A 115,343-nucleotide genomic window follows, 5' to 3' on the forward strand; every position below is an offset into this window, starting at 1 on the left:
CTTCGGCAGGAGGTTGAACTCAGCCTTCGTGCGCTGAAGGTGGACACGATCGATCTGTGGCAGTTGCACCGCATCGACCCCAAGGTTCCGGTCGAGGAGTCGCTGAAGGAGATTGCCAAGCTGCAGAAGGAGGGCAAGATCCGCCACGTCGGTCTATCCGAAGTGAAACCTCACGAGATCGATCAGGCGCGTAAGGTGATCGAGATCGTCAGCGTGCAGAACCAGTACAACATCGGCGACCGCAAGCACGAGGACGTGGTCGACTACTGCACAAAGCATAACCTGGCGTTCATCCCGTGGTTCCCCGTAGCGGCCGGTAAGCTGGCGCAGCCGGGCGGCAAGCTCGATGAGGCCGCGAAGAAGCATAACGCGACTGTCGGACAGCTTTCGCTGGCGTGGCTGCTGCAGCGCTCGCCTGTGATGCTTCCAATCCCGGGAACATCGAGCATCGCGCACCTCGAGGAGAACGTCGCCGCCGCCGATGTGACGTTGTCGGCCGAGGAGTGGAAAGACATAGAGAGCGCTGCGTAAGCATTACGGCAGCAGAAAAAAGGCTGAGGCGCGGTTATTCCGCCCTCAGCCTTTTTCTTTTGCTGGGTTAGTTGTCGTCAGCCGCATCGCCTTCTTCAACGATGGCGGCGCTGCCGACGATATCGAACGTGGATGCTTCCCCTCCAGTCGGCTGAAGCGTCACGCGCATCGGCTGCCTCTGCCACGCGGCAGGCTGACAGACTGGGATGAAGTGGTCGGGCTGCGGCCATCGTCCGATCTGCTTTTGAATGACGGCATGCCGTGCGCCAAGCTGCGCCACGACAGCATAGAGGCCACCTTTTGCCGTTTGTCCGGTACCGCAATAAGCGGCGTAGTCGCGGAACCAGACGGCGTCCGAGGCGACGGGGTCGAAGTCCGGCAGGTGGATGGCGGCGATGTGTCCGGTGACGCGATCGACGAGGAGCCACGGACCGGGCTGCCAGGTCCAACGATCCTCCGCCTCGGTTGGCAGGCGGTCGTTGATGCGGAGGGCGCGCCGCACGGTGAAGCTTCGGTCGGTGACGTCGTGGGGTTCTCCCATGGTCCACTCGCGCTGGCGCGTGTCGACGAAGAGGGCACGAACCTTGAGAGTCGTCGATTCCTCGTTCCGGTTATTGCGATCGGTCTCGGCGGGAGTGTATGGGACCTTGCGGACGGGACCAAGGGTAACGGCGTGAGTTTTCGGCGGCTTGGCGGGCTTGGGTTCTTCGGCGCTGGTGTGCGTGAAGCCCGCGAACGAAAGGGCGATCAGCAGAGGCACTGGAGCGGAGCGGAGGGTCTGCATGGGGGCAGGGTAGGCGCAAGGTGTCGGGAACGCAAGACGAAACGTCCGCATGTGGGAGGGCGCGAAGAGTCGAAGGTGTTTAGGACAACGATTGCCTGGAAGGAATCCGGGAGGAATCAGACTAATTACGGGACGGGTTTTGCACTGTTGCCCGGGTCGCCCAAGGGGTTGGCAAAGTAGTATCGTGTTCTCAGAGTGCACTCCCGCAGCGGCGGCGCCGCGCGCGGTCCAGACGGACACATTTGCAGCAAGGAAGGAAACAACGACACCATGTGGAAACCGAACCAGCCCGGAAGCCCGAATCCCCAAACCCCAGAGCCGATCCGTCCTTCGACCCCGGCATCCACCTTCGAGGCTCCGTCGCGGCCTGCGGCGCCAAGTGTCTCCACCCCGTCGGCTGCCGCTCCGTCCGGCGAGCAGGCGACGATCGGCAAGTCGCTCATCGTAAAAGGCGAGCTGTCCGGTTCGGAGTCGCTGTACATCGACGGCAAGGTCGAGGGTGCGATCAATCTTCCCGGGAACCGCGTGACCGTTGGCCGCAACGGCCAGGTGGCGGCGAACATCCTGGCCCGCGAAGTCGTTGTGCTGGGTAAGGTTCGCGGCAACATTCAGGCAAGCGACCGCGTGGACATCCGCAGCGAAGGCTCGCTGACGGGCGACGTCACGGCGGCGCGTATCTCGATCGAAGACGGCGCATTCTTCAAGGGAGGCATCGACATCCGCAAGCCGGGCGCGGCGGAGACATCCAAGACTTCCGTTTCGCAGCCTGAGCCGGTCGCTGTCGACGCTTAGTTTTTTGCTTGATTCAGAGACGAAGAGCCTCGGCGACGCCGGGGCTTTTCTGCGTTTGGGGGTCCTAGAACACGAGGACGCTGCGGGCAAGGGTGAAGCAGAGGGTAAGAGCGAGGGCCGGATAGAGGATCGTCGTCGGCAGCTTCGGCCAGATGTCGGGCTCTCCCGCGAGCAGGCGGCGGTAGGTCTGCGCTGCGTACAAGAAGATTACCGGAAGCGCCAGGACGAACAAGGCATTCGCACGAAAAGCCTCGCGCAGTTGGCCATGGAGCAAGTCAGCGAGTGCCCGGGTCGCACCGCACCCCGGGCACTGAATGTGGAGAAGCTGGTAGATAGGGCAGGGCGGATAGAAGCGGCTCTGCGGGTGAACGGCAAGCACAGCCAGAGCCACCACGGACGTGGCGATAGCAAGGTTCGCCGCGTAAATCGCCTTCATCAGGCGGCGCTCAGTAGCCCGCCCGATAGCTCATGGCGCGCTTGATGTCGTTGATGCGGTTGATATGGTACTGGAAGTAGACCCCGCCGAAGAAGAAGGTCATCACGCCAGAGAGCCGGAGCCCGACGGGGTCTGTCGTGTTGAAGTGGCGCTCGAGAGTATTGCGCATGGCGAAGCGTGCGATGAGGCGGACGATCCAGCAGACGAAGGTGATGCTGGCGTAAGGGCCACCGAAGCCCTGGGTGAAGTCGGGATGCGTGTGGTAGCCGCCACCCAGCGCCATGTTGAACTTCGCTCCAGCAAAGACCTGGAGGATCATCAGGACGGTCCCGGCGATGTAGAGAATCAGCACCTTGCTTTCGGGCACGACGCGGTTGACCCACGCCGCCATGATGAGGTTCCAGATGTACATGAAGACGGTGCAGGTGAGGAAGCCGAACAGCAGGACGAGGCCCCAACTCAGGTTTGGCGGAGCATCCCAGGCTCCTGGGATGGGTGCCGTGTACTGCGGAGGTGGGTAGCTGCCGCCGATCGGCTCGTAGGGCGGAGCACCGGGCGAGGGCGTGCTCGCGACGCCGAGGATCTGCGAGACTGGCACCCAGTCCGCCATCTCCTCGCTCTTTGCCATGTCGGTAAGCTGCACGTTGCCGGACTCGACGTAGCGGGCGAGATCTTCGAGGGCATAGGGACCGTAGATCTGGCCGTTGCGGGAAACCTGGTAGAGCATGGGCGACTCCTTCGTCGAGCAAGTAGAGCAGGGATGCAGCTTGAAGGAGATCAGAACACGGTCCGGCGGTCGTGACAAGCGGTCTGACTTCGCTGGACTGCTTACTAGCTAGATGGTCTTGTTATCGGCGGTGTCGAGATGCGTGTCGGGCGCGGCACGGCTAAAGAGGATGCGCAGGTCGGTCACCTTGTTGAGCGCGAAGGCGGTTGGGCTTGTCGGCGCGGTGATGGCATAGAAGTCTGCGCGATGGACGTCGAGCAGAGAGAAGGACGGGCGCGCGTCGGGAACCATGGGCTGAATCTCGACGTGGCTCAACTCCAGCCGATTGACGTGGCGGAAGAGGAAGCCATGCGAAGCGGTCGTTCCGAACATGCCGGGATCGGGGTACTTGGCTTCGTTCTCGGGTGGGACGAGCGCGGCCATCGCCGCCGTGCCTCCTCCTTTGTGCTGGTGAAGCACGTTGGCGATCTTGACGTCTTCGATGGAGTAGCCGGGGATGCCGCTGAAGATCGACGAGACGCGCGAGCCGGCGTTGTACGAGGTGACGTTGCTGATGAGGATGCGGCGGGCGGTGCCGACCTGCGTCACCTGCTTTGGTCCGCGCAGACGTGAGCCGAGGCGAACGAAGAGGGGCGCGTAGACGATGTCGCGCATGGTGATGTTCGAGACGGTGATGTCCTCGCAGAGCGCGCCATCTTCGCTCTCGAGCGCAAGACCCATGCAGCCTTCGAAGACGCAGTTCGAGATGGTGATGTTCTTGAAGCCGCCGTTCGACTCGGTGCCGCACTTGATGCGTCCGGTGCGTGGGACGTCGTAGCCCTCGGGGAACTTCTTCCAGGTGCCGTCGAGGACCGTCCCCATCTGGTACGTTCCGGTGACGAAGCAGTTGGTGATGGTGAGGTTTTCGGTGGGGCGGTTGTAGCCGAGGGAGAAGCTCGACTTGGGGCAGATGCCGTCGTCCCACGGCGAGTTGACGGTGCAGTTCGAGACGCGGACGTTCTTGCAGCAGTCGATGTCCATACCGTCGCGGTCGGTATCGATGGTGAGGTTGTCGATGGTGAGGTTGTCGACGCCGGTAAGCAGCATGCCGAAGTGGCCAGCCTTGAGGATCTGGAAGTCGCGGAAGATCACGTTGTAGCAATTCTTCAGAGCGATGACCTTGTTGCCGACCCCTGCCTGTTCGGCGACGAAGGGGACGTCGAGCTTGTCGCGTCCGCGGCCGTGCGAGAGGCCGCGACCCCAGATGCGGCCGGGTCCGGTGATGGAGAGGTCGTGAAGGTTCTCGCCCCAGAGGAGGGAATTGTGCCAGTGATTGTGGCCGAAGTCCTGGTAGGTCTCGAGGCTTCCGTAGGTAATGGAGGTGTTGGGCTCGGCGGGATCGTAGGTGCCTCCCTGGTAGCCGGTGGTCTCGCCTGGCTTGGGCGAGTCGGCCGCGATGAGGACGGCTCCCTGCGCCAGATAGAGATGGACAAAGCTGCGGAGGTGGATCGAGAACGAGAGATAGTTGCCGGCAGGGAAGAAGACCGTGCCGCCTCCGGCTGCCGCAGCCGCTTCGATGGCCTTGTTGATGGCGGCGGTGTCGACAGACTTGCCGTTGCCGGTCGCGCCGTAGATGCGCACGTCGAAGAGCAGCGGCGAGGCCGCGCCGCTCTGCGCTCCCGCGAAGGCCGAAGAGGGGAGTGTGGCCGCGGCGGCGGCGAGACCGAGTCCGGAGAGCTTGAGGAGATCGCGGCGGGAAGAGTCTGAGGTTCTTGTAGCGGGGGTTTTCATGCCGGGGCCATCCTAACAGAAAGTGGTCGGACCGAAACTCCCGGGTGCCGGGCGTCATCCAACTCCCCATATGCGAACCATTACGCTTGAAGAACACTTCGTCACGAGATCCTTTCTGAAAGCCACCGAGGCTTTCTGGAGCAGCACAAATCCACGGGTGGCCGAGATGCGGCCGAAACTGCTCGATATCGGTGCGGGCAGGATTGCCGCGATGGACGAGGCAGGCATCGACCTGCAGGTGCTCTCGCTTGCGGCTTTGGGTTTCGATGACCTTGATGCGGACATGGCGACGCCGCTTACCCGGGAGATCAACGACGAGGTAGCCGAGGCGGTAAAGGCGAACCCGGGCCGCTTCGCCGCGTTTGCAAGCCTGGCATTGCAGGATCCCGATTCCGCTGCCCAGGAACTGGAACGCTGCGTGAGCAAGCTCGGCTTCGTGGGGACGATGCTAGACGGGACAACCGATGGCCTCTTTCTCGACGACAAGAGCTACACTCCCGTCTTCGAGGCTGCCGCGCATCTCGGCGTGCCGATCTATCTGCATCCCGCCCCTCCACCTGCAGCCGTTCAAAAGGCGTATTACTCTGGCCTGGCTGAGCTTGGACAGCTCCTTTCGATCGCGGGGTGGGGATGGCACGCGGAGACGGGCTTGCATACGTTGAGGTTGATCGTCTCCGGAGTCTTTGATCGATTCCCGGACCTGCAACTGATCATCGGACACATGGGCGAGGGCCTGCCCTACGCGCTGGCGCGGTCAAGTGCTGTCCTTTCTCGCGCCGCCACCCTGCGTCAATCGGTAGCGGAGTACTTCAAGACCAACATCCACATCACGACGAGTGGCTACTTCACCCAGCCGCCACTACGGTGCGCGTTGGACGTCGTCGGGATCGACCGCACGATGTTCTCGATCGACTACCCGTTCAGCCCGAACACCCACGGGAGGAAGTATCTCGACGAACTTGCTGGCATGCTCGCACCGGAGGATCTGGCGAGCCTGGCGCACGGAAATGCGGAGAGGCTTCTCAGGCTTCCGGTTCAGAACTGATTCGCTTAGTCGAGCTCCACTTCGCTTAGTCGAGCTCCACTTCGCTTAGTCGAGCTCCACTTCGCTTAGTCGAGCTTCACTTCGCTTAGTCGAGCTCCACGATCAATCCCTCGTTCGGCCATATCTCGAAGTCGCCCCAAAGGTGGCTGGTGATGTCGGTCGGACGCCACGGGTTGGTGGAGACAATGACACGGCCGCCCGGCGTCCATGCGGACTGGTTCGTTCCGGAGAGGTTAAGGATGATCTGCAGGCGCTCGGTGCCCAGGTTGCGGCGGTAGCTGAGGATGTAGCCTTGCGAGAAGACGTCCGAGACGTCGCCTTCGTGCAACGCAGGAGTGACGTTACGCAGGTGCAGAAGCTTCTTGCTCAGGCTCAGGATGGAACGTGCATCGCGCTGCTGGGCTTCGACGGTCAGCCCTTTATAGTTGGGGTGGATGGGGAGCCACGGCGAGCCCGTCGTGAAGCCCGCGTTCGGCGTCTGGTCCCAGAGCATGGGAGTGCGTTCGGGATCGCGTCCCTGGCCGATGCCGGGCTGGTTCTTCTCGGCCGGATCCTTCACCTGATCTGGCGCGATGTCTCCGTTCGGCATCCCGATCTCTTCGCCGTAGTACATCGTCGGCGTACCGCGAAGCGTCAGCAGAAGCATCTGCGCGACACGCGCCTGGTAGATGCCGATGCGGCTCGCGACCCGGGACTGATCGTGATTCCCTAGAACCCAGTTTGGCCATGCCCCTGCAGGCAGAAGGCCTTCGTACTGCTGAATCAATTGGGCGATACCGCTTGCGCTCCACGGCGTTTGGATGAGCTGGAAATTGAACGGCATCTGCGCGCCGGCGAGGCCCGCCTTTCCGGGTCCGGGCTCTCCGTAGTACTTCACCAGTTCAGGTAGCGGAAGGTAGATCTCCCCGATCAGCACGCGTGGGGTCGGCTTCTGCGGCGTCCCGGCATACGTATCCAGGATTGCGCGCATCTCGTTGACGATGACGTGCGTCTCGGGCTGGTCCGCGGTGTAGGTTGGCAGGACGCTCCAAAGGCTGGAGTCTCCGGGGTGCCACTCGGGATTGGGCGGGTTGTCGCGGAACTCGGCATCCTTGATGAGGAGCCAGAGGACATCCATGCGAAAACCGTCGACACCGCGCTTGCCCTTCCCACGTTCGAGCCAGAAGCGCATGGCGTCGTACATCGCGGCGCGGACCTCGGGGTTATGCCAGTTGAGGTCGGGTTGCTCCTTCAGAAAGGAGTGGCAATAGAACTGCTTCGTCTTCTCGTCCCAGGTCCATGCGGGACCGCCGAAGTGGCTCATCCAGTTGTTCGGCGGACGCGTTTCCGGCGGGCCGCTGTTCTCGCCGGTTGCCGGGGCAGGGTCGCGCCAGAGATACCAATCGCGCTTCTTGCTCTTCAGCGCCTTGCGGCTATCGAGGAACCATGCGTGCTGGTCCGAGGTGTGGTTTGGCACGAAATCCAGAATGAGCTTCATGCCGCGGTCGTGGATCCCGTCGATGAGCCGGTCGAAGTCTTCCAGCGTTCCGAAGAGGGGATCTACGTCGGTGTAGTTCGCGACGTCATAGCCGAAGTCAGCCATCGGCGATGGATAGAACGGGCTGATCCAGACAGCGTCGACGCCAAGCCCTTCGAGATAGTCCAACCGTTGCAGGATCCCGGCGAGATCGCCTACGCCGTCGCCGTTCGAGTCCTGAAAGGACCTTGGATAGACCTGATAGATAACACCGTCCTGCCACCAGAGACGCACCGTATCGCTCATGAAACCTTGGATGCACCGTGGGGAGATAACGGCTTGAAAGCTTTGCGACGAGCGGCGCCTCAGGCGGGAGGGAGATAGTAAAGCAGATCGAGCGCGGGAGGCTTGATGCCCAGGGGCCGCAGCAGAACCGCGATCTGCGCGGTGTGGCGCATCTCGTGAATCATCACGTGCCAGAGGAGTCCGTCGACCGTGTAACGCTCGGCCGGCTCGTTTTCTGCTCCACGACGCGGGCTAACTCGTTGCTGGTAAGTCTTGGCAAATAGGTGAGAGTTCTCTGCTCGACGTCCAGTAGCCAATGAGCGTCTCAAGATTGGCGTCAGCAAAGGCTGGACCCCACTTCGTATCTTTGAGGAACGGGTTGGCGCTGTGGACAGGCTCAATGCAGAGGATGTCTTTGTTGAGCCAGAAGTCCTCGACGCTGGCGATGTGGAAGACGAGATCCTTGATGCATTGAAATCTCGATCCGCCGATCAACGGTCGTGACAGCGCCTCATCCGGTGCCGCTTCGAGCGTGGCCACAGATCGCGGCGGGCGCGGCGGAGGTAGTCGTACATCTCGGGAAGGTTCATGGGCTCATCGTAACGCGATCCGGGAGCCAGGCTGAGCTTGACTCCCGGGACGGGTTTACGCGGCGTTGGGGTGCAGGAGAACCTTCGTCCAGCCGTGGTCGCGGTTGTCGAAGTGTTTGTAAGCATCTGGTGCCTGTTCGAGTGGGAGCTCATGCGAGACGATGAGCGACGGGTTTGCCTTGCCCTGGTGGATCAGGTCGCGCAGACGTCGGTTATACGCCTTCACATTGCACTGCCCGGTGCCCATCTTCTGTCCCTTGAACCAGAACTTGCCCATGTCGAAGGCGATCTGGCCCTTCTTGGCGAGCTTGTCGTCGGCTCCGGGATCCTTCGGCACAAAAACACCGACTACGCCGATGGTTCCGGTCGCCTTCACCGCGTCAACGAGCGAGTTCATGACGAGGTTTGGGACTTCTTTGCCGGAGGAGTTATGGCACTGATAGCCGATGCACTCAGCGCCGCAGTCGGCTCCGAGGCCGCCGGTAGCTTCGCGGATCTTGTCGCCGATCTCGCCGTCCTTGGTGTTGATGGGAGTGGCACCGATCTGTTGTGCCAGCGCGAGGCGATCTTCCTGGCCGTCAACGACGAAGATCTGTGCCGCTCCCTGGATGCGAGCGGACATCGCCGCCATTAGGCCCACAGGGCCGGCGCCATAGATGACGATCGACTGGCCGGGTTCAAGATTTGCGAGGCGGGTGGAGTGCCATCCTGTGGGGAAGATGTCGGAGAGCATGACGTAGTCCTTTTCCTTCTGGGTGGCGTCGGGAGGAAGCTGGAGACAGTTGAAGTCGGCGTAGGGCACGCGCAGGTACTGGGCCTGTCCGCCGGAGTAGGGTCCCATGCCGGCGAAGCCGTAGGCGGCTCCTGCCATGCCGGGCATCACCTTGGGGTCGGCGCAGGTGAGGCAGTATCCGGTGAGGCCGCGTTCGCAGTTCGCGCAAAAGCCGCAGCCGATGTTGAACGGGAGGACGACCTTGTCGCCGATTCTGACGGTATCGACTGCCTTGCCGACCTCGACGACTTCGCCGAGGTTCTCGTGTCCGAGGATCTTGCCCTTCTCGACGTCGGTGCGGCCTTCGTACATATGCAGGTCAGAGCCGCAGATGTTGGTCGTCGTGAGCTTGATGATGACGTCGGTTAGCTTTTCGAGCTTTGGGTCTGGAACGGTGTCGACGGAGACCTTCTTTGGGCCGTGATAAACAAGTGCTTTCATGGATTCCCTCTACGTTGAAGCGTGGTTCGCCGCGTGCGTGCTCGCGGATGGGTTTGAGACAAACGCTGGATCCCGGTTTCCGGTGCCGTTCACGGAAGGGCGGGACGTCGCTGGGGCGATATGTGCCGCCACCTTGGGTCGTGTGCAGGTGCAGACAGCGGTGTGATGCGAATTTTGGGCGGCCGGTGAGGAGCAGGCCCCAGGCTTTCGCGCGAGGTGAAACTTTTCGTTGACCTGGAGAAGGACGGAGCTGTGAATTCCGTTCGAAACCTGTCCTTGGTCGAGGCATGTCACCACGGCGAAACAAATGCTTCCCCACAGCATTTCTTTGTGCTATGCTTCATTTGCGGGCTGGAATAGCCGCAGGCATCGCGGGCAAAGACATTCGAAGTGGATTCGAGTCTGGCCAGAGACCGCGACACCGCCTTACCACCGCAAACCTTCCGCACTTGAAATGCGAAGCCGCGCTGGTTGCTCTGGCTGGAAGGCCGGTCATTGGACCGTGCCCTCGCCGTGCAGCAGCAGCGCTTCGGTTCCACGACAGCAATGCTGACTACCTGAATCCATAGCCCCACTGGTGCGCGTGATGCGTCCTGCGGAGCTTCTGCGCAACGACAGCTTTTTACCGCATCACTGTACCCCTAAGGAAAACCTTGACCTCCGCAACTCTTGAAGAACAGAAGTCCACAAGCAACACCCCCAACGACAACCACTCCGCTTCCACCGCCGTCGCCGCCGATGCCATCCAGATCGACCCTTCGACCGGCCTCCCCATGCTCAAAGATGTTCACTTCAACGATTTCAAGATCTCCGAATCGCTGAAGGCCCGCCTCCACGGCGCCGGCTTCAACACCCCCACGCCCGTCCAGGCCAAGGCGATCCCGCCGGCCCTTGAAGGCGCGGATATTCTCGCCACCGCCTCCACCGGCACCGGCAAGACCCTCTCCTTCCTGATCCCGATGATCGAGCGCATGGATGCAAACTCCGTCCCCTCGACCAAGGGCAAGCGTGGACCGATCCGCGCGCTCATTCTTCTTCCGACACGTGAACTCGCGATGCAGGTCCTCGAGGCCTACGGCAAGCTCGTCCCGGGCGTTCGCAACGACGCGGTTCTGGTCTGCGGCGGACTCTCCGAGAACGTCCAGCTCGATCAGCTCGATCGTGGCCCCCGCCTCGTCGTTGCCACCCCCGGCCGTCTCGAAGACTTCCTTCGCCGCCGCTCGGTGAACCTCGGCTCCGTCGAGATGCTCGTGCTCGACGAAGTGGATCGCATGCTCGACATGGGCTTCCTGCCCGCGATTCGCCGGATCGTCGGCGCGCTGCCGAAGACCCGCCAGACCATGTGCTACTCGGCGACGCTCGATGCGAACATCCGCGAGATCGTCAAGGAGTACGTCAACAAGCCTGTCCGCGTTGAGATCGGCACGACCTCGAAGCCGTCCGACCGCGTCGAACTTCGCGTCTATACCGTCATGCAGGATCAGAAGCTCGGTCTGCTCGACCAGATGCTTCGTGAAGAAGAGGGAACCTTCCTCGTGTTCTCGCGCACCAAGCATGGCGCGGACCGCATCTCGAAGAAGCTCGAAAAGCTCGGCCACGATGCCGACGTGATCCACGGCGACCGTTCGCAGTCGCAGCGGACCGCCGCGCTGAAGGGATTCGCCAACGGACGCCACCGCGTCCTCGTCGCCACCGACGTTGCCGCTCGCGGCATCGACGTCAACGACATCGCGCACGTCGTGAACTACGACCTGCCGAATGCTTCGGATGACTTCGTTCACCGCATCGGCCGCACCGGCCGCGCCGGCAAGAAGGGCGTCGCGACGACGTTCGTCATGCCGCAGGAGCGTTCGGATGCCCGCAAGCTTGAGCGCGAGCTGAAGATCAAGTTCGAGTGGCGCGAAGCCGACAAGAACCTCCAGAAGGAAGAGCGCAACAAGCCTCTCGATACGGCCTCGGCCACGGGCGACCTGATGCAGCTCGAGACGCGTTCATGGCGCGGGAACGATCCCGTTACCCCGATGACGCCAAACCCCTTCAGCAACCGCAGCCAGGGTCCCGGCGGCAACCAGTCGGGCCCACGTCCCGGCGGACGCGGCTTCGGTGGCTCCGCAAATGGACGCTCCGGACCCGGCGGTCCCGGCGGACCGCGTTCGGGAAGCCGCAACGCCTCCAGCCGCGTGAACCGCGGAACCCGCGGCCGCTAGTCTCCCATAACGGATAACAACGAAACGGCCCGTTCGCCTTCATTGGCGGACGGGCCGTTTTCTCTTATGGCGGTGGTTGGACCAATTAGCGTAGTATTCCGCCTGTTTGGTGTTCAGGTGAGGCGCGGGATGCGGATAGCGACAGCAGTATTGGTTTTGGCGGTGTTCGTGAGCGGGCATGAGGCGTTTGCTGCGGGAAAGACGTGTGACGTCAAAGCGTACGGTGCCAAGGGAGATGGCGTCGCGAAGGATACGCTCGCGGTTCGGAAGGCGATCGACGCGTGTGCCGGCGGAGGCACGGTCGAGGTCGGGGCAGGGAAGTACCTGATCGGGCCGATTGAATTGAAAAGCGGGGTGACGCTCGATCTGCAGGCTGGCGCGACGCTTCTCGGGTCGGCGGATGTCGCCGACTACCCTCGGCGGATGGAGATGCGGGAGATGTGGCTGCAGCCGCTGATCGGCGCGAAAGATGCGAAGGACATCACGATCCACGGTGGTGGCACCATCGACGGCAATGGAGAGTCCTGGTGGACGATGGCGCGCTCCGTCAAGGATTCCGGAATCTACAAGTCATCGAATCAGCATCCCAGGCCAATGCTCCTCATGTTCGATCACAGCTCGCACATCGTGGTCGAAGGCATTACCGTGCAGAATTCGGCCTTCTGGCAAATTGTCCCCTACTACTCGGACGACCTCGTCTTCCGCAACCTGAAGATCTTTGCGCCGCAGCACTCCCCGAACACGGACGCGATCGACCCATTCGCCTCGAGCCACATCCTCATCGACCACGTGTTTTCAAGCGTCGGCGACGACAACATTGCGATCAAGAGCGGCGTCATCGACTCGCCCGGTCCGGACTCGCCGAGCCACGATATCTCGATCACCGACTGCGTCTTCGAGCACGGGCACGGTCTTTCGATCGGAAGCGAGCTTGCAGGAGGTGCGAACAATATCCACGCCGAGCGAATCCACTTCAAGGGCACCGACCAGGGCATCCGGATCAAGTCGAACCGCGATCGCGGCGCGCAGATCTACGCCATGACCTTCAAAGACATCACCATGGAGGACGTGACGACGCCGATTCTCATCAGCGAGTACTACCCGAAGGTCGCTCCCGAGGGCGAGGTGCCGAGCGCGCCGATAGGGCGCCTCACGCCCTTCTTCCACGACTTCACCATCGAGAACGTCACGGCGACCGGGGCGAAAAACGCCGGTTATATCGTTGGTCTCCCGGAGTCGCCCGTGAAGAGCGTCGTGCTGAAGCACATTAGGATAGCCGCGCAGAAGGGCATGATTGTGATGTTCGCGCAGGTCTCCGCAGAGGATGTGTCGATCACATCGCAGGACGGGAAAGCGATCTCAGTAGCGCCCAACGCAGTCTTCGATATAACGAAATAAGTGAACGCGCCTAAGCGTTTCGCGGATGGAAGCGGAGCGCCGTCAGTGTCGGCGAGACCGAAGCAACCTTGGTATCGGTCAGGCCGAGCGCGCGCAGAGTCTCACGCACGAACGCCTCACTGATGGCCTTCGGTCGGCCTTTGGGATAGATCACCCACAACGGAACCTGATTCGGGTGGGTATGTTTGATCACCTGCATGAGATCTTCCCTGGAGTCGACGCGAGCCAGCGTGAGGTCCGGATGATTCTTCGTGATCTTCCCGGCGCTCGCTACCGCTTCCGCCAGTTCGGGATCCTCCATGTTGCCCAGCGCACGGACCTTCATAGCCGCCGTGATGCCAAGTTTCTGAGCAAGGGTTGGCGCGGGTTTCAGCAGCGCCGCCTCCCAACGCTTCGCCTGATCCGCTCCTAAGCTTAACGTGACGGTCTCGTCCCCGACTTGAAAGCTCAGCCGATCCGCCGCTGGCCCTTCCAGGTGAATTTCGCGCATGTTGGCGATCGGAATCTTGCGGCGCTTCTCACCTGTAATCGAACCTCCCCCAAGGATCAGTTCGCGTGCCTCGAGGAGCGCGGTCACCTGCCCCTTCATCTCTCCCCACTGACAGGTACAGACAGCTTCACGTCCCATAGATCACCTCCGCGAAAATTATCGATCCTGGTTCAAAGCAGAATACACGCGCCTTCCAAACAATGCGGTACCAATTCGGATGCAGGTACTGCCTTCGGCGATGGCTACGGCAAAGTCGCCGGACATTCCCATCGAGAGTCCGGTGAGCTCCGCGTACATCGAAACGTTCTCATCTCGAAGCTGACGAAGGCGTTGAAAGTAAGGCCGAGCCGTTTCGGGCTCTTCCGACCACGGCGGAACGGTCATCAAGCCGGCCAAAGCCAGGTGCTTCAGCTCGGACAGTGAAGCGAGAAGACCGGGAAGCTCTTCCGGAGCGATTCCGTGCTTCGACTCCTCGTGGCTGAGCTTGACCTCGATATGCACAGGAATCATCTTACCGAGCGCCTCGGCGGCCGCATTCAACCTCTGACCGATCTTCAACGAATCGACCGTATCGACAGCCTGAAAGAGCTCCGCGGCCTTCGCGGACTTATTACTCTGCAGCGGCCCGATGAGGTGGACTTCCAGCCCCTCCAGGTGTGCTGCAGCCGGAGCCTTCGATTGCCACTCCTGCACGCGGTTCTCGCCGAAGAGCCGAAGCCCGGCCTCATACGCCTCGAGCACGACCTCAACCGGATGGACCTTCGACACCGCCATCAGGGCTACGTCTGCCGGCGAGCGATGCGCCCGCGCGCAGGCATCGGCTATCTGGTTCTGGATACGCGAGAGATTCTCTGCAATGGACATTCCTGCCTAGTCTACGGTTTTGCCGGTATTCGCGTTTCCCGGCAGCGCCAGCCACTCCTCCCGGGTGATCTGCCAGATGTCGGCGGGAAGCTGTCCGCAGACGAACCCATGCGGCTCGGTCCGGATCAACCGCATCCCGGAGTGCTCGGAGATCTTCCGCGAGGCGATGTTTTGTGTAGCCTTTGGCACCGTGAGGGTAGGGAAGCCCAGCGTCTCGAACCAGAAGGCTGTCACTGCCCGCGATGCCTCTGTCGCGTACCCATTCCCCTGCCATGGCAACCCGATCCAGAAGCCCCGGTTGCTGGCATGCCGGGATTCCTCCGACTTCAGCGAAATCATGCCGATAAGCCCCTCCGGATGAGGCCGAGTACGGATCGTCCAGTGCCACTCCTCGCCGCGTGCCATCGCGGGGAGCGCCTTCTCCCTATAGAAGGTCTCGACCCCGTCGCGCGGGAAGGGCCAGGGAACCACGTCATTCAGCAGCCGAACGATCTCCCATCGAGCGAAGAGCGGCTGAGCCTGCGCCGCATCCGCAAGCTCAAGCGGCCGCAGCAAAAGCCGCTCAGTCTCGATCAGGGGCGTAGGGATGAACTCCCGGGCTCGTGGCGCGAAACCTTCCATGCAAATACGCTAACGCACCGGCTCCAGCGCGAGAAAGAGCCTTAGCGCCCGTGCTCTTCCAGAAACTTCTCCACCTCAAGCGCCGCCATGCATCCCGACCCTGCGGCCGTGATCGCCTGCCGGTACTTCCGGTCCTTGATGTCCCCGCAGGCGAAGACGCCCTTGAGCACCTCGCCGTTCAGCGTCGTGTACACGTCGTCGTGGGCGAGAATGTAGCCATCTTCATCCAGATCCATCTGCCCGGAGAACATCCCGGCGTTCGGGATATGCCCGATGCCGAGAAACATGAACGAGATTGGCAGGATCGACTCGACCCCGGTGACGGTGTTGCGAATCCGCAGCCCCTTCACGTCCTTCTCCTCGACGCCGAGCACCTCTTCGACGACCGTGTTCGAGAGGAACTCGATCTGCGGATGAGCCATCGCGCGCTCCAGCATGATCGGCGACGCGCGGAACTTGCCCGTGCGGTTGATCAGCGTCACCTTCGAGGCGAAGCGCGTCAGAAACAGCGCCTCTTCCATGGCGGAATCCCCGCCACCGATGACGGCGATCTCTTTGCCGCGCGAGAAAAACCCATCGCACGTAGCGCACGAGCTCACGCCATGGCCAATGAGCGCTTGCTCGGATGGCAGGTTCAGCCAGCGCGCCGACGCGCCCGAAGCGATAATCAGCGTCCGCGTCTTGACGATCTCCTTGCCCAGGTTCAGCTCGATCGGGTACTTCGTCAGGTCGGCCGAAACCAGGTGCGCCATCGAAAGCTCGGCGCCAAAACGCTCTGCCTGCTTCTTCATATTCTCGATCAGCTCGGGTCCCTGGATACCTTCGGGCCAGCCAGGAAAGTTCTCGACCAGCGTCGTGATCGAAAGCTGCCCACCGGGCTCGTGGCCCTCGAGAACGAGAGGCTTGAGGTTGGAGCGGCCGGCGTAAATGGCGGCTGTCAGGCCGGAGCAGCCGGAGCCGAGGATAACGGTATCGCGAACGGAAGAATCAGGCATAGTGGCACCATTAGTGTAAATGCGGCACCAGCAAAAAGGATTCAACCCGCCCAAACGCACCTGAAGGCTATTCCCAATGGGACAATAGGTTATGGCGAATCTGACTTTGGTTTACGGAATGCGATTGCTGCCGGCGGATGAGGTTTCCTCGGTGGGAGATGCCACGCTGGCATTGAAGAACGGCAACGAGGCGCATGTAACGATGCACATCCTCGAGGGCAGCCGTGAACAGATCGAGGCACAGCTTCGCCTCAGCATCGACGCGTTCTTCGATTTCTACCCGGAGATTTAGGCGAGGGTGAATGGCTGGGAGACCAGCGACGGAGGTTTAAACGATCAGTCCTTGAAAGTCAGGTATTGGACGATCGCTCGACCATCTACGCGTTGGCTCTTGAGTCCGGACGTGTCGACGATGCGAGCGTCGCCGAAGGGCTGAGATGACCGAGCCGGGCTCTCATACTCGGGTGCCGTCCGGAGTTCGCCGCAATCCCTCAGTTGAAGTAGCCACCTTAGCTTTTTGCTTGGAGGTGTTCTCACCGCCGAGCGCTCGAAATCGACGAATTCTGATGCAATCACAAAGAAAGGCCCACAGAAAAACCAGGGTAAGCAGCGCAACGGTCAATATGGCGATAGAAATGTCGTTTTCCATTGGCTTCTCCGACTGCTCCCGATTCCGTTCGGCCGAGGGCAGTTAAACGCGTCCGGATGCGGGTCGATCCTTCACCGGGCGCTCTGTGATCAAAAGATTGTGATCACCGGAGAGCATTCGTTTCAGTGCGTCGGCAAGTTTCTGCTCTAAACCGGGCCTCGGAGCCCCTAGCAGATAGCGCTTCTCCATCAGTTCCGTTTTGACGAGCCTGAAGAAATTGCTTGTAATCCGCTGAATTTCGGCCTGCGGTCCCGTACCATGCAGCTCCATACCCCTCACCGAGAGCCGAAGTCGCATCCAACCGACTACCGCCTGCAAGAGACGATCTGGCTACCTCTGCGAAAGAAATGCACGTCTGGGACCCTCATGTCTTCATCCGATAACACCATCTCCCGCCGCACCCTGGTAGGCACGCTGGGCGCGGGCCTTGCCGCCGCCGCCATCCCCTCCGCGGCGCAGGCACAAGCCTCTACCGCACAGCCCGTCGCCGACCCGACGAGCAAGTACCCCAAGCCTCCTTACACAAGCCCGTTCCAGCCCTGGCCTGGGCTCGCAAGCAAGATGACGCCTCCGCCCGATCACGGCGAGACCAGCTACAAGGGTTCCGGCCGACTGCTCAACCGCAAGGCCCTCATCACCGGCGGCGACTCCGGCATGGGCCGCGCCGCCGCCATCGCCTATGCCCGCGAGGGAGCCGATGTCGCCATCAACTACTTCCCAAGCGAGGAGCCCGACGCACAACAGGTGGCCGAGCTTATCCGCAAGGCGGGTCGTAAGGCCGTCCTGATTCCCGGCGACCTCCGCGAGGAGGTCTTCTGCCTCAAGCTCGTCTCCCAGGCCGTCTCGGAACTTGGCGGTCTCGACATCGTCGTCTCGAACGCGGCTCGTCAGCACCAGATGGAGTCCATCCTCGACATGACGACGGAGCTTTTCGACTGGACCATCAAGACCAACATGTACGCGCCGTTCTGGATCATTCGCGCGGCCCTGCCGCATCTCAAGCCGGGCTCCGCGATCATCGCCACGACCTCCGAGCAGGCCTACGATCCCGCCGCCAACCTCTACGACTACGCCCAGACCAAGGCCGCGACCATGAACTTCGTCAAATCGCTCGCCAAGCAGTTCGGCCCCAGGGGTGTCCGTGTCAACGGGGTCGCGCCGGGTCCGATCTATACCCCTCTCCAGATCTCAGGCGGCGCAACCGAAGAGCACTGGCGCAACTTCGGAGGCAAATACCCTCTCGGCCGCGCTGGCCAGCCCGCCGAACTCGCCTCCATCTACGTCCAGCTCGCATCCCAGGACGCCTCCTACACCACTGGCAATATCTATGGAGCCGGTGGAGGCGACGGTCAACCATAGCAATAAGGATCGGGTTCATCGGCCATTCCGCTGAGAACTTGAGCGCTGTTTCAAAACGAGTCACACGCCGTTACCGAAGTTTCTTCTGACGACAAAGAAGAGACGGAGGTGCGGCGTGGAACGTTTGCGGCTTGTCCTGATCGCTGTGGCTGGTCTTGGGCTTACGACAGCGCTCCAGTCTCAGCAGGAACTCCCACGCCTTCCATCGGATGCAACTCCGGTCTACCCGGCTCCGGCAACGACCGTCGCGGGGGTCCTGCAGGAGATGACCAGCCGTGCGGCCATTATCTTCGCTGGTACCGTCACCTCTGTGCGTCTGCCCAACCCCGGGGAGCAGGCCGGCAACGCGGCAGCAGGCGTAGTCGAGGTCGAGTTTCGCGTCGAACAGGCCGTCTCAGGGCCGGCGGCGGGGTCGACCTACATCGTGCGCGAGTGGGCCGGGCTCTGGCGCGATGGGCCGCGCTTCGAGGTCGGTCAGAGACGGCTCATGCTTCTGCGCTCTCCGGGGCCAGGTGGCCTGAGTTCTCCGGTCGACGGTCTCGATGGCGCGATCCCCGTCACCGGCGGGGACCTCGTCTCACCCTCGGCGCGCATCGCGCAGGGCGTGCAGGCGCACGCTGCGAAAGCCGCGAAGGCTGTCATGCCCGTGCAGAACACGGTCAGTCGCGTCGATCTGCGTTGGCTCCAGGCGAAAACCCTGCGCTCGACAAACTCCATATCGCCCGCGCTGTCGCGGGTAGCCACCGGGTTCGCGCTTGGCGGAGTGTCAACTCCGGAGCCCGCCACCAATCTTCAGCCGGAACTAGGTCAGGTCCTCGGCATGCTGCTCATCTGGCAGGAATCTCTCCATGCGGCTCACTAGGACAGCCGTCTGGGCCATCTGGCTGACCGTGACGGTCACGGCGACAGCGTTCGCGGGCGGTCCGCGCTGGTCTTCGGGCAGGCCGTACTTCGCCAACTCCGACGGCAAGCCCGTCGTCTGGTTCACCACCAGCCCCCTCTACTTCACCGATCCCGGCGACCTCAGCGCCTCGGTCAACCACGCCGCCGCGGATGCCCTGGTCGCCGACGCCGCCGGCGTATGGAACGTCAGCGTATCGAGCATCGTCCTCGCGCAGGGTGGCACGCTGGCCGAGCATGTCAGCAGCGCGAACGTCTCTTTCGGCTCGAGCGGCCTCGTCTTTCCCGCCGACGTGCAACCCTCGAACAGCGCAGCCATCCAGATCGCCGTGATCTACGACAGCGACGGCTCCGTGACCGACCTTCTCCTCGGCAGCGGTGCCAGCGACCCCGGCAACTGCCGTCAGGCCGCCGTCACCGAGAGCGTCGACAGCATCGCCCCGTCGAACCTCATCCAGCATGCCCTTCTCGTTCTGAACGGCCGATGCACCGGTCCCGACCCCGAATTGCAGCTCGAGATGAAGTACAGGCTTGTCCGCGCCTTTGGCCGCGTGCTTGGACTGGCCTGGTCGCAGACCAACGACAACGTCTTCACCGGATCGCCGCAGGCCTCGAACGCGGAAGAGCTCAACTGGCCCCTGATGCACCCCATCGACCTCCTCTGCGGACCCTACGCCTATCAATGCCTGCCGCAGCCGTTTACCCTGCGTCCGGACGACCTCGCCTCCATCGCCACCGTCTACCCGAGTGGCACCACCGGAAACGGCAAGATCCCCGCCTATTCCGTCGCCGGGTTCGTGACCGGCTCGATCAACTTCGCCAACGGACAAGGTATGCAGGGCGTGAACGTACTCGTGCGACGCTTCCACCCGCCAACGAATACCACGGACGCCTACGACCTCGAGAGTTCCGTCTCCGGCTATCGCTTCCAGAGGATTGGAGGAAACCCGGTCACGCCCAAGGGAACGTCCCTCGCGGAGAGCTTCGGCTGGCCTTACCAGATGGAAGGAACCTTCGACCTCGCCTGGATCCCGATTCCCACGGGCGAGGTGTGGAACAACATGATTGTGACGACCGAGCCGGTGAATCCCCTCTATACGGGCCAGTATGCCGTCGGCCCCTACACCGAATCGCAGGTAACGCCCTCCGGAGAGCCGCTGACGGTAACCTACGGCGTCGTCGGCAGGGCGTCGTATGCGTCGAAGACGCTCGTCGCCACTAGCGGAGCGGGAGCATGCACCCCGGGCTCCGACGGCGCCGAGACAGCCCCAACCGATGTCGTCCCGAACGGAGAATGGGCCGGAACGCTCTGCGGCTACGGCCACACCGCCTGGTCCGGATTCGCAGTGCAGGCCGGGCGAACGCTGACCGTCGAGGTGATGGCGCTCGATGACCAGGGCATCCCCACCGCCGGAAAGGTGCAGCCCGTCATCGGCCTCTGGGCCAGCGCGGACGCGCCCGGAACCCCGCCGTCGGTCGGTTCCGTAGCCGCCTCCATGAACACCGCGACTCCCGGCCTGACCGCCCTGACCGTGGCAAATCCAGCAACCCGCCTCCTCCGCCTGGGCCTCGGCGATATGCGCGGAGACGGCCGTCCCGACTACGCCTACACCGCGCGTGTCCTCTACGCGGACTCGATCACGCCGACCCAGGTCCCTCTCAACGGAGGCCAGGTCACTATCTCTGGCATAGGCTTCCGCTCCGGGAACGCCGTGACGATCAACGGCGCAGCTGCCCAGGTTCTGAGCTGGTCTCCGACCTCGATCGTAGCCATCGCCCCAGCCATGACCAGCGCACAAACCGCCGACGTCGCCGTCACGGACCTGTCGACCGGCGGCGAGACCACCATGACCGCCGCCCTCACCTACGGCTCGACCGCCCTGCCGGACGTCCTCACGGTAGTCTCTTCTCCAGCCAGCGGAGCCTATATAGGCGTTCCCGCAGCCGCGGCCTTCGCCGTGCGCGTCCTCCTCGCCGACAGTAGCACCCCGGCATCCGGCGTCGGCGTCACCGTCTCCGCAACCAACGCCACCCTCGGAGCCTGCGGAGCCATTCCCACCTGCGTGCTGACCACGGACAACACTGGCAGCATCCTCACCAGCGTTACCCCCACTACGATCGGAACCATAAACCTCCTCGCCTCGGTCGACACAGCCTCCGTAACCGCATCCTTCGTCTCCGCAACCATCATTCCGGACACCCTCCAACTCCTCTCCCTGCCATCGTCCCCAATCTATGCAGGAATTCCCGCCTCAGCCCCTTTCGCCGTCCGCGTCACTCTTCCCGACGGCGTTACCCCCGCCATCGGCCTCACCACAGCCGTCTCAGCCATGGGAGCCACCCTCGGCGCATGCGCGGGCTTGTCATCCTGCAGACTGATCACCAGCCCTGCCGGCATGATCTCCACCACCGTCATCCCCTCGGCTGCGGGCACTATCTCGCTCCAGGCCACAGCCGGGGGTGGAACTCTTTCCGCCTCCTTCGGTGCCCTCGCCCTGCCTCCGGACATCCTCCGCGTCACGTCCGTTCCCGCAAACGGCGCCTATGTCGGAACCCCCGCCGCATCGCCGTTCGGGGTTAAGGTTCTTCTCGGCGACGCCCTTACCCCCGCCTCCGGCGTCACCGTGAAGATATCGGCGACTCAGGCGACCCTCGGTGCCTGTGGCCTATCCACCTGCACCCTCACCGCCGACTCCACCGGCTCCGTGTCGACAACCGTCGCTCCAACCACTCCCGGGACAATCAGTCTCTCGGCAACCGCCGGCGGCAGCACCCTCCCGGCCTCCTTCACCGCGCAGGCCGTCCCCCCGGAGACGGTCCACCTCGTCTCGATCCCAGGCAACGGAACCACCGTCGGCACCCCGGCAGCCATCCCCTTCGCCTTCCAGGTTCTTCTCGGCGATGGGATCACACCCGCCCCCGGCGTCCCCGCAACCGTGACAGCTACCGGCGGTCAACTGGGAGCATGTGGAGCGGCCACTTGCTCCATCACCACGGACGCCCAGGGCATGATCTCGACCACCGTGACTCCCACCATTCTCGGAACGATCTCCCTGAAAGCCTCCGCGGGAGGCGGGTCGATCGCCGTCGCGTTCACCTCCTCGGCGAACTGGATACGCATCCTCTCCCAGCCCGCCACTCTCGTCTACGTTGGCGTCCCCGCGGCCATTCCGTTCCGGGCTCAGGTGCTGCGCGCCGACGGTGTGACGCCCATAGCCGGGGCTGCGGTCAGCATCTCGGCGACCCTGGCCGGTCTCTCCACATGCGCCGGGGCCTCTTCCTGCGTCCTCACCGCCGACGCCTCCGGCACCATCTCGGCGATCGTCACTCCGCACTCTCCCGGCATCGTCACCTTCCAGCTCGCATCGGGCAGTGCCTCCGCCTCGGCCTCCTTCCAGGCCCTTGCCATGCCGCCCGATTACCTCAAAATCCTCTCCGCCCCCACCGGAGCAGCCTATGTCGGCCTCCTCTCTCCAACGCCCTTCACGGTGCAGGTCTACCTCGGCGACCGCATCACCCTGGCCACCGGAATCTCCGTCAAGCTCCAGTCCCCCGCCGCGAGCCTCACCAACTGCGGCACCGCCTGCTACTTCACCACCGACGCCAACGGAACGATCTCCACCACCGTCACCCCGCTCTTCGCCGGCCCCATCGTTCTTACCGCCATCGCGGGCGGCGTCACCGTCACGAGCACCGTTACTGGCGTCACTCTCCCGAACGACATCCTCACCGTCACTTCGCTCCCCCCGGACGGCTCATCCATCGGCCAGGCCGCTTCCACCCCCTTCTCGGTCAAGATCCTGTATGGGGACGGCGCGACGATCGCGGCGGGCGTCCCCATGACTGTCACTGCCACGAATGCAACTCTCACCGCCTGTGGACGCGCCTCCTGTGTCCTCCACGCCGATCCCACTGGCATCGCCACCACCCAGGTCATCCCCATCGCCGCCGGTCCGGCCGTTCTCACCGCGACTGCGGGCGGAACGACCATCACGTCAACTTTCTTTGCCGCGTCCCCGCCAGACGTCCCAGCCGTACTCTCGCTCCGGTAGACGGGTTCGAGACACTCGTTTCGGACGCCGGCGGTCTCCATGCCTCATGCCGGTAAATCCGTCGAAGGTCGCCGAAGCCGTGCAGTTCGTCGCCGCCACGGGGACTGTACGGCTTTCTTTCGCTCGCGCTGTCAAAAATGCCCTGAAAGGAAGGCCTGAAAATGCATGGTGTGCGCGGCTCGTCGCTGCATCTGATTAGATGAAGCTACAGAAGGCATCACAGGAGCTGCGAACGATGGCGTCATCGATGGCGATGGAAGGTAGCGTACGGAAGCGTGTTGTGGTCATCGGAGGCGGTTTCGGCGGGATTCATACAGCGCTTGGGCTGGCCAAGATGGGAGTCGACGTAACGCTCGTGGACCGGAAGAACCACCACACCTTTCAGCCTCTGCTTTACCAGGTCGCCCTCGCCGTGCTTTCCCCGGCGGATATCGCGCAGCCCATCCGGTCTATTGTTCGCGAGCACAAAAACATTGACGTCCTGATGGACGAAGCAATCGAGATAGACGTCAAGGAACAGCGTGTGACCCTGCGTTCCGGGGCGCGGCTCGAATATGACTACCTTGTCCTCGCCACCGGTTCGACGCATTCTTACTTCGGCAAGGATGAATGGGCGGCGATCGCCCCGGGGCTGAAGACCGTCGAGGACGCCGTCGAGATTCGCCGTCGCGTTCTGCTCGCCTTCGAGCTGGCCGAGCGCCAGATGCTCGAGACCGGAAGCCACCCCGCCCTGAACTTCATCATCATCGGCGGCGGCCCAACCGGGGTCGAGCTCGCCGGAGCAATCTCTGACATTGCCCGGCTCTACATGCGCAAGGACTTTCGCCACATCAATCCGTCCTCGGCAAGTGTCATGATCCTTGAGGGATCTCCCAACATCCTGGCCGCTTACCCCGAAGATCTCCGCAAAGCCGCCATGCGGCAACTCAATGCACTCGGGGTCAAGGTCAAGACGGGCATGCATGTCAGCGATGTTCAGCCAGGCTACGTGATGGTGGGCACGGAGAGGATTGATTCTGTCTGCACCCTGTGGGCCGCAGGTGTCCAAGCCTCGCCCCTCGGCAAGCTGCTCGGTGTCGAGACCGACAAGAAGGGTTGCGTGCTTGTCGATAGCCACCTCAACCCCGCAGGACACCCCGAGATTTATGTCATCGGCGACCTCGCCCACGTCGAACAGGATGGCAAGCAGGTTCCCGGCGTCGCGCAACCTGCGATGCAGATGGGGGATTACGTCGCGAAGCGCATCGGCAAGCTTCTGGGCAAGGACCGTGGCTCCGACGGTCCCATCAAGGAGAAGGACTTCCGCTACTTCGATAAGGGCGATATGGCGACCATCGGCCGCAAAGCTGCCGTCGCCAAGATCGAATGGCCGTTCAAGGCGCACTGGAGCGGATTCCCGGCCTGGATGACCTGGCTGGTCGTGCACATCTTCTTTCTCATCGGCTTCCGCAACCGGTTTTCCGTCTTCCGTGAGTGGGCCTGGACCTACGTCTTCTTCAACGACGGGGCACGCTTGATTACCGGGTCTCAGGAACTCCCCGGCTGGGATATGCAGGATGGTGTGTACGGTATGCGCGGCGACATCACCACCAAGCCCCTCGACCTGGGCTCTCCCGAAGCAAACTGAGTGCTCAGGCTGCCGGAGGGTGCTGCGGTCCGCGTGGGGTCCATGGATTCTCGACCGGTCGCGCTCGCCTGCGATCCCCCCGATTCTTGCTGTAGTACTGGTGGTGACATGACCCGCACTCCCACGGAAAGAGGCCGAAGTAGCCCAGCACGTGTTTCTGTACGAAGTTCTTGCGGGTCTTGCGATAGGCCTTCACCGCCCCGCACTTCGGACACGGCATCCTGGAAGCGGAGATCTCACTCCCGACTTCATCGCTCACGGGGAAGTCCTTTTGTTGTTTATGAGATACGCGGAAAGCGTAACAGGATCATCTCCTCTTTTCGATAAAGAAGTAAAGCTCAGACTTCTTAGCTAAGGTGGTTTAGGCGACATTCACCAGCTCTTCATCGGACCGCTTCGCCGGCCTGCTGTATGAGGATTCACGGCTGAATCAGCGTTCCAGGGAGCATCCAACGGTCATGTATGACTTCGAAAACTTCGGCCTCGCAGAGATGGTGCAATCCGGCAAGTTTCTCCGCGAGCTCGGTCAGGATAGTGCATGCATGGAAGACGCCGCCTGCGAGGTTGTCGACTTCCTCTACGAGGCCTTCCGCGTTCGTGGTTCCGGAGAATCAGCGTGCGCCCTTGTGCGCTGTTTCAAGACTCATACCTTCGGCGAGCTTCCGCCAGACCTCCGGGAAGCCGCCACCCACGCTATGCACGGAGGGGTCCCCAGCGAGGCGATGCCTTGCCTGACACTTCTCGCCACACGCGGCTTGCGGCCTGAGTGGAACTCTCGCCATGCCTCCAACGGCCACAAGGCAATCCCCCTGGCAACTGCCGAGATGGTCAATCAGGCTCCCATGATCGCCCGCCTCGTCCAGCAGATGGGTCTCGAACCCGGGCATCTCATCGGAGCCGCCTCCGGAGAACTCGAAGAACTCGAAAGGCGCACGCTCGACGTCTTTCACGTCGAGCGTGCCCGCGACAGCGCCTTCGTCCCCTCGCAGAATGAATTCGTAAAGCCCTACGGCGTCTGCTCCGTGCTCGGCTTCGGAGGCCTCCTCCCCACCGGGGAGCTCTTCTTCGTCGTTCTCTTCTCCATCGTCCCCATCCGCCAGGAGACTGCCAGCCTCTTCCGCACTCTCGCCCTCGGCGTCAAGCTAGTGCTCCTGCGCCATCTAGCGCATCCCGTCTTTTCCATCGCATGACGTTCGTCGACGATCAGCCACTACGTTCAAGCGGTCAAATCCAGCGAAGCAGCATCGTACGTTGAAGTAGTGGAATGCGCAGTCCCCGAGAGGCCTACGTTGAGACCGGAGCGCGAACACGAAACGCCCGACCGTCCGCGCGAGGAGCCCATCGCCGCCGAACTCCTCCGTCTGCGCTCCGAGGTCCATACCCTCCGCCATCTCCTTGAAGTCCACGAGGCCACCGCGCTCACTCAGGCCGCCCGCGCCGAGTCCGCTCTTGAAGACCTTCGTCACGCCGCCAAGGCCCGCGAAAGCCAGGCGCTGCTCGTCCACGAGCTCATCGAAGCCTCTCGCGACGCAGTGCTCGTCATGGACGAGCACTGGATCATTCGCTATATGAACGCAGCCGCCATCCGAACCATCTCCGACGGCGAAGACCTCTCCGGCCGCATGTTCCTCGACGTCTACCCCGGCGTCGTCGAGACCACCTTCTACCCGCGCTACCAGCAGTCCATGCGCGACCGCACCGCCATCACCTTCGAAGACTTCAACTCCATGCGCCAGCGCTGGTACGTCGTCAACGTCGCCCCTGTCGGCCCCGGCATCGCCATCTTCTTTCAGGACATCACCGAGCGCAAAAAGCAGGAGGTCGCCCTCGCCCGCACCGAAAAGCTCGCCGCCGTCGGCCGCCTCGCCTCTTCCATCTCCCACGAGATCAACAATCCCCTCGAGAGCATCGTCAACCTCCTCTACCTCATCGAGCACTCTGAAGCCGCCGGCCCGGACATGAAGACCTACGCCTCCCTCGCCGCCAGCGAACTCCAGCGCGTCAGCCACATCGTCACCCAGACGCTCAAGTTCCACCGGCAGTCCACCCACGCCCAGTCCACCCGCATGACCGAGATCCTCGAGAGCGTCATCAGCCTCTTCCAGGGGCGTCTCGCCACCCTCCAGGTCAAAGTTCAACGGAAGTTCGCCTCGAACGACTCCATCGTCTGCTTCGCCGGCGACATGCGCCAGGTCTTTGCCAACCTCTTCGGCAACGCCCTCGACGCCCTCCGCGGCAAAGGCGACATCCATCTCCGCACCCGCTGTACGCGCGACTGGAAGACCGGCCGCCCCGGCCTCCGCGTGATCGTCGCCGACAACGGCTGCGGCATGAGCGAAGCCACCCAGCGCGGCCTTTTCGAAGCCTTCTTCACCACCAAGCCCACCACCGGCACCGGCCTCGGCCTTTGGGTCAGCCTCGAAATCATCAGGAACCACCAGGGCTGGGTCCGCGTCCGCAGCAGCGAAACCCCCGGCCGCAGCGGCACTGTCTTCGCGCTCTTTTTCCCCACCCGCGAGTAGGCAACCAATCCTCGTTTTCAGCGCGTGAAGCATACCCGCGCTGAAAGGACATCCTCCTCTGGCGCCCCATGCGTCCCACCCACCATGCGCGTAAAAGCGCAGACCAACCCCCGGAGGGAAACGCAATGGCAGTTCACGTAAAACCCGGTACGAAGGTTCGGTACGCCGTCGTCGGTCTCGGATGGATCTCCCAGGCAGCCTTCATGCCCGGAGTCGAACACACCGGCAACAGTGAGATGGTGGCCCTCGTCACCAGCCACGAAGAGAAAGCCGAGAAGCTCGGCGCCATGTACGGCATCAAGGATCACTACTCCTATGCCGAGCTCGACATCATGCTCGCCTCCGGCACCGTGGACGCCGTCTATCTCGCTCTCCCCAACTTCGATCACGTCGAGACCGCCGTCAAGGTCCTCGAAGCCGGCGTCCATCTGCTCCTCGAAAAACCCATGGCCGTCTCCGTCAAGGAGTGCGAGCGCATGATCGCTGCCAGCGAAAAATCCGGGGCCAAGCTCATGGTCGCCTACCGCCTCCACCACGAGCCCGGCACCCTCGACGCCATCCAGAAGGTCCGCGACGGGGCCATCGGCAAGGTCCGCTTCTTCAACTCCAGCTTCTCGCAGCAGGTCTCCGGCCAGAACCACCGCGCGAAGAACGGCTTCTGGGCCGGTCCCGTCCCCGACATGGGCCCCTATCCCCTCAACACTGTCCGCAACCTCTTCGGAGCCGAACCCCTCGAGGTCTTCGCCACCGGCGTCAACACCGACGAGCGCTTCGACTTCCAAGACACCGTCTCCGTCACGTTGAAGTTCCCGAACGACCGCATCGCCGCCTTCACCCTTAGCTACAACGGCGGCGATGTCGATGACTTCCGCGTGGTCGGTGAAAAGGGCGACCTCTTCTCCGAGCCTGCCTATCAGGTCGGCTCCGCCATGGAGCACGTCCTCACGGTCGAAAAAAAGAAGAGCTCCGAAAGCTTCAGCAAGACCGACCACTTCGGAGGCGAGCTCAAGTACTTCTCCGACTGCATCCTCAACAACAAGGCTCCCGAAGCCGACGGGGAAGAAGGCCTTTTAGACGTCCGCGTCCTCCAGGCCACCGAGCAGTCGCTCCTCTCCGGCCAGCCCCAATCCCTCGCCCCGTACTACCGTAAGCGTCGCCCCGTGCCCAGCCAGGTCGAGGAACTCTCCGCCGTCAAGGAACCCGAACTCGTCGTGTCCCACAAACCAAGTGACGGCCAGTAGCAGCGTCGAAGAGAATGGGGGCCATTGCCAATTGACTTACCTATTCAAGTGCTAGACCGGGAGAGGAACGCTTCAACTGCTCGCTCCTTGGAGACCTCAACGCTTGCTCTACTTCTTGGTGGAACGTGCGAAGCTGATCGAGATATCGTTCTAGCAGCTTAGGATCTATGGCAACTAGCGCTTTCTCAATGTCTTTGATAGTCGCGCGGGCACCAACGGCAATCTCAATAATTGATGCAGAAAGAGAGTCCGCCTCTTGAAGCCACTGTTGACCGGCGATCGAAGGTCCGAGCCACGGTATGCTTTCCAACGCTGCTCTGGCAGTTCCGAGAGCCTTAGCAATCGCCGTTGCATGTCCATAGGCAAGCGTTTGGAGGTCGAACGCAATGCCACTGAGTTCAATCGCGGTGTCTTGCACTGTTTTGATGAGACGGGCGTTTCTTCGGACCTCGGCATAAGCCTTTAGCAAAGGGACGATGTCCTTCATAAAGAACAGGAAAGAGGTCAATACGATAAGCAGAAACCCCGTTCCAAAAACCCAGTTCGACATGCCTCCTCTCATATCTGAGTTGTAAGCCGTCAGCATGAGAATGGCTCCGAGTGTTAGAAAAGTCAGTCCAAATCCTCCCGCCTTGAAGACTTTGATCATTGGCTCAGTAAGACTCTGTACTAGATCCTTCCTAATCTCTGCCATGCTGCCTCCGGTCGAGTTTTCGATGACTAAATCAGAATCAGCGCCCACTTTGAGATTGGCAATGCAAATATAACCACAGGACGTAATTCGCGTATCCGATCGTTTTGGAGACACTTCCAGGACGTCAGGGAAACACCGCATCCGGAGCACCCATCGCCTCCTCAAACCGCTCGACAAACTGCGCCACATGCAGCCCATCCACAAGTGCATGATGCACGTGAATGGACACCGGCATCGTGCATCGGCCGTTGGCATCCGTAATCTTGCCGAAGGTGATGCGCGGAGCGGAATCCTCCCGCGTGAACTCACGCGCGTGCGAGATCGAAGTGAAATCGAACCAGGGAAGCACCGAGAAGCGAATCAGGTTAGCGTCTGGATAACGCTCCATATCGTCTCGACCGCGCACTCGCTCGAGTTCGACCGTCCCCTCGCGTACGAAGTCCTCAAGCCCTTGTCGAAAGGGATAGTGCCCGAAGCCAATCGTCCCATTCTCACGCCCAACGGCACTGCCGCCATGGATCGTGTCGTAGCGCCAAACCGTGCCGTCAACGAGGCGCGTCCTGAAGTGTTCCACCTCGTGCGCTGCGACGAGCGACCGATGCAGGAGCGATAAAAACACAGAGAGCCGATGCTCCTTCGCATACCGGTAGGTCGCCGTGCAGTCCACCCTCAGACAGACGCCGTGATAAGGCTCTGTGAAGTTTCTGAAGAGTTCAAAGCTCGCCCGTCGCTCCCACGTCTCCAGGTCAATCCTCTGGCGGCTTCCAACCGCAATCCCGTGCATGCTTCATGCTATCTCCGTTCGCCCCCCATCCACTCCACAGCCAATCCTTATGCCTCCCTCATCACACGGGCGATAGCCTTGCAGATGGTGCAAAGACGCGTTTCGGCTCTGCACCGGATGGAGAACCATGAATCACACGATCTTTGGGACGCGCCTCGTCCGCACCACTGCTGTTCTGGGCGTCCTCGCAGTATGGGCCACGGCAGCATCGGCACAGAAGTCAGGCAATCAGGACCCCTCAGAAAGCACACCCACGCAGGCATCGCAGTCCGCCCCGCCGGATGGTAACTTCCTCCACCGCCTCGGCCTCTTCTACAAGACAGACTGGAATGGGACTGCGCCGGAATCACCCGCGCCCTTGCGCCGCGCTCTCGATGCTCCCCTCGACAGTCCCCCGTACCCAGGCTCCGACTGGGGCTATGGAGGATCTCCCGCCATCGGCGTTCCGGACGGAAATGTCTACCCGCTGATGACAGCCCTGAAGCTTCAGGACAAGCGAACGAAGGTCTACGGCTGGATCGCGCCAAGCTTCAACTTCAGCACATCGAGTAAGAACAACTTTCCCGTATCCTACGACGTCTTTCCGAACAGTGTGGTCCTCAACCAGGCCGTGATCTATATCGAACGGCTGCCGAACACAGTCCAGAAAGACCACTTCGATTGGGGCTATCACTTCACGGCCTTCTATGGAAATGACTACCGATTTACGACCGCCAAGGACTACTTCAGCCAGCAGCTCCTACAGAAGAACCGGCGCTACGGATTCGATCCGGTCCTGGAATACGCGGACCTCTACTTTCCAGTCAAGGAAGGCCTGAACATACGTGTGGGACGCTTCCTTTCCGTTCCCGGAATCGAAGCGCAGCTCGCGCCCAACAACTACAACATGACTCACTCGCTGCTTTACACGATCGACCCGTTCACCGACACCGGGATCCTTGGAACCCTGAAGCTGACGAAGCAGTGGATGGTGCAACTCGGCATCTCCGCTGGCCACGATGTCGCACCCTGGTCTGACGACCGCAAGCCCTCCGCGATCGCTTGCCTCGACTATTCCACCGCAAGCAATCATGACAACGTCTACGTGTGTGCCAACGGCATCAATGACGGTAAGTACGCGTACAACAACCTGCAGCACTACGACGCGACCTGGTATCACAAGTTCAACGCCAAATGGCACATGGCGACGGAGTCCTGGTACATGTACGAGACCAATGTCCCGAACGTCGCCGGTAATGTAGCCATCCCGGTCACACCGGAGTTGGGAGCCAACGGTGCGATCTGTGCAGCGGGCCAACAGCGCTGCACCGCTCCTGAGTACGCAATCGTCAACTACATCAACCGCGAGATATCCCCGAAGCTCACCGTTGGCTTCCGCTCCGATCTGTTGAATGACAAGAAGGGCCAGCGCACCGGCATCGCGACCAAGTACACGGAGAACACGATCTACGCGACCAAGTACTTCGGGAGCACGGTCCTGTTGCGGCCCGAAATCCGCTTCGATCATTCCTGGGACAAGCCGGGATACAACGGTGGCCTCGCCCGCAATCAGTTCTTCGCAGGCGCAGACCTGATCTATAAGTTCTAGCCGCCTTCGTCGTCATCGCTTCGGTTATCGATAACCCTCAAGTGCTCCCTCCTTACCGGCAGTTACATCGTCGGTTGGGGGGAGCGCACGAAGCTAAGATGTGCGCCTTTGGGCCATCTCCAACGCTGGCTGATCGTCCGCCTTCACGTTAGAGTGGGAAATCAATATGCGCCTCCCTCGTTGGTTTCTCTGTAACGCTGCCGCCCTGCTTCTGACTCTTGCCCCTATCGGCTGCATGGCCGCTCCCGTCTCCGGCTACAAGGTTGTCGCGAAGTATCCCCACTCGACCGAGAGCTACACCGAAGGCTTCTTCTTCCTGAACGGCCTCTTCTACGAGGGCACCGGACGCAACGGCCACTCTTCCCTCATGGCGATTCAGCCCGAGACCGGCAAGCCCATCCAGCAGGTAGACTTACCGGCGAAGTACTTCGGCGAGGGCATCGTCGATTGGGGTCCGAATATCTATGAGTGGACCTGGCAATCGCACATCTGCTTCGTCTACGACCGCTTCTCGCTCCGCCAGATCAAGACCTTTACCTACTCCGGCGAAGGCTGGGGCATGACCCACACTCCCACGGAACTCGTCACCAGCGACGGCACCGCAACCCTCCGCTTCCGCAATCCTGAAACCTTCGCTGAGACCCGCCACCTCGTCGTACGCGACGGCAAGGAGATGATCAACGAGTTGAACGAACTCGAATACGTGAAGGGTGAGATCTATGCCAATATCTGGCACTCCGATCGCATCGCCCGTATCTCTCCGAAAGATGGTCAGGTCCTCGGTTGGATCGACCTCGAAGGCATCCTGCCGGAGGGCCAGAAAGTCGATCAGGAATCGGTCCTCAACGGCATAGCCTACGACGCTATCCACGATCGCCTCTTCGTCACCGGCAAACAATGGCCCGCGATCTTCGAGATCAAGCTTGTTCCGAAGACGAAATGATCGACCGCGAAAATCTTGTCAAGCCCTAAATCGTACAAGTCATTCAATCCAAAAGGCTTACGAGTGTCCTTTTTTGTGGCTGGATTGATAAAATAGAAGTAGGGGAAGTTGCAACGAGCGAACCCATAGCCTGCGATTGTCGGCATGAATCGCTAACGTATCGTGGTCGCCTTTTGCTTGTCGTTTCGAAGGGAGTTTGCGGGCTGTTCGTGTGCTTTTTTGCATGAAAGCCAGGAATGCGGAGCTAACTCCTTTCCTGACTAATATTTAGCTGCAACTCCTTTGGTTAGAAGGACTTGCAGCCGGGTCTATGCCGTAAACTGAACAATCGAAAAGACTTAGACGCAGGCAATGGGGAGGGGGATACCCCTCCCCATTGCGCGATTAAACCGAAACTGGAACCCGCACATTCACTGGAGTAAGCCAGTTGAAGCGATCCGTCTTCGTTCCATTCACGAGCGCAAAAAACTCGTCGTGGATCGAACGCGTAATCGGACCCATCTTTCCATCGCCGATCGTGATGCGATCGACTGACCGAAGATGCGTCACTTCAGCGGCTGTTCCGGTGAAGAAAGCCTCATCGCAGATGTAGAGCATCTCGCGCGGCATCGCTTGTTCGACAACGGTGATGCCAAGCTCCTTCGCAATCGTCAGCACGGAAGAACGCGTAATACCATTCAGCACCGAATTCGCCAACGGAGTCGTGTAGAGAACTCCACCGCGAACGAGGAACAGGTTTTCGCCCGAACCTTCCGAGAGATATCCGTTCACATCGAGCGCGATTCCTTCGGAATAACCATTGATCTCGGCTTCCATGCGAATGAGTTGCGAGTTCATATAGTTCGCGCCCGCCTTCGCCAGCGAAGGCATCGTGTTCGGCGCGAGCCGCGACCAGCTCGACACGCAAACATCCGCGCCAGCATCGCCCGGAACGTATTTGCCCCACGGAAAGTTGGCGATGTAAACCTCAACCGGAGACTTCAGCGGATTCACGCCGATCTCTCCATATCCACGGAAAGCGATCGGACGAATGTAGCAAGGCGCAACGCCATTCGCCTCGATTACATCCACAACCGCATCCGAAAGCTGCTCCGCGGTGTACGGCAGAGGCATCCGGTAGATCTTGGCCGAATCCACCAGACGAGCCATATGCTCCTGCAGGCGAAACACGCCAGCTCCACCAGGCTGCTGATAGCACCGAATCCCCTCGAACACCGAGGAGCCGTAGTGAATGACATGCGACATGACGTGGATCTGGGCGTCTTCCCAGCGGATGAGCTTGCCGTTGTGCCAGATGTGTGCGGTGGTCTCTAAAGGCATGGTCGAACTCCTGAGGCTTCGATTATAGCGTTCGATCGCAAGCCCCGGCCGCCTGAAAGCCCCGAAATGTGGTTCGAAATGGCACACGCATGCGCTGATCGTCGAACTCGCAATCCGTTGCCGTGAAAGGATGGGAAGCAATGCTGTACCTCAACACTGTCGGTCTGTCGGAGCTGCAGAACTCGGCCTACGTGCGCTTCTCCCTGCTCGCTGTCAGCTCTATCTTCTTCCTCGTGGATCCCTTCGCGGCGATGCCCACGTTCCTCGCCGTCACCTCAGGCTCCGACGCCCGACGCAGGCGAAGCATCGCAGGCAAAGCCTCTCTCACCGCGTGGTTTGCACTCAGCGCCTTCGCCCTCGCGGGACGCTACATCTTCAAGATGTTCGGCATCACGCTCCCGGCATTCGAGATCGCTGGCGGAATCATCCTGCTGCTGATTGGCCTCGACATGCTCGAAGCCAAGCGCTCTCCCACCCAGGAAGCGACAGGCGACACCGAAGCCGCAGCCTCCAAGGAAGACGCGGGCATCGTTCCACTCGGCATCCCGATGCTAGCCGGACCAGGATCGATCACAAGCGTGATGGTTCTCGTAGGACAAGCGCAGACGCGATGGCAGATGGGAGCAATTCTCTTCGCCATCGCAATTACGGCCGCAATTTGCTATCTGGTACTCGGCAACTCGGATCGAGTAGGCAGAATGCTCGGAGATACAGGCATCCGCATCCTCGTCCGGATCATGGGTCTTCTCCTGGTCGCGCTCGCGGTCCAGTACTTCGTCAACGGTCTCGCAGATCTTGGTGTCCTGACCAAGCCAACCTAGTGAACGAACAGGGCGGATAGCGCGAAGATCAGTCCAATAGCGCCAACGCTAAGACCAAACAGGAAGTAGCCTTTCTTGCGGGTGATCAGCGTGACGGACGAAAGAACCACGGATATCTGCAGAAGCGCCTCGCCAAGATCGTAACGGCTCGCCTGACGCTCGGCATGAGCCACCTCGGCTTCGAACTCGCGAGCCTTCGTCTGTCCTTCCGCAAGATCACCGTTCCACTTAGCGATATGTGCCTTGTACTCAACGATCTTGGCTTGCGTCGCGGCTGAAGGAGAAGGCTGGAGCGAAAGCGTATCGAGCACCACCGACAAATTGTCCTGCCGGATTTTCTTCGCCTGGTACTCATTCCACTGGTCATCCGCGCGGGACTGCATCAACACCGCTTCTGTATGACTGCGATGGCCGAGCACGGTGACCAGCGCCACAAGCACTGCGAGGATGGAAATCGCGAGGGCAATCGTGGTCATGCTTTCCCCCTCTCCTGCCTCCTGCATCTGCTTCGAGAACTCCTGAATTTCGGTCGGCTCCATAGGACGGGATTCTACCGCGTGTCCCCCACGTCTGGTATATCTGCACGTCTGTCGAAGTAATCACAGGAATTCCACAGAAAAGCTCAGGTAGGACTTGCGTGGCACAGGATCCCCTGCTAATCTCAGGAAGTCGCAATGAGCGGGCAAGCGAAAGCAGCCAGCGAATGTGAGTAGTGAGCTTCGCGCCTATTGGCTTGAGTTTACGGCTGGTTATTGGGTACGACGGAGCGCAGTCCAAGTGTTTGATTCGGTCTGAGAGCCTTAGGAGTTTAGGGGCCAGCCGATAAGCAAACCCAAGCCACTGCAGTTGATTGAGGTACTCTTCGGGTCTTTCCTTTGTGGATTGATTTTGCTGGGTACGGGATTTGTCAGGAGCTGAGTGCTCCGCGGCCGATGATTCGGTCGTCTGGATGTTTTAGTTTTTACGCTATAGAAGATGTCAGCAGGGGCTTTTCGTTTGGCTTTCCTGTTGAGTAAGTCTTCCGCGAGACGGTGAGAGAAAGAAAACAGGTTGACATAATCCTCTGGTTTCGATACTCTTAGAAAGTTCGCGCAAACGTCACGCGCTGCTACGGCGGCTTCCGACGGCGACCACGAAAGGCTTGAGTCTTGGCTAAGTGGAACCGGTAAATAAGGAAGCAGGGCTTGGCAACATCGACGGAATTGATAGCGTAACTCAAGTTCGAGGACACGTATCGGGCAAGTCACTTTGTGACTCCGGTTGGTCCTTGATTCAAAGCTGCCCGCCGAGTGCGGATGCAGTTTGGATCTTTGACAACATAGTTGAACATGCCAGTCGTGAGATGACGGCGAATTTGGTTTAGTCATTCTCACTAGTTATAACCTTCACTGTTTTCGAGCGGTGGGGGCGCATGATAACCATCCCGACCCCTGTCGCTGGATGGCATGCACACCAAGATTAAACGAGAGTTTGATCCTGGCTCAGAATCAACGCTGGCGGCGTGCCTAACACATGCAAGTCGCACGAGAAAGGGGCTTCGGTCCTGAGTAAAGTGGCGCACGGGTGAGTAACACGTGAATCATCTACCCTCGAGTGGGGAATAACCTAGAGAAATCTGGGCTAATACCGCATAACACTTACGAGTCAAAGCAGCAATGCGCTTGGGGAGGAGTTCGCGGCCGATTAGCTAGTTGGCGGGGTAATGGCCCACCAAGGCGATGATCGGTATCCGGCCTGAGAGGGCGCACGGACACACTGGAACTGAAACACGGTCCAGACTCCTACGGGAGGCAGCAGTGGGGAATTTTGCGCAATGGGGGAAACCCTGACGCAGCAACGCCGCGTGGAGGATGAAGTATCTTGGTACGTAAACTCCTTTCGATGGGGAAGATAATGACGGTACCCATAGAAGAAGCCCCGGCTAACTTCGTGCCAGCAGCCGCGGTAATACGAGGGGGGCAAGCGTTGTTCGGAATTATTGGGCGTAAAGGGTGCGTAGGCGGTTTGACAAGTCTTATGTGAAATCTTCGGGCTCAACCCGAAGTCTGCATGAGAAACTGTTGAGCTTGAGTATGGGAGAGGTGAGTGGAATTTCCGGTGTAGCGGTGAAATGCGTAGATATCGGAAGGAACACCTGTGGCGAAAGCGGCTCACTGGACCATAACTGACGCTGAGGCACGAAAGCTAGGGGAGCAAACAGGATTAGATACCCTGGTAGTCCTAGCCCTAAACGATGATTGCTTGATGTGGCCGGTACCCAATCCGGCCGTGTCGAAGCTAACGCGATAAGCAATCCGCCTGGGGAGTACGGTCGCAAGGCTGAAACTCAAAGGAATTGACGGGGGCCCGCACAAGCGGTGGAGCATGTGGTTTAATTCGACGCAACGCGAAGAACCTTACCTGGGCTCGAAATGTACATGAATCCGGCAGAAACGTCGGCGTCTCGCAAGAGACATGTATATAGGTGCTGCATGGCTGTCGTCAGCTCGTGTCGTGAGATGTTGGGTTAAGTCCCGCAACGAGCGCAACCCTTATCTTCAGTTGCTACCATTTAGTTGAGCACTCTGACGAAACCGCCTCGGATAACGGGGAGGAAGGTGGGGATGACGTCAAGTCCTCATGGCCTTTATGTCCAGGGCTACACACGTGCTACAATGGCCGGTACAAACCGCTGCAACCCCGCGAGGGTGAGCTAATCGGAAAAAGCCGGCCTCAGTTCGGATTGGAGTCTGCAACTCGACTCCATGAAGCTGGAATCGCTAGTAATCGTGGATCAGCATGCCACGGTGAATACGTTCCCGGGCCTTGTACACACCGCCCGTCACATCACGAAAGTGGGTTGCACTAGAAGTCGGTGCGCTAACCGCAAGGGAGCAGCCGCCCAAGGTGTAATTCATGATTGGGGTGAAGTCGTAACAAGGTAGCCGTAGGAGAACCTGCGGCTGGATCACCTCCTTTCTAAAGAGAAAACATCTCGGCAGATGGTTATCGCCCTGCGAATGCAGGCGGCTCTGATCTCACGATCATCCGAGGTGCCGTGGTGCCGAGTACCGTACGAACGAGCTTCGGCGAGTTCGTGCGAGCCTGAACTAGACCATCTCTTATTCGCCTTCTGTCAACATCGACGGTCAAATATGGCGTAGCCGTATTGCATGTTCAACTGTGTCCTCGAAACCTTTCGAGAGAGCTCAAAAGCCCGCGACCGGAGAGATCCGGTTGCGGGCGACAGAGCAAGCGATTCAACTGAGAATCTCTGGATAACCGGTTGATTGCCGGGCCTGTAGCTCAGTTGGTTAGAGCGCACCCCTGATAAGGGTGAGGTCGGTAGTTCGAATCTACCCAGGCCCACCACCTTTACCGTGCTGTTTGCTATACTGAACAGCGATGGGGCTGTAGCTCAGTTGGGAGAGCGCCTGCTTTGCAAGCAGGATGTCATCGGTTCGATCCCGGTCAGCTCCACCATCCCTCTTCGAAAGTTATCGATAGTAATCAAGCGATGTCTGCTTGAGGTTGAGTTACTGCTAAATGCGGTGATTGAACCTTGAGCAGGAATGCTCGAGCCGCCTTAGGGTGCGATAGCGATACGCAGCAATGCGATACGCTCTACGATTTTTGACAACTGAATAGATTGGGTAAATATAACTACAAGGCTGAGCAGCCTATAAGGTCATCCGGGTAATTTCCTGGTGATGAGTAAGCTGTCAATCAGTGTTGAGTGTCTTTAGAATATAAGAATTGTGTTATCGACGAATAAGAGAAGCAGCTACGAGCAATCAAGGCTGACCATCAAATTCGAAGTACGACACAGGCGTGGACAAATTATCAAAATAATGACGCGTGGAGTTATGAGCATGGGGAGATTAGAGTTGGTTTCTTTTTTCTGTGTGTGAGTAAATTCTATGGTCAAGCTACTAAGGGCGCACGGTGGATGCCTTGGCAGAAACAGGCGATGAAGGACGCGGCAAGCTGCGATAAGCTTCGGGGAGCGGCACACACGCATTGATCCGGAGATTTCCGAATGGGGAAACCCACCATGGTAAAACCATGGTATATCCGACTGAATACATAGGTCGGCATAAGCGAACGGGGGGAAGTGAACCATCTCAGTACCCCCAGGAGGAGAAAGAAACCTCGATTCCGAGAGTAGTGGCGAGCGAAATCGGAACAGCCCAAACCCGTACCATTTCGGTGGTTCGGGGGTTGTAGGACCTGCATAAGTAGAGTTACCAATCTGGTTGCTAGCTGAATCTTCTGGAAAGGAGATCCAAAGAGGGTGACAGACCCGTAGGCGAAAGCGATCCAGACTCGAAGCAGGCACCTGAGTAAGGCGGGGCACGAGAAACCCTGTCTGAATCCACGGGGACCATCCCGTAAGGCTAAATACTCGTTTCTGACCGATAGTGAACCAGTACCGTGAGGGAAAGGCGAAAAGCACCCCATTGAGGGGAGTGAAAAGTACCTGAAACCGTGTGCCTACAAGCAGTGGGAGGACTATGCCCGCAAGGGAATGTCTGACCGCGTGCCTATTGCATAATGAGCCGGCTAGTTATTCTTGTCAGCAAGGTTAAGCGTGAGCGAGCCGCAGCGAAAGCGAGTCTGAATAGGGCGTTAAGTTGGCAGGAATAGACGCGAAGCGGGATGATCTACCCTTGGCCAGGTTGAAGGTAGGGTAACACCTACTGGAGGACCGAACCGGTGTTTGTTGAAAAAAGCTCGGATGAGCTGAGGGTAGGGGTGAAAGGCTAATCAAATTCCGTGATAGCTCGTTCTCTCCGAAATAGCTTTAGGGCTAGCGTCGGGTGATTTGGATCGGTGGTAGAGACATGGATGGACTAGGGGGCTTTCCGGCTTACTGAATCCAACCAAACTTCGAATGCCGATTACAACCAGCCCGGCAGTCAGACTGTGGGGGCTAAGCTTCACAGTCAAGAGGAAAACAGTCCAGATCGCCTGCTAAGGTCCCAAAATTACAGTTAAGTGGGAAAGGAAGTCGGAACGCTCAGACAGCCAGGAGGTTGGCTTAGAAGCAGCCATCCTTTAAAGAAAGCGTAATAGCTCACTGGTCAAGCGGTCCGGTGCCGACAATACAACGGGGCTAAAACTGTATACCGAAGCAGCGAATGCATCCCTTTTAGGGGTGCGTGGTAGGAGAGCATTCTCTCGTGGATGAAGCGTAACTGGGAAGATACGTGGACATTAGAGAAGAGACCCTGCCGGCATAAGTAGCGATAATGAAGGTGAGAACCCTTCACGCCGAAAGTCTAAGGTTTCCTGAGGAAGGTTAATCCGCTCAGGGTTAGGCGGTCCCTAAGTCGAGGCCGAAAGGCGTAGACGATGGAAATCCGGTTAATATTCCGGACCTCCCAATACCTCGTTATACGATGGGGTGACGCAGAAGGATAAGCAGGACCTCCTATGGCTATGGGGTTCGATGTGCGTGAAGCTGGATCAGACAGGCAAATCCGTTTGGTCTTAACAGTGAGGCACAAAGCAGTAAGCCGTATGGCTGAAAGCTGCTGATTTCATGCTGCCAAGAAAAACCTCTAAGGAGAGGGATTGGGAACCGTACCACAAACCGACACAGGTAGACGAGGAGAATATCCAAAGGCGCTCGAGTGAAAGCTTGTTAAGGAACTCGGCAAATTAGACCCGTAACTTCGGGAGAAGGGTCGCCCCCTGGGTGCAAGCCTAAGGGGGCCGCAGTGAAACGCGAACGGCGACTGTTTAACAAAAACACAGGTCTCTGCAAAGTCAAAAACGACGTATAGGGGCTGACTCCTGCCCGGTGCCGGAAGGTTAAAAGGAGAGGTTAGCCGCAAGGCGAAGCTTTGAATTGAAGCCCCGGTGAACGGCGGCCGTAACTATAACGGTCCTAAGGTAGCGAAATTCCTTGTCGGGTAAGTTCCGACCTGCACGAATGGAGTAACGATCGTTCGACTGTCTTAACGAGTTGCTCGGCGAACTTGTAGTACCGGTGAAGATGCCGGTTACCCGCAGCTAGACGAAAAGACCCCGTGCACCTTTACTATACTTTTACTATGAGTTATGACCATTGCTGCGCAGGATAGGTGGGAGGCTTTGATACCGGACTTTTGGGTTCGGTGGAGCCAACGGTGAGATACCACCCTGCGATTGTTGTGATTCTAACCTGCTCCCCTCATCGGGGAGAGGGACATAGTAAGACGGGTAGTTTGACTGGGGCGGTCGCCTCCTAAATTGTAACGGAGGCGCGCGAAGCTACACTCAGGTCGTTTGGAAATCGACCGTCGAGTGCAAAGGCATAAGTGTGGTTAACTGCGAGACCTACAAGTCGAGCAGATGCGAAAGCAGGCCTTAGTGATCCGGTGGTTCTGTATGGAAGGGCCATCGCTCAACGGATAAAAGGTACGCCGGGGATAACAGGCTGATCGAAGCCAAGAGTTCATATCGACGCTTCGGTTTGGCACCTCGATGTCGGCTCATCACATCCTGGAGCTGTAGAAGGTTCCAAGGGTTAGGCTGTTCGCCTATTAAAGTGGTACGTGAGCTGGGTTCAGAACGTCGCGAGACAGTTCGGTCTCTATCTGCTGTGGGCGTAGGAGATTTGAAGAGGGCTGTCCTTAGTACGAGAGGACCGGGATGGACGAACCTCTTGTGTTCCAGTTGTCCTGCCAAGGGCACGGCTGGGTAGCGAAGTTCGGTTGTGATAACCGCTGAATGCATATAAGCGGGAAGCACGCTCTAAGATGAGATCTCCCAACCCAAAAGGGAAATGAAGGGCCCAGGAAGACCACCTGGTTGATAGGCTGGAGGTTGAAGCGCAGTAATGCGTGTAGCTTACCAGTACTAATCGCCCGTTCGGCTTGTCCATAGAATTTACTCGGCACAGAAACAACTCATAACAACGCACCGTTGTTCTGATAAATTGTCCACTGTTCTGAATTCATTCAACACAAGCTTTGTAGTTATATCTTTTGGAAGAAACTACGAAATACCCAAGTAACAACCCAATCTATTCAGTTGTGGAAGATCGCGAGAGCGAAATTCTCAAGTTTGCCGGTGAGTTTACCGCGAGGGTCACACCCGTTCCCATCCCGAACACGGAAGTTAAGCCTCGTTGGGCCGATGGTACTGCACGCGTAAGTGTGTGGGAGATTAGGTGATCGCCGGCATTATCTCGGACAAAGCCCCAACTTCGGTTGGGGCTTTGTCGTGTCTGCCGCCTACCCGCGGAGGCGTCGATTCGTGCGCTGCGGTCTCTGAGACCCCCAAAGCCTGACGCTGGACCTCGAGTAACGGTACACGATATGCACAGTCCGTCCTGGGGTGGGCGTTTTCCCCCACCTTTGTGTGGATGCGTGAGGTCCGATCACCGGGGTAGATTACTCTCTACTCAACTTTTGAAATTGGGCTGTCATGAAACGCATAGTTTTCAGTTTAGGTATCGTAACTGCATTTTCACTTGCGGCTCCTTTCGTCACGGCGCAAAGCGCGACAGCATCGCTCAGAGGCGTGGTCAAAGACTCGAGCAACGCGGTTATACCGGGCGCTGACGTGGTTATCACTTCGAGCGATACCGCACAGAGGCATGAGGGGCACGCGGATGGTCATGGTGAGTTCTCCTTTCAGGAGTTATTTATCGGTGATTATCGGGTCGAGGTGCGCTCATCCGGATTTGCCACCTGGGTAAACTCCAGGATTCATCTCGACGTTGGGAACCAGTCGCAGATCGCCGTGCAGCTCGCTCCAGCGTCGTCGGAGGAGACCGTCGAGGTTTCCGCGGAAGCGACTCGTTTGCAAACCAATGAAATCGCGCAGGGGGCGGTGGTTAGCGATAAGGAGATCTCCGCCCTTCCGCTCAGCAGCCGCAACTTCGCGCAGCTCGGTATCCTGCAGCCCGGCGTGCGGCCGGCTTCGGCGAGCCTGACGGTGATGGGTAGCTTTCGCCGCGCCGGCCAAAACTACGAGGTCAATGGTCAGCGTCCGGAGTCCAACAATTTCCTCGTCGACGGCATGCGCGACATCAATCGCATGGACGGGGGCTATGCCTTCCGCCCTCCGGCTGACGCCATCGCCGAGTTCCGGATCCTCACAGCGACCGCGCCCGCAGAGTTCGGCGGAACGAGCGGCGGCATCACGACCATCGTGACGCGCTCCGGCACCGACAAGCTGCACGGCACACTGTACGACTTCTTTCGCAACGATGCACTCAACGCGAACAACTACTTCGCCCCACGCAAAGAGCGACTGAGGCAGAACCAGTACGGCATCACGGCGGGCGGTCCCATCGTGAGTCACCGTGCGTACTTCTTCACGTACTACGAGGGCATACGAAACGCGCAGGATGTAACGCATGGAGTGGTCGTGCCCACATTAGCGGAGCGCGCAGGCGACTTCTCCGCCGACACTCCCATCCTCGCCAACGCAACGAGGACGCCTTACGGCAACATCATTGCCGCGATCAACCCGATCACGGCAATGTACCTCGCCTACTACCCGGTCCCCAACACGTCTGAGAATCCACACCTCGCGCAAACGACCAACCTTGGTCACTACCAAAGCGATGTGGGCGGTATCAAGGCGGACTGGCTTCTTCGAGAGTCGGACACGGTGAGCGGCCGCTATAACTACTCGACCAATCAGGTGTTGAGCCCCTACTCGGAGCTCGGTGCCGATGTCCCTGGCTTTCCCGTGGGCTACTTCACCAATACGCATCTTGGCGGCCTCACGGAGACACACACCTTCTCCTCAAGGACCGTGATGACGGCCAACGTCAGCTTCTTTCAGAACCATGTTCTTCTCGACAAGCGCTTCTCCAACAATTCGCCGCAGTCCTTCGGCTTTAGCTACGCGTCCACGCGCGCGGAGGCCACGGGGGCTCCGCTCATTCAGTTGCAGGGTTATTCCAACGTCGGTGATCCGATCATCAACCCGCGCGATTCGGTGGAGAACAACTACTCTTTCAGCGCGAATGTTTCCCATACGCAGGGGAAGCATGTCACAAGCTATGGTGCTCAGTTCCGCCGGATCCAACTAAACGGCTACCAGGCCAACTTCGCCTCTGGTACCTTTTCCTTCACCGTGCAGGGCCTGACCAACAATTCGCTGGCTAACTTTGAACTCGGCCGCCCCGACATCTTTACGCAGGCCGGAGGGGACTTTAACCGGAATCTCCGGGGCTGGGAGCTTGGCGCTTATGCACAGGATGAATATCGCGTCAGCCAACGGTTCACGCTCAGCTATGGCGTCCGGTACGAGATCACGACGCCCTTCAAAGACCTTCAGAACCGCCTTATGGCTTTCACCCCAGGGCGGCAATCGACAGTCCACCCCAACGCTCCCACTGGCCTCCTGTTTCCTGGCGATGCCGGCGTCTCTGACAGCATCGCCCCCATCTTCTATAAGGACTTCGCGCCCCGTATCGGCTTTGCCTGGGACACACGCGGCAACAGCCAGACGATGGTCCGGGCTGCGTATGGCATCTTCTATGACCCGCTCCTGAATGGAGTCGGCATGCCGTTCCGCGCCGCGACCTCGGCGCTGCCAAGCGTGGTCGTTCGCACACTCACAGGCGCCATCAACTATGTCAACCCGACTTCGACGGTGACCAACCCGTTCGCCTCCGGTCAGATTGCCCTGCCCGCGTCGACGTTCACGCTCGACCGCAATCTGATCCCGCCGTACACGCAGGACTGGAACCTCACCATCGACCAGAACCTGCACGGCCAATTGCTTTCCATCGGATACATCGGCGCGAAGGGGACACGTCTTCCACGACTGATCGAGGGCAATCCGGCGATCTATCAGCCGGGTTCTACACTTGCCAACTCCGGCCGCCGCCGCATCTACTCCGGATGCACGCTGACCACCGGAACGTGCTCCCTGGGCACAGCTGGTCTGGTGGTTGGTAACGCGGACTCCAGCTTTCACTCCGGACAAGTCTCGCTTACGCGCCGTGGAACGCCATCGCTCAACTACACCCTGGCCTACACGCTCTCCAAGGATCTCGATTACACTTCGAGTCTCCACATGTCGGGTCCGGCGCCATGGCTGATGCTCGGCGAACTCGATGTTCCCCAGAATAATCAGAACCTCAAGGGCGAGTATGGCCGCTCGCTGTTCGATTCGCGACACCGCTTCGCCGCCAGTGTCATCTATACGGTGCCGTTTTCGCACACTCTTCGAGGCTTATCCCGAACGATATTGGCCGGATGGCAGGTCAGCGGTCTACTGGCGGTCAACTCAAGCACCCCGTTCACAGTGTATGACTCGGCAAATGTGTCGTTGCAGGCGCCGCACCCCGGCGTTTCCGGCATGTTTGGAGACCGCCCCAACGTCGTCGGTAATCCAAACAAGGGAGCGCCGCATACGGTGAATCAGTGGGTCTCTCCCTCGGCGTTCCAGCGTCTTGATCCGGTGGCCAATGCCGGGCAGTTCGGCAATGAGAGTCGGAACAGCATCAACGGCCCAGCCTTCGGTAGTCTCGACGCGGCAATCGACAAGAGCTTCCTGGTGAGCGAATCGACGAAGCTGCTATTTCGGGCTGAGGCATTCAACGTGACGAACCATACCAACTTTATTGTTCCGATCGATGACATCAATTCGCCAGTATTCGGGCAGATCGTTGAAGCGCAGTCTCCACGTGTTCTTCAATTTGCTTTGAAGCTTCAACGATAACGGCATGTGAGGTACAGGACGGCCTGAGAGGAGGCTGCTGAAGGGCGCGTGGGAGACGTCCTCGGCAGCATGTTATGGGGGGCCGGCTTTTCCGGGGATGCTGCCGTCGAGGGATTTTAGGAACTCGACGAGGTCGAGGCGGTCCTGTGGGGTGAGGTGGATGGTCTTCATCTGGGGGTCGAGGTAGGGGTTGGAGTTGCCGCCTCCGGCGTAGAAGTCGACGACCTCTTTGAGGGTTTTGAGAGAACCATCGTGCATGTAGGGGGCAGTGCGAGAGATGTTGCGGAGGCTTGGGGTCTTGAACGCGCCCTGGTCGGTGACGACCTTGGTCTCGTGGTAGCGGCCTACGTCGGCGAAGCCGTTGTCTGAGGCGCCTTCGCCGATGTTGTGGAATTTGCCATCGGTCAAGAGCGCGGACTTGGGTCCGATGGTGTGACAGGAAGCGCAGTTGCCGCCCATGGGGTTGAGGAAGACGGCGAGGCCCCGGAGGGCGGCGGGGGTGAGGGCGGTCTTGTCACCGGCGTACTGGTAGCGGTCGAAGGGGGAGTCGCCGGAGAGGAGGGTGCGCTCGAAGCTGGCGAGGGCGTTGGTGACGCGGCCGATGGTGATGTCGGGCGTGCCGAAGGCCTGGGTGAAGGCGGGGCCGTAGGTGGGGTCTCCTGCAAGGCGGGCGACGGAGGCCTTGTGGGTGGAGTTCATCTCGACGGGGTCGGCGATGGGGCTGGCGGCCTGTTGTTCGAGGGTGAGGGCGCGGCCGTCCCAGAACTGGAAGGGGAGGTACGTGGCGTTGAGGAGGGTGGGGGCGTTGCGGACGCCGAGGGCTCCGTCGAAGCCCTTGGAGAGGCGGTTGCCGTCGGTGAAGGCGTAGCGGGGGTTGTGGCAGTTAGAGCAGGCGAGGAAGCTGCCCTTGGAGAGCCGGGTGTCGTAGAAGAGGCGGCGGCCCAGAGCTATGGTGGCTGTGGTTGGGGGATTATCCCCGGGGATCGGGACTGGCGGGAGGCCAAGGGGGGCTTCGATCGAGGTGGCGGAGCCGGTGGGCTTGTCACTGATGGGGTGACGGCATCCTGCGGTGAGGAGGAGGGTGAGCAGGACCTTCGATGGTGTGGAGATCGCTCGAAGCATTGAAGCCAATTTCCTTTGTCTCGGACGAGTTGTCTCGTTAGACGCGGATCCGCAGTTGTGGACGGAGGGGTCGCTACCCGTTTGCTATCTGATTTTACGGTGCGCGCGATACGGGACTATCCTGCGGCAGTTCGCGTTGCCGGGTGCGCGCGTGGAGGGCTGGTCGCGATGCGCTTGCCAAATCGAAGGGAGGGTTCTTCGAGAAAGACACAGAAAGCGTGGGAGACGGCCCATGTTACCAGGAGAAATAGCGTGACCAGGAGAGAGCGTGGGACCTTTCCGTAGAGCAGATTCAAGGCGACGAACAGCAGGGTGCCGTGGACCAGGTAGAGGCTATAGGAGATACGACCGAGGTATTCGAGAGCAGGTAGACGAAGGAAGGTCTGGAACGGAGGGTAGGAGAGCGCCAGCAGTACGGCTGAGCAGGCTCCGATCGTTACCACGATATCACTGTAGCTATGGAGCCGGAGGTGGAACATGATGTCGTATCCATAGCCGAGCATGAGAGCACCGACGACGGCAGAGGCCATTTTCAAAGGGGCCGGAGAGGTTAGCCATAGCTTTCTCAACGTCTCTCTCTGCCATGCGACTACGGCGCCGAAGACAAAGACCGCACCGTAGCGCAGCGTCTCCTGATACCAGTGGGAGTCGGGTAGATGGCTGGGAACGAGAGAGCCGACGAGATATGTCACGACAGCCAGCGTAAGAGAGAGCCATGGCCCGAGCTTACGAATGACAAGCAGAAGCAGAGGAAAGGCTATCGAGAGTTGAACCTCGTAGCGAAGAGACCAGAAAGCAGTATTGAGCCTGGAGTTGTGAGGCAGCAGAAATTGCGAGAAGAGAAAGGAAGGCGTGAGCGGCGTCTGCCAAGTTTCTTTGAACCAGTCGCCTAACGGCAGTTGCGAGAACAAGAAGAAGTGAGCGCAGATTGCGGCAAGGATGACGGAGGCGGCAAACGGGACGTAAATTCGGAAGAAGCGACGAATGAGGTAGGGGCCATAAGAACCGTTTTCGCCCTTGTTCCAAAAGGGAAGGCTTAGGACGAATCCGCTCAAAACGAAGAACAAGACCACTGCGGCGTGACCAGCGAAAAACGGAGCGAGAATCCTCGGGATCCTGTAGGAGAATGCCAAGCCGAGGTGATTAATTACGACGATGACCGCGGCCGCACCGCGGAGAGAGTCCAGCTCCACATACCTACCGTGCGTCGATCGTTCCGCTAACGACTCAGCTTGCTGGTCCATGCCGGGAGTATACCGACGATGTCTGGTTGCAGAGAACAAATCACTTCCCGGCAACCAGACGTCGAGAGGACTACCGTTGTGCCGGGAGCCAGGATTCGGCGGGGGCGGTTTTCCAGGTTACGGCGGGTGGCGGGACGGGTTGGCCGTCGGGTAGAGTGGTGGCGGGTTTGGAGACGGCTTCCTGGGCTTCGGGTCTTGTGACGGCGTTGCCGTTGGCGTCGGTGGTGTAGGGCTGCCACTTGGCGGGGCGGGGGCGCTGCGGGGCTCCGGGGGTGGCGGGACGAGGGCGGGCGTTGCCGAAGCCCTGCATGCGGAGGGAGGTCCACTTGTTGGCTTGCTTGACGGCATCGCTGGGGGGCTGGTTCCAGGGGTCGGCGGAGCGGCCGTTCAGGTCGTAGACGAACTTGCCATCTTTGATCGTGAGTTCGGCTACCAGTTTTTCGTGCGCCTGCATGACGTTGCCTCCGCCATCGACCAGGCCGAAGTTGCCCTTATCGATGCTGAGGACGGCTACGTCGGCGATAGAGCCTTCGGAGAGATTGCCGAGCTGGTTCTGTTGGACCTCGCGGGCGGGGTGCCAGGTGATGTCGGCGACGACCTCTTTCAGAGGCAGGCCCATGGCGAGGAACTTGTCGGCTGTGGTGAGGAGGTCTTTCATGCCGGCGTTCATGCTTTCGTAGTGGAGGTCGGTGGAGATGGAGTCGGGAACGAAGCCGGCCTTGATGAGGGGGACGGCGGTGCTGTAGTAGAAGCTGGACTGGCCGTGGCCTACGTCGAAGTAGATGCCGCGCTTGCGGCCCTCCCACATGCCTTTGCCGGGGCCTCCGGCTTCGGAGTCCTGCTCGCCGCGGCTGCCGCCGTACATGTGGGTGTAGATGTCGCCGGGGCGGAGCTTTTCTTCGAGGAGCTGGTAGAGGGGGCGCTCGATGCGGCGGGACCCGTAGTCGATCATGACGGGGATGTGGGCGATGTTGCCGGCGATGACAGCTTGTTCGTAGGGGGTCCACTCGGGGCCGGTAAAGTGGGCGCTTTTGACGCCGACGATGACGCCGGGATACTTGAGGGCCATTTCTCCGGTGGCCTTGCCGTCCATGTCGGCGGTGTTCTGCTCGATGCCGTCGTTGCCCATGCCCGCTCCGACGACGTTGAGCATGACGAGGACGCGGGTCTGCGCACGGTCGACGACGCGTTCTTTGAATTCGGGGAAGTTGCGCCAGCCGGAGGAGCCGGTGTCGACGATGGTGGTGACGCCATTGCGGAGGGTGAAGCCGTCGGGTGGGAGGCCCCAGTCGCCATTGTCGTAGGAGTTCTTGGCGAGGCCCCAGAAGACGTGAGTGTGGAGGTCGATGAGGCCGGGGGTGACGTAGAGGCCGGTGACGTCGACGGTCTTGATCGCGGAGGTGGCGGGAATGTTGGTCGCCACTTTGGCGATGTGGCCGTCCTTGATAGCTACGTCACGGAAGGCGTCGAGATTGTTCTTGGCGTCGATGACGTGGCCGTTCTTGAGGAGGAGGTCGTAGTCGTGGGGTGGCGGCGCGGCGGGGGTTTGGGCGGGGGCGAAGGTTGCGGTGAGGGCCAGGGCGAGGGAGAGACGAACGGCGTGCCTGTTCAATGGACGGTCCCCTTGAGGATCTTTTGCAGAGTCTTGGTGGGCGAGGTCGTGGGCCTGGGTAGGGCCGTGGCGGGCGGATTTTTGCTCTCCGTGTTGGCAGGCGGGGTGTGGGTATGGTTCACTTTCGGAATGTCCACTGTCGATTCCCGCCGTGACTTTCTCTGGATTGCGCCGCTTGCCGCCGCGATCAGTGTTGTGTTGCCTAAGAGCCTGCATGCTGCCATAGGTGCCGCGGCGTCTGCCCCGCCCGCGACGAACCCGGTGCCGTTCCAGGTGTTTAAGGCGGAGACGCTGGCCGCGTCGGAAAAGACGCTGGAGGCTGCTCCGGGGACTAAGAGCCTGATCGACGTGAAGGACTTGCCGGTGACGGTGGTGATGACGACCGAGACGGCGAAGGCTGCGAAGGAGTTCGAGTGGCACGAGGGGCGGGATCACGTGGTGCAGATTCTTGATGGATCGACGATGTATGAGCTTGGGGGGACGCCGAAGAACGGGCGGAATACGAAGCCGCAGGAGTGGCTCGCGCCGGAGTCCGAAGGGTGCTCGAAGGTGATGCTGGGTAAGGGCGATATGCTTCTGATTCCGCGGAGTACGCCGCACAAGCGGACGACTACGGGGAGCGTTGCAATCATTCTGATTTCGACGGTGGGGACGGTGACGTCCTGATCGCACCGGTCACCCTGAAGGGCGAGCATGTGGAGCTTGTGCCGCTTGCGATGGAGCATCTCGAGGGGCTGCGTGTCGCGGTGCGGGATGGGGAGCTTTGGCGGCTCTGGTATACGAGTGCGCCTGAGCCCTCGGCGATGCAGGCTGAGATCGAACGGCGGCTTGGGTTGCTAGCGGCGAGGTCAATGCTTCCGTTTACGGTGATCGATCCGGTGAGCGGGAAGATAGCAGGGATGACGACGTACATGAACGTCGACGCGGCGAACCGGCGGGTGGAGGTCGGGTCGACGTGGTATGCGCGGAGCGTGCAACGGACGGCGTTGAACACGGAGGCGAAGAGACTTCTGCTTGGGCATGCGTTTGAAGGGCTGGGGTGCATTGCGGTTGAGTTTCGGACGCACTTCATGAACCAGCAGAGCCGGCGGGCGATTGAACGACTTGGGGCTAAGCTGGATGGAATCTTGCGGTCGCACCAGGTGAGTCCGAATGGGACGGTGCGAGATACGTGTGTGTATAGCGTGATTGCCTCCGAGTGGCCTACTGTAAAGGCTCATTTGGGATGGCTGATGCGGAAGTATGACTAGAGGAGACAATCCGATGGCGATGATTGAGTTTGTACGGAACTATACGGATCACTCGACGGACCGGGGGTACCAGTTCCAGTTTCGGTGTGACCACTGCAGCAACGGGTACATGTCGTCGTATGACCCGTCGATCGTGGGGACGGCGGGTGGGCTGCTGCAGGCGGCGGGGAGCTTGTTCGGTGGGCTGCTGGGGAATGTCGGGAACTCGTCGTACGAGATTCAGCGGGCGATTGGCGGGCCGGCGCATGATCGTGCGCTGCAGAAGGCCGTGACCGAGGTGAAGGAGAAGTTCCGGCGGTGCCAGAGGTGCGGGAACTGGGTTTGCGCAGGGGTTTGCTGGAATGAGCGGGCCGCGCAGTGTACGGGATGTACTCCGAAGTATGAGCAGGAGGTGATCTCGATGCGGACGCAGGCGCAGATTCAGGCGACGCAGGAACAGTTGCAGGAGAAGGCGCATGGGGTGGATTACGTTTCGGGGATCGATATGAATCCGGACTCGCAGGTGAGATTCGATCCAACTTCGACGGCTCCGCCGATTGCGGCTCCGGTGCAGCGTGGGGGATTTTTGCCGCAGTCGATGCAGACGGGGGCACCGGCTGTGCCGGTGGCGTCGGCATCGGGCGGGTGGAGCGATGTTGGGGCCGGGTCTGCAGCAGTGGCTCCGGTCAGCCTGGGTGGGGCAGTGTGCGGGGCTTGTGGGGAGGCGCTGCATGGGGGCAAGTTCTGTTCGGGATGTGGGGCTCCTACGGCTCCTGTGCCGAAGAGCTGTGGGGCTTGCGGGCATGTTTCGGGAGTGGAGGCGCGGTTTTGTGAGGAGTGTGGGGGGCGGCTGGGGTAGGGCAGTACTATCATCGATCAAGGGGGTGACGGCATGACGACCGTAATCGAAATTCCGGATGAGGAGCTCGAAGCGATTCGTGGTGTGACGGCGAAGCTTGGCATCTCGCAGGAGGAGTTTCTCCGGCGGGCTGTTACAGCGTCGCTTTGTCGCATCGGAAACCGGAACCCGTCGACGCTTTTGGCGCGCTCGCGGGAAAGATTGAAGACGGGCTCGTATATCAGGAACGGATCCGGAGCGAGTGGTAATGGTTCGAAGAGGCGTGCAGGAGCCTCAGATTTACGACACGAATATCCTGATCGATTGCCTGAAGGGCGTGCAAGCCGCAAGGCTAGAGGTCGACGCCGCATTGGATCGTGCAATGAGCACGATGACCTGGATTGAAGTGATGGTCGGGGTTCCCCCCGAGTCAGACGAGGTGGTCAGGGTTTTTCTGGGTTCCTTCGAGCTGCTCCCTATAACACCCGAGGTCGCGGAGCGTGCTGTCCTCATCAGGAAGACGATGAGGATCAAGTTACCGGATGCGATCATTCTGGCGACTGCCCAAGTGAATGAGCGCATTCTCGTGACGCGAAACACGAGGGACTTTGGGGTCGTGACGGAAGGTGTTCGAGTTCCGTACCCATTGTAGTTGAGATATAGGGTCAACGATTTGGGGTCGAGGACTCGCCGGTGGGGGTGATGTTGCCGGGGCCGCCTACGGGGTGGAGGGTGGGGATGCGTTCGTCTACGGGTGGAAGCGCGGGGAAGGGCATGTGGGGCTCGGTTTGGTACCAGTAGGCAACCGAAGAGTAGTTGTCGGAGCGGTGGTTGGCGTGGCCGTGCTCGATGGTGGCCTTCATGCTCTTCGAGAACGGGATGGGCGAGTCGAGGTGGAAGCGGTAGACGCTGCTGCGGGCGCCGGCCTGTTCGCGGCCGACTAGCGGCGCCCCGTAGAGTTGATAGGAGAAGGGGGAGCCGAAGTCCCATGCGCCGAGGAAGTAGTCTTCGGAGCCGGTTCCTGCGATGGCGGGGGTGGTGGCTCCGTCGATGTAGAACATGTCGTTTCCTTCGCCCCACCAGCCGTCCTGGTTCTGGAGCACGGACATGGTGACACCGACGTAGTGGCCTTCGCCCTTGGCCTCGAACCAGACGAAGTTGCCGTCGCCGGTGGTGTTGCGCTTGTAGTTCACGAGTGGGTCGCCGTTGCCGTACCACTCGCCGGTCCAGCCCTTGTTGGGTGAGGCCTGGCGGTACTGGGCGTGGAAGTAGAGAGTGTGGGGCGGGAGCGGGTGGGTGTCGGTGCGGTACTCGATGTTGTAGTAGACGCTTCCGGCCCCCATCTTGCCCTCGTTGGTGAGGGTGACGCGGGCGTGCTTCGCGAAGGGCATGGGGAAGAAGGAGTTGAGCGCCTTGCTGCTGCCGACGGAGAGCATCTCGGACTGCCAGTTGAGGTAGTCACCGGTGCCGAGGCCGAAGAAGTCGCCGATGGGGGCTTCGACGCTTGGGGTGGATTCGTTGTCCCAGAAGATGCGGAGGACGATGCGCTTGAGGTGGTAGGACTCGTTGTCGGCGATGGTGAACCATAGATGCGAAAGCATGCCGGGACCGTCGGCGTCGAGGACGGTGCGGGTCTCGCCGGGGTTGAGGCCCTTGGCGTCGGCGTTGGCGCCGGTCTCTTCCTTGCTGGTGGCGCGGTGGAGGGTGTACGTCTGGCGCTGGGTGAGGTCTGGCCATCCGGAGTTCTGGGCGAGGGCTGGGGAGGTGGCGAGGAGAGTGAGGGCGAGCTTCAGCGAGAGATTGAGGCGCATGTGCTTCGTCTTTCTCCTGTTTCTCTGGGTGCGATTTTCGGGGGACGGTTGGGGATCACTATAGCGGGGCGGGTTTGGCGTTGGCAACGATGCCGGGGCGTTTTGCTAGATGCAACATGGATGACGTAGGATCGGTCGCAATTGATGTTTCGGGGGATTTTGGTGCGCGGACTCCGGTGTGTTGTGTTGGCGGGCGTGGTTCTTTGGCAGGCGGCGACGGTTGCTGCATTCGGGCAGGCGCCTACGGCGGCGAGTCTACAGGGTTTGACCGCGCCACCGCCTTCAGCGAAGACGATCCACCTAAAGCATGTGCTCGTGATCGGGCAGACCAAGGGGTGGGAGCATGACTCGGTGTCGGCGACGATGGCGGCGATCTACAACATGGGGAAGACAACCGGGTTGTGGGATACAATGCTGCGGACCGATACGGAGCTTCTGACGAAGAAGGAGCTCAAGGTCAATGCGAAGAATTTGAATTATTTTGACGCCATTGTGTTCGCGAGCACTACGGGTGAGCTTGATCTTGACGACAGCCAGAAGAAGGACTTGATGTCGTTCATCAAGGAGGACGGTAAGGGCTTTGTGGGAGTTCATGCCGCGCTCGATACGAACTACAAGTGGCCGGAGTATGGGGAGATGATCGGGGGGTACTTCGATCAGCATCCGTGGATGACGTTCAACGCGCCGATCCTGAATGAGGATCCGGAGTTTCCGGCGACGCGGCACTTTCCGAAGGCGTTTGTGAAGTATGACGAGATCTATCAGCCGATGACGTGGTCGCGGGACAAGGTGCATGTGCTGCTGACGCTCGATGCGAGCAAGCTGAACTACAAGGACAATCCGAGAATTCATCGGACGGATAATGACTTTGCCGTGGCGTGGACGCATCAGTATGGCAAGGGGCGGGTGTTTTACTCGACGCTTGGGCATACGGAGGAGGCGTGGGAGGATCCGGATATTCTTAGGATGTACAGCGAGGCGATCAAGTGGTCGCTGGGGATGACGGAGGGAAGTACTATGCCTCGGCCACGGCCTGCGGATGCTCCGAATCGGCCTTAGGCAGCGGCAAGAACAGACGCAGGTCCTTCGACTGCGCTGCGCTTCGCTCAGGATGACAGTTTTGTGATGGTGTGACGGAAGGCAACAGCAGATTCCTTTCGGGAATGACAACCAAAAGGGCAACAGCAACTGCGGAAGGTGTGAGTCTGGTGAGTACGAAGAGAATTGGGATGGGGCTGATTGGCCCGGGATTTGTGGCGGCGCATCATATCGACGCGGTTCGGCGTTTGGGCAATGTGGATGTGGTGGCGCTGGCTGGGTCGTCACAGGCTTCGGCCGAGAAGAAGGCCAAGGATTTCCGGGTCGACAAGGCTTATGGGAGCTATGAGGCTTTGCTGGCCGACCCTTCGATCGATGTGGTTCACAACACGACTCCGAACTATATGCATCTTCCGGTGACGCTGGCTGCTCTGCGGGCGGGGAAGCATGTGATCTCCGATAAGCCGCTGGCGCTGAACGCGAAGGAAGGCCTGGAGCTTCGGGATGCGGCGCTGGCTTCGGGTAAAGGCCATGTGGTGACGTTCAACTATCGCGGAAACCCGCTGGTGCAGCAGGCCCGGCAGATGGTTTCAAAGGGCGAGATGGGGGATGTGACGTTCGTCCATGGGCATTATCTGCAGGACTGGATGGCGGATCCCGGGGTGTACTCGTGGCGGTCCGATCCTTCAAAGGGTGGGTTGACCTCGGCGCTTGGGGATATCGGCTCGCACTGGTGCGACCTGGCGGAGCATATGGCCGGGGTGAAGATCGTGTCGGTGCTGGCAGAGTTGACGACGGTAATCTCGACGCGGTTTTCGGCGGGAGCTTCGGCCGAGGCGTTTACGGTTGGTGGTGGCGGCGAGCGGACTGCGGTGACGGTGCAGGCGGAGGATCTGGCGACCGTGCTTCTGCGGTTTGAGAAGGGCGTGAAGGGCGTGTTGTCGGTAGGGCAGGTGCTGCCGGGGCATAAGAACGATCTGCAGGTCGAGGTGAATGGGCGGAACGGATCGTTGAAGTGGCTGCAGGAGAGGCAGAACGAACTTTGGATCGGACATCACGATAAGCCGAACGAGATGATGGCAAAGGATCCATCGCTGGTGGCTCCCGAGGTGCGGAAGTACGTGCATCTGCCGGGTGGGCACCAGGAGGGTTGGGCGGATGCATTCTTCAACCTGATCAGCGATGCGTATGAGTGGATTGGCAATGGGGCGATCCCGGCGGAGAAGCCGGGGATGCTGCCGACGTTCGAGGATGGGTACAGGTCAACGTGCCTTGTGGAAGCGATGTTGAAGAGCCATGCGTCCGGCGGGGTCTGGACGGATGTACAGCATGTAGTGGGAGGACGTTGATGAAGCTTGGAGTGTTTACCGCACTGTTATCGCAGATGCCGCTCAAGGATGTGTTGGCGAAGTTGAAGGCTGCCGGTCTGGATTCGGTGGAGTTGGGCACGGGGAACTATCCGGGCGATGCGCATTGCAAGCTGTCGATGCTCGAAGATGCCGCGGCGCTGAAGACGTTCAAGCAGACGGTCGCCGATAGCGGGCTGACGATCAGCGCGTTGAGCTGCCATGGGAACTCGCTGCACCCGAATCCGGCGATCGCTAAGGAGATGTCGGAGACGAACCGGAAGACGATCCTACTGGCCGAGGAGCTTGGAGTTTCTACGGTCATCGACTTCTCCGGGTGTCCGGGAGATCAGCCGGGAGCGAAGGCTCCAAACTGGGTGACGTGCCCGTGGCCGCCGGAGTACATGGACATTCTTAAGTGGCAGTGGGACGAGGTGGTAACGCCGTTCTGGATTGAGCGGGCGAAGTTTGCCAAGGACCATGGAGTGAAGGTTGCGATCGAGATGCATCCGGGGTTCGTGGCCTATAGCCCAGAGACGATGCTGAAGCTGCGTTCGATTGCGGGGGATTCGATCGGATGCAACTACGATCCGAGCCATATGTTCTGGCAGGGCATCGATCCGATTGCGGCGATCCGGGTGCTGGGGGATGCGATCTTCCATGTGCATGCGAAGGATACGCAGATGTATCCCGCTAACCTCTCGAAGACAGGCGTGCTGGATACGAAGCCGTACACGGATGAGCCGAACCGCGGATGGATCTTCCGGACGTGCGGGTTCGGGCACGGGGCGGAGTGGTGGAAGGAGTTCGTGTCGACGCTGCGGATGTTCGGGTATGACGGCACCTTGTCGATCGAACACGAAGACAGCCTTCTTTCTCCCGAGGAAGGCCTGCGGAAGGCATCTGACTTCCTGAAAGAGATTGTGATCCGGGAAGCTCCGACGGCCGCCTGGTGGGTCTAGGGCGGTCCGTTGGACGGATTGGAAGTGGAGTGCCGGGTTTGGACAAACGTTCGACCGGATGGTTTGGAGGGCTATGAGGCGCAGCGATCGGGTTCGTTCTGAGGGTGGAAGGCCGAAGGTAGCGGCTCTGGTCGCGGGGCTGGTCCTCGCCGGGTTTGCACTGACTATGTCGTGGGCTTGGCAGGGGCGGGTGTATGCCGCTTCTTCGAGCTCGACGACTACGCAATCACCTGGTGCGACGCCTGTCGATCCGGCTGGCGAGAAGGTGTATCTCGCTAACTGCGCGATGTGTCATGGGAAGCAGCGGGAGGGCTTGCTGCATGCTTTTCCGACGCTTGTCGGCGTAAAGAAGCAGCTTTCTGACGATCAGATTACGGACCGGATTCATCACGGCAAGGGCAACATGCCCGCGTTCCCCAAGATCGAGGGCGCGGACCTGAAGGCGCTGCTGAGCTTCCTGGGGAGCGATCCGCTTCCGCTGACGGGAGTCCCGGCGACTGGGGCACAGAGCCAGATTCATTCGGATGGAACGCCGGATCCGGGGGCGCAGTTGTTCCAGGGGAACTGCGCTTTCTGCCATGGGCGCGATGCGGGTGGTGGGGAGTCGGGTCCGGATCTGACGCGATCGCGGCTGGTGCGGTCGGACAAGAACGGCGAGAAGATCAACGATGTGGTGAAGAACGGGCGGCGCGATGGGAAGATGCCGGCATTCAACTTCTCCGAGGCCGACCTGGCGTTGATCGACGGGTTTCTGCATGGGCAGGTGAAGAAGGCAATGAGCGCGAAGCCCGGTGGGCGCAAGGGTGTCGATGTCGAGGACCTGCAGACGGGTAACGTGGCAGCCGGGAAGGCTTACTTCAATGGGGCGGGCGGGTGTGCGAAGTGCCACTCGCCGACGGGGGACCTGGCGGGAATCGCGACGCGGTATGAGGGGCTTGAGCTCGAGATGCGGATGCTGTATCCACGCGATGTCGTGAGCAAGGTGATGGTGACTCTGCCCTCGGGCGAGAAGCTTGCGGGGACCGTGGCTTATCAGGATGAATTTGTCTTAGGTATGCGGGACGCGAAGGGGAGTTATCACTCGTGGCCGGTCGGTGAGATCAAGTTCGCGGTCGACTCACCGGTGGATGCGCATGCCGAGCAGTTTCCGAAGTACACGGATGACGATGTCCATAACCTGATGGCTTACATCCAGACCCTGAAGTGAACGTGTGCGACTGAGAGAGCGGTTTATGACGCGTTTGATGAAGTCGTTGATGCTGATGTTGGTTGTGATGGCAGCGGGCCGGGTGTGGGCGCAGGATCTGGAGGCGGCGGAGTTGCTGCATCCGTCTACGAGCTGGCCCGGGTATCATGGCGACTACACGGGGCAGAGGCATAGTCCGCTGACGCAGATTACTCCGGGTAATGTGGGCACACTTGGGCTGGCTTGGGCGTTCCAGACGAATCAGGCTGCGCTGATTAAGGCTTCGCCACTGATGGTGGATGGGGTGATCTACTTCACCGTGCCGGACAACGTGTGGGCGGTCGATGCACGGACAGGGCACATGCTTTGGAAGTACACGTATCCACCGAACCCGGGGCTGCACATCGGCAACCGTGGCGTAGGGATGTACAAGGGCACGATCATGTTTCTCACGCCGGACTGCCACCTGATCGCGCTCGATGCGCGCAATGGCAAGGTGCTTTGGGAGACCGTGGTCGCGGATGTGAAGAAGGGTTACTGGACGACGGAGGCTCCTCTCATCGTGGGGAACCATGTGCTGGTGGGGGTCTCGGGGGACTCGGATAATATCCAGCTATTTTTGAAGGCGATCGACGCGGATACCGGCAAAGAGCAGTGGCGTTGGGATGCGAGTCCTCCGGCAGGCACTCCGCACGAGACGACAGGTGGAGCGACGTGGATGACCGGGACCTATGATCCGGTGCTGAAGCTGATCTATTGGGGCACAGGGAATCCGACGCCCGTCTTGAACGGGGAGGTGAGACCGGGCGACAACCTGTACACGTGCAGCATCGTGGCGCTTGATCCGGAGACGGGCAAGCTGGTGTGGGCTTTTCAGCCGTCGCCCCACGATACGCACGACTGGGATGCGGTGGAGACTCCAGTGCTGGTGGATGGTGACTTCCATGGCAAGCCGACGAAGATGCTGATGCAGAGCTCGCGGAATGGGTACTTCTTCGTGCTGGATCGGACAAATGGGAAGGCGTTGCTGACGACACCGTTCGGCCCGGTGAACTGGGCTAAGGGGATCGACGCGAAGGGCCAGCCGATTCCCGATCCGGCGAAGGAACCGGCCCCGGATGGACGGCTGATCGCACCGGATGAAGGTGGCATGACGAACTATCGGTCGCCGAGCTTCGATAAGAAGACGGGTTTGTTCCTGGTGGATTCGCATCCGAGCTGGAGCGTGTACTTCACGAAGCCTGCCGATGGAACGTATGGATGGGCAGGTGCCGACTACGGGGTCTGGGGTAAGGCAGAGCTTGATGCGATCGACTACCAGACAGGGAAGATCAAGTGGTCGCACTTTCTTGGTAAGAACGGCGCGGGGGCGGGCGTGCTGACAACCGAGTCTGGTGTGGCGTTTACCGGGGATGCTTACGGGAACGTGTTGGCACTCGAAACGGCCACGGGGAAAACGCTTTGGCATGCAGCGCCAGGGCCGCAGATGCAGAGTTCGCCAGCGAGTTATGCGCTGGATGGCAAGCAATATGTGCTGACGAGCAGTGGGAGCGTGTTGTTTGCGTGGGCTCTTCCTGAGGTCACAGAGATCGCTAAGAGTGCGGGGCATAAGGGCAAAGCCGCGCGGTAAGCGGGCTTTTTATCGCAATTGCGGTAGACGTGTCTCCTAGCGCAGGGGTAAATTGTGCTTGCACGCTGGCATGGACTCTAACCCGAGGAGATAACGATGAGCCTTCGCAAATGCCTGATTTCGGCAATGGTTTTTCTTACGTTTGGTGTTCCGGCAAACACGGTTCTTGGTCAGAACCAGCAGCCTGGGCCGATGTGGTCGCAGGAGGATGCGCTTCGCATTGGCAAGGAGATTCAGAAGAAGCTCGCCGGGCTGACAAATTATGGCGTCTTCGACTGGATGACGTTTGGGGATCAGGGTAAGACCGTCGTGCTGCGCGGGTTTGCCTCGCGGCCAACGCTCAAGTCAGATGCCGAGAACGCGGTGAAGAATATCCCGGGCGTGGAGAAGGTGGGTAACCAGATCGAGGTTCTGCCGAACTCACCGAATGACGATCGCGTTCGTGCGGCGGTCTACAACCGGATCTACACGCAGGCCACTTTGCGGAAGTACAACGCGAATGCGGGTTCGCTGGCGCGGGCGATGGGGCCGGGTGGGCGGAGTGTGGCGTTCATGGCTGGCGGGATCACGAATCAGCCGCCGATTGGATACCACGCGATTCACATCATCGTGAAGAACGGGAATGTGACGCTGTATGGGGTGGTGCTGAACCAGTCGGATGCGGCGATTGCTGGGATGCAGGCAAACTTTGCGCCGGGCGCTTTCAGTGTCGACAACGATTTGATCGTGCAGGGATCGGTGTCGAAGGGTGCCGCGAAGTAGGTGGCGTGGGGAGTTATCATCGGGTAACGAATCTCAATCTTCTTCGATGGGAACGCGATCCTGGTGAATGTGGTGCGTTGGCTGAGCGGTGTCGGCTTTGTAATTCTTCTTACGAGTCTGCCCGGATTTGGGCAGGCGGCGGCAGACCGCGGGGCTGAGGTCTTCGGGCGAAGCTGCGCTGGATGCCATGGGGCAGATGGCAAGGGAAGCGATCGTGGGCCTTCGATCGCTACGATGCCGACGACGATTGCGCGTTCGGATGCGGATTTGATTGGGATTGTGCATGACGGGATCTCCGGGAAGGGGATGCCTCCGTTCAGCTTTCTTGGCGATGATTCGATCACAGCGGTGGTGAAGCATCTCCGTGCGCTGCAGGGTGTGAAGGTGGGTGCGGTTGATGCTCCGATCACTGGGGATGCGGAGGCTGGAAGGGCTGTCTTCTTTGGTAAGGCAGGATGCTCAACGTGCCACATGGTGAAGGGTGAGGGCGGGTTTATCGCGTCGGACATGACGGCGTATGGGCAGAGCCGTGGGGTTGAGGCGATCAAAAAGGCCATCGTGTCTCCGGACGCGGAGGTGCCGCGCGAGGCGCGAGTGGTCGAGGTGAAGACCGGGAGAGGCGAGAAACTGGTAGGGGTGCTGCGGTCCGAGGACAACATCAATCTCGCGGTGCAGACGGAGGATGGGCGGTATCACTTCCTTCGGCGTGACGGACTTGCGGATGTTACGTATATGGGCCGCTCGCTGATGCCGCTGGATTATGGCACGCGGTTGTCGGCGACGGAACTGGATGACCTTGCGGCCTTCCTGATTGTGACGAGCAAGAGCGCTCCGGTGGAGACGGTAGTGAAGAAGCGGCGGGGTGGCAATTGAAGATCAGGCTTGGTTTGGGTTGTGCGCTTGCTGCGTTGGTTTCGGGGATGGCACTTGGGCAGAGTGGTGTTGTCGATGTGAAGCAGGGTGATCTGCTGCAGAAGGAGATTCGGGAGAACTGGGTCTCCTATAACGGCGATTACACGGGGAAGCGGTATAGCTCGCTGACGGAAGTGACGCCTGCGAATGTGAAGCAGCTTGGGGCGAAGTGGATCTTCCATACGAAGAACGCGGGTGTGCTGCAGGTGACGCCGGTGGTGGTGGCGGGGGTGATGTTTGTTACCGGGTCGAACGATGCGTACGCGCTCGATGCGAAGACGGGGAAGCAACTCTGGCATCATGCGCGCGGTGTGTCGACGGGGCTGATCGATGATGCTTCGGGACATATCAATCGCGGCGTCGCGGTGCTTGGCAGCAGGCTCTACATGGAGACGGATAATGCGCACCTGCTGTGCCTGGATGCACGGTCGGGAAATGTGATCTGGGATGTTTTGTACGCGACGGGGAATAAGAACTTTGGGGCGACGAGCGCTCCGCTGATTGTGAAGGATAAGGTGCTGGTGGGGACGTCGGGTGGGGACGATGGCGTGCGTGGGTTTATTGCCGCGTTCGATGTGAAGACAGGCAAGGAGGCGTGGCGGTTCTGGACGATTCCGGGGCCGGGGGAGAAGGGGTCGGAGAGCTGGCCGGGGGAGATGTATCTGCATGGCGGCGGGACGACGTGGATGCCGGGGACGTACGATCCGGAGCTGGATACGATCTTCTGGGGGACGGGGAATCCTTCGCCGGACTTCGATGGGAGTGTGAGGCCGGGGGATGATTTGTACACGAGCTCGCTGCTTGCGCTCGATCCGGATACGGGGAAGCTGAAGTGGCATTTTCAGTTCAGCCCGCATGATCTGTATGACTATGACGCGGTGCAGACACCGGTGCTTGTGGATGCGGAGTTTAAAGGCAAACGCCGCAAGCTTGTGGTGACGGCGAATCGTAACGGGTTTTTATACATACTGGATCGGACGACGGGAGAGTACCTGTTTTCGAAGCAGTTCATCATGATCCAGAACTGGGCGAAGGGGATCGATGCGCATGGGCGGCCGATCTCGGCTGGGCTGATTCCAGATGCGAAGGGCGTGACGGTGTGCCCGAGTTATGGGGGCGGCACGAACTGGTATTCCCCGAGTTATAGCCCGGGGACGGGGATGTTTTACTTCCGGTCGCTGGAGGATTGCAGCCTGTTCAAGGCAAAGACGGAGGGTTTTGAAGAGGGGCGGGAGTACTACTCTACGGGGGCGAGTAAGCCGTTGAACCATCCACCGAACGTTGGGTATATCAATGCGTTCGATCTGAAGACTCTGGACTTTGCGTGGCGCGACAAGCAGGCGGGTGGGGATCATGCGACGGCGGGCGTGATGTCGACGGCGAGTGGGTTGGTTGCGTTCGGCAACGATGCGGAAGAGTTCGAGATCGACGATGCGAAGACGGGGAAGCCACTTTGGGCGTTCAGTCCTGGGCAGGCGATGCATGCTTCTCCGATGGCGTATGGGGTTGAGGGCAAGCAGTACTTCGCGGTGGCGGCGGGCGATAACGTCATCGCGTTTGCTCTGCCGTAGGTCTTCAATTTTCGGGTATGGTTCGCTCTTTGTTCGCTTAGAATCAGGATGTGACAATTCTGGGGACAGAGAGCGACGATCTGCGCCTGACGCCTCAGTTCGAGGCTGGCGGATCGCCGTTGCAGCGGAAGATCGTGCACGTGGACATGGACGCGTTCTATGCGTCGGTCGAGCAGAGGGACGATCCGGGGCTGCGGGGGCGTCCGGTGGTGGTGGCGTGGAGGGGTCGGCGATCGGTTGTCTGCGCGGCGTCGTACGAGGCACGGAGGTTCGGGGTGCGGTCTGCGATGCCTGCGGTGACGGCGGAGAGGCTTTGTCCGGAGGCGGTGTTCGTGCCGCCGGACTTCGTGCGGTACAAGGCGGTGTCGCGCGCGGTGCGGGAGATCTTTCTGCGGCATACGGATCTGGTGGAGCCGCTGTCGCTCGATGAGGCTTATCTCGATGTGACGGAGAACAAGACTGGCTTGCCGACGGCGACGCGGGTGGCGAAGAAGATCCGCGAGGAGATATGGGAGGAGACGTCGCTGACCGCTTCGGCGGGGGTGGCTCCGAACAAGTTCCTGGCGAAGATCGCGTCGGACTGGCGGAAGCCGAATGGGTTGTTTGTGATTCAGCCGAAGGATGTAGAGGCGTTCCTGGTGCCTCTTCCCGTTGGGCGGATCCCGGGCGTGGGGAAGGTGACCGAGGCGCGGATGAAGGAGTTCGGGATTGCCACGGTGGGGGATCTGCTGGCGTGCGATCTGGCTACGCTCGAGGGGTACTTCGGGCGGTATGGCGGGAGGCTGCACCAGCTTGCGCGCGGGGTTGATCATAGCCCGGTGGTTCCGGACAGGAACTCGAAGTCGATCTCGGCGGAGGATACGTTCGAGCGGGATATTCCGCTGGCGGAGACGGATGAGGTGATCCGGAAGCTGGCGGACAAGGTGTGGAATGCTTCGCGGCGGGATGCGCGGGTGGCGCGGACGGTGGTGCTGAAGCTGAAGACGGCGGAGTTCGCCAGCATGACGCGGAGCCACACGCCGGTGAAGCCTCCGGAGTCGGTGGAGGAGTTGACGGAGATCGCGCTTGGTTTGCGGGAGCGGGTAGAGATGGGTTCAGGGCAGAGGTTCCGGTTGGTGGGTGTGGGGCTGAGTAACTTTCGTGAAGCGGTGGAAGAAGCTGTACCGTCGCTGCTGGCTGATTGATTTTGCTTGCGTGTTCGGGTGTTTTCCCGGACACTCGGATTGTTAACTCACAATCCATAAACAAGCATCAGGGAGACCCACACAGATGAGCCTCACCCGGCGTATTTTTCTGCAGCGACTGGCACAGGTTGGCGGATATTCCGCAGCGTTTTCGGCGATGCATGCGCTTGGGCTGACGCCAAGCTCAGGAGTTTCGCCTTTGCCGGAGCTTGCGGCAGACTTCGGCAAGGGCAAGACAGTGTTGATCCTGGGGGCTGGGATCGCGGGACTTACGGCTGCTTACGAGATGTGTAAAGCGGGTTTCTCGTGTACGGTGCTCGAGGCTCGGGAGAGGCCGGGTGGGCGGTCGTGGTCGGTGCGGGACGGGTCGGTGGTGGAGTTTACGGACGGGACGAAGCAGACGTGCTCGTGGGGCGGCGGCGGGTATCTGAACGCGGGACCGGCGAGGATTCCGTCGATCCATACGCACCTGCTGGACTACTGCGCGAAGCTTGGGGTGCCGCTCGAGGTCGAGGTGAACGTGTCACGGTCGGCGCTGATGCAGGCTCCGGGGCTGAATGGCGGCAAGGCGGTTCCGCAACGGCAGGTGATTCACGATACGCGTGGGTATCTCGCGGAGCTGCTGTCGAAGGCGGTGAAGAAGAGTGCGCTCGACGAGGAGCTGACCGCGGACGAGAAGACGCAGATGCTCGACTTCCTGATGGGGTTTGGGGATCTCGGGACGGACGGGAAGTACACGGGCACCATGCGTGGCGGCTTTGTGACGCCGCGTGGGGCGGGTCCGGCAAAGCATGTGCTGAACAAGCCGCTGAGCCTGAAGGAGCTGCTGGTGGCGGACTTCTCGAAGGGTGAGCTATACGAGGAGCAGATCGACTGGCAGGCGACGATGTTCCAGCCGATTGGCGGTATGGACCAGATCGGGTATGGGTTTGTGAAGGCGCTGCCGAAGGAGATGATCCAGTACAACTCGCCGGTGGTGGATATTGCGACGTCGTCAAGTGGGGTGACGGTGACCTACACGTGTGCAGGCGCGACGAAGACGGCGAAGGCGGACTTCTGTATCTGCACGATGCCTATCTCGGTGCTGGCGAAGACGAAGAACAACTTCACGGCGAAGACGCAGGCGGCGTTCTCGGGCATGCCGATGACGGCGCTGTACAAGATTGCGTGGGAGTCTCCGCGGTTCTGGGAGACGGAGAGCCGCATCTATGGCGGGATCTCGTTCCTGAAGCACCCGGTCGACCTGGTCTGGTATCCGAGCGCGAAGATGTTCTCGCCGACGGGTGTGATCGTGGCTGGGTTCAACTCCGAGCGCGAGGATTCGGGCGGGTTAGGGATGGGAGGTACGAACAGCTTCAAGCCGACGGAGTTTGGTGCGCTGCCGACGCATGAGGCGAAGCTCAATGCTTCGCGGAGTGCGGTGGAGACGCTGCATCCGGGTAAGTCACATCTTCTGACCAAGCCGATTTATATCCAGTGGAGCAGCATTCCTTACTCGCTTGGGTGCTTCGCGAATAACCATTTGGCTTCGAGCGATGGGGCGTATGCGCAACTCGAGACGGTCGAGGGACGGACATACTTTGCCGGGGACTATCTTTCGCATCTGGTGGGCTGGCAGGAGGGCGCGGTGCTTTCGGCGCATCATGCGATCGAACGGATTGCGATGCAGGTGAAGGCTTAGCGGGTGATGATTTTTCGTTCCCTGGTTGGATTGCTGCTGGTGGGGGTCCCAGTTCCGTGCGTGGCGCAGAGGGTTGCGCTGCGCGGGACCGTGGTGATGGCGTCGGGGCCGGTGGTGCAGGGGACGGTGCTGATCGACGGGTCCAGGATTGTCGCGGCGGGGGCTGACGTCAAGGTTCCGGCCGGAGTGAAGGTCGTCGAGACGGGTGGGATTATCTATCCGGGGTTGATCGATCTGCATGACCACGTGACTTGGAATGCGCTTGGGCGATGGAGCGCGGGAGTAAAGTCTGGTGCGCGGTATGACTGGCAGCAAATGCCGGAGTACCAGATGGCTCTGGGTGTTCCGCATATGAAGATGGTGGCGGAGGGGAATGGATGCGCGGCGGAGCGGTATGCCGAGGTAAAGTCGCTGGTGGGTGGGGCGACGTCGCAGGCCGGGCTTTCTCCGCGTGACCTGACGGAGCCGGGGATGACGGTGGCTCCGGAGAGTGTTCCGGCGCATTGCCTGGGTGGATGGGTTAGAGAACTTGGGGTGGCTTCGCGGCTGGATGGGGGCGAGACGCTGCGGTACGAGGTGTTTCCGCTTGGGCTGGATCAGGTCCAGGTCACGATGCTTGCCGGTGGTCTCAAAGACGGGACGATCAAGGCGGCGATGTTTCACATTGCCGAAGGGGATGCGCAGAACGCGAGTGCGCGGCGTGAGTTCGGAATGCTGAAGGCGCGGGGGCTATTAGTGCCAGGGGTCAGCATCATTCATGGGGTGGCGCTGAGCGAGGCGAACTTCGCGGATATGGCGAAGGCGCATGTGGGCCTGGTGTGGTCGCCAAGGAGCAACTTCGAGCTGTATGGGAGCACGGCGAATGTGGCGGGAGCGAAGCGGGCAGGGGTGACGATGGCGATCGCGCCGGACTGGAGCCCGACGGGGTCGGATGGGATGCTGGAGGAGTTGAAGTACGCAGCGACGTGGAATGCGACGCAGGATTCGCCACCGTTTACGGATCGTGAGTTGTTCGAGATGGCTACGCGGAATGCGGCGGGGCTTGGCGGAATCGGGGCGCAGACGGGCGAGATCGCGGTGGGGAAGAGGGCGGACCTGCTTGTGCTGATGAGTGCCGACGGCGATCCGTACGGGGCGCTGGTGCATGCCTCGGTGGGGGATGCTGCGATGGTAATGGTGGATGGGGCGGCGGTGTATGGAGATGCGGGGTTGATGAAGCAGGTGCGGGGCGGGGCGGGGGCTGCGTTGCTGAGCGTGTGCGGGAGGGCGAAGGAGCTTGGGGTGGGCTCTGATGCCTGGACGGCTACCGTGGCGGAGCTGACGGCTGGGTTGGGGCGGTGGGGTGCGGGGTTGTCGGGGTTGGGGCATTGCCGGTAGGGCTGGTGCGGGTGGTCAACGGCGGGGGCTAGTGCTTGAGGGCTACGGGGTCGACCCGGGCTGAGTCGGGGAGAATCTGCAAGGTTGATTCGTCTACCGGTTCAAAGTCTTCGGATGCGATGGCGGTAAGCTTGTGCAGGTCGTGGTCGTCCCAGCGCCGGTCGGGGACGCCGGTGAGGAACATGGGGCTCCCGTTATCGGCGAGGAACATGCCGTAGCGTTTTAGAGCCGTGAGAATGACCTGGTTGGTTTTCGAGTATTTGGAGAGATCGAAGTCGGCCCGGAGACGGAAGCGGATGCCGAGTGGCGGGAGATTGGCGTCCATGAGATGCGATGCGTCGTGGCGGGCCGGCCAGATGTGGGACTTCTGTGTGTGGGGCAGGGTGAAGCGGAGGGCGTGGGTGATCTGGCCGGAGGCGACCTCGTCGTAGCGGACGAGGCCGGGGAGAATGGGCAGACCGGCGGCGTCGGCGGAGGTGAAGCCGTCGGTGCGGAGGGCGTTGCTGGTGAGGTCCATGCGGATGCCGGAGCCGGCAAGCCAGCCATCCTGCTGGGGTCGGGCAAGCCATAGCTCGTAGAGGAGGCAGCGCTCGGAGTCGATGACGAGGATGTGGTGATCGGAGTCGGTGCTGTAGCGGTTGCCCTCGATGGGGGCGTTGGGTGGGATGGGGTAGCGGCCGAGGTCGCTCTCTTCGCGGTTGTCGAAGGTGACGGTGCCGGGGAGGGTGCCGGGAGGGGCTTCGGTGAAGGGAATGCCGCTGGCCATGTCGGTTCCGAAGTCGGGGTGGAGGGGCTTGAGGGGGCCGATGCTGTCGGTGTAGCGGTCTGCGCGCGGGTCTTTGGGCAGGGTGTCGATGGGGATGTTCCAGACGTTATCGGCGGGGAAGATGGGGCACGGGCCGATGTGGGGCACGGAGGCGAGGGGCTGAGATGATGCCTGCGCCACTTCGGTGTGGATGCCGCGTTCGTCCGGGAGGGACCGGCAGACGAGGAGGACGGTCGCGCTGGCCAGAAGGAGAGATGCCATTGCTCCCAGCTTCAAGAATGGCATGTGTTTGGACTGCATGGTTCCCCTTCGGAGCGTTGGGTCTTCGCTGCATGCGACGTGACCGCGGAGGAGAGATGCGTTGCGCAATCTGCTCCGGACGCCAGCGTGTGCCCGGCCCCTCTTCCATCATAGGGCTCCGGCAGAGGGTTCCGAGGGGAGAGTGGCTTATTCCGAGGTGAAAGAGCCTGCGGGGAGTCCGGCTGCGTTGTAGAGCCAGTCGTTGACGGTTCCGGTCCAGGCATAGCGGACGTACCTGGGCGCGGGGACGGATGGGGAGCTGAGGAGGATGGTGTTCTTCTCGATGGTTCCGGTTGCGGGGACGTACTTGCGATCCGCGCCGGCGATCTCGAAGCCGCCGAGGGGCTTGCCCTTGGTGGTGAGGCCTTCGGCGTGGGAGAACCAGACGCGCATGGCGCTTCCTTCTGGGGTGGCTTCTACGAAGAGGGGTGAGGTGCCTTCGAGCTTTTCGCCGTAGACGTCCTGGAGGGCGCTTAGAGCGAGACGATTGCCGACGGTCTGCTTGTCGGGCGGGTGGATGTTGGCGGCGAGGCCGACGTCGAGGGTGACGGCCATGCCGGTTCCGCCAAGCTCGAGGGTGCGTCGCTGGGCGTCGCGGAGGGTGCCCCACTCTGTGCCGTTGCCGAAGCTGGAGATCTGCACGAAGAGGAAGGGGAACTCGCCCTGCGCCCACTGGCGGCGCCAGTCCTGGATGAGAGCGGTGAGGACGCGGTTGTAGTTGGGGGCGCGCTCGGCGGAGGCGTCGGTCTCGCCCTGGTACCAGATGGCTCCCTTGATGGTGTACATCGTGTAGGGGGCGATCATGGCGTTGAAGAGGGTTCCGGGTGTCCAGCTTCCGCCATGGTCGCTGGGAAGGCGCGGGTGGGTGGGGAGGGGTTTGCCGGCGGCTTTGAGGGCGGCATCTTCGATGGCGTATCGGGCTTTGAGGGCGTCGGCGGAGCCCTGGTCCTGGGCGATCTTTCCGGCGTCGGTGGCGACGGACGGGAGGTTGGCGTAGGCGATGCCCTGGGGGCTGATCCAGGAGTGCGCGGGCGTGCCTCCCCAGGTGGTGTCGATGAGGCCGATGGGGACGTGCTCCTTGTTCGAGATCTCGCGGCCGAAGAAGTAGGCCACGGCGGAGAAGTCCTTGGCCGTATCCGGGGTGCATTGGGTCCAGGTGTCCTCGGAGTCGCCGAGCGGGGTGGCGGAGGTGCGCTTCTTCTGGAGGAGAAGGCGCAGCTTCGGCTGGCTGGCGGCGGCGATCTCTTTCTCCTGATCCTTGAGGGGTGCGCCGTTGAAGCCTTTGAGGGGCATCTCCATGTTGGATTGGCCGGAGGCGATCCAGACGTCGCCGACGAGGATGTCGGTGCGCTGCAGGGGCGTCGCGGTGGCGTCGCCGGAGACTGTGAGGGTGAAGGGGCCGCCGGCGGCTTCCGGCTTGAGCCAGGCCTCCCAGAGGCCGAAGGTGTCGGCCTGGGCGGTGACGGTCTGGCCGTGGAACTTGACGGTGACGTTCTCGGAGGGGGCGGCCGAGCCCCAGATGCGGACCGGCTTCTCACGCTGGAGGACGGCGTGATCGGAGAGGACATGGGGAAGGGCTACTTCCGCGGCGAGGGGGGAGGCGGTGCAGAGCGTCGCGAGGAGCAGGGTTGCGGCAAGGCGCATGGATATCTCCGGGGTGAAATCCATACCATCATGGGTGACGCAGAGGATGTGTGCAAGCAGAGCACTGCGCGGCTGTGGTTTGTACGGTCTCCACCTATTGGTTGATCCGCACCTTCGGCCAGCGTCGCTATACTGGCTTGCCTACGAGCTGTACACGAGGCGAGCCATGTCGGAAGAAGCGAACCCACGACGCCCGAAGCGGAAGACATATGTCCCAAAGCCCGAAACACTTGCCCTGCTGAAGGTTTCCGGCAACCCGATCAATGGGCTGGGAGAGACAACGGTGCGAAGGCCGTCGCCGTTCTTCTGGCATCCACCGGATCAGCATCCGTATGAGGAGTTGCAGAACGTTGCGAGGCTGAGTTCGCGGAAGTGCCCGGGGTCGGGGCCGGCGTTTATGGCGGCTTATAACTATCCTGAGCTGGTCCCGGTGGCCGAGGAGCGGAGTGGGGCTTCGGCTGAAGAGCTTACAGCCGGGGCGAGGGAGTTCGCATTGAGCCACGAGGCGGATGACTTCGGCGTGGCGGCGATGGATCAGCTTTATGTGTTCGAGGGATACACGGTCGAGGAGCCATGGGTGATCGTGCTTGCGCTTGCGCATAACTACGACCGGCTGAAGGAAGTTCCGTCAGACGAGACGAATGGCGTGGGAGTGGTGGATATCGGCGATCAGTATGCGCGGGGCACGCGGTCATCGTATGGACTGGCGAATTGGATCCGGTCGCAGGGATATAACGCTCATGCGTACCCAGGGCCGTCGGCGAATGCGCTGGTGCTGATTCCACCGGCGATTGCGGCTGGATTGGGCGAGCTGGGGAAGCATGGGTCTCTGATCAGCAGGCACTTCGGCTCGGGGGTGCGGCTTGCCGGGGTGACGACGGATATGCCGCTGGTGGCGAGTGGGTCGAGCCGCTTCGGGGCGGATGACTTCTGCAAGAGCTGCCAGGTGTGTACACGGGCGTGTCCGCCGGGCGCGATTTCGGAGGAGAAGCAGATGGTGCGCGGGATGGAGCGGTGGTATGTCGACTTCGATAAGTGCATTCCATACTTCGCGGAGGCGGCGTCGTGCGGGATCTGCATTGCGGAGTGCCCGTGGACGCGGCCGGATGTGAGGCCTAAGCTACTGGCGACGATGGCTCGGCGTGGAGTGGTCGCGGGGGCTGCATCTTGGATGTAGTTAACTTCTCGCTGCCAGAGTCGGGGGCTTGTTTCCGATGCTGATGCGTCCGATGGCCTCGGGACGAAATGTCGCCAGACCTATAGCATCTTTGTCTTCCTGTTTGATTCGAGGAACAGCCTCGTCTCGAGCTTTGCCACGCCCGTTCGCCGGTGAACGGATCCTCGTCTTATGCCGATAGGACGATGGAGGATCGCATGTGCAGCTTGATCCAACCTAATCTGGATTGTGCTCTTTGAGAATGTTCGTGCGACTACGATTTCTTGTTCTGCTGGTATGTACCGCCTCGGCGGTCGGGCAGGTCAGCATCGCGATGCAGCCTGCCGACCTGGCGATGATTCCGGGCTCGAAGCGGCAGGTCTATGCGGATGTTGAGGGGACACAGACCCTAGGAATCCGCTGGTCTGTGACGGGTGGCTGCACGCTGGAGAAACAGGTCACGCAGGGCGAACCGCAGATGGTGACGGCACCGGCACACGGGGCGGCATGTACGAATGTGACGACGGATCCGACGCCGGAGAGCCCGAGCTTTCGTTCCGCGGTGAGTTGCGTGGTCAAGGCCGCAAGCGTCGCCGACGAGACGAAGACGGCTCTCATCGTGATTCCGGTGTGCGCCCCGAAGATCATGCTCAGCACGTTTCCCGCGACCACGGTGCTTTACCAGAAGCAGTACGCGGTGATTCAGTCGGATCTGCGCGGAAGCGTGAATACGGGCGTGACGTGGGAGATCACGACGAATCCGGGGAAAGCTGGAACGCTGACGGGTGGGTCGGGGAATCGCCACGCAGTGTTTTCCGCGACGGCTGCCGGGACCTATGTGCTGACGGCCACGAGTTTGGAGGAATCCGCGAAAAAGGCATCGACGACTATCGTCGTGACGGAACACGCGTTGCCTGCTCCGAACGCCGATCATACGGAGGCGGTGGACTGCACGGCTGTCGGTGGCGGAAAGACCTACGAGGTTGGGCCGCAGAGGGCGTATGTCAATCTGGATGCGGTTCCGTGGAACGGCCTGATTGGTGGCGATACGGTTCGCATTCACAACGACGATACGACGGGAGCGTCTCCAACGATCTATCGGCAGCGGATCTCACTGCCTGCGAGCGGAACGGCGACTCGACCGATTCGTATTTGTGGGGTTACGGATGAGCGGGGCAATAAGCCGATCGTCGATGGAGCGAATGCGACCTCGCGCCGGGATGCGAACTGGGCGAACGGGTACATCGAGGACCTCGGGATCATTACGCTCTACGATGCCATGCACAAGCTGGATGCGATAGCCGACGGCGAGCACAATATCATCATCGAGGGGCTGCATATCCGGAACGCGAATAGCGGGTTCAGCTTTGTGAAGCAGTCGAACTCCGGCTTCAAGAGTTATGACGACTTCGCGGCATGTGTGCGGGTGCAGACCGGACGGAACGTTCTGATACGTGGCAATGAGATGGATCATTGCGGGCATGGGGTTTTCAGCAATGCACAGACCCCGCAGGGGAACATGGTTGCGGACCTTACGGTCGAAGGCAACTACATCCACGACTGGGGCGCAGTTGGAAAAGAGGGAATTCACGGTGCCTATCTGCAGTCGATCGGTTTACAGGTCCAGTTCAACTACTTTGGAGCTTCGCGCCAAGGCGCGACCGGCAACGTGATCAAGACTCGTTCCGTGATGAACTTTCTGCGATGGAACTACGTCTCGCAGCCTGTGGCTACAACTTCGCGGGCGTTCGACATGGTTGAGCCCCAAGCATTTGGTTGTTATGTGATCCCGTACGAGTTTTCGTTCGTGTATCACGGCGGAGGACACGGCTCGGATTGCCTTTCGCCGGGTAAAGGTCCGGAGATGGATCCGACCAAGCCTGACGAAGTGGCGGCTAATCTTGAGGCGTATCACTTCGATTATGTGTACGGAAATATCATGGACGACTCGGGATCAAGCTCGTCGTTCGTCCACTACGGATACGATCAGCAGGTTCCTGCCGGTCCTGGGAACGACCGGCGCGGCGGGATGCTCTTTTATTGGAAGAACACGCATCTTCTGCGGCTTCGCACGGGAACGAAGATGATCTTCGACATGGCTTCTCCGGATCAAGGACACTCCGGGGAGTTCCCGAACATCACCAGCCTGAATAACGTCTTTGCCACGACAGGGCCGGGCGATTTTCGATGGACGGGTGCGTTGTGGGCCAGCGTCCTGGTTGATACGAACTGGATCAATGCCGGTTACTCGCTGCCGTATCGGAATAGCGCGGATGTATATCAAGGCGGAACGTCGAAGGCCGAGCTTCTGTCATGCGATGTGTACGGGCAATGCAAGCCGGGGAACGGACACATGCTCTGGATGCGGAAGCACATAGCTGGCACAGCCGCCGCAACATTGTATGTTGGGCCAAGACCATTCAGCCTCGAGACGTTTGCGCCGGACCACAAGATGCACGGATTGGCGGCGAGTCAGCCGCACGAGATCCAGGATCAGCCTTCGAACATGGAGTACTTTCCTGCTACGAATACGATCGCCTCGGTGCAGGACGAAACGTTTCTTGGGGCGTTGGACTAAGGGCTTCAACAGGATCAGGCCTGATCCGCATTCGCTCCCTGCCTGCATGGGCATGACCTATCATTGCATCTGCTGCATCGTGATTCTATGGGACTTTTTTTCACGCTGTTCTTTGTCTTCACCGCGTATCTCGGGCCCGAGACGGTCTTTGGCAGCTTTGCCGAATATCATGTCGAGATCGTGATTGCGTTGATCACGATGTTCTTTTCGGTTTTTTCGGCAGAGGGCTCGGGTACATTTCGGCTCCCGCAGACGTACGCGATCATTGGACTGAGTTGTGCCGTTTTCATCTCGGTCCTGATGAGTGGATGGGCCGGTGGCGCGCCGGTGGCGTTTCTCGACTTTATTCCGAACTCAATGCCGTTTTTCTTTGTTCTATTGAACTGCCGCAAGAAGAGTCATCTGCAGATGCTCGTGACGGTGCTGGTGTACGCGGCCTTGTTCACGACCTACAAGGCCTATGTCGCAATTCAGGCAAATGATCTGGAGAGCCCTTACCTGCTGAATATGAATACCGATGATGGACACATCATCCGAATCCGAGGGTTGTCGTTCATCAGCGACCCGAACGATTTTGCACAGTTCATCGTTGGGTTGATTCCGTGTGTTTTCTTCTTCTGGAAGAAGAAGCGCTTTTTAACGAATCTTCTGATGGTGTATGTTCCGGTTGCCGGGCTGATCTACGGGATGTTCCTCACTCATTCGCGCGGCGCGATGATGGCGCTCCTCGTCGTGGTGATCGTCGCGGGCAGGAAGAAGCTCGGGGTGGTGCCATCGATCGTGGGAGCGGTACTGTTGTTCGTTGGGCTCTCCGCGATCGGCTGGTCGGGTGGACGGGATGTTTCGGCGTCGCAGGGCGAAGACCGCATGGGGGCTTGGTCGAGGGGGCTCGAACTTATCCGGCAGTATCCACTTTTTGGGGTGGGCTATAAACGCTTCGTTGATCATTACTACATCACGGCGCATAACTCCATCGTCGTGTGTGCGGCCGAGATTGGGATGATCGGGTTCTTCTTCTGGGTGCTATTTGTGTTCTCGTCGGTCCGGGACGCGGCGGTCAACAGTATCGATCCGGATGCGGTGGTGAAGGTCAAGGATGAAGATCTTGTGCCTGCGGGGATGATGGCCTATGGGGCTGCTGCCGTATCCGCTAGAGAGCCGGTTGTGTTGAAGGATGCGAGCGAACAGGCCCGCGAGAAGCGTAAGGGATTCTCATTGAAGAACCCATTTGCCGATACCGATGACGAGGTGGATAAGGTTGCCGAAGCGAAAGAGATTCGACGGCTTTCAGGGTTGATGGTAGTTTCGTTCGCGGGTTTCCTGACGGCGGGATGGTTCCTTTCGCGGTCTTACATTATGCCGCTGTTCGTGAATGCGGGGATTGTTGCAGCGATCGGACGAATGGGACGGGCCAAGGGAGTGTCGGGGCCGGAGTTCGAGATGCCTCGTGCGATGAAGATGGCGCTCATCACGTCGGTGGCGCTGATTACGCTGGTCTATACGATCCTTCGGATGAACGGGATTTTCGGGAAATCCTAAGGGACAGCCGGGGGGAAGTTGGGTGTGGCCCCGATGGCTGCGCGGCGGAGCTGGCGGGACTTTGCGACCGTGAGAGCTGGCTTTTCTACGAGAAACCAGGAGAACTGGGCGGCGCAGGCGACGATCAGGATGGTCAGGCCGAGGGCTATCCAGGGGTGGATGGTGAAGAGGCCAGCGGCGATGATGCACTGCACGATGGGGTAGTGAAGGATGTAGGTGCCGTAGGAGAAGTCTCCCCAGCGGGTGGGACCCTGGATGTGGGGGAGCAGAAGGCAGGCGCCGAGGGTGAGGCTGGCTACGGAGAGTGGGCGGAGGAAGAACCAGCCGGTGTAGAGATGGAGGGCGTGAGCGGCTAAGGCTCCCAGCATCAGCCACTTGCCGTGTTTTCTGAAGAGAGGCAGGTGGTAGTGGATGAGGGTTCCGACGAGGAAGAAGCAGAGCTGGCCGGGGAGCTGGACTACGAGGCTCTTGTGCTCAGCCAGAGCTATGTGGAACAAAACAGAGGCGATGAAGAGGGCCCAGAGGACGGCGTCGCGACGTAACGTGCGGCAGAGGAAGACGATGATCGGGACGGCGATGTAGAACATCACCTCGATTTTCAGGGTCCAGAGGGCGCCGTTGAGGGCGTGGTTCTCGGGGTTGTTGGGGAAGACGCCCTGGATGTCTGGCTGTAAGAAGCTCGAAAATAAGAGGTTAGCCAGGAGGAACTTGCCTACGTGGAAGCTGCCGTAGGCGGCGGCGATGCCGAGGCAAAGGAGGGTGGAGAGCCAGTAGCCGGGGAGGATGCGGATGGCGCGGTTTCTTGCATATTCCGCGAGAGTCTTGCAGCGCTCGTAGCTGGCGAAGATGAGGAATCCGGAGATGGCGAAGAAGCCCTCGACGGCGACGTGCTGGCTTAAGAGCCTTGGAATCAACGCCAGAGCTGGGCTTTGGCTGAGGTTCGCGGAGTGTACGAGGACCACGATCGCCGCGAGGAGGAGGCGGACGATATCGAAATTGTTCTGGCGCATGGCGTTTTGGGTCAGAGTACGCGGAGGGGGACGGCGGGGCAATGCAACCTCCGGGTGACGGGTGAAAAATGACGGCAAAATGTGGGGCGTTGTACGGTAAACGTGGTTAGCGGGCGGTCATGAAACGTGGTGAGGGGTGCGTCCTTATTGGCGATTCGCGTTTTGCGTGCGTGTTTTCCGAAATGGGACGGTGAGGGGCTTTTTTGAGGCCCTTTTCTGTCAAGAGGGGGCGACTTCTTCCGTTGGGGCGGGGATGATGAAGTTAAGGGCGGTGGAGAAGAGTCCGCGCGCCGGGCCCGGGAGGCGCTGGCCGATGGGAAGGAGGCGAATGCGGTCGGAGGGTTGAAGGCCCTGGAAGAGCTTGACGAGGAAGACGTAGGACACGGCGGCGGTGGCGATGGCGAGGACGAGGCCGGGTACCCCAGGGAGAGAGCGGGCGACGAACCAGGCGATGACGGACATGCATGCGCCTGCGAGGAAGAGGCGAATGGCGGTTCCGATGGGGAGTCCGAAGCGGTAGAAGTGTTTGGCCGCCTGCCAGATGACGACGATGCCGATGGACTGCGCAAGGCCATTGCCCCAGGCGGCTCCGACGGCTCCGTAGCGGGGGATGAAGAGGGCGTCGAGAGTGAGGTTGAGGATGCCGATGGCGATGTAGCAGTAGAGGAGGCGCTTCTGCTGGTCGGCGGCGCGAAGGAGGGTTTCCGGGATCTCCTGAAAGGCGCGCGGGATGGCAAGGATGGAGGCGATGATGAGGACCGGGATGGCGCCGACGTACTTCGTGCCGTAGGTGACGCGGATAATCTGGCTGGTGATGGCGGCGGCGCCGAGGTGGACGGGGAAGACGACGAGGAGGAGGAAGCGGCTGGCGTTGCGGACGATGTTGTCAACGCGGGTTGGATCGCGGCCGGACTCGACCATGAGGGTGATTCCGGTGGCTCCTCCGAAGGTGCGGGGTACCAGGAGGAGGTTGTTGGCGAGGCCAAAGCTGACGGAGTAGAAGGCGACCTGCTCGAGGGATGAGAAGGCGCGGAGGAACACCATCTCGGAGCGATCCCAGACGACGGAGGTGAGAAGCTGAAGGCCGATGGACTGGAGGCAGAAGCGGCGGATGCGGCCGATGGTGCCGTCGTCGAGCACGTCGAGTGGGAGGGTGCGGAGGCGGGCGTGAAGTGGCGCGGTACGGAGGAGGACTTCCACCAGGCGGCCGACGAGGAGCGCCGAGGCTACGCCGACGAGATCCCAGTGGAAGTGCAGCGTGAGAAGAATGACAGTGAGGTACGTGAGGATGTAGCCGAAGGCGCTGAGGGTGTTCTTCGAGACATCTTCGAAGGCGCTGTTGGCCTGCGCGGGCACCCAGGACATGACGCCGGGAATGATGGAGCTGATGAGGATGGCGGACATCAGCTTGTAGGCCGGTTCTCCGAAGAAGAAGACACCGGCGAGGCCCAGGATGGTGATGGTGATGGCGCCGAGAAGCTGATAGCGATAGGCGAGGTAATAGACTGCCCGGGCGGTTCCGGGGCGGTCGAGCGCGAGGAACTCGGACATGTACTTGCGGGTAGCGGAGGCGAGGCCGATGCCGCTGGTGCGGGTGACGACGGTGACGAAGAAGTTGATGTAGCTGAAGTAGCCGAGCTTCTCGGGGCCGAGGTAGCGGGCGACCGCGATAGACGTGCCGAGGAAGACGAAGGTCTCCATGAGGGTCTCGAGCCCATACCAGAAAGAGTTGTGCAGGATCTTTCCGGCCGCGTTGGTCGACTTCAAACCCATAGGAAGAGAATAGCCGGGCTTTGACGGTATTTGGGATGAATAAGAGTGAAACTGACCCGTTCGTGGTAGCCCATAGTGCTACCAGATTGACTGCGGGACGATGTTTGCGGGCCGGGGATATCGGGGTGCCGCTCATCCCGCTCCGGGAGGGGTCCGGCTTACGCTCCTTTGGAAATTGCCGGGGTACAAGGCAAAGGACTTGACGCGTTCCTAAGAAGCTATCTTGTTGTAGAACAATCATTCTTGCGCTGCTCTCTTCGCGCTTTTTCCTATCTTTGATTGACACCGCCGCGTTGAGGGAGCGTACACTTGCGCACGTTATGAGCCGAGGAAGTCTGCCGTTCTGATGCTGATCCGAACAGGCGTGTCTCTCTATCTTTCGCTCATTGGAGGGGTATCTATGAGATGTTCCTTGCCATCAACCCTTGCTTTGACTTCGGTGCTGATGTCTCCAGTGCTAGCTGTTGCCGCGGATGACCCGGCTGTAACGACTGCGACGCGGCAACGTTTGATTCAAGTGTACGGCGACCTTGCGATGAGCTTTACCGCGAACCAGGGACAGGCAGATCCGCGATTCGCTTTCACGGCGGAGGGTAGCGGATATTCCGTCCAGTTGGGTCGCAAAGGCGGCGAGCTTACGTTCGCGGGAGCGTCGAATACCGAGGCGCGCGGCGAGCACGCCGACGGGAAGACGGCACTCCAATTGAGCTTTCCGGGAGCGAATGAAACTTCAACAATATCCGGGCTCGAGAGGCTGCCCGGGGACAGCAACTACCTGGTTGGCTCCAATCCCTCACAGTGGCATACCAGCGTCCCGAACTATGCGCGGGTGAAGTATGCGGGGCTGTATCGGGGAGTCGACCTGGTGTACTACGGGAACCACCGCCAGCTCGAGTTCGATTTCGTGGTGGCTCCGCATGTGGATGTAACGACTGTGCGGATGGAGTTCAAGAACCTGACAGATGGTGAAGGACCGCAGGGCAAAGGCAAGCAGCTTTCCGTGAACAAGCAGGGCGACCTGGTCCTGGGAGGCGAGACCGACACGGTTCTGCTGCACAAGCCCAACCTCTACCAGACGGCCATGGTGGATGGAAAGGAGATACGGGAGGCGGTGGAGGGTGAGTTTGTCGTGGAGGGTGGGGAGGACGTGAGGTTTCACGCCGGTCCGTACGATCACGCACGGGAGCTTGTGATCGACCCCACGCTCATTTATTCGACGTATTTTGGCGGCAACGGACAATTTGATTCCCCGCGGGTTACCGGGCTTGCTATCGATCCAAGCGGAGACGCTTACATACTGGGCTTCACCACCGCCGCCAATTTCCCAATTACCCCTGGAGCGTTGAAAAGTACGAATGGAACCGGAATTTTCATCAGTAAGATCAACCGCGCTGGTTCGGCTCTGCTCTACTCGACGTACTTCGGCACGCAATTTGGCGGCAGTTTAGCCTCGTTGGCCGTGAACAGCAAAGGAGAGGCGTACGTCGCGGGGATTGCTTCCGACTTTCCGACAACCTCCCGCGCTTACCAGCGCACGGCGGTGGGAGAAGCGGCTTACATTGCCAAGTTGAATGCAACAGGGTCGGGGCTGATCTACGGAACGTATTTGGGTGGATCCTCGCCGGACGGGTTTAGCCAAGCCTTCCAGATAGTAGTCGATGCGCAGGATAATGCGTACGTGCTCGGGCTGACGGGCTCGTTCGACTTTCCGACGACCGCTGGAGCGTATGAGCCGCACCCTCCCCTCACTGGGCCGATTGGGAGTCCGCAGCAGTACCTGGAAGTCTGCTTTCTTACGAAGTTGAACCCGGCCGGCTCAGGTCTCGTCTATTCCACGTTTCTTGGAGCCAATAACGTAATTGCGCAAGGGCTAGCTCTCGACTCCCTGGACAACGCATATATTTATGGGAGTAATCTTGGAGCCGGTCGTATACAGTTTCCTATCTCACCGGGGGCTTTTTCGAATACCGGGGATCTTTACCTTGAGAAGCTGAATTCGAGCGGATCCAAGCTGGTGTACTACACGCTGTTGGGCAACTATATTCCGAGTGGCCTGGCGGTGGATCCTTTCGGGAATGCTTACCTGGCGGGCATCGACACGGTGAAAGGCGCGCCTCAGAACGTTTTCGTGATCAAGATGAACACCACGGGGACGGCCCTCGATTACGTCACCTTGCTAGGAAAAACGTCAGGCGACAAGTTTGCCCAACTTTCCCAAGCGTCTACGAGTATGAGCATCGCAGTGGATGCGGCGGGGAATGCTTATGTTACCGGAGGCACGAACGACCCCCAGTTTCCGGTCACACCGGATGCCGCGCAGACGGTGTTTGTGGCCGCTCCGCCCGCCTATAGCCAAGATGTGTTCCTGACGAAGCTCGACCCTTCGGGCGCCAATCTTACGTACTCCACCTTTCTCGGTGCCGTTGGTGACAGCTTAGCCGATTTCGTCGCAATCGATGGCAAGGGAGATGTGGCGATTGCCGGAACTGTCCGTGGCAACTACCCATTGACGTCCGATCCCATCCAAGCTGCCCATAACCCGAACCTCGCATTGTTCGTTTCCGAGTTCAACCTGGGAGAGCCGTTCTGCAGCTTCCTTTCCAAGGTGCAACTAGAGTCGGCTGCTGACAAGACTCCGGGGTTTGCGCTGGAGTCAACGTTTGCCGTGGGCACTTCCACGCCGATCCAGGCAGAGACAAGGCCACTCAACCTTACGATCGGGGCCACGACCATGACGATCCCGGCTGGGGGGCTGGTGAAGAACGCCCTCGGGTACAGCTTCTCGGGTACGGTGAATGGGGTTCGACTCTTACTGTTCCTTGCGTCCGCGGCTCCTCAACCCGGCGCTCAGACAACGTGCGGCACACCGGCGTATAAGCTGACGGCGGTTGGATCGGGAGGATTCTTCGGGAGTTCGGCGAGTCCTATTGGCGTTGCGGTGGCACTTGGAGACGACAGCGGGAGCGCGGAGGTCAAAGCAACCGGGTTGAACTAGGATGTCCCGGACGGTGTAGTTTTCGGCCCGGCGGCGGAGGCCCGTTCGAACCGAGCCTCCGCCGCCGGCCTTCGCTGTGTTTCACGCATAACGTTGTAAGGCTCGACCTTCTTACTTCGATTGCGCCAAGCCTTGAACGATCGTAGCGAATTTGTCGAGTATTTGGTTCCAGCCCTCGACCTGCCCGCTATTCTTCGCGCTTTCCATGGGTTCGTTGCCGATGAAGGTGAGCTTGGTCTGGCCGTTTCCAAGATCCTCGAAGAGAGTTACGTCGTACGCGCCGTCTATGGCCTCATGTTCTATTCCTAACTCTTCAGGCTCAACCTTGTTTCCCTGCGAGTCGGCAAAGTACATGGAGGAGACGATCTTCTCGTGCGGGATGATTTCGTGATATTCCCCGGCATTCCAGAACTCCTGACCATCCGGCGATCTCATGGAGCAGAGGAATTTGCCTCCTACGCGAAAGTCTATTTTGCATACGGGCGAGGTGAAGCCCTTCGGCCCCCACCACTGCATCACGTATTTCGGGTCTGTCCACGCCTTCCAAACCAGTTCGCGTGGGGCATCGAACACTCTCGTGATCACCATCCGCTCGACTTCGTTAACCGTGTTTTTCGTCATCTTGAAGCTCCTCTTTTTTCATTTGATTTATGACCGCATCCAGCTTGTCGAAGCTCTCTTCCCAGAATCGGCGATAGTTGAAGGCCCAATCGCTGACTGTCTTAATTGCCTCTGGCCTGAGCGTGCAGACACTTTCCCGTCCACGCTTTGTCTTGATCACAATCCGAGCCCGCACCAGGTAGGCGATGTGTTTTGAAATCATCTGCTGCGAGAGGGCAAACGGTTCCGTCAATCCGTGCACCGAGGCAGGACCGTGGGAGAGCCGTTCGATCATGGCCCGCCGGGTTGGGTCAGACAGTGCGGCAAAGGTTGTATTCAATCGATCCACAACCATATGGTAGTGGATTGTTTCTGAATGTCAAGTGTGAATTTGGGCACCGATACCCTTTGCCGTTTGCGGGGGATGAAGGATGGAGTGAATGCGCCGATGAGGTGCTAGAGGAAGGCGATGGCAGACGCAGATTCCCTTCGGGAATGAGAACCAGAGAGGCAACGGCAAGAGCTGCGGCTACGGCTGCTTGAGGCTGGCTACAACCGATTGGGGATCAACGAAAGCGGGGGGACGGGATAGGCTGGGGCAGATGACTATCCCGTCGGCGATGACGCTCGACTTGAATGCAGCAACGGAGAGCAATGGCTAAGGTACTGATTACTGGAATCGCTGGTTTTATCGGGTCGAGCATTGCTCGGGGCGTGCTGGCTGAGGGCGCAACGGTTGTTGGCGTCGATAACATGAGTTCGGGCAAGATGGAGAACCTTGAGGGGATCCGGGGGAGCGTCGATTTTCGCGAGGCGGATGTGCAGGACGCCGCGGCGATGAACGATGCGTGTGTTGGCGTGGATTACGTGTTTCATGAGGCGGCGATTCCTTCCGTGCCGATGTCGGTGAATGACCCGGTGGGAACGAATGGGCCGAATGTGAATGGGACGCTGACGATGCTCGAAGCGGCGCGGAAGGCGGGCGTGAAGAGGTTGCTATATGCGGCTTCTTCGGCTGCTTATGGCGACTCGCCGGAGCTTCCGAAGCATGAAGGGATGCTGCCGGGGCCGATCTCGCCTTATGCGGTGCAGAAGGTTGCGGGGGAGTATTACCTGCAGAGCTATGCGCGTGTGTATGGACTGGAGACGGTGTCGCTGCGGTACTTCAACGTGTTTGGGCCGAAGCAGGATCCTACGTCGCAGTACTCGGGCGTGCTTGCCCGGTTTATCTCGATGATGACGAAGGGGGAGACTCCGACGATTTTCGGGGATGGATCAACCAGCCGGGACTTTGTTTATATCGACAACGTCGTGCATGCGAATATGCTGGCGGCGACAACTTCGGCTCCTGTGTCGGGCAAGGTATTCAATGTGGCTACCGGGGTTCGGACGACGCTGCTTGAGGCTTATGAAGAGATCAAGCGGATTGTGGGGTATGAGGGCGGCGTGACCTTTATGCCGGAGCGGGATGGGGATATTCGGCACTCACTGGCGGATATTACGTGTGCGCAGACGGTGTTTGGGTATGGGGTGAAGAAGGATTTCCGGAGTGGTCTGGAGAAGACGATCGAGTGGTACCAAGGGGCTTAAGGGCCTTCTTTGGCTCCTTCGGCTGGAATACAACGGTTCTTTGTGTTGCTCACGATGACGACGCAGAACGGGCAACGACCCGGTTTGGCAGTGTAGGTCTCCCACCTTCGCCGACGATGAGGCTGTCGGCGAAGGTGGGGCCCCTTGCCGTGGTGGGTGAGACGAAAAACGGCAACGGCAGACGCAGATTCCCTTCGGGAATGACACCTAGAAAGCAAGGCGAGGGCAACCGCTAAGGCATGGGGGGTTAGCGGTTGGCCAGGGTTTGTTCGAGGGTCTGGTAGACGTTTGTCGCGACTTCCTGCCAGCTTCGGCCGTGGCGTCTGGAGATGGCTTCCGCGTTCCAGGTTTTGGATAGAACGACGTCGAGGGCTTCGGCGAGGGCTTTGGGATTTTTGGGGGGGACCAGGCGGCCGGCTTCGTCATCCATGAGCTCGGGGATGCCGCCTACGCGGGTGGCGACTACGGGGCGGCCGGAGGCCATGGCTTCGATGACGACGTTGGGGCAGCCTTCGTTGTAGCTGGGGAGAGTCACGAGGTTCGAGGCGGCCATCCAGACGGCTATCCGGGGGGAGAGGCAGGCGGGGATGAAGGTGACGGTCTCGCTTAGATTCAGGCGGGCTACGGCCTGCTCGAGGATGGGCTTGTCGGGGCCGTCGCCGACGAGATAGCAGTGGGTGTCCGGGCGGGTGGCTCGGAGCTGGGACATGGCTTCGACGAGTTCTACAAGGCCTTTGCGGACGTCGAGACGGCCTACGTATACAAGGAAGTCCTGGTGGGGTGGGAGGCCCAGAGAGGCGCGGGCTTCGGCGCGGCCGCGTGGGTAGAAGACGGCGGTGTCGCAGCCGTTGAGCTCGGCTTTGGAGCGGGCTGGGCTTGCGCCGAGGCGACGAGCAGTGTTGCAGAGGTCGTGGCTGACGGTGAGGACGAAGTTGGCCTTGCGAAGAGCGGTGCCGACGTGGCGGGCGACCAAGCGGCCGGGGATGCGGTTGAGGTCGGAGCCGATGGCGGTGAGGACGACGGGGACGTTGAGGGTGCGGCCGATTCGGACGGCGGCGTAGCCGTCGGGATAGATGACGTAGCTGAGGATGAGGTCGGGCTGGAAGGCGCGGACATCCGGGGTGAGGTAGTGGGCGATGGCTAGGCCGTTGAGAGGCCGAGAGACGACCGGGATCAGGGGGTAGGTGACGTAGGTGACGGGGACGTCGGGTGGACGCCAGGTGTGGTCGATATGCTTGCCGCGGCGTGCGGCAGGGGTGAGGAAGAATGGGTACTGGGGGTCAGAACAGAAGACGTGGAGGTCGCACTGTTTTGCGAGGAGGCGGAGGGTCTGGTACGCGGAGTGGCCGGCCCAGGGATTCAGCGAGGTGGGAAAGTAGTCGGTGACTACAGCGACTTTCATGCGCCGAGCTTTCTGAGAGAGCGAAGAAGGGTTGCGTATTGGCCAGCCAACGGGGCCCGGTGATAGGCGGCAATCTTTGCGAGATCGGGGTGGTAGGCCTTCGCTAGATTTTGGGTTCGGGCGATAGCTTCGGTGAAGAGTGTGCCGAGGGCGCAGGGGTCATTGACGGGCGCGGACCAGCCGGCGCCGGTGTCGTCGAGAATGCGGCGGACGTCTCCGGTGGGGTGGACAGCGGCGAGGATGGGACGGGCAGAGCCGAGGTAGTCGAAGAGCTTGGCGGCGACGTTGATGGGGTCGTGGGTGATGAGGAGGAGGTAGGTGGTGGTCTGGATGTGCCGGAGGGCTTCGGCCTGGGGCATGAAGCCGAGAAGCTCGACCTGGGGGCCGAGGCGGAGGAGGGTTTCGCGGAAAGCAGGGGTTTCGATGTAGCCGATGAAGCGGAGCTTGAGGCGCTCGCGCTGATCGGGGGGCAGGGCGAGGATGGCTTCGACGACGGGGGTGGGGTCGGTGGAGTTGTAGACGGTGCCGATGTAGGTGAGGACGGTGGAGTGCTGAGGGATGGTGGGGGCTTTGGCGGTGGGGGGTGGGGTGTCGTAGCCGTTGGGAATGCAGTGGAATTTGCAGGAGGGCTCGGAGGGGTAGCGCTTTTTGACCTCGGCTACGGCGGCGTGGGTGACACAGACGATGGCGGAGGCGTCGCGAATGGCTTCAGACTCGGCCTTGTGGGCGACGGCGCGGGCGCGGGCGTTGTTGTTGAAGCTGACGAGGTCGATGGTGGTGGTGAGCCACTCGTCACGGAAGTCGAGGACGATGGGGAGGTCCGGGAAGGAGTGGCGGAGACGGGTGACGAGGGTGGCGCTCGAGAACGGCGGGACGGTGATGAGGACGAGGTCGATCTTGCGCGAGCGGATGATGCGGCGGGCGGCGGGGAAGGCGAAGGGGAGCCAGCCGATCTGGGGGTCAGGCAGGAGCAGGTTGCCGATGAGGGCTTTGATGGGGTTGGGTTTCGCTATTTTCTTCGGGAGAGAGGGTGCGGCGGCTTTTGTGTTTGCCGAGCGGCGGTTGACGGCTTTCTTGATGGCCTTGCGTAAAGCGAAGGGCAGGTCGAGAGCCCAGGTGCGATGGATATAGATGTCGGGATCGAGCTGAGTGAGGAGCTTCGGGTCGTGGCCTACGGCGGCAGCGTTGCGGGCGGTGAGGACGTCGACCTGAATGCCGTTTGCGGGGAGATACTTGGCGAGCGAGAGGGCGCGCAGGACGCCGACGCCGGCTGCGGGAGGGAAAGAGTAGGTGATGAGGAGGACTCTCATGCTGCACCCGTCCTGGCGTGGATGAGGTTGTCGACGGCGCGGAACATCTCGTAGGCGCTGGCCCAGTGGAGTTCGATGCCTTGCTCGCGGGTGATTTCGTGGATCCACTGGAACATCGGGGCGAGGGTGCCGGGGTTATTGCCGGTGCCGAGTAGGACGGCGGCGTTGTCTTCGCGGGCGCTGTGTCCGTAGAGCTTGAGAAAGATATCATCGCCGACGCGAGGGGCAAGGTCGAGCCACTGGAGGACGCGGTTGCGGGTGGGCGGGTCGTAGCAGGCGAGCTCGCCGGTCTCAAGGCGGGGCGTGAGGCGGTCTTTGAAGCGGATGCCGAGGGGGCCTGTGATCATGAGGAGGTCGCCGCGGCGCCCGCCGCCAATGGTGGCCTCGATACCCTGGTCGAAGCCACGGGGCTTTTCGGGATCGCCAGTGGTCCAGTAGACCTGGTTGAGGATGCGGGACTGCGTGGGCGAGGGGATGGAGGGCATGGTGAAGTCGGCGTAGCAGCCGAGGTCGCGGAGGGCCTGGAGCTCGCCTTTGACGCCGCACCAGAGGCCGTCGGGGCGGGAGTTGTCGAGTGCCCAATTGCCGTGGATGAAGCCGAAGACTCGTTTGCCGTCGTGATCGTGCAGGAGGCCGTGGTTGTTGCGAAGTTGATCGAGGAAGAGGGTCATCTTCTCGCGGAAGGTGTCGACGGTGTCGTGATTGTGGTGGATGTGGACTTCGAGGTCGGTGATCCCGGCGCGGGAGAGTTCGGCGAGGGATTCGACGATGCCCTCGTGGTACTCCTCCTGGGGGTAGAAGAAGGTGAAGCAGGGGGGGCGGCCGTTGGCGTCTTTCGGGGCGTTGTTGGCGATGAGGGGCCAGAGGTTCTGCCAGGCGGCTACGCGGGCGGTGCCGATTTCGACGGAGGATGGGCCGCCAAGGGGCTCGTAGTGGTCGGTGAGGGCAACCCAGAGGCGCTTCGCGGGCCGTCGATTCCGCGCGGTTGCGCGGTGCCTGAGGTACGCCGGTAGCCAGAGGTTTGCGTTCTTTGGATACTTCACTTGGGTCCTATTCGTTTGCTCGGCTTCGAGCGGAGGTCAAGAACAGACAACGGCGACGGCAATTGCAGTAGGCTGATGCGGGGTGCTTGTTCCAACGTATGAAGATCATTCATGTCATCTACAGCATGGAGCTGGGTGGAGCCGAGGTGCTGGTGGCGCAGCTTTGCCGCATGCAGCGGGCGAATGGGCACGATGTTTCTGTCTTTGCGTACTCGAAGCTCGGCTCGGTGGGTGAAGGGCTGCGAGACGAGGGGTTCGAGATCTATGTTCCGGGGGAAGCTCCTCCTGCACGAACGATGCTCCGGTACTATCGGCAGTTTGCGGCTTTGAGACCAGACGTGGTGCACTGTCATAATTCCGCCGCCACGTTGCAGGGGGCGCTGAGCGCGAGGCTCGCTGGAGTGAGGTGTGTGATCTCGACGCGTCATAGCCTGGTGGCTCCGCCGTATGACGTTGCGGGTGAGGTGAAGTACAACCTCATCGCACGATCGTGCGATGTGATTACCGGAATCTGCGAGATCACGTGCGAGAACCTGCGCGGGGGTCCGCTGGCGCAGAAGGAGAAGATCGTCCGGGTATACAACGGGTCTTCGGCGATCGAGCGGGTGGACCTTGCTCCGCTTGGCGATGAGTTCGTGAAGCGCGGGCTGACGCTGGTGTTCGTGGGAAGGCTCGCGGCGGTGAAGGACCTGGGGACGCTGCTGCGGGCCGTGGCGCTGGCGTCGGTGAAGGTGCCGGAGCTGCAGGCCTGGATCGTTGGGGATGGTCCGGTGCGGAAGGATCTGGAGGCGCTGGCGACCGCGCTGGGCGTTGCGGACAGGGTGCGGTTCTGGGGGCAACGGATGGATACGGACCGGTTCTTCTCGGCGGCGGATGTGTTTGCGATGTCGTCGGTGTCGGAGGGTCTGCCGATGTCGTTGCTGCAGGCGATGAGCCTCGGAATTCCGGCGGTGCTGACGGATGTGGGTGGGATGGCGGAGGTGCTCGGGCTGTCGAAGAGCGGGCTGCTTACGCCGGTGGGCGATTCGGTGGCGATGTCGGAGGCGATCGTGCGCCTGGCCGAGGGCCAGGCGCTGAGGGCGGAGTTCGCGAGGCGCGCGGTAGAGACGTATCGGGCCGAGTTTACGCTGGAGCGCATGGATGCGGCGTACATGGCGATTTACCGGGGGGAGTATGAGCTGCCGGTTTGAGCCGGGGGTTCGGGTACGAGTTAGGACTGCTAAGGCTTGGTGATTGGACGGTATGGGTTGCCCACCTTAGCGGACGGTGATGCTGTCCGCGAAAATGGGGCACCCGGCTTCTGGGCGAACTTGCTTCAAGACTGCGTGTGTTTCTGTGAGAAGAGATGGTTGTCCGCAGGGACTAGAGTGGGTAGCCAGATCTTCCAGAGCGGGCCGCGGGTGAACAGGTATGTATAGAGACCGGCGACTGCGGCGGCGTTGAGGACAAGGAGTGCGCTGGCGGGTGAGGCAATCCGGTGAAGGATCGGGATGCGGATCTTGAGGGCGGCGGCTGCCATGAGCCAGAAGGCGGTCTGTGCGATGGCGAAGGTCGCGAATGGGATCGAGTGGAGGCCGAGGAACGCCGACGACATGATCAGGAGAAGGAAGAGGTAGGGAACGACGAGGCGCAGAAGCTTATGCGAGACGAGTTGCAAGAGGACGCGGTTGCGCGGGGTCAGGATCCAGGGGGCGAGGCCGATGAGCTGGAAGTTTCCGGCAAGGGTGCGGACCTTGCGATCGAACTCTCCGGCGGCTTTGGCGGGCCAGCGGTCGACGACGATGGCGGTACGGTCGAGGACGCTGCGGTAGCCCTGGCCGATGACGGAGAGGGGCTGGAACATGTCGTCGAGGATGATGCCCTTTGGCGCGCGGGTGGCGAGAGTGCGGCGCACGGCGTAGAAGCCTCCGTAGACGCCGACGGGTGAGTCGAACTCGGCTTCACAGTTTCGGATGCCCTGCTCGTAGCGCCAGTAGAGGCCGCTGACGGCGGCGGCGGTGGCGTCGTGGCCTACGGTGTCGAGGACTAATTCGCCCGCTACACAGCCGACGGTTGGGTCGGCGAAGTTGGAAAGGAGTTCGGTGAGGGCTCCGGGGGCGATGCGGGGGCGGATGTCGACGAAGAGGAGGATGTCTCCCTGGGCGGCGGCGATGCCCTGGTTGACTGCTTCTGCTTTGCCGGCGTGCTGGTCAAGCACGATGGGGATCATGCGTGGGGATGCTGCGTTGCGCAAGATGTTAGGGGTGGCGTCGGTTGAACCGTCGGAGACGACGATGAGTTCGCGGACGAGGGTGGGATCGAGTGCGAGGAGATGGTCGATCTTGGCGGGGAGCATGGCGGCCCCGTTGTGCACGGCCATGATGATGCTGATGGGTGGCTGGGTGTTGGCGGGCCAGCGGGCGCGGAGCCATGGGCGCGGGTAGAGGCGCGCGAGTGCGGCGATCAAGATTGGATAGCCCGCGTAGGTGTAAAGCACCACGGCGAGCGAGATCCAGAAGATCGATTTCATTGCGCGCCTCGACGGCGGACGATGGTCTTGATGGTCTCGAACATGACGATGAGGTCGAGGCCGAGGGACTGGTGCTTGATGTAGTAGAGGTCGTACTCGAGCTTCTCGCGGGTTTCGGCCATCGTGGCTCCGTAGCCGTAGCGAACCTGCGCCCATCCGGTGAGGCCGGGACGGATGAGGTGGCGGAGGTAGTAGAAGGGCAGGTTCTCCGAGAGCATGGGGACGAACTCGGGACGCTCGGGGCGCGGGCCGACGAAGCTCATGTCGCCACGGAGGATGTTCCAGAGCTGCGGGACTTCGTCGATGCGGGTCTTGCGCATGAAACGACCGATGGGGGTGACGCGTGGATCGTCCTTGGTAGCCCACTTTGCGCCCGCGGCTTCGGCGTCGGTGCGCATGGTTCGGAATTTGACGACCTTGAAGAGGCGTCCGCCGGCTCCGACGCGTGTCTGCTTGAAGAAGATGGGACCCTTGGAAGTCATGCGCACGGCGAGCATAACGAGGGGAAAGAAGGGCGAGAAGAGCAGGAGTCCGGTAGCGGCGGCGAGGATGGAGGCGATCTGCCGGGTGAACTGCTGCGAGGGGCGCATGCGGAAGCCGCTGGCGTAGAGGAAGTCGCTGGGGCGCAGGCCGTCGAGCTGGATCTTGCCGGAGAGGCGCTCGCGGAGGGCTCCGACTTCCTCAACGACGATGCCCTGGAAGCGGAGATTGAGGAGTTCCTGGACTGGGAGTTCGCCGCGATGATGCTCCATGGCCACGATGATGCGATTGACGGGGGGCTTCATCTCGGAGATGCGTTCGAGGGCGTTAATCCAGTGCTGTTTGCGCTCCGACTGTTCGAGCTGGACGTCCTGCCAGTCGACGATCTCCATGCCGACGTCGGGACGGGACTGAAGCGAGGCAACGAGGGTTTTGGCGTATTCGCCGGCCCCGAGGACGTAGACGCGCTCGCAGAAGCGGCGGCGGCTGACCAGCCAGGAGTAGGCCTTGCGCCAGACGATGAGGGCGGGCGTGAGCAGCGTGAAACCTATGAGATAGACGTGCTGCGGCATTGCAGCTTCGGGATAGAAGAAGATCAACGCCGAGAGCACGAAGCAGTCAAAGCCGAGAACGAGCAGGATGCGGAAGTAGATTTCGAGCGGAACGGAGACGATCTGCGGCTCGTAGAGATCGAAGTAGTAAGAGAGCATGACCGAGAGGATGGTCACGCCGGTGATCTTGAGGGCACCCTGCTCGTAGGCGAGGGTGAGGTATGCGTCCGGACCAAGAAGGAAGATCGTGGCAATGAGGAAGCAACTGCTCACAATTAATGCTTCAAAGAAAAACAGCATGACAGTACGCGTGGGATAGTAGACGTTCAGGAAGCGGATCATGGGGTGACGTGCTCCGCTCTATTCTTCGGTGGGACTGTCGTAGCCATAGTAGCCACTCCTCTCAGGGGAATCCTCTACCGCGTTGAGGACGAAACCGAGAACGTTGGAGGCCTTGAGCTCGTTCAGGGCACGCTGTGCTGCTTCGAATTTGGTGACGCCGCCGCGTGCGACGAGGAGGACGCCATCGCAGGCGCGGGCGAGGTTGACTCCGTCGGAGACGAGATTGACGGGGGAGGAATCGACGATGATCCAGTCGAAATGGTCCCTGGCGGCGGTGATGAGGTCGTCGAAGCGGTGATTGCCGGAGAGGTCGGCAGCCTTGTCTCCGCCCATGCCTCCTGCTATGAAGGTGAGGGAGGCGAGACCGGACGTCACCTGATTTCCGGAGCCGGGAACTCTTCCTCGCTGCATGACCTCCTGCATATCGGCTTTGCCGGAGAGGAATTCACTTAGACCCGGATCGCAGGGTGCGCCGAGGAGCTTGTGGAGAGAGGGGCGGCGCATGTCGCCGTCGATGAGCAGGACGCGGCTTGCCTTATGACGGGCGAATGAGATGGCGAGGTTGGCGGCGACGAAGCTCTTGCCTTCCTGGGGATGGCCACTGCTGATGAGGATGGATTTGAGGGTGTGGTTCTCGCGGAACTCCTGCATCCGCGAGCGGAGGCTGCGGAACTGCTCGACGGAGCTGCCGCGGGGTTCGAGCGAGGGAAGCTGTTTAAAGGATGGATCCCAGGTGTAGGTGCGGACCTTGGTGAGTACGGCGACGGGATCGGACTTGCGGATCGCGGTCGGTGCCGGGGAGAGATCGGAGGCAAAACGCGACGCCGAGCGTTGGGGTTCCGTGCTCCGGGGTTGTGTGTTTCGGGCCTCCAGTGGCAGAGGCTCGAAGAGGAGTGCCGGCGAGTCGGTTGTCTCGCTGAGTGCAACTCGGTCCTGTTCGGCGCGGAGAAGCGCTTCGTATATCTTGCTCATGATTCCAGCCCGCCCGGTAGAGTCTCGCTTGTAGTGAAGTCTTCTTGAAGAACGTCAGTTTTGTCGGTCTTCTCGGTCGTATCGCTCTTCATGCTGACTTCGGTGTTGAGCAGAGATGAGGACGAAGCCCGGATCGGCTGCGTTTCCAGATCGAGATCGCGCGAGACGGCGTTGATGATGCCGGCGGGGATGACGCGAAGCTGCTCGACGTACGCGAGGATGAGCGAGTGCTCGCAGAGAAGGTTGACGATGCGAGGGATGCCACGGCTGATGCGGTGGATGGCGGCCACGGCTTCCGGGGAGAAGATTTGCGTGGAGCTCCCGGCGATGGCGAGCCGGCCGGTGATGTAGGCGGCGGTCTGCTCGGCGGTGAGCGCCTGGGTGCGGCACCAGAGCGCAATGCGCTGGCGAAGCTGACGAAGATTGGGCTGGCGAAGCTTGTCTTCGAGTTCGGGCTGTCCGCATAGGATGATCTGGAGGAGCTTCTCGGTGGCGGTCTCGAGGTTGGTAAGGAGGCGGACCTCCTCGAGGAGATCGGCGGAGAGGTTCTGGGCTTCATCGATGACGATGACGCAGGTCTCGTCGCGGCGGAAGCAGTCGAGTACGAAGCGATTGAGCTGGAGAAGCATGCCGGACTTGGTGCGGGCTTCCGGCTTGATGCCGAAGTCAGTGAGGATGAGTTCCAGGAGATCGAGGGCATCGAGACGCGGGTTGAAGATAAAGGACACAAAGACGCGATTGCCGTCGAAGCTGTCGATAGCGCTGCGCAGGAGCGTGGTCTTTCCGGTGCCCACTTCCCCCACGAGGACGATGAAGCCCTTGCGGGCGGAGATCCCGTACTCGAGCCCTGCCAGAGCTTCGCGGACGTGCGGCATGACGTAAAGAAAACGGGGGTCGGGGCTGCTGCCAAACGGATTCGCTTTGAGATCAAAGAAAGTTTTGTACATGCTAGTAGTGTGCCTTGATGAGGGTTTCCTTCGCGGGTGGGAGCCGTTCGATCGTGCGGTCGGGGCGTTCGATTATCTGACTATTCACCCTGGTGTTCTCCGTCTGAATCTCTCCGGAGTACTCGATGACGGCGAGGGTGGGGAGCTTGGTGAAGGCCCAGATATCACGCTCCGAGCGGATCGACGTGTCCTTGTATTCGAGGAAGGCGGTGATCGCGAGGCCGAAGAGCAGGCCGCCGAAGAGGCCGCCGAGGCCGAAAATCCACTTCTTCGGGAAGGTGGGGGCTTCGGGGAGGTTGGGCTCGTCCATGACGCGGAACTGTTCGCCCTGCTGACGCTTCTCGAGGTCGGTCGCCATCTTGGAGTGGTTCATCTTCGTGAGGAGATCGTCGTAGAATTTCTGCGCGGTGTCGTAGTCGCGCGTGAGTTGCTTGTACTGCTCTTCCACGAGAGGGCTGGACTGGATGCGGTCCTGGTAGGTGTGGACCTGGCTTTCGATCTGCTGCTGCTCGCGGCGCTTGGCCTGAATACCGATGTCGGCGGAGTGGATCTGGGCGCGGAGCTGCTGGACGGGCAAGGGGTCGTAGCGGCTTGGTGCGGACACGCCGCCCGCCGAGACGGGCGCCTGCGAGGCGCGTTCCATGGAGCGGCGGATATCAGCGATCTTGTGGCGGACGGCGATGACGTCAGGGTGCTCCGGGGTATAGTGCGCGAGGAGCTCCGCTTCCTGCGACTGGAGAGCAAGAAGCTCGGTCTCCTGGGCCTGGGGGGTCGCGGCCTGCGTGGGGGAGGCGCCGGCGGGGGCGCTCTGAGCGATCTGCGAGAGCATGGATTCCTGATAGGTCTTGTCCTGCTCCATGCGGGCGAGGGCCTGGGTGGCGGCTTCGAGCTGCGTATTCAGGCTGGTGAGCATGTTGAGATTGGGAGCTTCCTGTCCGGGAAGCTTGCCAATGTACTGGCGCTGGAAGTTGGCGAGCTTGGCGTCCTGCTCGTCGAGACTGCGCTTGGCGTCGTCGAGCTGTCCCTTGAGGAAGTCGGTGGTTCCCTGGGAGGATTCTTCGCGGGCGCGGAGATTTTCGGAGAGGAAGAGCGAGGTGATGTCGGCGCAGACGAGCTGGGCGGTGTGGGCATCGTTCGCGGTGAAGGTGATGAAGAATCCGGGAAGGCCGCCGGCGTGGGCGATCTCGGAGTGAATGGGCTTGATGGTGATGTTCTTGCGAGCGAGATCGATGCGGTCGTCCATGTTGGCGCGCTTGGACGGATAGAGGTTGTAGCGCTCGATAACGGGCTGAATGCGCGAACGGCTGAGGATCTGCTCCTTCATGGAGGCGAGACGGCCGTCGAGGTTTTCGGAGATGACGGACTTGACGTACTCGTCGGGCACCTTCTGCTCCTCGATGATGACGAGGGTCTGCGAGACGAAGCGGGGGGCGATCTTGAAGGTGACTGCTACCGCGAGGATGGGCAGGATGATGACGGGGATCGCGATGATCCAACGGCGCCGCTTGAGGATGTCGAGATAGTCTTCGACGACGAGTTTGCGATGGCCAAGCATATGGCTCCTTATTGATGGCCCAGATGAATCAGCGAGGGCGAGTACGTGAGACCCACGCCGACGATGTGGGATATGCCGTTCTGAACATTGACCACGGTGGCAAATCCCTGGGCCGACTGGTTTTGTAGCGAGTAGCTGACAAAGGCCGAGAGGTAGTTGCCGATTTTCCTGTTGGCCTGAAACGACGCCACCTCTATATCGGTCAAAAGTGGCTGCGCGGATAGTCCGGGAAGACTTGCGGTGTGCGTGTAGCCGATGAGGGCGGCGGCATTCCAGTCACGCCCGAGCTTTCTTGTGACATTCGCGGAGAGATTGTTGATCTGAGCGCCCTGCACGACGCCCGAGCCCGAGTTGGTGCCGCGGGAGAAAACCAGGCCGAGGGTCGAGAGCTCGCCGGTATAGGTGGCGTTGGCCTGAACGGCGAGACTGAGGCTGGAGGTAATGCCCGCGGAGCCGGCGGTCCTCTGCGGGCCGAGGGTTACGTCGACCAGAATCCTGCGGTTCACCTGGCGGATGTACTCGAGGTTTGCGCTCTGCGAAGTGAACGAAAAGGAGACGCTTGGATAGGTGAAGCGGGAGTAGGTGTAGTTTGCGCTGATGGTGTTGCGCGCGTCGATGCGATGGGTGACTCCGCCAATCCCGGTGGACTGGTTGTTGTCGATCCCGTTGGCGTCCTGGCCTTCGACAAACCTCTGAATCAGGAACGAGCCCGACCCCTCGACCGTGGTGCTTCCTGTGAGGTTGCGCTGGACGGTCGCGGACGCGTTGTTATTGACGCGCGGCGCGTAGCTGGTCAGGATGCCTTGACCGGAGACGGGTCCGACCTGAACGGCGGTGATGCCAAGATCGCCTATACCCGGGATGCCAGACAGGCCGGTGGTGGGCGCGGTCGGCAGGTAGCTGACGGCGTCCGCGACGATGAAGTGAAATTGCCTGGTCTGGAAGACCTGCGAGAGGGCGAGATTCTGAAAGACGGAGGAGGGCTGGCCGGTGGCGTCTCCCGTGTTTCCGAGATACCCGCCGGAGTAGATCATGCTGAAGGGGTGGACCTCGCTCCGGGAGAGATAGCCGAGATCGCCAGCGATGGAGGTCGAGCCGACGGTCTGGCCGGTTCCGTTGTAGTTGGTGCTGACGCGCTGCGAGGCGCTCAAGGCGAAGTGAAGGCTTCCTTCAAGATCGGGAAGCTGGAAGCCGGGATAGAGAGCGTCCGCGGTGGCTGTGGGCTCAGCCTGACCGTGGGCCTTGATCGCAACGGATGCGATCAGGAGGGAAAGCACGAGTGTCCGACGGCGATCGAGAGTCATCATGGGACCACGATGGTGTCCCCAGGAGAGAGGGTGAGACCCTGCTGATCGCCGTCCTTGAGGGCTTTCTTGTAGTTGAAAGGTATCTTTTCCTGTTTGCCCTGCTCGCCGCGAAGGATGTAGAGATGCTTCGTGTTGGCGAAGGGGGTGAGGCCTCCGGAGGCCGAGATCGCCTGCAGGGGCGTTAGGCCGGGGGTGAGGGGAATGCTGCCAACGTGCTGGACTTCACCCAGCAGATAGATGTGCTTGCTGTTGACGGTGGCGACGGTGATGGTGACGTTGGGATCGTTGATGAATTTTTTGAGACGGTCGGCGAGGTCGGCTCCGAGCGCCATGGGGGTGAGCCCGGCGGCGGGAACATCTCCGATGAGAGAGATAGAGATCATGCCATCGGGACGGACGGGGACATTGCCGGAGAGGCTGGGCTCCTTCCAAACGGTGATGCCGAGGACATCGTCCGGGCCAATGAGATAGCCGGCTGGGACGGGGGCCTTGAGAGATACCGTGGGAGCCTCTGAGCTATCCGTGGCGGAGCGGGAGCCAGGCTTTGCGACGAGGGCGGGCTTAGTCATACTCTGCTGGGCGAGACACAGGGTGGAGAGCGAGAGCAGACTGGCTGAGATGGATCGAAAGACGAGGCTCATAAGTTTTGAACTCTGGCTCGCGTGTCCTTTTGGGAAGCGCTCGCCGGGAAGCTCCAAGAGTGAGTTAGGCAGAATCACTGCGATTGAGAAACAGGGCCAGAGGATACCTTTACAGGGTTACGCCGATTGAGCGCACGCGACCATTGCCCAGAAGTTGTACTGTACTGCATCGAAAAGCAGTTAGTCCCAAAACTGGGCAGAAGGACTGCCCAAGAGGATATGGGTAGGCGAAGGATAGAATCGAAGTATACGGCGTTCAAGAAGCTCCTCGATAAATTGTTCGCAGCCGACGGTGGAGCGATTTACGATAGGGGCACGCCCTGCTTCGGATTGTGAAATTTCTTGTTACGCTTTGCGACGTGACGAATGAGCTTGCCCACTACGACGTACATGATCTATCGGCTGAATTCGGTGTTTTGTGAATGCGGCCCCTCCGGGTATTTGAGCCGCTATGATCCGCTCCCTGGTCGCGGCGGTGTTTCCTGTATCAGCTTGGCGATGGTTGCACATCCTGCCGCGAGAGCGGCGCATCTGGAGTTCTGTCGGAGATGAGGTCGCTCCATTCACCGGCTGTCCGAATCACGCTGTAGAAGCAAGAGGGTGACTGGTGGTCAGGAAAGATGAGAAAAGGGTTTCGATGATCCGAAAGGGCGAGTACGGGAGACGGTTGGCGAGTTCGCTATCCCTTGTGCTCGCGTTTGCCGCAGGATGCAACTACGACCCCAACGTTCGCAAGCAGAAGTACCTGGAAAGTGGGATGCGTTTCGAGAACAGCGGCAAGCTGAACGAGGCGGCGAACCAGTTTTTGAATGCGCTCAAGGTGGATCGGAACTTCACCGACGCTCACTATGAGCTTGCGAAGACCTACCTGAAGATGGGCGAGACACGAGCCGGGCAGTCGGAACTGGTGATCGTGGTGGATGAAAATCCAAATAACTTCGAAGCCCGAATCCAGCTTGGACGGCTCGAGCTTGGGACAGGCTCTCCCGAGCAGGCCGAAGATCAGGCGCGGGTGGTGCTGGCCGTGGAGCCGAACAACCCGGATGCGTTTGCTCTGCTCTCCGATGTGTCCGCAAGCCAGGGGAAGCGAGCCGAGGCTCTCGAACAGATCGAGCATGCGCTTTCGATCGATCCGAACCGTTCGGCGTTCCATACACAGCTTGGCATGTTGGAGAGCGGAGATGCGCAAGGTACCGCGGTGGCGGAGCAGGAGATGCATACGGCTATGCAGCTTGACCCCAAGGATCCGAACGCGCCGATGATGCTGGCGGCGATGCTCGAGAAGAAGGGCGACCTGAAAGGGGCGGAAGAGCAGGACCTTTCCGCGATCAAGATTGCTCCGAAGAATCTGAACGCGAGGGCGAGCCTGGCAGGGGTGTATCGACGGGCGGGCGATCGGATTGCCGCAGAGCAGACGCTGCGAAAAGCGGTGGAGGATCTTCCGGACAACGATGACGCCGCGAATCTGCTGAGCGCGTACTACGTGCAGGACGGGCTGATCGACCACGCGGAGATTGTGTTCGAAGAGCTGTCGGCGTCGTATGCGAAGAGCGCAGCGATCAGGCTGGCATATGCGCGGATGCTGATCAGCAAGAACGACTATAGCAGGGCGTCGCAGATCGCGGACCAGGTACGGAAGATTGCGGCCGATGACCCGGACTACGCGATTCTGAATGCAACCATTCTGGTTCACGCCGGGAAGGGGAGCGAAGCATTTGAAGTTCTGCAGGCCGCAGCGAAGAAATTTCCAGAGAACGCGCCCTTGCAGGTTGCACTGGGCAAGGTGGCACGGCTGGGAGGCGATGTGAGGACGGCGGAGGCAAGCTTTCGCCGGGCGGCGGTATTGCAGCCTGGAAGTGTAGAGGCGCAGGAGGGGCTAGCAGAGATCGCAAATGGCCGAGGGGATTCCGCGCTGCTGACGCAGGTGGCGGAGACGACGATCGCGCTGCATCCGAGCTACTCCGATGCTTATGTGTGGCGGGGGACGGCGGAGGCGAACCAGAACCTGTATGAGAAGGCGGAGGCGGACTTTCAGACCTCCATCAAGCTCAATCCGAATAACGCGTCGGCGCTTACCGAGCTTGGTCAGCTTCGGTTGCGGGAGCAGCATGCCTCCGAGGGGACGGCGCTGCTGGAAGAGGCATTGACGAAGGATGCGAACGCGAAGACGGCGCTGCAGCAGCTTGTGGCGTATGTCTACACGAAGCAGCCGGCGATGGCCATGGCGCGGCTTCAGGAGCAGGTGAAGAAGGCCCCGGAGAGCAGCGATGTCCGGGTACAACTCGCCACGATGCAGCTCTCGCGGAAGGATTTCAGCGATGCCAGCGCCAGTGCGCAGAAGGGGATGGAGCTGGACCCGACGAACAGGGAGGCCCTCCAGGTGTATGCGCAGGCGGAGTTTGGCCTTGGACACCCGGACGTTGCGATTCATGTCTGGGATGGCTGGATCAGCGGTCATCCGAAAGACGCGGAGGCGACCTCGATGGCGGGGTTGCTGGAAGAGGCGTCTGGAGACCAGAAGAAAGCGATGACCTGGTACAGGCGCAGCCTCGAGCTCGATCCGGAGCAGGGACTGGCCGCGAATAATCTGGCTTACCTGATGGTGCAGAACGGGCAGAGCGTCGATGCAGCGCTTGCGCTTGCGCAGACGGCGCGGCGGCGGGAGCCGAACTCGGCGAATACCGCGGATACGCTAGGGTGGGTTTACTTCCACAAAGGGACATACCCTCTCGCTCGCGATCTGCTAGAGAGCGCTCTGAAGCAGAGTCCGGAGAACGCTTCGATCAACTACCACTTGGGGATGACGTACCTGAAGCTGGGGAATAAGGCGGATGCAGCGATGCACCTGAAGAAAGCGGTGTCGCTCGCGCCGAAGACGCAGATCGCTAAAGACGCGGGAGCAGCCCTGGCACAGATGGGCTGAGCTTCGCCGAGACTGGGCAAAGGGATACCGTACGCTTTCGCGCACGGTATCCCTGTTTGCCGGCTTGCTAGATGGTGCGACGTCTGCGGAGCACGACGGCCGCGGCACAGATGAGTCCGGTGCCAAGAAGGATCAGGCTGCTTGGCTCGAGGCTGCCGGTCGACGCAGCGGGGGAAGCTCCGACCTGAAATGCGCGGCCACCGTTGGACTGCGTGGGGATGCCAGAGCGCATCGCGGGATCCTGGAAGCCGGCTTCAGCTGCGAGATCGGTGGTACCGGTGGGCGGGGTGCGAGGGTGCGGGGAAGAACCTGCGACGACCGGTGGGGTGGTTTCAAGAGTGACGGCGAGGAGATGGTTAACTTCCGTCGTACCGCTCGAGAGAGGGAAGAGTGTGGAGTTGGCGGTGGCGTTGTCGAAGCTGAAGGGCTGGGATAGCTTGTTGGGAGAACCTTGATCGGATGTGCTCTTGACGTTTGGGTAGAGGCTCCCGGGGATCGGATCGGCGTTTGCGACTTGGGAGAAAGGGAGAAGTAGAACGCAAAAGAGAGGCAAGGTTTTGAGGCTTTTCATGAAAGCTCCTGATTTCCCCCCTGATGTACGGGGGTAACGTTGGTGCAAGAGGGACGGCAAGATCTTCTCCGGCTTCGTCCATCGAAAACTTGTGAGACCACATGCAACAGTGAACCGGTCGAACTGTCTCAGGGGCGGCCTTCTGTTGTCTGCTGACTCTATCGGGGCCCACTGCCTAAAGCGTTTGTAATCGCGAACAGATGGAAGCTTACCGCGTTGATCCATGCAGAACACTGGGTTGTTACTAAAGAATGGTTCCTTCGCGCCATTCGAGTTATTCGGTAAGCAGCCGACGTTACCTGCCGACTTTAACTTTTCTCTTACGGCCTGAGAGTGCGTTTGGATCTATCGAAAATTATTTTTCAAGTTCGGCCGCAATCAGAGTATTTTTATTGCTGAAAATTTAGTAGCTCATTACTTAGGTTAAAAATTAAAATTCATCTTGAAACTTACCTTGGCACTTTGAAACAGAAGCGATAGACTACGGTCAATACCACTGAAGTTGTAGAGCCTCCGGGCTGCAGTTTTATCATTTTTCTCAAACTGCAAGCGTTTTCGCTGGCATATCCTTTCCTGGTTCAACAGGTAATCCGCTTTTTAGGCCCTTTTGCGGCACTAACTTATTGTAAGTCGAACTTAGCCCATGCCTTCCGGGTTCTTCAAGTACACATAGTAGCTCGCAGGCGACGCGCTGGCACTTGCACCTACGGGGATTAGCAAAAGCCAAAGTTGTATAGCAGGTTTGTTCATGGTCACTGAAGATTCATCAAGATCCGCCGATTGCTCCGCTGTTTTTTTCTGCTTCTGTCTTCAATAAAAGGACCTCCATGCTCGTTCGGTTTTTGAGGCGTACGTCGGTTGCACTTCTTTCCATTCTGATCCTGTGCTTGCCGGGCCTCAGTCTCGCACAGAAGGTAACGATCACGCCGGGTTACCTGGACGTTGCTCCTGGACAGAAGGTTCAGTATGCGGCGGCGGTTACCGGACTGGCGAACCGCGCTGTCACCTGGGAGGTGTCAGAGATCGTGGGCGGGACCGCGGCGCTGGGCAGGATTACGGCGGCGGGGGTCTACACCGCGCCGCTCGCCGTTCCGTCGAGCGGCGTGACGATTACGGCTATTGCTTCAGACCGCAAGACGTCAGCTTCCGTCTACGTGAATGTGGCGGGCGTGGGGCCGACGCTCCAATCCTTTTCCCCGAATCCGGTCTACATCGGGACGTATACGATGACCCTGACCGGGTCTGGATTCAAGCGGGGCATGGTGGTGATGGCGGGCGGGGTTGACCTGCAGACTACCTACGTCAACTCTTCAAAAGCGACCGTGGTCGGCTGGCAGGCGGCGGTTGGAACGGTAGCTTTCCAGGCGAAGAATCCCGGGACGCTGTTGGGACCGGCACTTGCCATTGCGTTCAAGAGCAAGACGCCGCAGGCAATATCGCCAGCGGTGCTCACCCTTCCCCTGGGTGGCAAGGAACAGTTCGTCTCTGACGGGGCGACAAGCTGGACCGCAAATGTGGGGACGATTACCACTGGTGGACGTTACACAGCTCCGGCAAAGATGCCGCTGATGCACACAGCGCTCATCACAGCGACTGGTAATGATGGAGCGGCTGTTGCGACGGTGACATTGGTTGTTCCGCAGACGATCTCTCCGGTAAGCGCGTCCGTGAAGCTTGGGGCGACCCAGCAATTTAGCTCCCCCGGTGCGACGAACTGGACGGCCAGTTCTGGGACCATCAGTGCGAAAGGTCTCTTTACCGCCTCGATGACGCGTCCCGCTTCGGGGACCGCTACCATTACTGCCAAAGGGCCTGGTGGCTCGGCTTCGGCGATCGTGAAATTGATCGCACCGCAAGCAGTCGCACCGCTTACAGCTTCCGTGATGCTTGGCAAGACGCAGCAGTTTACTTCAGCTGGAGCGACTTCGTGGAAGGCGACTGCCGGTACGATCACTTCGGCTGGATTCTATACGGCTCCCGCGGTGATGCCTGTCTCGAAGGGTGTGACCGTCACGGCTACGGGATCCGGCGGGTCAGCTTCGGCGACGGTAACACTGGTCGGTACGCAGGTGATTTCGCCTGTCACGGTTTCGCTCGCGCTGGGTAAGTCGCAGCAGTTCACCTCGGCTGGGGCGACGTCGTGGTCGGCCTCGGCTGGGACTATCACCTCGACCGGGCTTTACACGGCTCCTGGTACGGCGATCTCATCGGGGATGGTGACGATTACGGCTACGGGTGCGGGTGGGTCGGCTACGGCCAAAGTGACGCTGCCGTCCACGCAGACGATTAGCCCGACGAGTGCCTCGATTTATCTGGGAGCAACGCAGTTGTTTGTCTCCCCAGGTGCGACCTCGTGGACCGCGACTGCCGGAACGATCCTGGCCGGTGTCTACGTTGCTCCGCTGGTGATGCCGGCATCGGGCAGCGCGACGATTACGGCGACCGGGGCTGGTGGTTCAGCTTCGGCGACGGTGAGCCTATTGGGGACGCAGACGATTCTGCCGACGAGTGTCTCGCTTGCGCTGGGCGGAAAACAGCAATTTGTCTCGGTGGGTGCTACTTCGTGGACGGCGAGCGCGGGAACGATTACCTCTACAGGGCTTTACACTGCTCCGGCGACGGCGCCTTCGGTGAGCATCACGGTGACCGCGAGCGGGCCTGGTGGTTCGGCTTCCGCGTCGGTTACTCTTCCTTCGTCTTCGCTTATGGTCAGTTCCGTTGCGGGTGGAACGCTTCCTCTCGGGATCTTTAGCACGACGATAGGCGGCGCGGGGTTCACGTCCGCGTCGGTTGCATCTATCAATGGCGTGGCGCTGCGCACGACCTACAAGAGCGCTTCGTCCTTGGCTATCTCGGGATTTTCGGGGACAGCGGGTACGGCTTCGCTGACGGTGAGCAATGGTAGTGCGACCTCGGCTCCTCTGCTGGTGACAGTGGGTGTTGCGAATCCGCTTGCTTCGCCCTCGGCTGCGAGACGCTTCCTGGAGCAGGGCGCGTTTGGTCCGACTCCAACGGATGCGGCTCATGTGCAGACGATCGGCGAGGCTGCCTGGATCACCGAGCAACTCAAGATGGCACAGGTTTCGAATTACAGCAGCATTACGACGGACCAGGACGGGATGCCGAACCATTTCCTGACGAACGCGGTGATGAATTCGGATCAACTTCGTCAGAGAGTGGCCTTCGCGCTGAGCCAGATCTTCGTAACTTCGCTCGACAAGATTATCTGGAACAGCAACATGATCCTATTCCAGAACATGCTGCTGGCGGATGCGTTCACGAACTACCGGCAGATCATGGCGGATGTGACGCTGAGTCCGGCGATGGGGCAGTACCTGGACATGGCGAACAACGCGGCGGCAGATCCGACGATCGGGAGCGCGGCGAACGAAAACTATGCTCGTGAGTTGATGCAGCTGTTCACGATTGGGACGAACGCTCTCAACGCGGACGGCTCGACGCAACTGGACGCCAATGGACTTCCGATTCCGAACTATGTTCAGTCGAACATCAGCGAGTTTGCGCGCGTGTACACGGGATGGACGTATGCTCCGGGGGCTGGAACGCCGGTGGAGTGGGGCGCTTATATCACGTCGAATGGGCCGATGGTTCCTTACACGCCAGAGCATGATTTTGGATCGAAGCAATTGCTTTACGGGGTTACTTCGCCTGCGGGAGTTACGCCGCTACAGGATCTGAACAACGCTCTCGACAGTATCTTTAGCAGCCCGAGCATCGCGCCGTTCGTGAGCAAGCAGTTGATCCAGCACCTGGTGAAGAGCAACCCAAGCCCGGCGTATGTTGCCCGTGTCTCGGCGGCTTTCAACAACAACGGCAAAGGCGTCAAGGGAGATATGCAGGCGGTGATTACGGCGATCCTGATGGACCCCGAGGCTCGCGCTAACGATGCAGGCGGTAAGGATCTCCCTACGGATGGACACCTGCAGGAACCGGCGCTGTTCATCGCGGGGATGGTTCGGGCGTTTGGCGGACAGATGACGGACGAGAACTACTATGCGGACGAATTGGCGGAGATGGGGCAGGACCTGTTCAGCTCGCCGAGCGTCTTCAACTATTACGCGCCGAACTACATGGTGCCCGGGACTGCGCTGCTTGGACCAGAGTTCCAGATCAACACGCCGAATAATGCCCTGGTACGCGTGAATGAGGTGAGCACGCTGATGTACAGCGAGTGGGCTGACTCGGTTCAGGATAACGGCCCGGGGACTACGGTCGACCTAACGCCTTATGTTCCCCTTACCACGAATATTTCGACGCTGATCGATGCGCTTGACCTCACGCTGACGCATGGGACGATGCCGACGGCGATGAAGGCGGCGATCGTCACGGCGGTTTCGGCGGAGGACCAGGGTAGTTTGCGGCAGGTGCAGACGGCCTGCTACCTCATTCTTACTTCGAACTATTACAACGTCTGGCACTAAATGTCGCGGTTTCACCTTGTAGCAAGGCACAAAGACTTCAGGAGGATTTTCCAATGGCTGTTCGTACCAGGCGTGAATTTTTGCAGAGCTCGCTGAAGTCGGTTGTGGCGCTGGGAACGGCGGGAGCGATGGCGAAGTTCGGCGAGATGAGCGCGCTTGCCAGCACGGGAACGGGTTACCAGGCGCTGGTGTGCATTTTTCTCGCGGGTGGGAACGATGGGCATAATACCGTGATTCCAATCAGCACGGCGCAGCAGAACTATAGCCTGTATCAACAAGGGCGGCAGGGGTTGGCGCTGGCTCAGGCTTCGCTTCTGCCCATCGCGAACGGGAACGATGTGTACGGGCTGCATCCGAGCCTTGTGGAGATCCAGAAGCTGTATACGTCGGGCAAAGCGGCTGTGCTGGCAAACGTCGGCAACCTGGTGGCGCCGGTGACACGGGCGGGATTCGCGAGCAACAATAGCGCGCTGGTGCCTTCGGCGCTGTTCTCGCACTCGGACCAGAGCAGCCAGTGGCAAAGCGCGATTCCGAATGGAATCGCCACCACAGGCTGGGGCGGTCGTATTACGGACATGATGCAGAGCCAAAACGCGGGGGCACAGTTTCCGCCGATTACTACGACTTCGAGCTGCGGGCTCTTCTGCACGGGAGCGCAGACGTTTCCGGCGACGGTGCCTCCGCCGCCAGTTGGGACAACGTCCGGCACCGGTATGGCGACGATCAACGTTGTGCAGAACTCACCGGCGGCCGCGGCTGGGATGCAGCAGCTTCTTACCTTCGATAATGGTTTGCAGCTTGTGCAGGCAGGGAACTCGATTGTGACGCGGGCGAACACGTACGCAAACACGATGACGGGGCTGCTGGCGAACGTGAAGCTGCAGACGGCGTTTCCCGCGGGGAATCCTCTGGCGGCGCAGTTGCAGACGGTAGCGCAGGTGATGTCGGTTCGCAACCAGCTTGGGTTGACGCGGCAGATTTTCTTCTGCCAGCTTGGCAGCTTCGATACGCACAGCGGGCAGCTCGAGACGCAGGTTGCGCTCCTACAGCAGCTCAGCCAGGCTGTGTCGGCGTTTTACACGGCGACGCAGGAGCTTGCAATCGACCAAAATGTTACGACGTTTACGGCCTCGGAGTTTGGGCGGACGTTGACGCCGAGCGGGACAGACGGCTCGGATCACGCGTGGGGAAGCCATCACTTCATCCTTGGGAGTGGCGTGCAGGGTGGCAAGTTCTTCGGGACGTTTCCTTCGCTTGTGCCGGGCAGCGATAACGACGCCAATACGCGAGGCACACTAATTCCGACGACTGCGATCGCGCAGTATGGCGCTACGCTGGCGGAGTGGTTTGGTGTGAGCGCGGCGAGTCTGCCCACGATCTTTCCGAACGTGGCGAACTTCGCGTCGCCTACTCTCAGCTTTATGGGATAGAACGTCGAAGAACGATTGATAGGTAAACCTGTTGGGAACCGCTCGCGGCGGGCTCAATTCACTTGTGGGCGGAGACGGCGATCAGGCGTTTGCACGGGTGAAGGCCGATACGAGGATGGTTTGTGCGCGGAAGGCGGTTGCATTTTTTCCAGGGGTAGTGCGGTTCAGGTGCATGGCCCGGAGATGGCCCGGGCGATTGATCCCTCCGTGGAAGGCAAAGCACATGGAGTAGCCGGCGGAACGGGCCAGCTCTTCGGTGACTGGCGTGAAGGCGTCGCGTGTGCCGACTGGATAGGCAAAGGAGCCAACCCTACCCCCGAGCTCACGTTCCATCTCGACCTTTGATTCCGATAGCTCCTGGAATTGTTCTTGCGGGGTGAGCTGGCTCAGGAGGCGGTGGGAGCGGGTGTGGGAGCCGATCTCCATGCCTGCGGCCTTCATCTCGCGCGCCTCATCCCAGCTTAGGAAGCGCCTAGGCGGGTGGGGCACGCTTGCCTGGGTTTGCTCGCGCAGTTCTGACAGGAATCCGTCATAGTCATGGTTCTCGGGGAGCTTGAAACGGCGGAGGACAGTCCTGATGGACGTCTCCCGATCCTCACCAAGCTGGATGGTTTCCGGAAACGGGAAGGTCAGCTTGAGGGAGGGTGCGGAGGTGGACCGGATGAGGCAGGCGATCTCGTCCCACCATGGCACGGTCGGCGTGCCGACGTAGGATGTGATGAGAAAAAATATTCCGGTGGCGTTGTGGCTCTTCAGTACGGGAAACGCTTTTGTATAGTTATCAAGGTAGCCATCGTCGAAGGTGATGGCGGCATGCATGCGGCGCAACTTGGTCCTGCCTGAGACGAGAGCCTCGAGCTCATTGCCGGAGACGATCGGCATGCGGTTCTTGAGATAACGGACCTGCGCGTCCAGCTGGTCCGCCGTACTGCTGAACACTGCTCGATCAAACGAGCTCCGGGCTGGATTCCCGATGCGATGGTGATTGAAGATGAGGATACCGGGGCGGCTGGGAGCGAATTCGAGAGCCCGGAGCAGCCCGGCTTTACTCAACACGTCCGCGAGTAGCTGCCGCTTCGACATTCTTTGCCCAACTCCTTTGAATACAGTCTCTTAATGGATGGGAATGACACACGATAGCAGAGTCAATCCACGTCTGGCATCCCGGGGCCAGCCTGTGTGCCCGTGATGATCTATCTTTTGCCAGAGCTCAGACCGTTTTTGCCTTGTGGTAGCCCCTCAAAATGGTGTTCATGGCGAGAGCCGGGATGAGCGTTGAAAGCAAGAGGATCATGAGGCGCGGCTGCTTCGGTCGGCGGCGCAGGCTTTGTATTGCGTGGCTTCGAACGGCAGGCCGATCCTGCACCTTGAAGCGCTCTTCCGCGACCCATCCATGAGCCTCTGCGAGAACCTGCTTCACTCTGGCTGGCGGGAAGCGCCTTGCCTTGGTATCGTCTTCGATCGCGCGCTCGATCGTGATGAGGAAGTTCGTAGCGATAGCTCCCGAATGATTGGAAAGGTGATCGGCGCGGCCTTTCTGGTACTCGATCGAGGAGATGTCCATCAGGGCGACGGGCCCCCACTTGCAGGTGCGCAGGTGGAAATCGTAGTCTTCGCCCGAGAGTTTGAGGGTTTCGTCGAAGGTCTTTACCTTTTCCATGCGTTCCCGACGCAGGAGCACGGTCGAGGTGTGGACGAGGTTGCCCATGATCATCGAGGTATAGATGTCGCCTCGATAGAGCCTCGCGGTGGGATCGGGAACTCCCTGTGTGACTTCCCCGACGGGCATGGATTTTTCGAAGAGCGTGTCCATTTCGAAGAAGCTATACGCACTGTACATAGCTGCGAGGTGGCGTGGATCGAAGAGATGGCCTTCGGGGTCGACCGCCTCCATGTTGGTCCAGACCATGCCGATCTCGGGGAAGCGCTCCAGGCAGGCTATTTGAGCCTTGAGTTTCCAGGGCTTCCAGACGTCGTCCGAATCAAGGAAGGCAATGCAATCTCCCTGCGCGGCTCGGATGCCGGTGTTGCGCGCATGGGAGACCCCGGCGTTTGCCTGATGGATGTAGCGGATGCGCGGCTCGGCTCCGTAGGCTTCGGCGATCAGCGCGCAAGTGTTGTCGGTTGAGCCGTCGTCGACGAGCAGGACCTCCCAGTTGGTGTGGGTCTGGGCGACGACGCTATCTAAGGTCTTCCTGATGCAGTAGGCCCGATTGTATGTGGGGACAACGATGCTGACGAGGTCATTCGCCATCTCAGGCGGCTCCCTTTCGGCTTTGTATCTTGCCGAGGAGGCTGGCAGCCTGCCGCCCACCTTTACCGAGAAGACTGGCGAGTCGAGTCTTCGCCGGATGCGGTTCCAGATACCACTCTTCTCCGACCTCTTCAGTCACCTGACTAAACATGCGCTTGAAGTCCGAGATGCCGGCGAGTGGATCATTTGGAGTCTCCGGGAGGGTGACTCCACCCATGTCGAACCAGGCTGCGCCTTCCTGCTTAGCCCAGAGGATGAGGGCCCACATGAGGGGATAACCGACCGAAATGTTCCTGCCCTCGACGCGCGTCATGCCGGCCGCCCGATACTCGACGTGATCTCCGTGCCTCGCGCCCCACGCGAATCCGAGGAGGCCTCCCGAGGCGAGATCGTCAGCCGAGGAGAAGAGGCCGACGATGCGGGAAAGTTCGGGATTCTGTTGGGAGAGTTCGAGGATAGAACGCCAGTCGGGCCTTTCTGTCACACCTCCTGAATGAGTGAGTGTCTCGCCCTGGAGGATTCCGATGCGTTCGGCATAGACAGGATCAGTGAGAGTTGCGACGTGCAGGGCTGCCTTTTCGACATCGCGAAGCTTCCGGCGTGCTGTCTTATGCAGTCCGCTTAGGAGATCGGCTTCGGTCGGTTGAAGGTCGATGGTGAGAGTGTGCCGGTAGGACTGAGGTTCGGAGGACTTTTGGAAACCGTTGCGCTCAAGGAGCTCGGCGATCCGGGGGCGGTGCCGCCGAGCGAAGACGCCGATGCTGAGCCGGAGTGCGCGCCTGTCTTTGTTGGCGAAGTGCTTGAGTGCGACGACCATGGGCTCGACCACTGATTCAGGCAAGTTCTCGCCGAAGCGCACGACGCGTAGGAAGGCATGGCCGGGAAGCACGCGGCTAGGGTCCGATTGGACAGCTACCTGCGCGAGAGGTGTACCGTCCGCACTGGTGATCGCGACATGTTTGTACCTGCGATGCGGATTTTGCGTCGCCCATGCAAGGCGATGAAAGAGAGGCATCTGGAAACCGCAGTCCAGGAGAGCGTTCTCGATCCGGTGCCACGCGCTCTGGTCGCTCGTCATTTTCCGTGTGTGCTCGGTCATAGGGGGCCTACGACCAAGTGTCTCATTTCAAAACTGTTTGTGGTTACGACTGGTGGTGCATCGAGGTACAACGTTAGGGTTAGTCGCAGAGCCGCTTTCCTCTTTTGACCCTTGCTGTTTCCTGCCGGAGGAGACTTTGAGGCCGACGAGGACGGTAATGAGAGTTCCGGGCGAGACAAAGGCTAAGTTCCGAATCGGGTAGATGATGGTGCCCGGCGAGCTGGCCGGAGCCGAGAAGACACGTGATGAAGTTGCCGCTGTCGTCGGAAGGCTTCGAGGTGGTCCGTCCAAAGGCATTGGGGATATATGTCGCGCGTCAATTGGTCACTGTTTTCTGCCGGAGGCCGATGCCTGAGGCGGGACCTATTGCATACTGGATGGGCTAATGTCTTCCTTTCCGACCGGTACTGCAACTAACTTCCTCCTCGACTCGTTCGCACGAGAGAGGATGACTCGAAGTACGCGGATCGAACGGGAGGTGCTTGACCTCTTCGACTTGATGCGTACGCGGCTTCTGTATTACGCGCTCAGCTTTGGCATTCCGTTGGAGGATGGCGAGGACGTCGTTCAGGAGACATTTTTTGCCTTGTTCCGGCATCTGCAGATGGAGCGGCCGCGAGAAAATCTGCATGGGTGGCTATTCCGGGTGACGCATCATCTGGCGTTGAAACGGCGGTTGAAGATCGTTGCCGAGGTGAAGAGGTTTGTTCCTGACGCACCGGAGAGTGGCGCGCTTAATCCGAGTCCTGAAGAACTGCTGCTGTTTCAGGAGAGGCATACGCGGCTTGGCTCTGCTTTGAAGGCATTGCCACAGGTGGATCAATCGTGTCTACGGCTGCGAGCGGAGGGTTTGCGCTATCGCGAGATCTCGAAGATACTTGGCATCTCGTTGGGTTCGGTGTCCGCATCGCTGGTTCGTTCGCTTGCGCGGCTGGAACAGGCAGACAGGAGATAGGCGATGCTCGATCGCGGGAACCATCTCTCTGACGCAGATATCCTGGGGTTGATTGACCGCGAGGATCCGTGGGTGCAGGCGGATGGGGCGCGCGAACATCTGCTGGCCTGCGTGGAGTGTATTGCCCGGCTGGAGAGGATTCAGAAGGCGCTGGGCGAGCTTGATGATATGTTTGCGTCGCAATCGCCCGGGGCGCTTCCTTCTGCAATGGCTTCGCGTTTGCGCCTCCAGGGGCGGCTACGCGCGGCGGGAGCATCTCCTGAAAGAGTGCGCTGGGCCGCTCCGGGTGTCCTTGTGCAAATTGCGGCGATCGCCGCGGTGGTGCTTGTCGCGGTTGGCGTTGCTGTCTATGGTTGGAGACGTACCGCGCTGATCGAGCCTGCCAGTTTGCCGTATGCCAAGGATGGCCCTGTCCCGAACCGGATGTTGACTCCGGGGGCGATTCGTCCTGTGACTCTTTGGGATATATGTAAGACGGTGGATGATGACCTGGATCCTTCAGTTGCGCCTGCGCTCCAGAGTGCGGTTCTTCGGGAGTATGGGATTGCTGGTGCGAGTTCGCAGGGAAGTTATCAGATCGACTACCTGGTAAATCCGCAATTGGGCGGGACGAACGATATCAAGAACCTGTGGCCGCAGCCGTATCACGAGGGTGTTTGGAATGCCCATGCCAAAGATGAGTTGGAGAAGCATCTGCACGAGATGGTTTGTAACCGCACGGTCGATTTGACAGTAGCGCAACATGAGATCGCGACGGACTGGATTGCGGCTTACAAGAAGTATCTGCACCAGACACCTGCGTGACCCCTTCTCACGCCTCCTCAGGGCTTTTCGGCAGCAGTAGATCTTGCGACGATAGGCCGAACGCGTTCACGACGCGGTTGAAGGTTGCGAAAAGAGCGGTGAGGTGGATGACTTCGGCGATCTGAAGGTCGCTGTAACACTGGCCGCGCAAATCCTCAATGTCGGTGGGTACGAGAGCGGCGGAGTTATCATTGACCTTCTTCGCGAAGGTCAATAGAGCCTGCTGCCGAGGACTTAGAGATGAGGACTGGTGGTCACAGGTCAGGGCGGCGCGGAGTAACTCGTCCGAAGCTCCGTGGGTTCGCAAGAAGAATCCGTGGCTGTCTGCGCAGTAGGCGCATTCGTTGATCGACGAGATGAAGGTGGCGATTAGCTCCTTCTGTTGACGGCCAAGAGCACCGTCGGAGAAGAGCATCGCTTCAGCCAGGCCCATCATGTGTTCGAGCAAGGGTGGGTGCGTGGCGAAGCATTGCAGAATACCCGGAACGGTGGGCCGATTGAAGTGGGATCGGAAGCGAGCGTACAGGGGCGCGACCTCGGGTGGCGCGGAGTCTTCGCGCACGATGGGGAGGTTGGCCGCGTGGATGCGTGGGGTGTGTGCTTGCTGGTTGAGGAGTTCATATTCCGGCGTGGTCATGGGAGTGGCAATCCAGGGTAGAAGTTTATCGATCAAACGAGAACAGAGGAGAGGCCTTTCGGCTTCTCCTCTGTTGGATAGGCAAAGCTCTTGCTTAGAACAGGGCTTTGAGGCCGAGTTGCATCTGACGGGGCGGGTAGGCACCGGAGATGGTGCCGAAGTTGGTGTTGCTTGCGTTCAGGTTAATGCCCGAGAAGTTGGTTCGGTTGAGGACGTTGAAGAAGTCGGCCTGGAACTTCACGCGGACGCGTTCGGTGACCGGGAAGAACTTCGATAGGGTAGCGTCGGTCTGGGCGAGGCCCGGGCCAATGACCGGTGCCGTGCCCGAGTTGCCGAAGCGGGCCGCAGTCTTGGGAGCGGGGACGAAGGAGCCCTTGGTGACATAGCCGTTGAGGCCTGCGTGGCTGTTAATGTAGACGGGCACGCCCGAGACGCGGTCGGGACGGACGGTGCCGAGGCCGAGGAGCGAGGTTGACTGCACCTGGAAGTAGGCGCCGCTTTGGAGGCGGGCTACACCGCTGATCTGCCATCCGCCGGCTACTTCGCGGATTGCGAAGTTGTGTCCCCGAAGCTCCGGCGCCTGGATGACGAAGCTGGAGACGAAGGCATGGCGGCGATCGTTGGAGAGGTTGCCGTAGTTGTACTGGAGGCTGCTCCAGTTCTCGAGCGTGGTGTTATTGCCCATGGAATCGCCGAGTGCCTTGGAGAAGGTATAGGCGAGGGTGAAGGTGACAATCCCCTTGCGCTTGGAGGCGAACATCTGGAGCGAGTTGTAGTTGTAGTTCGAATCGAAGCGGTTGGAGCCGATGGAGGTGAAGCCCTGGTAAGGGTTGAAGTAGTTCGTCGAGGAGATGGTGTTGGCTCCGGTGGCGTTGGCGACGACGGGCGCGAGCGAGGGGAAGTTGATGTTCGGGGTGCGGAGCTGGTGGTGAGCAACATTGCCGACGTAGTTCATCTCGAACAGGACCGACTTGGGAAGCTGACGCTGGACGCCGAGGCTGTACTGCCATGTGTAGGGATTCTTGTTGCGTGGGTCGATCTCGTTGATGCCTGCCTGAAGGCCGGTGTTATTGGCAGAGGCGGTAGCGATGGTCGCGAAGTTGCCGGTGTCGAACTGGGTGTTCTGGAGGAACGGTGGAAGGTTGAGCTGCGAGAAAATCAGGTTGCCCTGAGGGCGGTAGTAGAAGAGACCGACACCGCCGCGGACGGACGTCTTGTCGTCGGCGGCATACGCGAAGCCGAAGCGAGGGCCGAAGGCTCCGTTCATGTTGTAGAAGCCGCGTGGAGCCCCGACGGGGATGAGGGGGAAGATCGCGGTGTTGATGTTCGGGACGCGCTTGAGCTGGTCTGCGGGAACGCCGTCACCGGCGCGAACGAGGCCGTTGTAGGGGTTGCCGGAGGTGGGGACGATCTTGCCGGTGGGTAGAACGGTGACGGCAGAGGCGGGGTTGTAAACGGACTCATTGAAGTTCGAGAGGTTGTTGCCCTGGGTGTAGAAGGGCGAGATCAACTGCCAGCGGACGCCGTACTCGAGCGAGAGCTTGCGAGTGGCGCGCCAGCTATCCTGCGCGAACCACTCGACCTGGTTGAAGCGGAAGTGCCCGATGGGGTCAGCACTGGCCTCGGAGTAGGACTGGAAGTTGCCGAGGAAGGCATCGGCGAGGGCATAGCATGTGGTGTTTCCGCTGGCGGCCTTGCAGTTGCTTGTGGTGGGGCTGGAGTTGAAGGTCGCGGTGCCGGTGTAGTTGGAGCGCCCATTCTGGTCCACGCGATCGCGGATGTAGGCTGCGCCGAACTTGAAGTTGTGATCTCCCTTGATCCAGTTTATGTTATCCGCCATCTGGATGTCGGTGGATGGGGATATGAGGGCGAAGTTGGGGCCCTGGACAGGCGCGTAGTTGGTGATGCTTAGCTGGGGGATGCCGTTGGGGTAGGTGCCGGCGCTGGGGTACAGCTTGGTGTACTGAAAGCCGTAGGTCTCACGCTTCCAGTTGTTGCCGTAGGGCGGGATACGCTGGGCTGCCCAGCTCGTGTTGACTGAGGCCTGGTTGATGAGGTTGGGACGGATCGCCCACGTCTCGGAGAGGAGATAGCTCTGTCCTGGGCGGTTGCGCTGCGTGGGTGTGGTGTTGAGGATGCCGCTGTTGGCGAAGGTTCCGTAGGGATCGATGAGGGAGTTCTGATCGTGGATCCAGCGTCCGTAGATGGTGTGCTTCTGGCTGACAACGTAGTCGAAGCGGAAGAGATCCTGGTGGAAGTTGAGCGGGTTGGACGGTGCCAGGGTGAGGTTGTTGCTTGGGACGCCGCCATCGCGGAAGCTGAGGCCTGCCGCGGAGATCGTCTTGTAGATGTTGGCTATGGCTTTGCCGTCCGGTGTGATGAGGGACGAGATGTTGTTGTTCGGAATAGGGGTGGAGGTTCCCGGATAGTAGAGCTGGGTGGGGGTCGCGGCGCTGAGGAGAGCGGAGAAGTCGCCGTTGAGCATGGCGGTGGTGGGTACGGTGAACTGCGAGGCGATAGCCTGCTGGCGGAGGCGTTTCCACTCTTCGCCGACGAAGAAGAAGAGTTTGTCCTTGATGATGGGGCCGCCGACGAAGAAGCCGAAGTCGTTGTAGATGAGCTGGGTCTTCTTGCGGGCGATGTAGTTGGTGGCGTCGAGGTCGTTGTTGCGGAGGAACTCGAAGGCGCCGCCGTGGAAGGAGTTTGTGCCGCTTTTTGTGACGATATTGAAGGACGGGCCGGAGGTGCGGCCGAACTCGGCGGAGGCGTTCGAGGTGTCGATCTTGACCTCGCTAATGAAGTCGGGGCCGACGTTGTTCATGAGGGAGCCGTTGGAGCCGGCGACCTGATTGTATGCCCCGTCGACGGTGAGGTTGCCGGTGTCGCCACGGTTGCCATTGATCGTCTGGTTGGTGGAGGCGAGGGAAGTGGTGACGGAGAAGATGTCAGGGTTGGTGACGACGGCACCGGGGACGAGGGTGAGGAGCTGGGTGTAGTTGCGTCCGTTGAGGGCGAGGTTGTCAACCTGCTTGGAATCGATGACACGGGCGAGTTCGCCGGAGGTGGTGTTGAGGGACTCGATGGCACCGGCCTGGACTTGCACTATTTCGGAGGTCTGGCCGAGCTGCAAGGTGAAGTTCGACGTGATCTTGGCGTCGGCCGTGATGGTGACATCGGCCTGTTGGGCGGTGCGGAAGCCAGTGACGGTGACGGCGATGGAGTAGGTGCCGATGGGGAGATTGGTGGCGATGAAGTTGCCGCTATCGTCGGAGACGATGTTGCGCTTGGCCTGGGTATTTGCCGAGGTGATGACGACGCTGGCATTGGGGATAGCCGCGCCGGTAGGGTCGGTGATGACGCCGGATATCTGGCCGAAGCTGCTCTGCGCGTGAACGGTTGCGCTCGTAATAGCAACTGCGAGCGCTAGCAGGCAAATACCCCAGCGGAATAGCGATTTTCGTAACATTACTGCCTCCAAAGCAAGCTCGTACAAAGGCGTCGCGACTCCAGCGCGCGACCTCTCGCCGCGATCAGGGGTCTTCCAATATTGGGCACCCGTGTAAAGCGGTCTGACCCATTCCAAGAAGTGCCTTTTCGTGACGGGATCATTAAGAAGGTTTAGGAAGAGGACTGTCAAGCTGCTATCGGGAAAATATGTGGGAATTTCGATATTTCCCTAGACGTTCCGGGTCAGGGGTGTAGCCTTCGGAAAACCTTTACGCAATGCCGGGCCGTCGGTGGTGGGACCAGTTCCGGAGAGCATGGCATCCGCACGTCAAGGGTGAGGGAGACTTTACCTGGGGTCACTAACTGAAGTTCCTCGAGTCCGTCCTGCCGGTCAGGTGGCATTCCCTTGCTGACTGGATCAAGATGCTTTAAAGCAAGGAAAACTCGCTAAGCCGGCGAAGCTGCTGAAGATTGGGTGGGGTGTTGGGGAAGCGGTTAGGGAGAACACAATCCCCCACACCTCCGATTCCGGTACAAGTGCTTACCGGAAGTCTGTATCACGCAGCGAGTGTGCCGTTTCGTCAAGGGTGTCGTCCAGGAGATTATTGCGTCCAAGCGCTCAGCGGGGGTGGGTAATACCTCAGATCGCCGACGAGGGGGCGCAGATAGCTATGGAAGGAATCCGTAACGGCAAGTGTCTGATCCTCTTCAATCCATTCAGGCGGAATTGTTCGGCTATGGCCGGCCGCCTTGGTGAGCGGTACGAGTTCGAATTTCTGGTGGTGCAGATTATCAATTGGAATTGGAAGAAGAGCGAGCATCTGATCCGTCTTTCCTGCCAATAAAGCGCGGACGCCCTCGCGGCCAACGAGTTCCGCATCTTCCAGGTCCTGCGGAGACACTTGG

88 protein-coding genes, 2 tRNA genes and 3 rRNA genes (2 of these 93 cut by a window edge) are annotated in these 115,343 nt (G+C 60.4%); 48 read left to right on the forward strand and 45 right to left on the reverse strand.

Going from position 1 to position 115,343, the window contains the following annotated elements; translation table 11 throughout:
• Nucleotides 1-531, forward strand: partial view of an aldo/keto reductase gene (locus GRAN_RS17145; RefSeq protein ID WP_128914289.1) — the 3' portion only. 333 nt of this gene lie to the left of the window's left edge; the window shows 531 of its 864 coding nt (coding positions 334-864); the start codon falls outside the window, past its left edge; the stop codon is at nucleotides 529-531.
• A 67-nt stretch (nucleotides 532-598) separates the two neighbouring features.
• Here GRAN_RS17145 and GRAN_RS17150 read toward each other — a convergent pair whose 3' ends face one another.
• Nucleotides 599-1,366 (reverse strand): hypothetical protein, encoded by a 768-nt coding sequence (locus tag GRAN_RS17150; protein ID WP_241654877.1) that lies wholly within the window; start codon nucleotides 1,364-1,366, stop codon nucleotides 599-601.
• Nucleotides 1,367-1,585: 219 nt separating this feature from the next.
• On the opposite strand from GRAN_RS17150, the gene GRAN_RS17155 reads away from it, so the two are divergent.
• Nucleotides 1,586-2,107: a bactofilin family protein gene (locus GRAN_RS17155; protein WP_128914290.1), complete on the forward strand. Its 522-nt coding sequence runs from the start codon at nucleotides 1,586-1,588 to the stop codon at nucleotides 2,105-2,107.
• Nucleotides 2,108-2,171: 64 nt separating this feature from the next.
• On the opposite strand, the gene GRAN_RS17160 is transcribed toward GRAN_RS17155, so the two are convergent.
• The 3 genes from GRAN_RS17160 to GRAN_RS17170 form a co-directional block, all read right to left on the reverse strand.
• Entirely contained in the window at nucleotides 2,172-2,543 is a 372-nt protein-coding gene (locus GRAN_RS17160) for a DUF2752 domain-containing protein (RefSeq protein WP_128914291.1), read from the reverse strand.
• Between the two features lie 10 nt (nucleotides 2,544-2,553).
• Nucleotides 2,554-3,270 carry a DUF4339 domain-containing protein gene (locus GRAN_RS17165; protein WP_128914292.1) on the reverse strand — a complete coding sequence of 239 codons (717 nt, stop codon included), beginning with the start codon at nucleotides 3,268-3,270 and terminating at the stop codon, nucleotides 2,554-2,556.
• Nucleotides 3,271-3,378: 108 nt separating this feature from the next.
• Nucleotides 3,379-5,040, reverse strand: coding sequence for a rhamnogalacturonidase (locus GRAN_RS17170; RefSeq protein ID WP_128914293.1), 1,662 nt, complete (start codon nucleotides 5,038-5,040; stop codon nucleotides 3,379-3,381).
• A 166-nt stretch (nucleotides 5,041-5,206) separates the two neighbouring features.
• Between GRAN_RS17170 and GRAN_RS17175 the strand changes: the two genes are divergently transcribed.
• A complete protein-coding gene (locus tag GRAN_RS17175) occupies nucleotides 5,207-6,085 on the forward strand; it encodes an amidohydrolase family protein (RefSeq protein WP_241654881.1) in 879 nt (292 codons plus the stop codon).
• An 85-nt stretch (nucleotides 6,086-6,170) separates the two neighbouring features.
• On the opposite strand, the gene GRAN_RS17180 is transcribed toward GRAN_RS17175, so the two are convergent.
• The 4 genes from GRAN_RS17180 to GRAN_RS17190 all read right to left on the reverse strand — a co-directional run bounded on the left by GRAN_RS17180 (nucleotide 6,171) and on the right by GRAN_RS17190 (nucleotide 9,629).
• Nucleotides 6,171-7,847, reverse strand: coding sequence for an alpha-amylase family glycosyl hydrolase (locus GRAN_RS17180; protein ID WP_128914295.1), 1,677 nt, complete (start codon nucleotides 7,845-7,847; stop codon nucleotides 6,171-6,173).
• Between the two features lie 59 nt (nucleotides 7,848-7,906).
• Entirely contained in the window at nucleotides 7,907-8,170 is a 264-nt protein-coding gene (locus GRAN_RS26750) for a DinB family protein (RefSeq protein ID WP_338323453.1), read from the reverse strand.
• The gene (locus GRAN_RS25800) at nucleotides 8,079-8,366 is read right to left on the reverse strand and encodes a hypothetical protein (protein ID WP_192898055.1); all 288 of its coding nucleotides are present in this window, start codon (nucleotides 8,364-8,366) and stop codon (nucleotides 8,079-8,081) included. Before GRAN_RS25800 ends, GRAN_RS26750 begins: the two co-directional genes overlap by 92 nt.
• 105 nt (nucleotides 8,367-8,471) lie before the next feature.
• Nucleotides 8,472-9,629: a glutathione-independent formaldehyde dehydrogenase gene (locus tag GRAN_RS17190; RefSeq protein WP_128914297.1), complete on the reverse strand. Its 1,158-nt coding sequence runs from the start codon at nucleotides 9,627-9,629 to the stop codon at nucleotides 8,472-8,474.
• Between the two features lie 653 nt (nucleotides 9,630-10,282).
• Between GRAN_RS17190 and GRAN_RS17195 the strand changes: the two genes are divergently transcribed.
• Together GRAN_RS17195 and GRAN_RS17200 are read left to right on the forward strand one after the other, a co-directional pair.
• Nucleotides 10,283-11,836: a DEAD/DEAH box helicase gene (locus GRAN_RS17195; RefSeq protein ID WP_241654887.1), complete on the forward strand. Its 1,554-nt coding sequence runs from the start codon at nucleotides 10,283-10,285 to the stop codon at nucleotides 11,834-11,836.
• A 129-nt stretch (nucleotides 11,837-11,965) separates the two neighbouring features.
• On the forward strand, nucleotides 11,966-13,234 hold the full coding sequence (locus GRAN_RS17200) for a glycoside hydrolase family 28 protein (protein WP_128914298.1): 1,269 nt from the start codon (nucleotides 11,966-11,968) through the stop codon (nucleotides 13,232-13,234).
• A 10-nt stretch (nucleotides 13,235-13,244) separates the two neighbouring features.
• On the opposite strand, the gene GRAN_RS17205 is transcribed toward GRAN_RS17200, so the two are convergent.
• Genes GRAN_RS17205 through trxB form a run of 4 tightly spaced genes read right to left on the reverse strand, consistent with a single transcriptional unit; the run spans nucleotide 13,245 to nucleotide 16,204 of the window.
• Complete coding sequence (locus GRAN_RS17205) at nucleotides 13,245-13,862, reverse strand: hypothetical protein (RefSeq protein ID WP_128914299.1); 618 nt, start codon at nucleotides 13,860-13,862, stop codon at nucleotides 13,245-13,247.
• An 18-nt stretch (nucleotides 13,863-13,880) separates the two neighbouring features.
• Nucleotides 13,881-14,588, reverse strand: coding sequence for a YggS family pyridoxal phosphate-dependent enzyme (locus GRAN_RS17210; protein WP_128914300.1), 708 nt, complete (start codon nucleotides 14,586-14,588; stop codon nucleotides 13,881-13,883).
• 6 nt (nucleotides 14,589-14,594) lie between these two features.
• Nucleotides 14,595-15,209 (reverse strand): GNAT family N-acetyltransferase, encoded by a 615-nt coding sequence (locus tag GRAN_RS17215; RefSeq protein WP_128914301.1) that lies wholly within the window; start codon nucleotides 15,207-15,209, stop codon nucleotides 14,595-14,597.
• A 41-nt stretch (nucleotides 15,210-15,250) separates the two neighbouring features.
• On the reverse strand, nucleotides 15,251-16,204 hold the full coding sequence (gene trxB, locus GRAN_RS17220; RefSeq protein ID WP_128914302.1) for a thioredoxin-disulfide reductase: 954 nt from the start codon (nucleotides 16,202-16,204) through the stop codon (nucleotides 15,251-15,253).
• A 91-nt stretch (nucleotides 16,205-16,295) separates the two neighbouring features.
• Here trxB and GRAN_RS17225 point away from each other — a divergent pair, with 91 nt between their 5' ends.
• Complete coding sequence (locus GRAN_RS17225; RefSeq protein ID WP_128914303.1) at nucleotides 16,296-16,496, forward strand: allantoinase; 201 nt, start codon at nucleotides 16,296-16,298, stop codon at nucleotides 16,494-16,496.
• Nucleotides 16,497-16,895: 399 nt separating this feature from the next.
• On the opposite strand, the gene GRAN_RS17230 is transcribed toward GRAN_RS17225, so the two are convergent.
• Complete coding sequence (locus GRAN_RS17230; RefSeq protein WP_128914304.1) at nucleotides 16,896-17,123, reverse strand: hypothetical protein; 228 nt, start codon at nucleotides 17,121-17,123, stop codon at nucleotides 16,896-16,898.
• A gap of 96 nt (nucleotides 17,124-17,219) precedes the next feature.
• Here GRAN_RS17230 and GRAN_RS17235 point away from each other — a divergent pair, with 96 nt between their 5' ends.
• The 4 genes from GRAN_RS17235 (at nucleotide 17,220) to GRAN_RS17250 (ending at nucleotide 24,791) form a co-directional block, all read left to right on the forward strand.
• Nucleotides 17,220-18,212 (forward strand): SDR family oxidoreductase, encoded by a 993-nt coding sequence (locus GRAN_RS17235; protein WP_128914305.1) that lies wholly within the window; start codon nucleotides 17,220-17,222, stop codon nucleotides 18,210-18,212.
• A 115-nt stretch (nucleotides 18,213-18,327) separates the two neighbouring features.
• Nucleotides 18,328-19,074, forward strand: coding sequence for a hypothetical protein (locus tag GRAN_RS17240; RefSeq protein ID WP_128914306.1), 747 nt, complete (start codon nucleotides 18,328-18,330; stop codon nucleotides 19,072-19,074).
• Entirely contained in the window at nucleotides 19,061-23,164 is a 4,104-nt protein-coding gene (locus GRAN_RS17245) for an IPT/TIG domain-containing protein (RefSeq protein WP_128914307.1), read from the forward strand. Before GRAN_RS17240 ends, GRAN_RS17245 begins: the two co-directional genes overlap by 14 nt.
• Before the next feature lie 235 nt (nucleotides 23,165-23,399).
• Complete coding sequence (locus GRAN_RS17250) at nucleotides 23,400-24,791, forward strand: NAD(P)/FAD-dependent oxidoreductase (protein ID WP_128914308.1); 1,392 nt, start codon at nucleotides 23,400-23,402, stop codon at nucleotides 24,789-24,791.
• Nucleotides 24,792-24,795: 4 nt separating this feature from the next.
• Here GRAN_RS17250 and GRAN_RS17255 read toward each other — a convergent pair whose 3' ends face one another.
• Entirely contained in the window at nucleotides 24,796-25,050 is a 255-nt protein-coding gene (locus GRAN_RS17255; RefSeq protein ID WP_128914309.1) for a hypothetical protein, read from the reverse strand.
• A gap of 199 nt (nucleotides 25,051-25,249) precedes the next feature.
• Between GRAN_RS17255 and GRAN_RS17260 the strand changes: the two genes are divergently transcribed.
• From GRAN_RS17260 to GRAN_RS17270, 3 genes are all read left to right on the forward strand, one after another.
• A complete protein-coding gene (locus tag GRAN_RS17260) occupies nucleotides 25,250-25,981 on the forward strand; it encodes a hypothetical protein (protein WP_128914310.1) in 732 nt (243 codons plus the stop codon).
• 99 nt (nucleotides 25,982-26,080) lie between these two features.
• Nucleotides 26,081-27,313 carry a two-component system sensor histidine kinase NtrB gene (locus GRAN_RS17265; RefSeq protein WP_128914311.1) on the forward strand — a complete coding sequence of 411 codons (1,233 nt, stop codon included), beginning with the start codon at nucleotides 26,081-26,083 and terminating at the stop codon, nucleotides 27,311-27,313.
• A 125-nt stretch (nucleotides 27,314-27,438) separates the two neighbouring features.
• The gene (locus GRAN_RS17270; RefSeq protein WP_128914312.1) at nucleotides 27,439-28,554 is read left to right on the forward strand and encodes a Gfo/Idh/MocA family protein; all 1,116 of its coding nucleotides are present in this window, start codon (nucleotides 27,439-27,441) and stop codon (nucleotides 28,552-28,554) included.
• Between the two features lie 40 nt (nucleotides 28,555-28,594).
• Here GRAN_RS17270 and GRAN_RS17275 read toward each other — a convergent pair whose 3' ends face one another.
• Together GRAN_RS17275 and GRAN_RS17280 are read right to left on the reverse strand one after the other, a co-directional pair.
• The gene (locus GRAN_RS17275; protein WP_128914313.1) at nucleotides 28,595-29,248 is read right to left on the reverse strand and encodes a hypothetical protein; all 654 of its coding nucleotides are present in this window, start codon (nucleotides 29,246-29,248) and stop codon (nucleotides 28,595-28,597) included.
• A 124-nt stretch (nucleotides 29,249-29,372) separates the two neighbouring features.
• Nucleotides 29,373-30,032: a CatA-like O-acetyltransferase gene (locus GRAN_RS17280; protein ID WP_128914314.1), complete on the reverse strand. Its 660-nt coding sequence runs from the start codon at nucleotides 30,030-30,032 to the stop codon at nucleotides 29,373-29,375.
• A 127-nt stretch (nucleotides 30,033-30,159) separates the two neighbouring features.
• Between GRAN_RS17280 and GRAN_RS17285 the strand changes: the two genes are divergently transcribed.
• On the forward strand, nucleotides 30,160-31,620 hold the full coding sequence (locus tag GRAN_RS17285; protein WP_128914315.1) for an outer membrane beta-barrel protein: 1,461 nt from the start codon (nucleotides 30,160-30,162) through the stop codon (nucleotides 31,618-31,620).
• Between the two features lie 166 nt (nucleotides 31,621-31,786).
• Nucleotides 31,787-32,563, forward strand: a complete 777-nt coding sequence (locus GRAN_RS17290) for a glutaminyl-peptide cyclotransferase (protein WP_128914316.1) — start codon at nucleotides 31,787-31,789, stop codon at nucleotides 32,561-32,563.
• A 384-nt stretch (nucleotides 32,564-32,947) separates the two neighbouring features.
• Here GRAN_RS17290 and GRAN_RS17295 read toward each other — a convergent pair whose 3' ends face one another.
• The gene (locus GRAN_RS17295) at nucleotides 32,948-33,883 is read right to left on the reverse strand and encodes a branched-chain amino acid transaminase (RefSeq protein WP_128914317.1); all 936 of its coding nucleotides are present in this window, start codon (nucleotides 33,881-33,883) and stop codon (nucleotides 32,948-32,950) included.
• A 140-nt stretch (nucleotides 33,884-34,023) separates the two neighbouring features.
• Between GRAN_RS17295 and GRAN_RS17300 the strand changes: the two genes are divergently transcribed.
• A complete protein-coding gene (locus GRAN_RS17300) occupies nucleotides 34,024-34,704 on the forward strand; it encodes a MarC family protein (RefSeq protein WP_128914318.1) in 681 nt (226 codons plus the stop codon).
• Here the strand turns inward: GRAN_RS17300 and GRAN_RS17305 are convergent.
• Nucleotides 34,701-35,243, reverse strand: a complete 543-nt coding sequence (locus GRAN_RS17305; RefSeq protein WP_128914319.1) for a DUF4337 domain-containing protein — start codon at nucleotides 35,241-35,243, stop codon at nucleotides 34,701-34,703. The two genes, GRAN_RS17300 and GRAN_RS17305, sit on opposite strands and share 4 nt — an antisense overlap.
• Before the next feature lie 919 nt (nucleotides 35,244-36,162).
• Between GRAN_RS17305 and GRAN_RS17310 the strand changes: the two genes are divergently transcribed.
• The 6 genes from GRAN_RS17310 (at nucleotide 36,163) to GRAN_RS17335 (ending at nucleotide 45,360) form a co-directional block, all read left to right on the forward strand.
• Nucleotides 36,163-37,662 (forward strand): 16S ribosomal RNA (locus tag GRAN_RS17310).
• Nucleotides 37,663-37,978: 316 nt separating this feature from the next.
• Nucleotides 37,979-38,055: transfer RNA gene (locus tag GRAN_RS17315), tRNA-Ile, on the forward strand.
• A gap of 35 nt (nucleotides 38,056-38,090) precedes the next feature.
• Nucleotides 38,091-38,166: transfer RNA gene (locus GRAN_RS17320), tRNA-Ala, on the forward strand.
• Nucleotides 38,167-38,605: 439 nt separating this feature from the next.
• A 23S ribosomal RNA gene (locus GRAN_RS17325) occupies nucleotides 38,606-41,554 on the forward strand.
• Nucleotides 41,555-41,738: 184 nt separating this feature from the next.
• Nucleotides 41,739-41,855 (forward strand): 5S ribosomal RNA (rrf, locus tag GRAN_RS17330).
• The 16S, 23S and 5S rRNA genes sit together here with 2 tRNA genes alongside, the layout of an rRNA operon.
• A gap of 244 nt (nucleotides 41,856-42,099) precedes the next feature.
• The gene (locus tag GRAN_RS17335; RefSeq protein WP_128914320.1) at nucleotides 42,100-45,360 is read left to right on the forward strand and encodes a TonB-dependent receptor; all 3,261 of its coding nucleotides are present in this window, start codon (nucleotides 42,100-42,102) and stop codon (nucleotides 45,358-45,360) included.
• Nucleotides 45,361-45,432: 72 nt separating this feature from the next.
• Here the strand turns inward: GRAN_RS17335 and GRAN_RS17340 are convergent, their stop codons facing one another.
• From GRAN_RS17340 to GRAN_RS17350, 3 genes are all read right to left on the reverse strand, one after another.
• Complete coding sequence (locus GRAN_RS17340) at nucleotides 45,433-46,482, reverse strand: cytochrome-c peroxidase (protein ID WP_128914321.1); 1,050 nt, start codon at nucleotides 46,480-46,482, stop codon at nucleotides 45,433-45,435.
• A 116-nt stretch (nucleotides 46,483-46,598) separates the two neighbouring features.
• A complete protein-coding gene (locus GRAN_RS17345; RefSeq protein WP_128914322.1) occupies nucleotides 46,599-47,726 on the reverse strand; it encodes an acyltransferase family protein in 1,128 nt (375 codons plus the stop codon).
• A gap of 70 nt (nucleotides 47,727-47,796) precedes the next feature.
• Entirely contained in the window at nucleotides 47,797-49,338 is a 1,542-nt protein-coding gene (locus tag GRAN_RS17350) for an amidohydrolase/deacetylase family metallohydrolase (RefSeq protein ID WP_241654890.1), read from the reverse strand.
• A gap of 129 nt (nucleotides 49,339-49,467) precedes the next feature.
• Between GRAN_RS17350 and GRAN_RS17355 the strand changes: the two genes are divergently transcribed.
• The 4 genes from GRAN_RS17355 (at nucleotide 49,468) to GRAN_RS17370 (ending at nucleotide 52,057) form a co-directional block, all read left to right on the forward strand.
• A complete protein-coding gene (locus tag GRAN_RS17355) occupies nucleotides 49,468-50,004 on the forward strand; it encodes a hypothetical protein (RefSeq protein WP_128914324.1) in 537 nt (178 codons plus the stop codon).
• A 29-nt stretch (nucleotides 50,005-50,033) separates the two neighbouring features.
• Nucleotides 50,034-50,588: a GNAT family N-acetyltransferase gene (locus tag GRAN_RS17360; protein ID WP_241654891.1), complete on the forward strand. Its 555-nt coding sequence runs from the start codon at nucleotides 50,034-50,036 to the stop codon at nucleotides 50,586-50,588.
• A 13-nt stretch (nucleotides 50,589-50,601) separates the two neighbouring features.
• A complete protein-coding gene (locus GRAN_RS17365; protein ID WP_128914325.1) occupies nucleotides 50,602-51,426 on the forward strand; it encodes a zinc ribbon domain-containing protein in 825 nt (274 codons plus the stop codon).
• Nucleotides 51,427-51,673: 247 nt separating this feature from the next.
• Nucleotides 51,674-52,057, forward strand: coding sequence for a type II toxin-antitoxin system VapC family toxin (locus GRAN_RS17370; protein ID WP_128914326.1), 384 nt, complete (start codon nucleotides 51,674-51,676; stop codon nucleotides 52,055-52,057).
• A 13-nt stretch (nucleotides 52,058-52,070) separates the two neighbouring features.
• Here the strand turns inward: GRAN_RS17370 and GRAN_RS17375 are convergent, their stop codons facing one another.
• Nucleotides 52,071-53,216, reverse strand: coding sequence for a glycoside hydrolase family 172 protein (locus tag GRAN_RS17375; RefSeq protein WP_128914327.1), 1,146 nt, complete (start codon nucleotides 53,214-53,216; stop codon nucleotides 52,071-52,073).
• Nucleotides 53,217-53,378: 162 nt separating this feature from the next.
• Here GRAN_RS17375 and GRAN_RS17380 point away from each other — a divergent pair, with 162 nt between their 5' ends.
• The 11 genes from GRAN_RS17380 (at nucleotide 53,379) to GRAN_RS17430 (ending at nucleotide 66,865) form a co-directional block, all read left to right on the forward strand.
• Nucleotides 53,379-54,275: a ThuA domain-containing protein gene (locus tag GRAN_RS17380; protein ID WP_241654892.1), complete on the forward strand. Its 897-nt coding sequence runs from the start codon at nucleotides 53,379-53,381 to the stop codon at nucleotides 54,273-54,275.
• 170 nt (nucleotides 54,276-54,445) lie between these two features.
• The gene (locus GRAN_RS17385; RefSeq protein ID WP_128914329.1) at nucleotides 54,446-55,603 is read left to right on the forward strand and encodes a Gfo/Idh/MocA family protein; all 1,158 of its coding nucleotides are present in this window, start codon (nucleotides 54,446-54,448) and stop codon (nucleotides 55,601-55,603) included.
• Complete coding sequence (locus GRAN_RS17390) at nucleotides 55,603-56,562, forward strand: sugar phosphate isomerase/epimerase family protein (RefSeq protein WP_128914330.1); 960 nt, start codon at nucleotides 55,603-55,605, stop codon at nucleotides 56,560-56,562. The genes GRAN_RS17385 and GRAN_RS17390 overlap by 1 nt, the downstream gene beginning before the upstream one ends.
• Before the next feature lie 73 nt (nucleotides 56,563-56,635).
• Nucleotides 56,636-57,769: a c-type cytochrome gene (locus tag GRAN_RS17395; RefSeq protein WP_206662799.1), complete on the forward strand. Its 1,134-nt coding sequence runs from the start codon at nucleotides 56,636-56,638 to the stop codon at nucleotides 57,767-57,769.
• A 25-nt stretch (nucleotides 57,770-57,794) separates the two neighbouring features.
• Complete coding sequence (locus GRAN_RS17400) at nucleotides 57,795-59,378, forward strand: acido-empty-quinoprotein group A (protein WP_128914332.1); 1,584 nt, start codon at nucleotides 57,795-57,797, stop codon at nucleotides 59,376-59,378.
• 96 nt (nucleotides 59,379-59,474) lie between these two features.
• Nucleotides 59,475-60,140 (forward strand): BON domain-containing protein, encoded by a 666-nt coding sequence (locus tag GRAN_RS17405; RefSeq protein WP_128914333.1) that lies wholly within the window; start codon nucleotides 59,475-59,477, stop codon nucleotides 60,138-60,140.
• Between the two features lie 63 nt (nucleotides 60,141-60,203).
• Nucleotides 60,204-61,013 (forward strand): c-type cytochrome, encoded by an 810-nt coding sequence (locus tag GRAN_RS17410; RefSeq protein WP_128914334.1) that lies wholly within the window; start codon nucleotides 60,204-60,206, stop codon nucleotides 61,011-61,013.
• Nucleotides 61,010-62,623, forward strand: coding sequence for a pyrroloquinoline quinone-dependent dehydrogenase (locus GRAN_RS17415; protein WP_241654894.1), 1,614 nt, complete (start codon nucleotides 61,010-61,012; stop codon nucleotides 62,621-62,623). The genes GRAN_RS17410 and GRAN_RS17415 overlap by 4 nt, the downstream gene beginning before the upstream one ends.
• Before the next feature lie 50 nt (nucleotides 62,624-62,673).
• Complete coding sequence (dinB, locus tag GRAN_RS17420; protein WP_479680603.1) at nucleotides 62,674-63,807, forward strand: DNA polymerase IV; 1,134 nt, start codon at nucleotides 62,674-62,676, stop codon at nucleotides 63,805-63,807.
• 85 nt (nucleotides 63,808-63,892) lie between these two features.
• The gene (locus GRAN_RS17425; RefSeq protein ID WP_128914335.1) at nucleotides 63,893-65,488 is read left to right on the forward strand and encodes a flavin monoamine oxidase family protein; all 1,596 of its coding nucleotides are present in this window, start codon (nucleotides 63,893-63,895) and stop codon (nucleotides 65,486-65,488) included.
• Nucleotides 65,489-65,494: 6 nt separating this feature from the next.
• Nucleotides 65,495-66,865, forward strand: a complete 1,371-nt coding sequence (locus GRAN_RS17430; protein ID WP_128914336.1) for an amidohydrolase family protein — start codon at nucleotides 65,495-65,497, stop codon at nucleotides 66,863-66,865.
• A 28-nt stretch (nucleotides 66,866-66,893) separates the two neighbouring features.
• Here GRAN_RS17430 and GRAN_RS17435 read toward each other — a convergent pair whose 3' ends face one another.
• Both GRAN_RS17435 and GRAN_RS17440 read right to left on the reverse strand, forming a co-directional pair.
• Nucleotides 66,894-67,892 (reverse strand): hypothetical protein, encoded by a 999-nt coding sequence (locus GRAN_RS17435; protein ID WP_241654901.1) that lies wholly within the window; start codon nucleotides 67,890-67,892, stop codon nucleotides 66,894-66,896.
• Between the two features lie 186 nt (nucleotides 67,893-68,078).
• Complete coding sequence (locus GRAN_RS17440) at nucleotides 68,079-69,575, reverse strand: sialate O-acetylesterase (RefSeq protein WP_128914337.1); 1,497 nt, start codon at nucleotides 69,573-69,575, stop codon at nucleotides 68,079-68,081.
• A 166-nt stretch (nucleotides 69,576-69,741) separates the two neighbouring features.
• Here GRAN_RS17440 and GRAN_RS17445 point away from each other — a divergent pair, with 166 nt between their 5' ends.
• From GRAN_RS17445 to GRAN_RS17455, 3 genes are all read left to right on the forward strand, one after another.
• Entirely contained in the window at nucleotides 69,742-70,752 is a 1,011-nt protein-coding gene (locus tag GRAN_RS17445) for a 4Fe-4S dicluster domain-containing protein (RefSeq protein WP_128914338.1), read from the forward strand.
• Between the two features lie 247 nt (nucleotides 70,753-70,999).
• A complete protein-coding gene (locus tag GRAN_RS17450) occupies nucleotides 71,000-73,309 on the forward strand; it encodes a right-handed parallel beta-helix repeat-containing protein (protein ID WP_128914339.1) in 2,310 nt (769 codons plus the stop codon).
• An 87-nt stretch (nucleotides 73,310-73,396) separates the two neighbouring features.
• Entirely contained in the window at nucleotides 73,397-74,848 is a 1,452-nt protein-coding gene (locus GRAN_RS17455) for an O-antigen ligase family protein (protein ID WP_128914340.1), read from the forward strand.
• Here the strand turns inward: GRAN_RS17455 and GRAN_RS17460 are convergent.
• Nucleotides 74,845-75,900, reverse strand: coding sequence for an acyltransferase family protein (locus GRAN_RS17460; RefSeq protein WP_241654902.1), 1,056 nt, complete (start codon nucleotides 75,898-75,900; stop codon nucleotides 74,845-74,847). The two genes, GRAN_RS17455 and GRAN_RS17460, sit on opposite strands and share 4 nt — an antisense overlap.
• A 177-nt stretch (nucleotides 75,901-76,077) precedes the next feature.
• Nucleotides 76,078-77,631 (reverse strand): oligosaccharide flippase family protein, encoded by a 1,554-nt coding sequence (locus GRAN_RS17465; RefSeq protein ID WP_128914341.1) that lies wholly within the window; start codon nucleotides 77,629-77,631, stop codon nucleotides 76,078-76,080.
• A gap of 412 nt (nucleotides 77,632-78,043) precedes the next feature.
• Between GRAN_RS17465 and GRAN_RS17470 the strand changes: the two genes are divergently transcribed.
• Nucleotides 78,044-80,626, forward strand: coding sequence for a DUF7948 domain-containing protein (locus GRAN_RS17470; protein ID WP_128914342.1), 2,583 nt, complete (start codon nucleotides 78,044-78,046; stop codon nucleotides 80,624-80,626).
• A gap of 111 nt (nucleotides 80,627-80,737) precedes the next feature.
• On the opposite strand, the gene GRAN_RS17475 is transcribed toward GRAN_RS17470, so the two are convergent.
• Together GRAN_RS17475 and GRAN_RS17480 are read right to left on the reverse strand one after the other, a co-directional pair.
• Nucleotides 80,738-81,247: an SRPBCC family protein gene (locus tag GRAN_RS17475; RefSeq protein ID WP_128914343.1), complete on the reverse strand. Its 510-nt coding sequence runs from the start codon at nucleotides 81,245-81,247 to the stop codon at nucleotides 80,738-80,740.
• Nucleotides 81,228-81,575 carry an ArsR/SmtB family transcription factor gene (locus tag GRAN_RS17480; RefSeq protein ID WP_241655062.1) on the reverse strand — a complete coding sequence of 116 codons (348 nt, stop codon included), beginning with the start codon at nucleotides 81,573-81,575 and terminating at the stop codon, nucleotides 81,228-81,230. Before GRAN_RS17480 ends, GRAN_RS17475 begins: the two co-directional genes overlap by 20 nt.
• A 305-nt stretch (nucleotides 81,576-81,880) precedes the next feature.
• On the opposite strand from GRAN_RS17480, the gene GRAN_RS17485 reads away from it, so the two are divergent.
• Entirely contained in the window at nucleotides 81,881-82,816 is a 936-nt protein-coding gene (locus GRAN_RS17485; protein WP_128914345.1) for an SDR family oxidoreductase, read from the forward strand.
• A 247-nt stretch (nucleotides 82,817-83,063) separates the two neighbouring features.
• Here the strand turns inward: GRAN_RS17485 and GRAN_RS17490 are convergent, their stop codons facing one another.
• Genes GRAN_RS17490 through GRAN_RS17500 form a run of 3 tightly spaced genes read right to left on the reverse strand, consistent with a single transcriptional unit; the run spans nucleotide 83,064 to nucleotide 86,571 of the window.
• A complete protein-coding gene (locus GRAN_RS17490) occupies nucleotides 83,064-84,218 on the reverse strand; it encodes a glycosyltransferase (protein WP_128914346.1) in 1,155 nt (384 codons plus the stop codon).
• On the reverse strand, nucleotides 84,215-85,528 hold the full coding sequence (locus tag GRAN_RS17495) for a glycosyltransferase (RefSeq protein ID WP_128914347.1): 1,314 nt from the start codon (nucleotides 85,526-85,528) through the stop codon (nucleotides 84,215-84,217). Before GRAN_RS17495 ends, GRAN_RS17490 begins: the two co-directional genes overlap by 4 nt.
• Nucleotides 85,525-86,571, reverse strand: a complete 1,047-nt coding sequence (locus tag GRAN_RS17500) for a hypothetical protein (RefSeq protein WP_128914348.1) — start codon at nucleotides 86,569-86,571, stop codon at nucleotides 85,525-85,527. The genes GRAN_RS17495 and GRAN_RS17500 overlap by 4 nt, the downstream gene beginning before the upstream one ends.
• A 98-nt stretch (nucleotides 86,572-86,669) precedes the next feature.
• On the opposite strand from GRAN_RS17500, the gene GRAN_RS17505 reads away from it, so the two are divergent.
• Nucleotides 86,670-87,761 (forward strand): glycosyltransferase, encoded by a 1,092-nt coding sequence (locus GRAN_RS17505; RefSeq protein ID WP_128914349.1) that lies wholly within the window; start codon nucleotides 86,670-86,672, stop codon nucleotides 87,759-87,761.
• A gap of 125 nt (nucleotides 87,762-87,886) precedes the next feature.
• Here GRAN_RS17505 and GRAN_RS17510 read toward each other — a convergent pair whose 3' ends face one another.
• The 7 genes from GRAN_RS17510 to GRAN_RS17540 are packed head-to-tail and all read right to left on the reverse strand — an operon-like array spanning nucleotide 87,887 to nucleotide 95,875.
• Nucleotides 87,887-89,080, reverse strand: a complete 1,194-nt coding sequence (locus tag GRAN_RS17510; protein WP_128914350.1) for a glycosyltransferase — start codon at nucleotides 89,078-89,080, stop codon at nucleotides 87,887-87,889.
• The gene (locus GRAN_RS17515; RefSeq protein ID WP_128914351.1) at nucleotides 89,077-90,453 is read right to left on the reverse strand and encodes a sugar transferase; all 1,377 of its coding nucleotides are present in this window, start codon (nucleotides 90,451-90,453) and stop codon (nucleotides 89,077-89,079) included. Before GRAN_RS17515 ends, GRAN_RS17510 begins: the two co-directional genes overlap by 4 nt.
• An 18-nt stretch (nucleotides 90,454-90,471) precedes the next feature.
• Nucleotides 90,472-91,425, reverse strand: coding sequence for a tyrosine-protein kinase family protein (locus GRAN_RS17520; protein WP_128914352.1), 954 nt, complete (start codon nucleotides 91,423-91,425; stop codon nucleotides 90,472-90,474).
• Nucleotides 91,422-92,372, reverse strand: coding sequence for an ExeA family protein (locus tag GRAN_RS17525; RefSeq protein ID WP_128914353.1), 951 nt, complete (start codon nucleotides 92,370-92,372; stop codon nucleotides 91,422-91,424). The genes GRAN_RS17520 and GRAN_RS17525 overlap by 4 nt, the downstream gene beginning before the upstream one ends.
• Before the next feature lies 1 nt (nucleotide 92,373).
• On the reverse strand, nucleotides 92,374-93,927 hold the full coding sequence (locus GRAN_RS17530) for a GumC family protein (protein WP_128914354.1): 1,554 nt from the start codon (nucleotides 93,925-93,927) through the stop codon (nucleotides 92,374-92,376).
• A gap of 8 nt (nucleotides 93,928-93,935) precedes the next feature.
• Nucleotides 93,936-95,234, reverse strand: coding sequence for a hypothetical protein (locus GRAN_RS17535; RefSeq protein WP_128914355.1), 1,299 nt, complete (start codon nucleotides 95,232-95,234; stop codon nucleotides 93,936-93,938).
• Nucleotides 95,231-95,875 (reverse strand): polysaccharide biosynthesis/export family protein, encoded by a 645-nt coding sequence (locus GRAN_RS17540; protein ID WP_192898038.1) that lies wholly within the window; start codon nucleotides 95,873-95,875, stop codon nucleotides 95,231-95,233. Before GRAN_RS17540 ends, GRAN_RS17535 begins: the two co-directional genes overlap by 4 nt.
• A gap of 637 nt (nucleotides 95,876-96,512) precedes the next feature.
• On the opposite strand from GRAN_RS17540, the gene GRAN_RS17545 reads away from it, so the two are divergent.
• Nucleotides 96,513-98,798 carry a tetratricopeptide repeat protein gene (locus GRAN_RS17545; RefSeq protein WP_128914356.1) on the forward strand — a complete coding sequence of 762 codons (2,286 nt, stop codon included), beginning with the start codon at nucleotides 96,513-96,515 and terminating at the stop codon, nucleotides 98,796-98,798.
• Between the two features lie 67 nt (nucleotides 98,799-98,865).
• Here GRAN_RS17545 and GRAN_RS17550 read toward each other — a convergent pair whose 3' ends face one another.
• Nucleotides 98,866-99,369: a PEP-CTERM sorting domain-containing protein gene (locus GRAN_RS17550; protein ID WP_161571022.1), complete on the reverse strand. Its 504-nt coding sequence runs from the start codon at nucleotides 99,367-99,369 to the stop codon at nucleotides 98,866-98,868.
• Between the two features lie 887 nt (nucleotides 99,370-100,256).
• Between GRAN_RS17550 and GRAN_RS17555 the strand changes: the two genes are divergently transcribed.
• Together GRAN_RS17555 and GRAN_RS17560 are read left to right on the forward strand one after the other, a co-directional pair.
• Nucleotides 100,257-103,811 carry a DUF1800 family protein gene (locus tag GRAN_RS17555; RefSeq protein ID WP_161571023.1) on the forward strand — a complete coding sequence of 1,185 codons (3,555 nt, stop codon included), beginning with the start codon at nucleotides 100,257-100,259 and terminating at the stop codon, nucleotides 103,809-103,811.
• A gap of 53 nt (nucleotides 103,812-103,864) precedes the next feature.
• Nucleotides 103,865-105,241 carry a DUF1501 domain-containing protein gene (locus GRAN_RS17560; RefSeq protein ID WP_128914359.1) on the forward strand — a complete coding sequence of 459 codons (1,377 nt, stop codon included), beginning with the start codon at nucleotides 103,865-103,867 and terminating at the stop codon, nucleotides 105,239-105,241.
• Between the two features lie 81 nt (nucleotides 105,242-105,322).
• Here the strand turns inward: GRAN_RS17560 and GRAN_RS17565 are convergent, their stop codons facing one another.
• The 3 genes from GRAN_RS17565 to GRAN_RS17575 form a co-directional block, all read right to left on the reverse strand.
• The gene (locus GRAN_RS17565) at nucleotides 105,323-106,324 is read right to left on the reverse strand and encodes a polysaccharide deacetylase family protein (protein WP_128914360.1); all 1,002 of its coding nucleotides are present in this window, start codon (nucleotides 106,322-106,324) and stop codon (nucleotides 105,323-105,325) included.
• 127 nt (nucleotides 106,325-106,451) lie between these two features.
• Complete coding sequence (locus tag GRAN_RS17570) at nucleotides 106,452-107,495, reverse strand: glycosyltransferase family 2 protein (protein ID WP_128914361.1); 1,044 nt, start codon at nucleotides 107,493-107,495, stop codon at nucleotides 106,452-106,454.
• A gap of 1 nt (nucleotide 107,496) precedes the next feature.
• Entirely contained in the window at nucleotides 107,497-108,594 is a 1,098-nt protein-coding gene (locus tag GRAN_RS17575; RefSeq protein WP_128914362.1) for a GNAT family N-acetyltransferase, read from the reverse strand.
• A gap of 448 nt (nucleotides 108,595-109,042) precedes the next feature.
• Here GRAN_RS17575 and GRAN_RS17580 point away from each other — a divergent pair, with 448 nt between their 5' ends.
• Together GRAN_RS17580 and GRAN_RS25925 are read left to right on the forward strand one after the other, a co-directional pair.
• A complete protein-coding gene (locus tag GRAN_RS17580; RefSeq protein WP_161571024.1) occupies nucleotides 109,043-109,549 on the forward strand; it encodes an RNA polymerase sigma factor in 507 nt (168 codons plus the stop codon).
• A gap of 3 nt (nucleotides 109,550-109,552) precedes the next feature.
• A complete protein-coding gene (locus GRAN_RS25925; RefSeq protein WP_206662800.1) occupies nucleotides 109,553-110,353 on the forward strand; it encodes a hypothetical protein in 801 nt (266 codons plus the stop codon).
• A gap of 7 nt (nucleotides 110,354-110,360) precedes the next feature.
• Here the strand turns inward: GRAN_RS25925 and GRAN_RS17590 are convergent, their stop codons facing one another.
• The 3 genes from GRAN_RS17590 to GRAN_RS17600 all read right to left on the reverse strand — a co-directional run.
• Nucleotides 110,361-110,990 (reverse strand): carboxymuconolactone decarboxylase family protein, encoded by a 630-nt coding sequence (locus tag GRAN_RS17590; RefSeq protein ID WP_128914364.1) that lies wholly within the window; start codon nucleotides 110,988-110,990, stop codon nucleotides 110,361-110,363.
• 94 nt (nucleotides 110,991-111,084) lie between these two features.
• Complete coding sequence (locus GRAN_RS17595; protein ID WP_128914365.1) at nucleotides 111,085-114,456, reverse strand: TonB-dependent receptor; 3,372 nt, start codon at nucleotides 114,454-114,456, stop codon at nucleotides 111,085-111,087.
• 583 nt (nucleotides 114,457-115,039) lie between these two features.
• A protein-coding gene (locus GRAN_RS17600; protein WP_128914366.1) for a diphosphate--fructose-6-phosphate 1-phosphotransferase crosses the window boundary here: on the reverse strand, nucleotides 115,040-115,343 show its final stretch. The gene runs 893 nt beyond the window's last position; the window shows 304 of its 1,197 coding nt (coding positions 894-1,197); its start codon lies beyond the right edge, outside the window — the gene reads right to left on this strand; its stop codon occupies nucleotides 115,040-115,042.

This window comes from Granulicella sibirica (assembly GCF_004115155.1).
Taxonomy (GTDB): domain Bacteria; phylum Acidobacteriota; class Terriglobia; order Terriglobales; family Acidobacteriaceae; genus Edaphobacter; species Edaphobacter sibiricus.

Coding starts and splice junctions, on each gene's coding strand:
- GRAN_RS17150 (WP_241654877.1), bottom strand. CDS start 1,366: ATGCGGACGTTTCGTCTTGCGTTCCCGACACCTTGCGCCTACCCTGCC.
- GRAN_RS17155 (WP_128914290.1), top strand. CDS start 1,586: ATGTGGAAACCGAACCAGCCCGGAAGCCCGAATCCCCAAACCCCAGAG.
- GRAN_RS17160 (WP_128914291.1), bottom strand. CDS start 2,543: ATGAAGGCGATTTACGCGGCGAACCTTGCTATCGCCACGTCCGTGGTG.
- GRAN_RS17165 (WP_128914292.1), bottom strand. CDS start 3,270: ATGCTCTACCAGGTTTCCCGCAACGGCCAGATCTACGGTCCCTATGCC.
- GRAN_RS17170 (WP_128914293.1), bottom strand. CDS start 5,040: ATGAAAACCCCCGCTACAAGAACCTCAGACTCTTCCCGCCGCGATCTC.
- GRAN_RS17175 (WP_241654881.1), top strand. CDS start 5,207: ATGCGGCCGAAACTGCTCGATATCGGTGCGGGCAGGATTGCCGCGATG.
- GRAN_RS17180 (WP_128914295.1), bottom strand. CDS start 7,847: ATGAGCGATACGGTGCGTCTCTGGTGGCAGGACGGTGTTATCTATCAG.
- GRAN_RS17190 (WP_128914297.1), bottom strand. CDS start 9,629: ATGAAAGCACTTGTTTATCACGGCCCAAAGAAGGTCTCCGTCGACACC.
- GRAN_RS17200 (WP_128914298.1), top strand. CDS start 11,966: ATGCGGATAGCGACAGCAGTATTGGTTTTGGCGGTGTTCGTGAGCGGG.
- GRAN_RS17205 (WP_128914299.1), bottom strand. CDS start 13,862: ATGGGACGTGAAGCTGTCTGTACCTGTCAGTGGGGAGAGATGAAGGGG.
- GRAN_RS17210 (WP_128914300.1), bottom strand. CDS start 14,588: ATGTCCATTGCAGAGAATCTCTCGCGTATCCAGAACCAGATAGCCGAT.
- GRAN_RS17215 (WP_128914301.1), bottom strand. CDS start 15,209: ATGGAAGGTTTCGCGCCACGAGCCCGGGAGTTCATCCCTACGCCCCTG.
- trxB (WP_128914302.1), bottom strand. CDS start 16,204: ATGCCTGATTCTTCCGTTCGCGATACCGTTATCCTCGGCTCCGGCTGC.
- GRAN_RS17225 (WP_128914303.1), top strand. CDS start 16,296: ATGGCGAATCTGACTTTGGTTTACGGAATGCGATTGCTGCCGGCGGAT.
- GRAN_RS17230 (WP_128914304.1), bottom strand. CDS start 17,123: ATGGAGCTGCATGGTACGGGACCGCAGGCCGAAATTCAGCGGATTACA.
- GRAN_RS17235 (WP_128914305.1), top strand. CDS start 17,220: ATGTCTTCATCCGATAACACCATCTCCCGCCGCACCCTGGTAGGCACG.
- GRAN_RS17245 (WP_128914307.1), top strand. CDS start 19,061: ATGCGGCTCACTAGGACAGCCGTCTGGGCCATCTGGCTGACCGTGACG.
- GRAN_RS17250 (WP_128914308.1), top strand. CDS start 23,400: ATGGCGTCATCGATGGCGATGGAAGGTAGCGTACGGAAGCGTGTTGTG.
- GRAN_RS17260 (WP_128914310.1), top strand. CDS start 25,250: ATGTATGACTTCGAAAACTTCGGCCTCGCAGAGATGGTGCAATCCGGC.
- GRAN_RS17270 (WP_128914312.1), top strand. CDS start 27,439: ATGGCAGTTCACGTAAAACCCGGTACGAAGGTTCGGTACGCCGTCGTC.
- GRAN_RS17275 (WP_128914313.1), bottom strand. CDS start 29,248: ATGGCAGAGATTAGGAAGGATCTAGTACAGAGTCTTACTGAGCCAATG.
- GRAN_RS17280 (WP_128914314.1), bottom strand. CDS start 30,032: ATGCACGGGATTGCGGTTGGAAGCCGCCAGAGGATTGACCTGGAGACG.
- GRAN_RS17285 (WP_128914315.1), top strand. CDS start 30,160: ATGAATCACACGATCTTTGGGACGCGCCTCGTCCGCACCACTGCTGTT.
- GRAN_RS17290 (WP_128914316.1), top strand. CDS start 31,787: ATGCGCCTCCCTCGTTGGTTTCTCTGTAACGCTGCCGCCCTGCTTCTG.
- GRAN_RS17295 (WP_128914317.1), bottom strand. CDS start 33,883: ATGCCTTTAGAGACCACCGCACACATCTGGCACAACGGCAAGCTCATC.
- GRAN_RS17300 (WP_128914318.1), top strand. CDS start 34,024: ATGCTGTACCTCAACACTGTCGGTCTGTCGGAGCTGCAGAACTCGGCC.
- GRAN_RS17305 (WP_128914319.1), bottom strand. CDS start 35,243: ATGGAGCCGACCGAAATTCAGGAGTTCTCGAAGCAGATGCAGGAGGCA.
- GRAN_RS17335 (WP_128914320.1), top strand. CDS start 42,100: ATGAAACGCATAGTTTTCAGTTTAGGTATCGTAACTGCATTTTCACTT.
- GRAN_RS17340 (WP_128914321.1), bottom strand. CDS start 46,482: ATGCTTCGAGCGATCTCCACACCATCGAAGGTCCTGCTCACCCTCCTC.
- GRAN_RS17345 (WP_128914322.1), bottom strand. CDS start 47,726: ATGGACCAGCAAGCTGAGTCGTTAGCGGAACGATCGACGCACGGTAGG.
- GRAN_RS17355 (WP_128914324.1), top strand. CDS start 49,468: ATGTCCACTGTCGATTCCCGCCGTGACTTTCTCTGGATTGCGCCGCTT.
- GRAN_RS17365 (WP_128914325.1), top strand. CDS start 50,602: ATGGCGATGATTGAGTTTGTACGGAACTATACGGATCACTCGACGGAC.
- GRAN_RS17370 (WP_128914326.1), top strand. CDS start 51,674: ATGGTTCGAAGAGGCGTGCAGGAGCCTCAGATTTACGACACGAATATC.
- GRAN_RS17375 (WP_128914327.1), bottom strand. CDS start 53,216: ATGCGCCTCAATCTCTCGCTGAAGCTCGCCCTCACTCTCCTCGCCACC.
- GRAN_RS17385 (WP_128914329.1), top strand. CDS start 54,446: ATGGGGCTGATTGGCCCGGGATTTGTGGCGGCGCATCATATCGACGCG.
- GRAN_RS17390 (WP_128914330.1), top strand. CDS start 55,603: ATGAAGCTTGGAGTGTTTACCGCACTGTTATCGCAGATGCCGCTCAAG.
- GRAN_RS17395 (WP_206662799.1), top strand. CDS start 56,636: ATGAGGCGCAGCGATCGGGTTCGTTCTGAGGGTGGAAGGCCGAAGGTA.
- GRAN_RS17400 (WP_128914332.1), top strand. CDS start 57,795: ATGACGCGTTTGATGAAGTCGTTGATGCTGATGTTGGTTGTGATGGCA.
- GRAN_RS17405 (WP_128914333.1), top strand. CDS start 59,475: ATGAGCCTTCGCAAATGCCTGATTTCGGCAATGGTTTTTCTTACGTTT.
- GRAN_RS17425 (WP_128914335.1), top strand. CDS start 63,893: ATGAGCCTCACCCGGCGTATTTTTCTGCAGCGACTGGCACAGGTTGGC.
- GRAN_RS17430 (WP_128914336.1), top strand. CDS start 65,495: ATGATTTTTCGTTCCCTGGTTGGATTGCTGCTGGTGGGGGTCCCAGTT.
- GRAN_RS17435 (WP_241654901.1), bottom strand. CDS start 67,892: ATGGCATCTCTCCTTCTGGCCAGCGCGACCGTCCTCCTCGTCTGCCGG.
- GRAN_RS17440 (WP_128914337.1), bottom strand. CDS start 69,575: ATGCGCCTTGCCGCAACCCTGCTCCTCGCGACGCTCTGCACCGCCTCC.
- GRAN_RS17445 (WP_128914338.1), top strand. CDS start 69,742: ATGTCGGAAGAAGCGAACCCACGACGCCCGAAGCGGAAGACATATGTC.
- GRAN_RS17455 (WP_128914340.1), top strand. CDS start 73,397: ATGGGACTTTTTTTCACGCTGTTCTTTGTCTTCACCGCGTATCTCGGG.
- GRAN_RS17465 (WP_128914341.1), bottom strand. CDS start 77,631: ATGGGTTTGAAGTCGACCAACGCGGCCGGAAAGATCCTGCACAACTCT.
- GRAN_RS17475 (WP_128914343.1), bottom strand. CDS start 81,247: ATGACGAAAAACACGGTTAACGAAGTCGAGCGGATGGTGATCACGAGA.
- GRAN_RS17485 (WP_128914345.1), top strand. CDS start 81,881: ATGGCTAAGGTACTGATTACTGGAATCGCTGGTTTTATCGGGTCGAGC.
- GRAN_RS17490 (WP_128914346.1), bottom strand. CDS start 84,218: ATGAAAGTCGCTGTAGTCACCGACTACTTTCCCACCTCGCTGAATCCC.
- GRAN_RS17495 (WP_128914347.1), bottom strand. CDS start 85,528: ATGAGAGTCCTCCTCATCACCTACTCTTTCCCTCCCGCAGCCGGCGTC.
- GRAN_RS17505 (WP_128914349.1), top strand. CDS start 86,670: ATGAAGATCATTCATGTCATCTACAGCATGGAGCTGGGTGGAGCCGAG.
- GRAN_RS17510 (WP_128914350.1), bottom strand. CDS start 89,080: ATGAAATCGATCTTCTGGATCTCGCTCGCCGTGGTGCTTTACACCTAC.
- GRAN_RS17515 (WP_128914351.1), bottom strand. CDS start 90,453: ATGATCCGCTTCCTGAACGTCTACTATCCCACGCGTACTGTCATGCTG.
- GRAN_RS17520 (WP_128914352.1), bottom strand. CDS start 91,425: ATGAGCAAGATATACGAAGCGCTTCTCCGCGCCGAACAGGACCGAGTT.
- GRAN_RS17525 (WP_128914353.1), bottom strand. CDS start 92,372: ATGTACAAAACTTTCTTTGATCTCAAAGCGAATCCGTTTGGCAGCAGC.
- GRAN_RS17530 (WP_128914354.1), bottom strand. CDS start 93,927: ATGCTTGGCCATCGCAAACTCGTCGTCGAAGACTATCTCGACATCCTC.
- GRAN_RS17535 (WP_128914355.1), bottom strand. CDS start 95,234: ATGATGACTCTCGATCGCCGTCGGACACTCGTGCTTTCCCTCCTGATC.
- GRAN_RS17540 (WP_192898038.1), bottom strand. CDS start 95,875: ATGAGCCTCGTCTTTCGATCCATCTCAGCCAGTCTGCTCTCGCTCTCC.
- GRAN_RS17545 (WP_128914356.1), top strand. CDS start 96,513: ATGATCCGAAAGGGCGAGTACGGGAGACGGTTGGCGAGTTCGCTATCC.
- GRAN_RS17550 (WP_161571022.1), bottom strand. CDS start 99,369: ATGAAAAGCCTCAAAACCTTGCCTCTCTTTTGCGTTCTACTTCTCCCT.
- GRAN_RS17560 (WP_128914359.1), top strand. CDS start 103,865: ATGGCTGTTCGTACCAGGCGTGAATTTTTGCAGAGCTCGCTGAAGTCG.
- GRAN_RS17565 (WP_128914360.1), bottom strand. CDS start 106,324: ATGTCGAAGCGGCAGCTACTCGCGGACGTGTTGAGTAAAGCCGGGCTG.
- GRAN_RS17570 (WP_128914361.1), bottom strand. CDS start 107,495: ATGGCGAATGACCTCGTCAGCATCGTTGTCCCCACATACAATCGGGCC.
- GRAN_RS17575 (WP_128914362.1), bottom strand. CDS start 108,594: ATGACCGAGCACACACGGAAAATGACGAGCGACCAGAGCGCGTGGCAC.
- GRAN_RS17580 (WP_161571024.1), top strand. CDS start 109,043: ATGACTCGAAGTACGCGGATCGAACGGGAGGTGCTTGACCTCTTCGAC.
- GRAN_RS25925 (WP_206662800.1), top strand. CDS start 109,553: ATGCTCGATCGCGGGAACCATCTCTCTGACGCAGATATCCTGGGGTTG.
- GRAN_RS17590 (WP_128914364.1), bottom strand. CDS start 110,990: ATGACCACGCCGGAATATGAACTCCTCAACCAGCAAGCACACACCCCA.
- GRAN_RS17595 (WP_128914365.1), bottom strand. CDS start 114,456: ATGTTACGAAAATCGCTATTCCGCTGGGGTATTTGCCTGCTAGCGCTC.